The 100,560-nt window shown below is 61.5% G+C and carries 86 protein-coding genes and 1 riboswitch; of the genes, 51 read left to right on the top strand and 35 right to left on the bottom strand.

The annotated features are described in order from the left end of the window. Positions 1-46 precede the first annotated feature (46 nt). Positions 47-3,970, bottom strand: coding sequence for an AAA family ATPase (locus ASE31_RS30980; RefSeq protein ID WP_157412434.1), 3,924 nt, complete (start codon positions 3,968-3,970; stop codon positions 47-49). Between the two features lie 234 nt (positions 3,971-4,204). Here ASE31_RS30980 and ASE31_RS09365 point away from each other — a divergent pair, with 234 nt between their 5' ends. From ASE31_RS09365 to ASE31_RS09345, 5 genes are all read left to right on the top strand, one after another. Further along, on the top strand, positions 4,205-4,477 hold the full coding sequence (locus ASE31_RS09365) for a hypothetical protein (protein WP_057201370.1): 273 nt from the start codon (positions 4,205-4,207) through the stop codon (positions 4,475-4,477). Between the two features lie 46 nt (positions 4,478-4,523). Next, positions 4,524-5,804 (top strand): DNA repair exonuclease, encoded by a 1,281-nt coding sequence (locus ASE31_RS09360; RefSeq protein ID WP_057201369.1) that lies wholly within the window; start codon positions 4,524-4,526, stop codon positions 5,802-5,804. 25 nt (positions 5,805-5,829) lie between these two features. Beyond that, positions 5,830-9,312, top strand: a complete 3,483-nt coding sequence (locus ASE31_RS09355) for a YhaN family protein (RefSeq protein ID WP_057201368.1) — start codon at positions 5,830-5,832, stop codon at positions 9,310-9,312. A 63-nt stretch (positions 9,313-9,375) separates the two neighbouring features. Next, positions 9,376-9,756 carry a VOC family protein gene (locus tag ASE31_RS09350; protein WP_057201367.1) on the top strand — a complete coding sequence of 127 codons (381 nt, stop codon included), beginning with the start codon at positions 9,376-9,378 and terminating at the stop codon, positions 9,754-9,756. A gap of 954 nt (positions 9,757-10,710) precedes the next feature. Further along, on the top strand, positions 10,711-15,342 hold the full coding sequence (locus tag ASE31_RS09345) for a DUF4347 domain-containing protein (RefSeq protein WP_304439133.1): 4,632 nt from the start codon (positions 10,711-10,713) through the stop codon (positions 15,340-15,342). A gap of 324 nt (positions 15,343-15,666) precedes the next feature. Here ASE31_RS09345 and ASE31_RS09340 read toward each other — a convergent pair whose 3' ends face one another. The 3 genes from ASE31_RS09340 to ASE31_RS32040 form a co-directional block, all read right to left on the bottom strand. After that, positions 15,667-16,242, bottom strand: coding sequence for an OmpH family outer membrane protein (locus ASE31_RS09340; RefSeq protein ID WP_235514373.1), 576 nt, complete (start codon positions 16,240-16,242; stop codon positions 15,667-15,669). Positions 16,243-16,594: 352 nt separating this feature from the next. Continuing rightward, the gene (locus ASE31_RS09335; RefSeq protein WP_057201365.1) at positions 16,595-17,044 is read right to left on the bottom strand and encodes a transcriptional regulator; all 450 of its coding nucleotides are present in this window, start codon (positions 17,042-17,044) and stop codon (positions 16,595-16,597) included. A gap of 187 nt (positions 17,045-17,231) precedes the next feature. Continuing rightward, positions 17,232-17,411, bottom strand: coding sequence for a hypothetical protein (locus tag ASE31_RS32040; RefSeq protein ID WP_162261388.1), 180 nt, complete (start codon positions 17,409-17,411; stop codon positions 17,232-17,234). 311 nt (positions 17,412-17,722) lie between these two features. On the opposite strand from ASE31_RS32040, the gene ASE31_RS30970 reads away from it, so the two are divergent. Next, the gene (locus tag ASE31_RS30970; RefSeq protein WP_082604098.1) at positions 17,723-17,932 is read left to right on the top strand and encodes a DUF3606 domain-containing protein; all 210 of its coding nucleotides are present in this window, start codon (positions 17,723-17,725) and stop codon (positions 17,930-17,932) included. Positions 17,933-18,012: 80 nt separating this feature from the next. Here the strand turns inward: ASE31_RS30970 and ASE31_RS09330 are convergent, their stop codons facing one another. After that, a complete protein-coding gene (locus ASE31_RS09330) occupies positions 18,013-18,687 on the bottom strand; it encodes a response regulator transcription factor (protein ID WP_057201391.1) in 675 nt (224 codons plus the stop codon). A 325-nt stretch (positions 18,688-19,012) separates the two neighbouring features. On the opposite strand from ASE31_RS09330, the gene ASE31_RS30965 reads away from it, so the two are divergent. From ASE31_RS30965 to ASE31_RS31550, 3 genes are all read left to right on the top strand, one after another. After that, a complete protein-coding gene (locus ASE31_RS30965; RefSeq protein WP_082604097.1) occupies positions 19,013-19,246 on the top strand; it encodes a DUF3072 domain-containing protein in 234 nt (77 codons plus the stop codon). A gap of 82 nt (positions 19,247-19,328) precedes the next feature. Continuing rightward, complete coding sequence (locus ASE31_RS09325) at positions 19,329-19,577, top strand: hypothetical protein (RefSeq protein ID WP_057201364.1); 249 nt, start codon at positions 19,329-19,331, stop codon at positions 19,575-19,577. 13 nt (positions 19,578-19,590) lie between these two features. Beyond that, positions 19,591-19,749: a hypothetical protein gene (locus tag ASE31_RS31550; RefSeq protein ID WP_157412433.1), complete on the top strand. Its 159-nt coding sequence runs from the start codon at positions 19,591-19,593 to the stop codon at positions 19,747-19,749. Between the two features lie 145 nt (positions 19,750-19,894). Here the strand turns inward: ASE31_RS31550 and ASE31_RS09320 are convergent, their stop codons facing one another. Genes ASE31_RS09320 through imuA form a run of 3 tightly spaced genes read right to left on the bottom strand, consistent with a single transcriptional unit; the run spans position 19,895 to position 25,080 of the window. After that, positions 19,895-22,993, bottom strand: coding sequence for an error-prone DNA polymerase (locus ASE31_RS09320; RefSeq protein ID WP_057201363.1), 3,099 nt, complete (start codon positions 22,991-22,993; stop codon positions 19,895-19,897). A 28-nt stretch (positions 22,994-23,021) separates the two neighbouring features. Further along, a complete protein-coding gene (locus ASE31_RS09315) occupies positions 23,022-24,347 on the bottom strand; it encodes a DNA polymerase Y family protein (protein ID WP_057201362.1) in 1,326 nt (441 codons plus the stop codon). Further along, positions 24,283-25,080, bottom strand: coding sequence for a translesion DNA synthesis-associated protein ImuA (gene imuA, locus ASE31_RS09310; protein ID WP_057201361.1), 798 nt, complete (start codon positions 25,078-25,080; stop codon positions 24,283-24,285). The genes ASE31_RS09315 and imuA overlap by 65 nt, the downstream gene beginning before the upstream one ends. Positions 25,081-25,552: 472 nt before the next feature. Here imuA and ASE31_RS09305 point away from each other — a divergent pair, with 472 nt between their 5' ends. The 9 genes from ASE31_RS09305 (at position 25,553) to ASE31_RS31540 (ending at position 37,428) form a co-directional block, all read left to right on the top strand. Beyond that, positions 25,553-27,286 (top strand): exodeoxyribonuclease VII large subunit, encoded by a 1,734-nt coding sequence (locus ASE31_RS09305; RefSeq protein WP_057201360.1) that lies wholly within the window; start codon positions 25,553-25,555, stop codon positions 27,284-27,286. After that, entirely contained in the window at positions 27,283-27,549 is a 267-nt protein-coding gene (gene xseB, locus ASE31_RS09300) for an exodeoxyribonuclease VII small subunit (protein ID WP_057201359.1), read from the top strand. The genes ASE31_RS09305 and xseB overlap by 4 nt, the downstream gene beginning before the upstream one ends. Before the next feature lie 35 nt (positions 27,550-27,584). Next, complete coding sequence (locus ASE31_RS09295) at positions 27,585-28,493, top strand: alpha/beta fold hydrolase (protein WP_057201358.1); 909 nt, start codon at positions 27,585-27,587, stop codon at positions 28,491-28,493. A 511-nt stretch (positions 28,494-29,004) separates the two neighbouring features. Then, positions 29,005-31,425, top strand: coding sequence for a catalase (locus ASE31_RS09290; RefSeq protein ID WP_057201357.1), 2,421 nt, complete (start codon positions 29,005-29,007; stop codon positions 31,423-31,425). Between the two features lie 51 nt (positions 31,426-31,476). Continuing rightward, positions 31,477-31,977, top strand: a complete 501-nt coding sequence (locus ASE31_RS09285) for a DUF4142 domain-containing protein (RefSeq protein WP_057201356.1) — start codon at positions 31,477-31,479, stop codon at positions 31,975-31,977. Between the two features lie 48 nt (positions 31,978-32,025). After that, positions 32,026-32,349: a hypothetical protein gene (locus ASE31_RS31545; protein WP_157412432.1), complete on the top strand. Its 324-nt coding sequence runs from the start codon at positions 32,026-32,028 to the stop codon at positions 32,347-32,349. A gap of 1,225 nt (positions 32,350-33,574) precedes the next feature. After that, a complete protein-coding gene (locus tag ASE31_RS09275; protein WP_057201354.1) occupies positions 33,575-34,144 on the top strand; it encodes a heme NO-binding domain-containing protein in 570 nt (189 codons plus the stop codon). Further along, positions 34,144-36,798: an EAL domain-containing protein gene (locus ASE31_RS09270; RefSeq protein WP_057201353.1), complete on the top strand. Its 2,655-nt coding sequence runs from the start codon at positions 34,144-34,146 to the stop codon at positions 36,796-36,798. The genes ASE31_RS09275 and ASE31_RS09270 overlap by 1 nt, the downstream gene beginning before the upstream one ends. 405 nt (positions 36,799-37,203) lie before the next feature. After that, positions 37,204-37,428: a hypothetical protein gene (locus ASE31_RS31540; protein ID WP_157412430.1), complete on the top strand. Its 225-nt coding sequence runs from the start codon at positions 37,204-37,206 to the stop codon at positions 37,426-37,428. A 147-nt stretch (positions 37,429-37,575) separates the two neighbouring features. Here the strand turns inward: ASE31_RS31540 and ASE31_RS09260 are convergent, their stop codons facing one another. The 3 genes from ASE31_RS09260 to ASE31_RS09250 are packed head-to-tail and all read right to left on the bottom strand — an operon-like array spanning position 37,576 to position 41,422. Then, positions 37,576-39,915 (bottom strand): xanthine dehydrogenase family protein molybdopterin-binding subunit, encoded by a 2,340-nt coding sequence (locus tag ASE31_RS09260; RefSeq protein ID WP_057201351.1) that lies wholly within the window; start codon positions 39,913-39,915, stop codon positions 37,576-37,578. Then, positions 39,912-40,949, bottom strand: a complete 1,038-nt coding sequence (locus tag ASE31_RS09255) for a xanthine dehydrogenase family protein subunit M (protein WP_057201350.1) — start codon at positions 40,947-40,949, stop codon at positions 39,912-39,914. Before ASE31_RS09255 ends, ASE31_RS09260 begins: the two co-directional genes overlap by 4 nt. Next, positions 40,946-41,422 carry a (2Fe-2S)-binding protein gene (locus tag ASE31_RS09250; protein WP_200961091.1) on the bottom strand — a complete coding sequence of 159 codons (477 nt, stop codon included), beginning with the start codon at positions 41,420-41,422 and terminating at the stop codon, positions 40,946-40,948. The genes ASE31_RS09255 and ASE31_RS09250 overlap by 4 nt, the downstream gene beginning before the upstream one ends. A 212-nt stretch (positions 41,423-41,634) precedes the next feature. On the opposite strand from ASE31_RS09250, the gene ASE31_RS31535 reads away from it, so the two are divergent. After that, the gene (locus ASE31_RS31535) at positions 41,635-41,820 is read left to right on the top strand and encodes a hypothetical protein (protein ID WP_157412429.1); all 186 of its coding nucleotides are present in this window, start codon (positions 41,635-41,637) and stop codon (positions 41,818-41,820) included. A 155-nt stretch (positions 41,821-41,975) separates the two neighbouring features. Here the strand turns inward: ASE31_RS31535 and ASE31_RS09245 are convergent, their stop codons facing one another. Next, positions 41,976-42,221 (bottom strand): hypothetical protein, encoded by a 246-nt coding sequence (locus tag ASE31_RS09245; protein ID WP_057201348.1) that lies wholly within the window; start codon positions 42,219-42,221, stop codon positions 41,976-41,978. Between the two features lie 59 nt (positions 42,222-42,280). Continuing rightward, a complete protein-coding gene (locus ASE31_RS30960; protein WP_082604096.1) occupies positions 42,281-42,778 on the bottom strand; it encodes a hypothetical protein in 498 nt (165 codons plus the stop codon). Between the two features lie 677 nt (positions 42,779-43,455). Here ASE31_RS30960 and ASE31_RS09240 point away from each other — a divergent pair. From ASE31_RS09240 to ASE31_RS09230, 3 genes are all read left to right on the top strand, one after another. Beyond that, positions 43,456-43,695, top strand: a complete 240-nt coding sequence (locus ASE31_RS09240) for a hypothetical protein (RefSeq protein WP_057201347.1) — start codon at positions 43,456-43,458, stop codon at positions 43,693-43,695. 108 nt (positions 43,696-43,803) lie between these two features. Further along, positions 43,804-44,154 (top strand): nuclear transport factor 2 family protein, encoded by a 351-nt coding sequence (locus ASE31_RS09235; protein WP_057201346.1) that lies wholly within the window; start codon positions 43,804-43,806, stop codon positions 44,152-44,154. Between the two features lie 310 nt (positions 44,155-44,464). After that, positions 44,465-45,049 (top strand): cysteine hydrolase family protein, encoded by a 585-nt coding sequence (locus ASE31_RS09230; RefSeq protein WP_057201345.1) that lies wholly within the window; start codon positions 44,465-44,467, stop codon positions 45,047-45,049. A gap of 187 nt (positions 45,050-45,236) precedes the next feature. On the opposite strand, the gene ASE31_RS31530 is transcribed toward ASE31_RS09230, so the two are convergent. After that, a complete protein-coding gene (locus tag ASE31_RS31530) occupies positions 45,237-45,497 on the bottom strand; it encodes a hypothetical protein (RefSeq protein ID WP_157412428.1) in 261 nt (86 codons plus the stop codon). Between the two features lie 523 nt (positions 45,498-46,020). Here ASE31_RS31530 and ASE31_RS09220 point away from each other — a divergent pair. Then, positions 46,021-47,067, top strand: a complete 1,047-nt coding sequence (locus ASE31_RS09220) for an SDR family oxidoreductase (RefSeq protein WP_057201343.1) — start codon at positions 46,021-46,023, stop codon at positions 47,065-47,067. Between the two features lie 60 nt (positions 47,068-47,127). Here the strand turns inward: ASE31_RS09220 and ASE31_RS09215 are convergent, their stop codons facing one another. Beyond that, positions 47,128-47,460: a hypothetical protein gene (locus ASE31_RS09215; protein ID WP_057201342.1), complete on the bottom strand. Its 333-nt coding sequence runs from the start codon at positions 47,458-47,460 to the stop codon at positions 47,128-47,130. A gap of 186 nt (positions 47,461-47,646) precedes the next feature. Here ASE31_RS09215 and ASE31_RS09210 point away from each other — a divergent pair, with 186 nt between their 5' ends. From ASE31_RS09210 to ASE31_RS09185, 6 genes are all read left to right on the top strand, one after another. Continuing rightward, entirely contained in the window at positions 47,647-48,048 is a 402-nt protein-coding gene (locus ASE31_RS09210) for a hypothetical protein (protein WP_057201341.1), read from the top strand. A gap of 27 nt (positions 48,049-48,075) precedes the next feature. Beyond that, entirely contained in the window at positions 48,076-48,690 is a 615-nt protein-coding gene (locus ASE31_RS09205; protein WP_235514372.1) for a hypothetical protein, read from the top strand. A 242-nt stretch (positions 48,691-48,932) separates the two neighbouring features. Further along, the gene (locus ASE31_RS09200; protein WP_235514371.1) at positions 48,933-49,226 is read left to right on the top strand and encodes a hypothetical protein; all 294 of its coding nucleotides are present in this window, start codon (positions 48,933-48,935) and stop codon (positions 49,224-49,226) included. A gap of 189 nt (positions 49,227-49,415) precedes the next feature. After that, positions 49,416-50,207, top strand: coding sequence for an SDR family oxidoreductase (locus ASE31_RS09195; protein WP_057201340.1), 792 nt, complete (start codon positions 49,416-49,418; stop codon positions 50,205-50,207). 14 nt (positions 50,208-50,221) lie between these two features. Next, positions 50,222-50,776, top strand: coding sequence for a low affinity iron permease family protein (locus tag ASE31_RS09190; RefSeq protein ID WP_057201339.1), 555 nt, complete (start codon positions 50,222-50,224; stop codon positions 50,774-50,776). 153 nt (positions 50,777-50,929) lie between these two features. Then, positions 50,930-51,955, top strand: coding sequence for a hypothetical protein (locus tag ASE31_RS09185; protein WP_057201338.1), 1,026 nt, complete (start codon positions 50,930-50,932; stop codon positions 51,953-51,955). Positions 51,956-52,504: 549 nt separating this feature from the next. On the opposite strand, the gene ASE31_RS09180 is transcribed toward ASE31_RS09185, so the two are convergent. Next, positions 52,505-53,872: a sodium:proton antiporter gene (locus ASE31_RS09180; RefSeq protein WP_057201337.1), complete on the bottom strand. Its 1,368-nt coding sequence runs from the start codon at positions 53,870-53,872 to the stop codon at positions 52,505-52,507. 587 nt (positions 53,873-54,459) lie between these two features. Here ASE31_RS09180 and ASE31_RS09175 point away from each other — a divergent pair. After that, entirely contained in the window at positions 54,460-56,367 is a 1,908-nt protein-coding gene (locus tag ASE31_RS09175) for a response regulator (protein ID WP_162261390.1), read from the top strand. Positions 56,368-56,464: 97 nt separating this feature from the next. On the opposite strand, the gene ASE31_RS09170 is transcribed toward ASE31_RS09175, so the two are convergent. Then, complete coding sequence (locus ASE31_RS09170; protein ID WP_057201335.1) at positions 56,465-57,073, bottom strand: histidine kinase dimerization/phospho-acceptor domain-containing protein; 609 nt, start codon at positions 57,071-57,073, stop codon at positions 56,465-56,467. 185 nt (positions 57,074-57,258) lie between these two features. Between ASE31_RS09170 and ASE31_RS09165 the strand changes: the two genes are divergently transcribed. From ASE31_RS09165 to ASE31_RS09150, 7 genes are all read left to right on the top strand, one after another. Continuing rightward, positions 57,259-58,155, top strand: coding sequence for a Ku protein (locus ASE31_RS09165; protein ID WP_057201389.1), 897 nt, complete (start codon positions 57,259-57,261; stop codon positions 58,153-58,155). A 33-nt stretch (positions 58,156-58,188) separates the two neighbouring features. Further along, positions 58,189-58,371 carry a DUF3606 domain-containing protein gene (locus ASE31_RS09160; protein ID WP_057201334.1) on the top strand — a complete coding sequence of 61 codons (183 nt, stop codon included), beginning with the start codon at positions 58,189-58,191 and terminating at the stop codon, positions 58,369-58,371. 7 nt (positions 58,372-58,378) lie between these two features. Then, positions 58,379-61,828, top strand: a complete 3,450-nt coding sequence (gene ligD, locus ASE31_RS09155) for a DNA ligase D (RefSeq protein WP_057201333.1) — start codon at positions 58,379-58,381, stop codon at positions 61,826-61,828. Continuing rightward, positions 61,825-62,256 (top strand): GFA family protein, encoded by a 432-nt coding sequence (locus tag ASE31_RS33095; protein ID WP_082604094.1) that lies wholly within the window; start codon positions 61,825-61,827, stop codon positions 62,254-62,256. Before ligD ends, ASE31_RS33095 begins: the two co-directional genes overlap by 4 nt. A gap of 518 nt (positions 62,257-62,774) precedes the next feature. Then, complete coding sequence (locus tag ASE31_RS31525) at positions 62,775-63,023, top strand: hypothetical protein (protein ID WP_157412427.1); 249 nt, start codon at positions 62,775-62,777, stop codon at positions 63,021-63,023. Between the two features lie 40 nt (positions 63,024-63,063). Further along, a complete protein-coding gene (locus ASE31_RS30945) occupies positions 63,064-63,741 on the top strand; it encodes a glycosyltransferase family 2 protein (protein WP_082604093.1) in 678 nt (225 codons plus the stop codon). Positions 63,742-63,762: 21 nt separating this feature from the next. Further along, entirely contained in the window at positions 63,763-64,014 is a 252-nt protein-coding gene (locus ASE31_RS09150) for a hypothetical protein (protein WP_057201332.1), read from the top strand. Positions 64,015-64,150: 136 nt separating this feature from the next. Here ASE31_RS09150 and ASE31_RS32505 read toward each other — a convergent pair whose 3' ends face one another. From ASE31_RS32505 to ASE31_RS09130, 4 genes are all read right to left on the bottom strand, one after another. Then, entirely contained in the window at positions 64,151-64,306 is a 156-nt protein-coding gene (locus ASE31_RS32505) for a hypothetical protein (protein ID WP_157412426.1), read from the bottom strand. 223 nt (positions 64,307-64,529) lie between these two features. Beyond that, entirely contained in the window at positions 64,530-65,147 is a 618-nt protein-coding gene (locus tag ASE31_RS09140) for an SAM-dependent methyltransferase (protein WP_057201330.1), read from the bottom strand. Next, positions 65,144-65,938, bottom strand: a complete 795-nt coding sequence (locus ASE31_RS09135) for a PIG-L deacetylase family protein (protein ID WP_057201329.1) — start codon at positions 65,936-65,938, stop codon at positions 65,144-65,146. Before ASE31_RS09135 ends, ASE31_RS09140 begins: the two co-directional genes overlap by 4 nt. Next, complete coding sequence (locus tag ASE31_RS09130; RefSeq protein ID WP_057201328.1) at positions 65,926-66,984, bottom strand: acyl-CoA/acyl-ACP dehydrogenase; 1,059 nt, start codon at positions 66,982-66,984, stop codon at positions 65,926-65,928. Before ASE31_RS09130 ends, ASE31_RS09135 begins: the two co-directional genes overlap by 13 nt. A gap of 360 nt (positions 66,985-67,344) precedes the next feature. Between ASE31_RS09130 and ASE31_RS09125 the strand changes: the two genes are divergently transcribed. The 4 genes from ASE31_RS09125 (at position 67,345) to ASE31_RS09110 (ending at position 71,468) form a co-directional block, all read left to right on the top strand. Further along, positions 67,345-67,605 (top strand): hypothetical protein, encoded by a 261-nt coding sequence (locus tag ASE31_RS09125; RefSeq protein ID WP_057201327.1) that lies wholly within the window; start codon positions 67,345-67,347, stop codon positions 67,603-67,605. 52 nt (positions 67,606-67,657) lie between these two features. Continuing rightward, a complete protein-coding gene (locus tag ASE31_RS09120) occupies positions 67,658-68,611 on the top strand; it encodes a class I SAM-dependent methyltransferase (protein WP_057201326.1) in 954 nt (317 codons plus the stop codon). Further along, positions 68,608-69,906 (top strand): hypothetical protein, encoded by a 1,299-nt coding sequence (locus tag ASE31_RS09115; RefSeq protein ID WP_057201325.1) that lies wholly within the window; start codon positions 68,608-68,610, stop codon positions 69,904-69,906. Before ASE31_RS09120 ends, ASE31_RS09115 begins: the two co-directional genes overlap by 4 nt. A gap of 170 nt (positions 69,907-70,076) precedes the next feature. After that, positions 70,077-71,468, top strand: a complete 1,392-nt coding sequence (locus ASE31_RS09110; protein ID WP_057201324.1) for an iron-containing redox enzyme family protein — start codon at positions 70,077-70,079, stop codon at positions 71,466-71,468. Positions 71,469-71,579: 111 nt separating this feature from the next. Here the strand turns inward: ASE31_RS09110 and ASE31_RS09105 are convergent, their stop codons facing one another. The 3 genes from ASE31_RS09105 to ASE31_RS09095 all read right to left on the bottom strand — a co-directional run bounded on the left by ASE31_RS09105 (position 71,580) and on the right by ASE31_RS09095 (position 74,199). Continuing rightward, positions 71,580-72,209, bottom strand: coding sequence for a phosphate acetyltransferase (locus ASE31_RS09105; RefSeq protein WP_057201323.1), 630 nt, complete (start codon positions 72,207-72,209; stop codon positions 71,580-71,582). Between the two features lie 383 nt (positions 72,210-72,592). Next, the gene (locus ASE31_RS09100) at positions 72,593-72,934 is read right to left on the bottom strand and encodes a hypothetical protein (protein ID WP_057201322.1); all 342 of its coding nucleotides are present in this window, start codon (positions 72,932-72,934) and stop codon (positions 72,593-72,595) included. Between the two features lie 815 nt (positions 72,935-73,749). Beyond that, complete coding sequence (locus ASE31_RS09095) at positions 73,750-74,199, bottom strand: HAD domain-containing protein (RefSeq protein ID WP_057201321.1); 450 nt, start codon at positions 74,197-74,199, stop codon at positions 73,750-73,752. Between the two features lie 1,052 nt (positions 74,200-75,251). Between ASE31_RS09095 and ASE31_RS33090 the strand changes: the two genes are divergently transcribed. From ASE31_RS33090 to ASE31_RS30930, 4 genes are all read left to right on the top strand, one after another. Next, positions 75,252-75,377 carry a YgiT-type zinc finger protein gene (locus ASE31_RS33090; RefSeq protein ID WP_369819447.1) on the top strand — a complete coding sequence of 42 codons (126 nt, stop codon included), beginning with the start codon at positions 75,252-75,254 and terminating at the stop codon, positions 75,375-75,377. A gap of 156 nt (positions 75,378-75,533) precedes the next feature. Beyond that, a complete protein-coding gene (locus tag ASE31_RS30940) occupies positions 75,534-77,270 on the top strand; it encodes a TnsD family Tn7-like transposition protein (RefSeq protein ID WP_082604090.1) in 1,737 nt (578 codons plus the stop codon). A 65-nt stretch (positions 77,271-77,335) separates the two neighbouring features. Next, positions 77,336-77,671 (top strand): helix-turn-helix transcriptional regulator, encoded by a 336-nt coding sequence (locus tag ASE31_RS30935; protein ID WP_082604089.1) that lies wholly within the window; start codon positions 77,336-77,338, stop codon positions 77,669-77,671. 21 nt (positions 77,672-77,692) lie between these two features. Further along, positions 77,693-79,012: a TniQ family protein gene (locus ASE31_RS30930; RefSeq protein WP_157412424.1), complete on the top strand. Its 1,320-nt coding sequence runs from the start codon at positions 77,693-77,695 to the stop codon at positions 79,010-79,012. Positions 79,013-79,031: 19 nt separating this feature from the next. Here ASE31_RS30930 and ASE31_RS09090 read toward each other — a convergent pair whose 3' ends face one another. The 3 genes from ASE31_RS09090 to ASE31_RS33085 all read right to left on the bottom strand — a co-directional run bounded on the left by ASE31_RS09090 (position 79,032) and on the right by ASE31_RS33085 (position 84,619). After that, positions 79,032-80,261, bottom strand: coding sequence for an AAA family ATPase (locus ASE31_RS09090; protein WP_057201320.1), 1,230 nt, complete (start codon positions 80,259-80,261; stop codon positions 79,032-79,034). Positions 80,262-80,286: 25 nt separating this feature from the next. After that, complete coding sequence (locus ASE31_RS09085) at positions 80,287-82,551, bottom strand: DDE-type integrase/transposase/recombinase (RefSeq protein ID WP_057201319.1); 2,265 nt, start codon at positions 82,549-82,551, stop codon at positions 80,287-80,289. Positions 82,552-84,247: 1,696 nt separating this feature from the next. Then, positions 84,248-84,619 carry a helix-turn-helix transcriptional regulator gene (locus tag ASE31_RS33085; RefSeq protein WP_082604086.1) on the bottom strand — a complete coding sequence of 124 codons (372 nt, stop codon included), beginning with the start codon at positions 84,617-84,619 and terminating at the stop codon, positions 84,248-84,250. Between ASE31_RS33085 and ASE31_RS31515 the strand changes: the two genes are divergently transcribed. The 3 genes from ASE31_RS31515 (at position 84,557) to ASE31_RS09065 (ending at position 87,981) form a co-directional block, all read left to right on the top strand. Then, entirely contained in the window at positions 84,557-85,480 is a 924-nt protein-coding gene (locus ASE31_RS31515; protein ID WP_162261387.1) for a hypothetical protein, read from the top strand. The two genes, ASE31_RS33085 and ASE31_RS31515, sit on opposite strands and share 63 nt — an antisense overlap. 193 nt (positions 85,481-85,673) lie before the next feature. Next, complete coding sequence (locus tag ASE31_RS09075; protein ID WP_057201317.1) at positions 85,674-86,609, top strand: class I SAM-dependent methyltransferase; 936 nt, start codon at positions 85,674-85,676, stop codon at positions 86,607-86,609. Positions 86,610-87,345: 736 nt separating this feature from the next. Next, the gene (locus ASE31_RS09065; protein WP_157412421.1) at positions 87,346-87,981 is read left to right on the top strand and encodes a hypothetical protein; all 636 of its coding nucleotides are present in this window, start codon (positions 87,346-87,348) and stop codon (positions 87,979-87,981) included. A 58-nt stretch (positions 87,982-88,039) separates the two neighbouring features. Here ASE31_RS09065 and ASE31_RS09060 read toward each other — a convergent pair whose 3' ends face one another. From ASE31_RS09060 to ASE31_RS09035, 6 genes are all read right to left on the bottom strand, one after another. Then, positions 88,040-88,357: a hypothetical protein gene (locus ASE31_RS09060; protein WP_057201315.1), complete on the bottom strand. Its 318-nt coding sequence runs from the start codon at positions 88,355-88,357 to the stop codon at positions 88,040-88,042. A gap of 112 nt (positions 88,358-88,469) precedes the next feature. Continuing rightward, positions 88,470-89,750 carry a TRAP transporter large permease subunit gene (locus tag ASE31_RS09055; protein ID WP_057201314.1) on the bottom strand — a complete coding sequence of 427 codons (1,281 nt, stop codon included), beginning with the start codon at positions 89,748-89,750 and terminating at the stop codon, positions 88,470-88,472. Next, entirely contained in the window at positions 89,747-90,331 is a 585-nt protein-coding gene (locus ASE31_RS09050) for a TRAP transporter small permease (protein WP_057201313.1), read from the bottom strand. Before ASE31_RS09050 ends, ASE31_RS09055 begins: the two co-directional genes overlap by 4 nt. A 38-nt stretch (positions 90,332-90,369) precedes the next feature. Next, entirely contained in the window at positions 90,370-91,584 is a 1,215-nt protein-coding gene (locus tag ASE31_RS09045; RefSeq protein ID WP_057201312.1) for a fumarylacetoacetate hydrolase family protein, read from the bottom strand. A 172-nt stretch (positions 91,585-91,756) separates the two neighbouring features. Then, positions 91,757-93,538, bottom strand: a complete 1,782-nt coding sequence (locus ASE31_RS09040) for an IlvD/Edd family dehydratase (protein WP_057201311.1) — start codon at positions 93,536-93,538, stop codon at positions 91,757-91,759. Between the two features lie 70 nt (positions 93,539-93,608). Continuing rightward, on the bottom strand, positions 93,609-94,619 hold the full coding sequence (locus tag ASE31_RS09035; RefSeq protein WP_057201310.1) for a TRAP transporter substrate-binding protein: 1,011 nt from the start codon (positions 94,617-94,619) through the stop codon (positions 93,609-93,611). A gap of 147 nt (positions 94,620-94,766) precedes the next feature. Here ASE31_RS09035 and ASE31_RS09030 point away from each other — a divergent pair, with 147 nt between their 5' ends. From ASE31_RS09030 to ASE31_RS09020, 3 genes are all read left to right on the top strand, one after another. Beyond that, the gene (locus ASE31_RS09030; RefSeq protein WP_082604085.1) at positions 94,767-95,744 is read left to right on the top strand and encodes a LysR family transcriptional regulator; all 978 of its coding nucleotides are present in this window, start codon (positions 94,767-94,769) and stop codon (positions 95,742-95,744) included. Between the two features lie 153 nt (positions 95,745-95,897). Further along, on the top strand, positions 95,898-96,383 hold the full coding sequence (locus tag ASE31_RS09025) for a hypothetical protein (protein WP_057201308.1): 486 nt from the start codon (positions 95,898-95,900) through the stop codon (positions 96,381-96,383). Between the two features lie 84 nt (positions 96,384-96,467). Next, a riboswitch (FMN riboswitch) is annotated at positions 96,468-96,665 on the top strand. 179 nt (positions 96,666-96,844) lie between these two features. Then, a complete protein-coding gene (locus tag ASE31_RS09020) occupies positions 96,845-97,360 on the top strand; it encodes a 6,7-dimethyl-8-ribityllumazine synthase (protein ID WP_157412420.1) in 516 nt (171 codons plus the stop codon). A 43-nt stretch (positions 97,361-97,403) separates the two neighbouring features. Here the strand turns inward: ASE31_RS09020 and ASE31_RS09015 are convergent, their stop codons facing one another. Continuing rightward, positions 97,404-99,005, bottom strand: coding sequence for a methyl-accepting chemotaxis protein (locus ASE31_RS09015; RefSeq protein ID WP_057201306.1), 1,602 nt, complete (start codon positions 99,003-99,005; stop codon positions 97,404-97,406). Positions 99,006-99,202: 197 nt separating this feature from the next. Continuing rightward, a complete protein-coding gene (locus ASE31_RS09010; RefSeq protein WP_057201305.1) occupies positions 99,203-100,456 on the bottom strand; it encodes a CaiB/BaiF CoA-transferase family protein in 1,254 nt (417 codons plus the stop codon). Positions 100,457-100,560 lie beyond the last annotated feature (104 nt).

Genomic DNA, 100,560 nt, shown 5'->3' with positions numbered 1-100,560 from the left:
AGGGGTTGTGCATCTGCGGACCTTACAGGGTGGCAGGTGTTGCACTTCAGTTTTGAATCCGCCGGACTCCAAGAATCAGAACTGCCGACTCGACTTGTGCGAATCCTGGATGGGGTTTGCCAACCGAAAACACATCGGAAACGCCCAGTCCACCGATAGTTTCGAATTGCCTGAGATGTCCTAGATCGCCTGGAAGTGCTTTCCCGACTCGCTTGAAAAGCATCGTCTCATCTGAAACCTTCAACGCCACATAGTGATCCAGCCATTGGTCGAAGGTTGACAGACCCAGGGTCTCACCACCGAGCGCAGTCTGCCCCTCCAAGGCGAGTGGCACCGCACTTTCCTTTTTCACTTGGTAAGCACTTTTGACTCTCTTGAGGAGTGTCCCCAGGTCGACTTGCTCGGCTTCTCCGTTCCCTTGCTGTGTAGGTTTGACATCCACGTGGAAAAGCATGCCCTTCACCTGATGAAGAGCTACCTCAGATGCATTGACGGTGACCGTGTTACGCCCAGATCGAGGATCAGGTGTTTCGGTCGCAAGCCCGATATAGCTGCTGTGCTTAGACCGATGAAGACGCCTTGCAAAAATCACGTTCTCGCGCCTGGCGATTACAAGGCTTCGATCCGAGACTTCGCTTGCAGTGGCCTCAACTATGGCCACGCTCTGCACAGTAGAAGCGAAGCCAAAGTTCATTGTCCGGAGGAAAAAAGCCGCTTTGTCCTCAAACCAATCCGATGACAGCGTCTCCAGTTCGGTCTCCTGGGAGCCTCCGTAAGCGCTCCCGAGCACGAACGCCTTCAAGCTCGGTTGAATAGGAAGATTGAACTTTGGAATCTGCTCCAGATAGAGTGGTTCAAGATTTGGAGTCGGATGCTTATGAGGCTCGCGCCTGCAGAAGGTCCTAAAGTCTTGATGTGCCGACTCGACCAGATCGCAAAGCCGGTCCAGGTTTTGTAGCTCCGTCGAGACTTGAGTGGGCGTTATGGATGTTTTAAGGTGATGGTGAGAATTGTTAAGTAGCGACCAGGTGGTGGACTTCGGGTCCAGCGCTGGATCCTTCGAAAGTGCTACCACATGCTTTGATTTGAAGAGGTCGATCGAACCGGCTTTGACGGCGCTCTTCAGGTCGTTGGCAAAATCACCTAGGGTAGGCTTGAGATTGTGTGAGGCTGAGGCTGGCTTTCCGATATCGTCAAAAAAGTCACCCAATCGTGCTTCGATGAACTCGCGGCATTTTGCTGCATAGTCCTGCGCAAACGCCGGGACTGTCCAATGGGAGTCGACCGCGTTTTTCTTGGCTTGAGCGACCTCCAGCACACTTGGCGCCGTAGCTAAAGTTGGCCGCTGCCAAGTAGCAGGATGGACATCACGGTGCTCGACCAGTACTTGTGCTGCCTGACATTCCCGGACGACATGGCCCGCGAACTTTTTATCGTGAGTTGTGAGGAAAGGTTGAGCTCCATGGGCTACCAGCTTTACCAACCCACCAGCGAGTCTTTCCTTGTTGTCACCGTCAAGCAATTCCTGTGGGTCATCGAGCACGACGAGGTTCAGACCGCCTCGCTCTTTGCGCATGTAGTCCCAGTAGGCGAAGTAGAAAGCGATTAGGGTTGCACGGAGTGCAGAGGCATTGGCCACATGCTGAGCTGGTGCAGATGCCCCATCGCTGCCGATGCGAAACTCCAGCTGACCATCAGGCTTCATGCTGGTTGCTTTTAGATCGTGGTTGGCATTGGGATAGCCAGCTTGGTAGATGGTTTTTCGCCAAATTTCGGTCACGGAGTGGAGCTCGTTCTGAAGGCTATCAACCTGCTTCTCAGCAAGAGCTCCCAGCTTGAAACACTCTGCGAGCGATGCATCTGCGACGCTGTATGCCTCCAACCGCGCTTCCAGGGCACGCCGTTCTTCTAGGTCTGCCTTCAATCTTCCGCAGGCGCGAAGAGCCGTATTTAGAGGCTCGACGCTCTCGATGAGCTTCTCCAAGTCCCTCAGGCGACCCCGGAGTGAAGTCGGGACTAAGGGAGATTCTTGGGACACTAGCCCAACGACCTCCCTAGTAAAGTTGTGGATCAACGTCCCATTGGTTTGTGCCCAATCAGATGTGCGAAGCGCTGTGTCTAGTCGAATGATGGAGCGCTGCAGCGTGGGCATCTCAGGAAGTTTTTGAGACAGGTTTTCTACCGTAGTGAGTTCCAGGCCGGGGACAATGTCTCGCCTGGCATCGCATGCAGCTGTGGCAATTTGCACTAAAGGAAATAACGGACCTTGGAAGGCCTCACTGCTCAGTGTTTCGTCGACGAGTGCCTGGCGAATCAACTGGAACGGCTTGTCGCTCAAATCGCGCTTGAGCTCCGCGGCCAATGTTTCACCCAGTGCCGATGAGAAATGGGCAACCGTTGAGTTGGACCATCTTTCTAGCGTTTGAGAAACAAAATTGAAGTCCTTTTCCAGCGCTTCGCTGAGGTGAGATTGGACCGACAGGCCAGTCACAGGGTCGATAGCGTCAACTAGATCTCCTCCGCACACTATGCAGGTCGCGAGGTCCGGATCTGTCATTCCGTGATCTGAGTACCATTGCGCGATAGCAGCATAGATTCGATGGCGTGCAGCTTTATCCGATGATTGAGAAAGCTCCAGAAGTACTTGTGCTTGGGACAGGGCTTCGGCGATGAGGCTTCGCGCGTCGGACTTTTCTTCTGTTGTGAGCTTTCGTAGAGAGGAGAGGCGGCGCGCAGACTCTGAAGTCTTGAGCGCCTCTATGGAAATACGAGCCTCAATGACATCATGCTCCAGAGCTTGGCCTTGCGCTTCGGGATTGAAATCAGCGCCAAGTATGCTTTGCGCCGCCGAAAGTGCAGATGCTTTCTTGAGTTGGAGTCTCTCCTCAACTTCCTTCAAGGCTGCTTCTGTCGCTGAACCTACGGTTGGAGAGGGCAACTCAGCGGCGATCTCCAACTCGGGATGCTTTGCAGCGATGTCGTTCAAGTCTTCAAGACTACGAGAAAATTGCGCGTCAACTTTTTCAATATCCTTTCTGCGAGCCTTGGTCTCCTCACCGCCAATGCGCTCACGCACTTTCTTCACGTGTTTGGCCAAGTCGGTGAAGGGTGCGAGTCCAGTCAATTGCGCTACTGCTTTGCCAAGTTCAGATTGAGAGCCAAGTTGTGAAAACGGAAGCAAGGCGGGGATTACCGTGCCGATTCTCAATGCGTGGCTATCAAGCCCCAAGGAGGCGAAGTTGGGAGGAGTCTCCTCAATTTTCCCCCTTGGTGTCCTGGTCTGTGTGCGCCGTACTTGGTGCAACTTGCCAGTGCCAGTCTCTCGAAGCGTGAGCTCCACCCAAGTGTCAATTGGGATTGATGATTGCTCTAGTTTTTCCATCGAGGCTGGCGGAAGCGGCGTCACTGGAGACGACTTGTAGTTTGAGACCTCGTTGTCCCCTTCATGGAGCAACTCGAAGCTGAACTCTTGGTCACTTCTTTCTGGGGCACGCTGCGGGCGGAGCAGCATGCCAGTTAGGCACCACACAACTGCATTCAGAAGGGACGTCTTGCCTGCTCCATTAAACCCCTCAAGGATTGTGATGCTTGGCGAAATCTCAAAGTCAAAGTCTTTTGGCGCTTCCTTTTTTGTCCCATAAACATGAATCCCTGCAAAGCGATGTGCCTGCAGACGGGTGAGTGTGTATGAGGATTTGGGACCTGCTGCAGGCACGGTCACCGCAACGGGCTCTGGTAGAGCAAGGCTTGGGCTTGCCACGATTGCTTCGATGTCGAGCTGCTGAACGTTGCTTGCCCACTTCAGCCGGTTCTTTGCATACCAATTCATGATCGCTCGGCTGGAGGCATCAGGTAGCGAGAAAACCTCGCCATCCGAACCCACGCTAACGGAACCGCCACCTATCAACTCGAAGAGCAATGACTCGACGGAATGAAGATGCAATGACTTTGCACTCGAATTCTTGTCCAAAATGACTCCTCCCGACGGCTGGCCTTCAATTCTGTTGGCCTATGCAGAATGCAGCGGCATTCAGGGTTTGCAACGCTAAACGTGATGCTTTCATACCGTCTGAGATTGTGCTGTGCCAGCCAAATTGCGCAATGAGTACATTGCCATGCATGTCCCTTTTGACAAGCGGTGGATTGGCATGTATTGCTCAGAATTTCAGTGCTGTAATTCCATCCAGTCATGCACAATCACTGCATGGAACTCGACCAGATCGCCATCGCCTTGTTCGGCGCCCTCGCAGCCTGGCTGTCCCAGGCCCGTAGCGAGAAGCTGCGGCGCTGGGCCTGCATCTTCGGCATGCTTGGCCAGCCTGCCTGGTTCTATGCCGCTTGGAAGGCCGACCAGTGGGGCATCTTCCTCGTGAGCGTGATCTACCTAGGTGCGTGGCTGCGCGGCGTCTGGGTCCACTGGATCGCTCCACCGCCTGATTCGGGCGTCGGCACCATCCAGATCGTCCCGCGCAAGTGAGGCAGTCGCTCAGTCCGGCCGTGGGCAATCAACAAGAGACTCGCTCGTGAAATTCATCCACACCGCAGACCTGCACCTGGACAGCCCCCTGCGCGGCCTGTCGTCCTATCCCGATGCCCCCGCCAAGCGCCTGCGTACCGCAACCCGCGATGCCTTCGAGCGTCTGGTCGCAGTGGCCATCGACGAGAAAGTGGACTTCATGGTCATCGCCGGCGACGTCTACGACGGCGACTGGAAGGACTTCAACACCGGCCTCTTCTTCGTACGCCAGATGGGCCGCCTGCGCCAGGCCGGCATCCCCGTGTACCTGCTCTACGGCAACCACGATGCCGACAGCGAGATGACCAAGGGCCTGGAGCTCCCAGACAACGTCCACGCTTTCGGATCGCGCAAGGCAGAGACCTTTCGCATCGAGGCGCTCAAGGTTGCCCTGCATGGGCGCAGCTTCAAGGTGGCCGCCACCACGGAGAATCTGCTCCCCGGCTACCCCATGCCCGTTGCCGGATGGCTCAACATTGGCGTATTGCACACCGCGCTCGAGGGCCTCACCGAGCATCCCAAGTACGCCCCATGCTCCGTGGCCGAGCTCCAGGCCAAGGGCTACCAGTACTGGGCCCTGGGCCATGTGCATGAGCAGCGGATCGAGCGCGGCGACACCACCATTGCCTACCCAGGAAACCTGCAGGGTCGTCATATCAAGGAGGCTGGCCCGCGCGGAGCACTTCTGGTCAGCGCCGAAGGAGGCGAGATCACCGAGATCGAGCGGATCGAAGTCGACGTGCTGCGCTGGCATGCCCTGATCGTGGATGTCAGTGCCTGCGAAAACCTGCGCAGCGCCGTCCGGCTGGCGGGCCAGGCGTTGGACGACCTGCTCACCAGCTCGCCTGCTGGCCTGCCCTTGGCGGTCCGCGTGAGCTTCACGGGCCAATCCGGGGCCCACGCGGCCCTGGCCAGCGACGAGGGACAGCTGCGCCAGGAGATGATCGCCCAGGCCGTGGCGCTGGACCCTGACCGCATCTGGATCGAAAAAGTGCGCGTCGACACTACGGCGCCAGCGACACAGGCCGCCGGCCTGGAGGGCGAAGCCCAGGACGCGCTCAACGCACTGCAGGAGTTGGCAGCCTCAGCCCATGCCGACCCGGAGTTCCTGCAGTCGCTCCAAGCCGACTGGCAGGCCATGCTGGAGAAGCTTCCGCACGACGTGCTGCAGGCATCCCTCGAACTCGCAGAGCTTCGCCAGGCGGAGTCATCGCTCATTGCCGAGCGGGTCCGCCAGGCCACCCCCGTACTCATGGCACGGGTAGCTGGCGCCAGCGCCGCTGCCTGACCCACCTATCCAGCTCGACACCTCCATGCGCATCCGCGAACTCAAGCTGATCCGGTACGGCAAATTCACCGACCGCCACGTGTCGCTGCCCCAGCAGCCCAGGGACATTCACCTCATCGTAGGGCCCAACGAAGCCGGCAAGTCCACTGTCCGCTCGGCCATCGGAGACTGGCTGTTTGGTATTCCCGTCCGAACGTCGTTAGGGTTCCTCCACCCGATGTCGGAGTTGCGTATCGGCGGCGTGCTGGAGCGACTGGCTTCGGGCACCGCAGAGGGCCAGCAACTGGCCTACGACCGCACCAAGGGCAACAAGAATACCGTGCGCTCGCCCGACGACGTGGCGCTGGCGGATGCGGTGCTGCAGCCCTGGCTGGGAGGGATGCAGCTCAACGCCTTCCAGCGCATGTATGCGCTGGACCACTCCACCCTCGTCGAAGGCGGTGCTGGCATCCTGTCGGCATCGGATGACGTCGGGCGGCTGCTGTTTCAGTCGGCCGCTGGCATTGAAGGCCTCGCCAACGTCCTGCAGAAGTTAGAAGCGGAAGCGGATGCTTTGTGGGGCCCGAAGAAAGCCGGTTCTCGGATCTACTACCAAGCACTCCAGAGCCATGAAGCTGCGAGCGCAGAGCTGAAGCAGGCCGTTCTCAAAACCAAAGATTGGAAAACCCAGCACGACGCCTTGCTCGCAACGGAGCAGGCCCTTGCCGACACACGTCAGCGCGACCGGGACACCCGCCAGCAGTTGAACCAACTGGAACGCATTCGCCGCGTACGGCCCATGCTGCAGGCGCTGGATGCCGCCCAGACCCAGAAGGAAACACTCGGCCTCACCGATGCAGTTGCGCTGCTGCCCGAGAACGCAACCATCATCATTCGGGATGCGGCCCAGGCCATGGCCCTGGCGCAGTCAGACAGCCAGCGTCTCGAGCAGGAATGCTCCGCGCTGCGCACGCAGCTGGAGGGCATCCTCGTCGACCAGACCCTGCTGACTCTCGACGCGGATATCACCGACCTCAACGAACGCAGGCTGCAGTACCGCAGCCACAGAACGGACATCGTCAAGCGCGCCGAAGAGATCCAGACCCACTGGACTCGGGTGATAGAGCTCGCTGGCGGTTTGGGTTGGGCGACCGATACCGAAGACGCTGTGCGCAAGCGCCTGCCAGCCTCGACCACGCGCAGCCGCCTGGTGAGCCTGCTCAAAGAGCGAGGCACATTGAACCAGCAACTGCGCAGCGCCCAATCCGCGCTGACCGATCGCGAGCAGCAGATGGAGCAGGCGCAGCAAGCGCTGGAGCGGCTGGTTGCGCGCGAGGTACATCCAGGGCTGGCGGGCACCGTCGAGAAGGCGCTGAAGCTTGGCGACCACGCCGGAGCAGTCTCCCAACTGGGTCAAAAGGCGGATGCACAGAGAGCATCCCTTGCGACTGCTCTGGTCGGCCTTGGCAAGTGGCGAGCAGAGCCGGACGCTCTCGCAGGCATGCTCGTGCCCGAGGACACAGTTGTGCAGGGCCTGCTGGATGAGAGCCGCACTGGAGTCGCAGAGGCCCAGGCGCTGCAAGACGCGGCAGCGACGAAAGCAGAGGAGTTGCAACGGCTGGAGTTGGAGCTGCAACAGTTCGTCCAGGACTTCCAACCGGTGACCCGAGAACAGGTAGACGAGGCCCGCCAGTCACGAGACCAGGAATGGCGGGCGATCAAGGCCGCGCCAAGCGAGCTCACCGCCAAGGCCCATGCCTATGAGCAATGGGTGAACAAGGCCGATGGGCTCGCTGACACCCGGCTTGATCGTGTCCAGCATGAAGCGACCCACCGGTCCAGGGCCGAACGCATCGAGCATGTGCGCTTGGAGCTGCAAGGGCAGCAGGCGCGGCTGCAGGCGGCAAATGACCGGATCGAGGCCCGAACGCGCCAATGGCAAACCCTGGCGGAGGCGAGTGGACTGCCGCAACTGCCGCTGGAGATGGCGCCGGCGTGGCTGCGCCAACGCAGGACGATTCTGGAAATCAGTGCCGAGCTGGGCCAACTCGACCAGCAGCACAAGGATGTGGTGACCGCCGGTGTCGAACTCGCAACTGCCCTCTGGTCGATGCTGGGCAGTGCCGCGGAAGAGACCGAGATGCCCACCCTCCACGACGGCCTGCAGCGAGCACGCAAGCTGCTGGCCGCCGTCGACCAGGCGCAAGGCCAACGCAGCGCGCTGGAGCAGCAGGTGGCCGACGCCCAGAACAGCGTTCCCAGACTGCAAAACCTGGTCCAGCAAGCGCAGTCAGCGTGGAGTGAGTGGGAGACCGCCTGGCAGGCGGCCGTGAAAGCCGCAGGCTACGAGAGTGCGGCGACTGCTGGCCAGATCGAAGCGGAGTTCGAAGCAATCCAGGAGGTTGAACGGTTGCTGACCCAGATCCGTAGTATTCGCAGTGAGCGCATTGAACCGATGCAGATGGACCTCGCCGATCTGAAAGCGTCCGCAGAGGCCCTTGCTCAGCGTGTCGCCCTGGACTTGGTCGAGCAGGATGCCGACGTGATCGCCCAGGAACTCTTCGCGCGTCTCACGAACACCAGGCAGTCCGAGAAGACGCAACGCGAACTGCGGACCAGGCAAGCCCAGGTCGAGACCGAGCTCGCCGAGGTCCAGCAGCACCAAGCAAATCAAAACGCGCGCTTGGCGCCATTGATGGCCACGGCAGGTGTTGACGATATCAACGCGCTCGCCGCGGCAGCCGAGCAGTCCGAACAGCGCCGAGCCTTTGAAGCCAAAGTCAGTGCAGCCCAGTCCGACCTGGTGCACGGCGGTGATGGACTTGGCCTGGACCAACTCCGCCAAGAGGCGCAAGGCGTCGCTCCCGACGAGCTGATGGCCGAGATCGAGCGACTGGGCGCACAGTCCGCGCAACTGGTGGAAGAGATCGCCCAGTTGAGCAGCCAGCACGGAACCCAGCGCAAGGCCTTTGAAGCTCTGGACGGCACAGACGCCGCAGCGAAGGCCGACGCACGCCGCCAGGAGGCGGTCGCTTCCATGGCGGATGCGGCCGAGCGTTACCTCAAGCTGCACACGGCAGCGCGCCTGCTGAAATGGTCGATGGAGAAATTCCGAGAAACGAGGCAAGGCCCGATGCTGGCCAAAGCCTCTGCAACCTTCAACACCCTGACCCTGGGTTCGTTCGAGCGCCTGCTCGTTGACTCCGCTGACGAGAAACCCAAGCTCTTCGGGATCCGCCCCAACGGCGCCCAGGTTGAAGTATCGGGAATGAGTGAAGGATCCCGGGACCAGCTGTATCTGGCACTGCGCCTCGCGGCCCTGGAGCTGCAGATCGAACAAGGTCTCAACATGCCGCTGATCGCGGATGACCTGTTCATCAACTTCGATGACCGGCGCACCGCGGCCGGGCTTCAGGTGCTCGGTGAGCTGTCGAGGAAGATGCAGGTGATCTTCCTGACTCACCATGATCACCTGGTACCCCTGGCCAGGGAGGTGCTCGGTGACGAGCTCAATGTGGTGACGCTCTGACTATCTCAAACATCAGGCCTGCGCAGTAGTCCGTCGGTCACAATCGCCTGAAGGAGTCCACCCATGAGAATTGCGAGCATTGATCATCTGGTCCTCACCGTGCGCGACATTACCAGGACAGTCGAGTTCTACAAGCGCGTTCTCGGAATGGAGCATGTCATGTTTGAAGGCATTTTCAACGCCCTGCACTTCGGAAGCCAGAAGATCAATCTGCACCCGTTTCGCGCGGAGTACCTGCCCCACGCCGACATCCCTGCGCCAGGAACAGGCGACATGTGCCTCATCTGCGAAGGAGCAATTGCGCAGGTCGTTCAAGAACTCACGACGCACGGCGTTGAAATCGAAGTGGGGCCGGTCGAACAAACAGGGGCAAGAGGCCCGATGACGTCGGTTTACATCAGAGACCCGGACAGGAATCTCGTCGAGATTGCCTGCTACCAGTAGATGCTCCATGCCCTGCAGCGTATCCAAAACCAAGGCTTTGTGTTTCGCCTTCCTGGATGAGGCATGACCTTTCCGTCAATCGGACGGGGCTTTGGCATGCCGGTTTGGTCAATTGTCGAACGACTGCTTCTGTGCACGGTGCAACACCCGCTTTGGGCCGAGGCTGTGTGAAAACGCGCGTTGCGCCCTTGACCTGCCAGTCGACTCAGAAGTCGACCGCTCAGATCGGCCTACAACGCACGATCTCGATGCGAGCAAGGGTTGAAGCACCCCTGCAAAAGTCGTCTATCGACGTTTTCACACAGCCTCGGCCCAGAGCGGAAGTTCACGGCTATCGAAAGCTGGCGGTCAAGATGGGATGGCCGCCCGCTACCGTCGATGGTGGTCGGTTGCGGGATCGGCGGCCGTCGCACAAGCCACTGATCGCGCAACGGATTTGGGCCATCTGCCGCTTCCGTTTGGATCATGGCTGCCCAGCCCGTGGATCCAGTGCCCTGGCCCGTACACCGGGTGGCGGGCGTCTTGCACCCTTGGACTTCCTGGGTTGGAACAACCGGACAAGAGTGCGGTAACGCCCAGTCAAGTTCGGCCCGCACGCCACCCTAGCATCCTGGACTGGCAGGCTCCATGGGAGTGCAGAGGGATGGTTGCCACCGTTCTCGCAGCTTGCAGCGTGTTGATCCCTGTCGAGGCGCGAAACAGTCGCTGGCTTACAGCGCGAAGGCACTCATGGAGACTTGCCATCGTTAGAGCTCCCAACGTGATGTTCCCGTCAGCGTAAAGGCGCTCACTCAAGCCATGACTATTCAATGCTTGCTACGCTCGCCGCTACTGGCCAAAATGCCCGCCGAGAATATTCATACTTGCGCGCCACGCAGGCGCTGAGATAGCAGACTTATGTCGTCGATTCCATTGGCAAATACACAGTTTGAACCAATTCAGGGCAGTGCCTTGGTGTCCACCGCCGGTGTCACGCGGCTCGCCGGTGGCGATGCAGCCGGGAATGCGGGGGCCGCAGTCCCGCCCGGTGCGCACCTGGTCTTCATCGACAGCCAGGTGCAGGACGCAAGCTCTATCGCCCAAAGCCTGCCGGCAGGCACGCAGGTGGTGATGCTCGATGCAAGCCAGGACGGATTGGCCCAGATGGCAGCCTACGTGGCTGGGCGGCAAGGTTTCGAGTCGATCTCGCTTTTCTCGCACGGCGGCCCCGGTGCCGTGCAGGCAGGCTCCGCATGGCTCACGTCCGCCACCGTTTCCGCGCACGCCGATGACCTGCGGGTGATTGGCCAGGCGCTGACGGAGCAGGGCGATCTGCTGTTCTATGGCTGCAAGGTGGGGGCAGGCAGTGAGGGACAAGCCCTGTTGGACAGCATTGCGGCCATCACCGCTGCCGATGTTGCAGCCTCGGGCGACAACACGGGCGCGGCGGCCCTGGGCGGCAACTGGAATCTGGAGCGCAGCACGGGCGCCATCGAGGCCGCCGGGCTGCCAGACGCTGCCGCCTTGGCTGGCTTCAGCACGCTGCTCGCCGCACCGACCTACGAAACCTTCGATGGAGTGGTCCTGGACGATGGCCAGCAAACCACAGTACCCCAGGGACAGAGCTTTCAAGTCAATGGCTGGACGCTGTCGATTCTGGGCCGTGATGGCAACAACGACGCTCAGGGCCTCATGGCGGTGACCAACCAATCCAGCACCACCACACTGGCCGACAACAACAACGACAAGGCGATGGTGTTCTCGGGTCCGTACGACAACACCTTTGGCAATGCGGCAGCGGTGCTCAAGTCCACCACCGGCGAGGAGTTCTCCCTTCAATCCATCACTGTGGAAAATTTCGCTAGCAGTGGCACCGATTACTCCCTTGTGGGCTACCGCAACGGTGTGCAGGTAGCTGGGGCAAAAATCGATTTTCAGGTAGCGTCACCTCTCTCGGGTGGAAGTGTCGTGTCCGTTACAGGGAGACCATGGACTGCGCTGGACGAGATCCGCATCGTTCGCACGAATGGCCAGACGGACATTTCGATCGCTGTCGACGATATCGCAGTGTCCATGGCGGGCCCCATCAATGCCGCGCCCGTCATCGGCAACATCAACGGAGACGCGGTCACCTTCACCGAAAAAGGCAGCCCGGTGCTTTTGGACGCTGGCAGCGATGCCGTGGTGACCGATACCGACAATGCCAATTTCGACGGCGGCAAGCTGAGTTTCAGCATCGTCACCAACAACGTGTGGGCCCAGGACACGCTGGCCATAGTCAACCAGGGTACCGGTGCGGGCCAGATCGGCGTCTCCGGCAATACGGTGCTGTATGGCGGCGTGGCGATCGGCACCTTCAGCGGCGGCTCTCTCAACAGCCCCCTGGAAATCAGCCTGAACAGCAACGCCACTGCGCAAGCGACCCAGGCGCTGGTTCGCAGTGTCGAATACAACAACACCGATGCCAACGACCCCTTGACATACCTCCGCACGGTGCAGGTGACGTTGCATGACGGCGTGGACGCCACCAGCGCTGGAGCAAACATCGCGTTGCAGGTGCAGGCAGTGAACGACGCGCCCACGCTCACCGGCAGTGCACTCTCGCCCACCTACACCGAGAACGGCAGCGGCGTGGCGCTGTTCAACGTCAGCGCCCTGAGTGCGGTGGAAAGCGGCCAGCGCTTCAAGTCGCTGGTTCTTACGGTGAATCAGGTGAGCGATGGGGCCAGCGAGGTGCTGCGCATCGATGGCACCAACGTCGCACTGACCCACGCCAACACCTTGTCGACCGCCACCAACGGCATGCAGGTGTCGGTGAGCGTATCGGGTGGCGTGGCCACGGTCACGCTCACCAAGGGCAGCCCTTACGTCAACGCATCGGCCCTGCAGACGCTGCTCAATGGCATCACGTATCGCAACGGCAGCGAGCACCCCACGGCCGGCACGCGGGTGGTCACCCTCCACCAGGTGCAGGATGACGGCGGCACCGCGAACGCAGGCGCGGACACCACCCTGGTGTCGCTGGCGTCCACCGTCACCGTGGCGGCGGTCAACGATGCGCCGATCGTCACCACCAGCGGCGGCAGCGCCGCCTTTGCCGCTGGCGACAACACGGCGTCGACGCCGGTGGCCATCGACAGCGGCCTGACGCTGAGCGATGTGGACCACACCACACTGGCCACCGCGACGGTGAAGGTTGCCGGCAACTTCAGCGCGGGACAGGACGTGCTGGCCTTCGTGAACGGCAACGCAGGCCTCTTTGGCAACATCACCGGCACGTACAACGCGGGCACGGGGGTGCTGGAACTGGCTTCCGCTGGCGCCACGGCAACCCTGGCCCAATGGCAGAGCGCCCTGCGTGGGGTGACCTATACCAACACCGCGGTCACGCCCGGCACGGCTGCCCGCACGATCAGCTTCGAGGCCAACGATGGCGTCACGCCCAGCGCGCTGGCCACCCGCACAGTCACCGTCACGGCCGTCGACCAGACCCCGGTGCTTTCCACGTCGGCAGGCACCACGGCATACACCGAAGGCCAAAGCGGGGTGGTGATCGATGGCGGGCTGGCGGTGTCGGACCTGGACAACGCCACACTGGCCGCGGCCACGGTGCGCATCACCAACAACCACCATGCGGCCGAAGACCGCCTGCAGTTCGTCAACAGCAATGCGGCCACCTTCGGCAACATTGCCGCCAGCTACGACAGCGCCACGGGCACGCTCACCCTCGCGTCGGGCGGTGCCATCGCCACGCTGGCGCAGTGGCAGGCGGCACTGCGCGCGGTCACCTACAGCAACACGTCCGCCGACCCCTTGCAGGATGTGCGCACCATTTCCTTCGTGGTGAACGATGGCAGCAAGGCCAGCGCGGCGGGCGCGCGGCTGGTCAGCGTCGCCCCCGTCGCGCCAGAGCCCCCCGAGCCGCCCGCGTCGAACCTGGTCGATGGGGTGCCCGTGACCAGCGCACCTGGCGATGGCGGCAGCGTCGTCATCACCATCCCCGTGGTGCCGTCCTCCCGGCCCGACAGCGTAGCCACACCAAACCCGGCGCTGGCCGATATCCCCCTGGTCAAGGGGCCCGATGGCCACCCCATCGTGCAGGTGGGCGTGCCCGTGGGGGTGGGCTTGCAGGCCGAGGGACTGCCCATCGCCGTCACCGGCACCGCAGCCCTGGCCGAGCTGGGCCTGCGCATCGAACGTCTGGCAGCGGGCAACACCGAGCTGACCAACAACGGGCAGGTCTTCTACGCCAGCATGGACCCCAGCGAGCCCCTGACCGTACAGACCATCAAGGTCACGACGGGCGCAGGCTTCGACCCCAAGGTTCCCCTCGTCATCAGCGGCAGCACCCTGGCCGCAGACGGCAAGCAGGCCGTCATCCTGGACGCCCGAGCGCTGCCGGCCGGCTCCCTGGTGCAGGTGGACAACATCGACTTCATTGCCGTCGTCGGCGCGGTGCGCGTGGTGGGTGGCCAGGGCCAGAACGTTGCCAGCGGCGATGGCTCCAGCCAATGGATCGTGCTGGGAGCGGACGACGATGTCCTCCACGGAGGCGGCGGCGATGACGTGGTCGGCAGCCAGGGCGGCAACGACCGCCTGTACGGGGACGCCGGAAACGATGTCATCGTCGGCGGCAAAGGCGATGACCACCTGGAAGGGGGAACCGGCAACGACGTGCTGATCGGCGGCCCCAGCGATGCGGGCACCTGGCAGTTCGCGCTGGCGGGCGATGGCCGACTGCACGTGGGCTACGTCGCCAGCCAGGCGCTGCTCAGCGAACTGCCGCAGGCATCCTTGTCGGTTAATTTGCAGGGCGCTGCGGTCATCGACCCGCGCCTGGCGCTGCTAGGCCACGACTACGGCAAGCTGGAGACCACCAGCCTGCTGTTCAAGGCGCTCACCGGTCAGCTCCCGACGCTGGAGGCGATGAACGCCCTGACCGGCACCGCTTGGAGTCGGTCCGATCTGCTGCAAGGTGCATGGAACTGGTTTGAGGGCACCCTGCCTGCAAATGCCAGCACCGCCGACAAGGCCCAGGCACTGATCACCCAGACACTGGGTGGGCCGCAGGCCACCGCCCAGAACCTGAAGATTGCCGTTGACTTCCTCGGGCAGGGAGGGACGTGGGCCCAGGCGCTGGACTTTCTGGTGCACCTGCCCCAGGTCATGGCATCCATCACCACACAGACCGCCTCCGGTGCCCAGCTCAGCCTGGTCCAGAACGCTGTGCTGTCCGAGGCTGGCTGGAGCGCCGAGAGCGGCAACGACACGTTGATTGCAGGCACGGGCAACGACGTGCTGATCGGTGGCGGGGGCAGCGACATGCTGGACGGGGGCGAGGGCACGGACATGGCCGTGTTTATCGGCACACTCCAGCAGTACCGCTTCACCCTGCAGACCAACGCCACTGGCCAGCAGGAGGTGCTGGTGCGCGATACCGCCAGCGGCGACGTGGACACGCTGCGCAGCATCGAACTTCTGCAGATCGGGGGCCAGGCCTACCGTACCCCGGTGGCGCCCCCCGGCGCAACGGAGTATCCGATGGAAGGGCACCTTGACGCGGTGGGCGCGGCAGAGATCGCGCTGGTGGGGCTGCCCGCTTTTTGAAACTCGCCCTCCCTGCCCCTGCCCACGCGCTTGACGGGTTCATTGCCGGCGCATGAGGTGCGGGAAAGCCCCTGCGAAGCATGCGACGCATGGCAATGGACCGAGATCACCCTGGCAGGGAGCGAAAGCACTTCGGCTTTGAATCTGGCCCCCTTTTCGCCGTTTGGAAGCGGCCCCCAAGGCTAGCTGACGCAAAGTCAGCTTTGGGCCCCAAGCAGCCTTTCATCGAGCTGTCGGCACCAGTCCGCTGATAAAAGAGCCTGTCATCAATCGTCAAGTTTGCGAAGCTCGCCCAAAATAAGTGGCGTTCGTCGTGAGCACCTATCACTGCGCCGCAGGGGCAGCAGTCGCGAGCGCTTTCATCACCTCGTTAGTGATGTCCACCGTTGGCGCAGCCATAACGGCATCCTGCAGTATCAGGTCGTACTTTTCCTGCTTGAAGATCTGGCGGATCGCACGGTGTGTCAGCTCCCATAGCTCGGACTTCTGCTCGTTGCGGCGCTGAGCTACCTCTTCATTGAACTCACGGAGCTTTCGCATGAGGTCGCGTTCCTGATCGATCAGTTCGCGCCGCCTGCGACCGATATCGTGTTCGGACAGCGTGGGTCCTTCCTTATCCAGTTGGTCGGCCACGGCCTTGAGGTGAGCTCCCAACTCATCAAGTTGCCTCTGTCGAGGGAGGATTTCGGCAGCCAGCTTGTCCTCCATAGCCCTGGCGGGGAGCGACAGGAGCATCACACGCTCGAAGTCCACGTAACCGATCTTAAGTTGCTGAGCCAGCGCGGATGAAGGAGCCAGAGAGATCATGCACGCCGCCACCGCGCCGGTGGCAAAGACAACCGCTGTACGGCGGGCCACCGCGCAGGTAGCCACCGAAAACGTCAGGATAAGTTTGTTCATCAGATGGCGCTCCGACGTGGATGTGAAAGCACTGGATGTTATCCGGCGCCCCAGTAAACAGCCGTTCCTACATTCAACGCTCAGACGTCATTTGGCAGCTCTGCAGGTTTCAAAAGCCTCTGTGTCGATTCTCTGTGAAGACGGTACACCGACCGTCCGCTTCTGGCCGAGGCTGTGTGAAAACCCAACCCGCAACCGCTGCCTAAAACTAAAATGTGCACAACGGGCAAGCCTTGCCGCTTCATCGCGTGATGTCGGACTTCATCAATGAGAAGCCGGATGCATCTTCTCGGGATCGAAGGTCTGGAAGGCCAGCGAGATGGTCTGAGGCCACTGAAGCCGCGCGAAAAAGCTATTGGGCCTCGGCCAGCAAAGCCAAGGCTTTGCGCTTGCCAAGGTTGAGAACCTCGTGGATCCGCAGCAGTTGCGCTGCGCGAGGAAATGCCTTTCCTGTCTCCCATCGGTAAACCGAGAGGTGGCCTGCCTGAAGCAACTTGCCCATTTCCTTGGCCGTGAGGCCCAATTCGGCGCGCTTGGCTGCCAACGCCTCTGGTTTGAAAACCCATTTGCGGCCGCTTTTGCGCGCGGGTGCCTCTTCTTCCACGGCCGCCTTCGCTGGAGTCTTGACTTGTCGCTGTGCGGCTTTGAGCTGCGACGTCAGCGCCTTCACGTCACGCTTCAGCGCGGCTATCTCGGAGCGATGGGATGTCAGTGCCTTTCGCATACCCTGGATCTCTGGCTTGAGTTCCTTGCGGGCCATGCGCACAACTTCGGCGCGGAATGCATTCGAGAAAGTATTCATGGGCGCATTGTGTATGAATCTGGCACGACACTTGAAACGGCACCGCACATGGAAGGCCGCCAAAAGACTCAAGCCTTGACGGTTAGTTGGCTGTACAGGCACTAGGCCACAGCCGCAGCAGTTTTGTCGGCGTTGCGCTTTGACGCTTTGGGATACGGCGGCCTTGAACTTGGCGCCGGCTACAAACTTAGGTGCCGTTGATGCAGTTGTCTTCAACGCGGCGCCAGTGGATGGATTCTTGCCTTTGCGGATCAGGCGCTGATACTTGCAAGCAGGGCGCAACCAGGTGTACGGGTGCGACTGAATCTTTTTGTGCGATGCCCGCGAACAGCACAATACCGATGACAAGCGCGATGCGAAGCTGCATGGGTATATCTGGAACTGAATTTGGGACAGTGGCCGTGGGAGGCATGGCTCGCGGATGCTATGACTGCAAAGCGGCCATGCGACATCCATGTACCGCGTGGCCCTACAGTGCCCACGTTGCGCCAAGACGAGTGCCTTGTCCATGCGCTGGGAACAAGGCCGGCACAGCCACCGCATAGGCCGGATCCATGGGCGGCGAGGAGCCCGTGTTTCGAGTCTGCCTTCGCAGCAGAGGTGCTGTTCGCCTACACCAGACGCCGGAGCATGTGCCTAGCATGTTAAGGAACAAACCGACTACATAGGACATATCCGATGACGCAATCGAACTCCCAACCAGACCGCATTGATGTAGACGACGCTGCTTCACTTGCTCGTTGGACACGTGAGCTTGACACCACTGAAGAGCAACTCAGGGACGCAATCGCCAAGGTAGGCGACAAGGCAGCGGATATTGAAATGCATCTCAAAGGCGCGCGAAGCACGACCAACGTTGATCGCGTTCAGCAAGCAGATGCCAAATAGCTGAGCCGTAACAGACATAAGCACGCGTTTGCTCGTGCGTATACGCGCTTATCAAGCCAAGCCCATACCGGTCAGGCTGGTCAATCGATGAGCCCGTGCTTGAGTGCGTAGTAGGTCGCCTCGCTGTTGCTCTCGAGCCCGAGTTTCTTAAAGGTTCGAGTCCGATAGGTGCTTACAGTCTTGGTGCTGAGGTTGAGAAGCTTCCCAATGGAGGCTACGTCCTCCCCTTGAGCGAGTTTCAGAAAGATTTGAAGCTCTCGCGTCTTCAACGTCTCATGGGGCAAACCTAGGCGGGGCTTGAAGACCTCCTGCGCAAGCAACTCGGCGACATCGTTGGTAAGGTAGCGCCGACCATCTCCAATCACGCGTATTGCTCGTACCACCTCGTCGGGATCACAATCCTTGTTGAGGTATCCATCTACCCCCTGCTGCAGGAGCGTGATGGCGTATAGCGACACCGGCAGGCCCGAGAAAATGAGGATGCCCGTGTCCGGCGAGCGCGCCTTCAAGCTGGCCAGTGCATCCAACCCACTGAACTGAGGCATGGTCAAGTCCAGCACCAGGACATCAATGCTGTGGTCGCGGACCAGGTTCATCGCTTCACGCCCGGTGCCAGCTTCGGCAACGATGTGAATGTCTTCATGGCTTTCGAGGTATTCGCGCAAGCCTCTGCGCACGACCGCATGGTCATCCACCAGTGCGACCTTGACCTTCTTTTGCGCAACCCTTGCTTTTGCGAAATCTGCATGCAGCATTTGATCCCTCATAACTACTCTTGTTGTCACCTGGAAACCGCAAGCACTGTAGCAATGCGAAGCGCCATGATCGATCCGACTATGCTGATTGCAATGTAGGAAAACTCCGAAAGACGTCAGCTCTTGAAGGCAATGTGATGGCGATCTGGATGGCTCCTTTGTGACGTCGGTGCATGTCGACAAACGTGGAGAGCTACCCGCTAGCGATGGAGGTGTCGCTGTCATCGATAGCTGTATGAAATAACAGTATCGAGCTTATTTCCTACAACCAGTTCAAGGGCGGCGTCGCATGCTGAAGGCTCCTACAACCCACTGGAGCAAGAGCATGACCGACAAATCCACGCAGTCCTTAGCTGACCAAGGCAACATGGAAAAGGACCCCATAAATTGGGTCACAGGCGATGAGGCAATGACCGGAGCGCAACGGTCGTATCTGCACACGCTTGCAGAAGAGGCCGGCGAGGCAGCAGACGATTCGCTGACCAAGGCGGAAGCCTCCCAGCGCATTGAAGAACTTCAGGCTGCTACTGGACGCGGACGCGCGCAGGCAAAAGCTTAGCGTTTCATGTTTTGCTGTACGAGCTGCGTAATCAGACTCTCCCAATCTGGCGTGACCCTTGTCCCTGAAAGAAAGATCCACCATGAGCGATTGGCTTGACTGGGTTCAGTGGCCTGCGTTTACCGCATCAGTGCTTGCGGCCTGGCTCGTAGGGTCCAAGGCGGCAAGTCGCCGCAACGCAGGGTTTTGGGTGTTTCTAGCCAGCAATGCTCTGTGGGTAACCTGGGGCCTGCACTCGCACGCCATTGCTCTGATTGCGTTGCAGATCTGCCTTGCAGCCATGAACATCCGCGGCTTGGCGAAAACCGGTGACGTGAGCGAGCCGAAGTAAGAAGGGCACAACCATGACCACACAACCCGGCTTCTTTCAGCAGTCCAAGAAGCCACATCTGCAGCCAGGCCGGAGAGTGCTGTTGCTGGTGGGCTTCATCAACCCCATGGAGTTTCCTGGCGCTGAAAACCTCGTACCGGCTGCACTGCAGGCGGCGCATGCCACAGCATGACTGAAGAATCGGATTGTCGCCAATGGCGTGACAGCCATCTACGCGAATGACAATTGGCTCATCGTGTGACATCTTATAGCTCTGTCGCCGACACGTTGGAACCGCCTGGTGCCCTACTGAGCGCAACCGACTCGTGATGGTCAGGCTACTTGAAGTCGCGGCTTCCCAACCGCCCGAGCCTGCCCAACCAAGGCGTTAGATCGACCAGCCTGTCCGCGATCAGATTGGTCACCTGCCCCCGCCGCTGCCACATCCCTTTGACCGCGAGCAGCCGCGACTCCAGCAGCACTTGCCTCTGCTCATCTCGTACCGATGACCAAACGATCACCTGCACGGTCCCAAACTCGTCTTCCAAAGATACGAAGATCGTGCCCTTGGCTGTGGACGGCTGCTGCCGTAGCGTCACGATGCCAGCCGTGCGGATCACCCTGCCGTCCGGGATATGGCGAAGATCGCGCGACGACAGCAGTTTCTTCGCGGCCATCCGTGGCCTCAGCAGCGCCAACGGATGCCGGCGCAAGGTCAGCCCGGTGGATGCGTAGTCCCATACGATTTCCTCGCCCTCCGGGGCCTCCTGCAGCTCCAGATACTCCTCGTTGATCGGTGCGTCCTGCAGCAGCTCCGGCGTCCAGTGCAGGCCTGCAGCGTCCCACACTTGCTGGCGGCGGTGGCCCGACAGGCTGAGCAGCGCATCTGCTGCTGCCAACAGCTTCATCTCGTGCTGTTCCAGTCGCGCGCGCATGGCCAAGTCTTCCGCACTGTCAAATGGGCCGTTTTCACGGGCCTCGACGATGCGCGCGGCCGAAGTAGCGTGCAGGCCTGCCACCATGTGCAGGCCAAGCCGCACGGCAGGGATTGCGGGCAAGTCCTCCAGCGTCGATTCGACGGCGCTGTGCATCACGTCGATCCTCCGCACTTCCACGCGGTGTCGCTTGGCATCCTGTACCAGCTGGCTTGGCGTGTAAAAACCCATCGGCTGCGAGTTGAGCAGTGCCGTCAGAAAGGCTGCTGGCTCATGCCGCTTGAGCCAGCAGCTGGCGTATACCAGCAACGCAAAGCTGGCCGCATGACTCTCGGGGAAGCCATATCCGCTGAAGCCCTTGATCTGCTGGTAGATCGACTGGGCAAAGGGCTCGTCATATCCTCGCGCCCTCATGCCCTGGATGAGCTTGGTCTGGTACTTCTCCAGCCCCCCGCGCTTCTTCCAAGCCGCCATGGCCCGCCGAAGGTCGTCTGCCTCGCCTGCTGTAAAGCCGGCAGCGACCATCGCCACCTGCATGACCTGTTCCTGGAACAGCGTCACGCCCAGGGTGCGGCTGAGCACCTGCTTCAAATCCTCACTTGGATAGATCACAGGTTCCAGGCCCTGTCGGCGGTTGAGGTACGGATGCACCATACCGCCCTGGATCGGGCCGGGGCGCACGATGGACACGGAGATCACGAGGTCGTAGAAGCACCGTGGCTTGAGCCTTGGCAGCATCGACATCTGCGCACGACTCTCCACCTGGAAAACGCCAACCGTGTCCGCCCGAGAAATCATCTTGTACGTTTCACGGTCCTCCACCGGAATGTCCTGCATCCCGAAGTCGTACCCCTTGCGCCGGCCCACCAGGGTCAGGGCTTTGCGGATGGCCGTGAGCATGCCCAGGGCCAGTACATCGACCTTGAGCAAACCGACTGCATCCAGGTCGTCCTTGTCCCATTCGATGACCGTGCGGTCTTCCATGCTCGCGTTCTGGATCGGAACCATGCGGCTGAGCAGACCCCGCGTGAGCACAAAACCACCGGGGTGCTGTGATAGATGCCGCGGAAAGCCAATCAGCTGGCTCGTCAGCAAGATAAGCTGCTTCACCGCCAGGTCGTTCTCGGACAACCCCAACTCCTCGAAGCGCTCCAGCCGCACACCTTCGCCGTCCCACCACTGGTGACCTTTAGCCAGGGCATCCACGGTTTCCAGGCTGAAGCCAAGTGCCTTGCCGACATCGCGTATCGCTGACTTGGGTCCGTACGTCACCGCAATCGCGGCCAGTGCAGCTCGGTCCCTTCCGTATTTTGTGTACAGGTACTGGATCACCTCTTCGCGCCGCTGATGCTCGAAATCGATATCGATGTCCGGCGGCTCGTTGCGCTCCCTGCTGATGAAGCGCTCGAACAGCGTCGACATGCGATCAGGGTCCACCTCGGTCACGCCCAGGCAGTAGCAGACCACGCTGTTCGCAGCGGACCCACGGCCTTGGCAGAGGATGTGCTGGGAGCGCGCGAAGCTGACGATGTCGAACACGGTGAGGAAGTAGTGCTCGTAGTGCAGGTCGCAGATCAGCTCCAGCTCGTGCTCGATCTGCGCTTGCACCTTGGCGGTGATGCCGTGTGGCCAGCGGCGGCCGGCGCCTTCGTAGGTGGCTTGGCGCAGGTAGCTGGAGGGGGTGTGGCCCTCGGGTACCAGTTCGTCAGGGTACTGGTACCGCAGTTCGTCGAGACTGAAGGTGCATCGCTCGGCCACGCGAATCGTCTCTGCCAGTAATTCATCGGGGTAGGTCTGTGCCAAGCGCAGGCGGCTTCGAAGATGGCGCTCGGCGCTGCGCTGCAGCTCGTAGCCGCACTCGGTCAGGGGCCGTCCTACCCTCGTGGCGGTCATCACATCCTGCAGTGGCTTGCGGCTGCGCCGGTGCATGTGCACATCGCCCATGGCCACCAGCGGTATGGCAGTCAGCGCAGACAACTCCCGCATGCGGTGCAGCCACAGCTCGTCATCGATGCGGCGGTTCAGGTCCACGCCAATCCATGTTCGCCCGATGAAGTGCGTCAAGGTCCAGCGCCCCAGCTCCTCCAGCTGCTCGTCCGTCCCTGTCCGGTCTGGCGTCACCATCACCAGGCAGTCGGCCAGAGCATCGCCTTCGATGGTTGAGCGTTCAAGAAGGTAGGTGCCTTTCTCTGCGGTGCGCCGCAGCCGCGTGATGAACTGGCACAGGTTGCCGTAACCATCGAGGTTCTGCGCAAGGATCACCATCGTGAAGGGCAGGGCGGCCTGCACCTTGAACTGCGAGCCCACCAGCAACTGCAGCCCCTCCTTCTTGGCTGCGACATGCGCGCGCACCACACCGGCCAGCGTGCATTCGTCGGTGATGGCAATGGCGCTGTAGCCCAGCTCCTTGGCGCGCTCGACCAGCTCGTCAGGCCAACTGGCACCGACAAGGAACGTGAAATTGGAAACGCAGCGCAGCTCTGCGTAGAAGGGAAGCGCCATGACTGTTGCCTGAAGGTCGATGCATCGTTCAGGCGTACAGGCCGTGAAGGAACCAGCCTGTCTCATCCTCGGCCAGGCGGCGTTGGAAGATCCACAGCACGCCGGCGTGCCGGCTCAAGGCGATCCAATAGTCGCGCTGCACGTTGAGCTGGCCGGCAGGTGCGCTCGTAGCCGCCGTAGGCTCTCGGTGCCACCAGCCACCTTCAACGCGGTCCGGGCCCAGCAGCAACTGCAGTTGCCCCTGGTAGATCGGGCGGTGCTCCCGCTCGGCCAGGCGAAGCGGTTCGGGCAGCACCCACGCGGGCAGTGGCAGCTCGTGGCAGGCGAGCGAAGCGCGGGGGCGCGCCATCTCCGCACCTTGCCAGCACTGCATCCATTCGGGGCGGTGATCAGCGTTTAGGACTGGGCGCACTACGCGATCCTTGCCCAGGCGGGCCTGCACGCGCTCCAGCACCAGGGACGTGGCTTCGCCCTGGCGGATGGTCTCAGGCAGGAGCGACTTGCTCTCCTGCTTGATGGGGATGGTCTCGGAAGCAAGCAGCTCAATGTCACCGGCGGGGGCCAGCAGCTCGACCTTGGCCAGGTGCTCGCTGAGCAGCCGGCCCAGGTGGTCCACGTTCTGCGTGGCCTCCGCGGTGCGTACGGTGATCTCGCCGCCAGTGCCTGCGGTCTTGGCGCGCATCGCGTCATGGGCCCAGCGCAACGTGAACGAGGTGACGCCCATGTGCCTGGCAGCGAGCCAGCCGGACATCTGGAGTAACAAGCGACGGGCGCCAAACATCAGCGCCATCGCATTCTCGACACGGAACATGAACTCCAGGCGGGCACTGAAGGTCTCGGGTAGTTGCTGCCACTCGCAGACCTCCGGGCGCAGTCCGTAGGCCTGGTCCAGGCTGTGAAGCAGCTCCTTGTCGAACCGCCGACCAAGGCCACCCCGGGGCAGCTTGCGCACATCGCCCAGCGTGCGTGATCCGAGGCGGTGCAGCGTGCCCTGATGGCGCGCCACCGCAGTGATCGTCTCCAGCGGCAGCTTGTCGAGAATGGATGGCAGCGGGCCTGCAAAGCCATCCACCACGCGCGAACGCACCAGCGCCAGTGCGGCCGTGCCCGTCGGGGCCCAGGCGAAGGCTTCAACGCCCAACTCACTGGCTTCCGATTCGATGCGCCCTCGCAAGTGCGACAGGCCGCCAAACAGGCGTGCGCTGGCCCCGACCTCCACCAAGACCACTTCTTCGCGCACGGCCACCCTCGGAGAGAACTGCAGCGCCCAAACAGCCAGGGAAGGCAGGTCAATGGCGGTGCAGGACTCGGTGCTGGTCTTGTGAGGTAGCAGTGCGGCCCAGATGCCGATCATCGGTGGCCTCCTCTCTGCGCAGGGGGATGGCGAAATCGGTGTCCAGGCGACGCAGTCGCGGCGGCAGCACCTGGCTCAGGCGGCCGGGGATGGCCTGCAGTTCCAGCACACCGGGGCATGGCGTGCCACGGCGTTTGAGGATGCGCACGTCGATGTTCCAGCCTGTGCCGAGCGACACCAGGGTGCGCAGTGGCGCCGGCGAGGCCTCTCGCTGCGCGTTCAAGGGCCGAAAGAGAAAGACGGGCGACTGACAGGACTGGGCGTGCACCTGCAGGCGCCTAATCTGGTCCGCGCGGACCTGAGGGAGCCAGGACAGCACCGCGCCGCGGGGATTGGACCTCACCAATTGCTCAGTCACCCACAAGCGTTCGGCTGGAGTCTTGGCCTGGATCCAGACGATCTGGTCGGCGGGCACTCCGAGCTGAGCCAGGCCACCGGCATGGGGCTGCTGGGGCGGGGCTACGAGCAGTATTTGGCCGCCGTTCTGGACCAACCTGGGCAAGCATCGGCCCAGCAGGCGCCATTCGCACAGCGGTGCTTGGGCCGTGAGGACCTCGGTCAGGGCGCGTGTGGGCCAGCCACCCCCGGGCAGGGAAGCGTCCAACAGCTCAAAACCTGTAGAGATTGTCGGGTGGCCGTCTTGCACCAGGTCGTCGCCCAGCCACACTGACTCCCGCACCGAGATGGGCAGACTCTGGGTGTCGAAGGACTGGGAAGCGTGGGCGGCAGGCATGGCAAAATACTGTAATTAAATACAGTATATGGACAGACTTACTGACATGAAAAGAGGGTTCCGACGGCGGTTGAAGGCCATTGCGGGCGGTTCGCACCCAAATCGATAGCGGGGAAATCAGCGTCTGCGCTGGAGGATCAAAAGAATCACCAACGTGGAAAAAATTTGCGATGACTAAGCGGAGCGTGCGGACGAAACCCTGGTGCAAGGTCAGGATGCTGCAATGCCCGAAGTGCCTGAAAGGCAGATTTCTGTATAAGAGCTCAACGATGGAAACCGATCAGCCTGCCCCCATGAATCGCTGTGGCTACTGTGGATCTACCAACTACCGCAGGGTGGTCGAGCGCGATGCCCAAGGCTTGATGCGCTACGGCGAGCGTTTATTGTGCTCGGGATGCACGCGAGAGTTCACCGACCTGGATGCCTGGCGGCAAGGCGCATCGGATGCGTCCCCGCCGCTGTCTGCAGCGGCATGACCGACACCTACCTTGTCTCATCATTCGCGGACAAAGACCGCGTCAAGGCGCTGGGCGCACGTTGGGATCCGACTCGCCGACAGTGGTTCGTGCCCGAGGGCCGAGACCTTACGCCTTTCGCGCAGTGGTTGCGTGCTGCAGATGTGCCAGCACCCGTAGTCTCGCGTGATTTGCTGGCGCCTTCCCCGACCGTGTCCAGGGGCTTGGCGGTCCCTGAAAAACAGGGGGTATCGCTGTCTCAGTTGCTGCAAGGCGTCTCGGGGGCGGTAGCGCAGGCTTTCAAAGCCGGGGTTTGGACGCTTGTTGAGGTGGTAGATACGCGTATTCGCAACGGCCATGTGTACCTTGAGGTCTCCGAGCGCGACGTTTCGGGAGTCATCACCGCCAAGGCCAATGCCGTCATCTGGGCCGGTACGGCCAGCCAGATTCTCCCCAAGTTCGAGTTGGCGACCGGTGCCCAGATCGGGCCAGGTATCAAGCTGCTGGTGCGTGCACGGCCCGTGTTCAAGCCGCAGTTCGGTTTCAGCATCGAGATCGATGCCATCGACTCTGACTACACGCTGGGTGACCTGGAAGCCCGCAAGCGTGAAATACGCGAGCGCTTGCAGCACGAGGGCTTGTTCGAACTGAATCGACAGTTGCCAACTCCGTGGGATTACCACTTGGTCCTGGTCGTGGCACCGGAGGGGGGAGCCGGCTTGGGCGACTTCCAAGCTGAGGCGAAGCGGCTTGAGGCCGGTGGAATCTGCCGTTTCGTATACGTCCACAGTCGATTTCAGGGCGATGGTGCTGCTGCAGAGATCCGCATGGAATTGCTTGGCGCGCTGGAGCGCATGGATCAAGAGGGCTTGCACCCCGACGCCGTGGCCATCATCCGCGGTGGTGGGGCCATCAACGATATGGCTTGGCTCAATGACTATGCGCTAGTGCGCGCCGTCTGCGAACTGGATGTTCCCGTGCTGACTGGCATAGGGCACGAGCGAGACAACACCGTGCTCGACGAGGTCGCCAATATCCGTTTTGACACCCCTTCCAAAGTCATCGCGGGCATTGAGCGACTCATTCTGCAGCGAGCTCAGGAAGCCAAGGGCCTGTTTGCCGAACTCGTGGGGGAAGCCAGGCGCGCTATGGGCAACACGCGGCGCGTTGTTGTGGAGCATTACACCGCCATCGAGACTGGTGCGCGGCAGCAGATCGCTCTCAGCCGGCAACGCTCTGCCGAGATGCTGGCGCAACTGAAGCTCGACGCAATCCAGGCAGTGCGAACGGGTGCAGAGCAGACTGAGCGCGACATGGCCGATGTGCGTCGCTTGGCAACGCAGCAACTGGGCCAGGCACGCAGCCGGGTGCCCGCGCTTCTGGCTGAAATCAGCAGCGAAGCACGGCAAACGCTGCAAACGGCGAGAGCTACGATCAAGGCGGACAGAACCTTTGTGATCGACCGCGCTGTGGCAGATTTGCGCTACACGAAAGACACCACTGCAAGAGCTTTTGAAGACATAGGTACGCAGGCCCGCAAAGCTGTAGTGGAGGCCAGAACCGGATCCCAGGCACTCATGCGAGAGATTGCTGGCCAAGGACCTGAAAAGACTTTGGGTCGAGGCTTTGCATTGGTGCGCGATGCTACCGGCCAGGCAATCACCAGTGCGAAAAATGCCAGCGGAAAGATCACTATCCAATTCAGAGACGGCACGCGAGATGCAACGCTGCGCAAGGACAATAAGACATGAGCGAAACCTTTAAAGAATCTTATGGGGTGCTGCAAAAGCACGCTCAGACCCTGCGAAAGCAGAGCGACCCGAACATCGACGACCTGCTGCGGATAGTCGAGGAATCAGTAGCTGCGTACAAAGTGTGCCAAGCGCGCATCGATGCTGTGGAGCAGGCGCTGGAGAAGGCGCTGGGCTCGGCCAAAGAGCCCGCGGCGGCGACCACCTCGGGATCCACAGCAGCTGGTGGTTCCTCCGACTCCGACGATGACATCCCCTTCTAGCCGTTGACCGGCGACCGATGCGCGAGGAAATACCAATGAAACGCATGGAACCACTTCGTCACGTTCGGGCCGGCGTGCTCGACATCGCATACTTCGAGCAAAGCAACACCGCCGGGCCGCCTGTGGTATTGATGCATGGCTTTCCGTACGACATCCACAGTTACCGAGAAGTAGCTCCTTTGCTGGCGGATGCAGGCTGCCGCGTGCTGGTGCCTTACCTGCGCGGGTATGGCGGCACGCGGTTTGTGAACGCGTCCACCTTGCGATCCGGCGAGCAGGCTGCGCTTGGAGCCGATTTCCTCGGGTTCCTCGACGGCCTTGGCATTGAGCGGGCTGTGCTTGCAGGCTACGACTGGGGTGGCCGGGCCGCGTGTGTGGTCGCCGCGCTGTGGCCCGAGCGTTGCGCGGGTCTGGTCTCGGTGAACAGCTACAACATCCAGAACATCGCCAGGGCCATGGAGCCGGAAGCACCTGAAAAAGAGCTGCGGCTCTGGTACCAGTACTACCTCCATGGCGAGCGCGGTCGAGCTGGGCTTGAGCAAAACCGCAGTGCATTTTCCAAGCTACTGTGGCAACTGTGGTCACCGACCTGGCGCTTCGACGATGCGACTTTCGAGCAGAGCGCTGCCGCCTTCGACAACCCGGATTTCGTCGAAGTGGTAATCCACTCGTACCGGCACCGCTACGCCTTGGTGCCTGGTGATCCGGCCTATGCAAACATCGAAGCGAAGCTTGCCCAGCAACCCGTCATCACCGTTCCATCTATCACCTTGGATGGCGCCGACGACGGGGTGGGTCCGCCTGCGGATGCGTCGGTACATGCAGCACGCTTCAGCGCTCTGCGCGACCATCGAATCCTGGACGGCGTCGGCCACAACCTACCGCAAGAAGCACCTCAGGAATTCGCCATGGCGGTGCTGGAACTAGTCAGGGACAAAGGCTGACCGCGCTGGCGCATCACTTCCGAAATCCAGGCCCAGCCGTTGACGTGGCTATTTGGAAGACTGGCTGCGCCTGCCCTTGATGATTCCAAGTTTGGCCTGCCAGCACTCGGCGCATATCCAGACGGAAGGTCGAATTTCGCATCCGCCTTGGATACTGCGTTGGTCCTTGTGCACAGCACATTCACGCGTTGTGTCCGAGACCCGGCTGTTCGGAAGTTTGAAGAGTGGCTGAGTCATAGCAACATCCTTGATTTAGAGCGAGACTGCAGCTTTTGGGTTCAGGCCCTCGTAGGACAACGCCAGTTGCCCACCCTTCAATACGCGCAGTTTGCCAGCCGCAACAAAACGGGTGACGCTGACAAGTCGCTCGGGCTGACCATCATTTAGTTGCAACTTGGCTGCTCCGCCGGGCTATTTCTTTGTGCTGATCGGTTGAGCCAAAGTCCTACACACCGTCACGGCGAGGACCTTAACCTGTGCCTTCCCCACAACCCAGTGACGAAGGTACACAATGCCCAAAGATCCTACGCGTGCTGCCAAGGGCGCTGCCGCGCCTGTTCCATCAACTGCTGCAGCACCTGCCAGAAATACGGACAGCGCGCCTTCCGCTCTCGGGCCAGCTGCTGACGTTCTCTCTGCGAAGGCGGGAGAAACCAACGACCTCGCCTCCGCGAAACCATACAACGCCAATAAAGCAGGAGAGCATGGTTTCACCAACGGGGTGAGCCCTGCGCCAGGTGCTACTGTGGAGCCGGCCTCGCGGCTGCCATCAGGTAGCACCGTGTCGGAAGCAAACAGCAGTGCCAAGACTGGGACGGTTGCCCCTGAAGGCGTCAATGCGACCATCGCACCGCTCGACCGCGTGCGCGTCGATTCCGCCGGCCAGGTGCTCACCACCAACCAGGGTGTGCCAATCGCCGACAACCAAAATTCTCTCAAGTACGGCGAGCGCGGCCCGGTGCTGCTCGAAGACTTCATCCTGCGCGAGAAGATCACGCATTTCGACCATGAGCGCATCCCCGAGCGCATCGTGCACGCGCGCGGATCTGGTGCGCACGGTTTCTTCGAATGCTACGAACCCCTGACGGACCTCACGCGCGCCGCGCCGTTCAAGGAGGCCGGCAAAATCACCCCCGTGTTTGTGCGCTTTTCTACCGTGCAGGGTGAGCGAGGCTCCAAGGACACGGCGCGCGACGTGCGCGGCTTTGCTGTCAAGTTCTACACTGACGAAGGCAACTGGGACCTAGTGGGCAACAACATGCCGGTGTTCTTCATCCAGGACGCGATGAAGTTCCCGGACCTGGTGCATGCTGTCAAGCCTGAGCCACACCATGCGATGCCCCAGGCTGCCAGCGCGCATGACACCTTTTGGGACTTCGTTTCGCTGATGCCCGAGTCCACGCACATGCTGATGTGGGCCATGTCGGACCGAGGTATTCCGCGCAGCTACGCCACCATGCAGGGCTTTGGCGTTCACAGCTTTCGCTTCGTGAATGCCGCGGGCGAGTCGGTATTCGTCAAGTTCCACTGGAACCCGAAGGCAGGCACCCATTCGCTGGTGTGGGACGAAGCGGTCAAGATCTCCGGCGCCGATCCAGACTTCCACCGCCGTGATCTGTGGGAGCGTATCGAGGCGGGCGCTTATCCCGAATACGAGCTCGGCGTGCAGGTATTCACGGAAGAGCAAGCGGACAAGTTCAGCTTCGACATCCTGGACGCGACTAAGATCATTCCGGAAGAGCTGATCCCCGTACGCCCCATCGGCCGCATGGTGCTCAACCGCAACCCCGACAACTTTTTTGCCGAGACCGAGCAGGTGGCCTTCTGCACCGCGCACGTGGTGCCGGGCATCGATTTCTCCAACGACCCTTTGCTTGCGGGGCGCATCCACTCATATGTGGACACGCAGATCTCGCGCCTGGGCGGCCCCAACTTTCACGAGCTGCCCATCAACTCACCCATCGCCCCGGTGCATAACAACCAGCGTGACGGCATGCACCGCCAGGCCATCCATCGCGGCAAGGTCGCGTATGAGCCTAACTCGCTGGGCGGCGGCTGTCCGTTCCAAGCCGGTGCAGCTCAAGGCTTTGTCTCCGTGCCCGCCAGGATTCAGGCCAAGGAGTCCCAAGGCAAGGTACGCGCGAAACCTGAAAAGTTCGCGGACCACTATACCCAGGCAACTCTGTTCTTCAACAGCCAGACTCCTGTGGAGCAAGCCCACATTGCGGCCGCGTTCCGCTTTGAATTGAGCAAGGTGACGGTGCCAGCGATCCGTGAGCGCATGGTTGCCTCCCTGCGCAATGTGTCCGATGACCTCGCGCAGCAGGTGGCAACGGGTCTTGGCATGGCAGCATTGCCTGAAGCAATGCCCCGGGCGCTGGCTAAAGCACCAAAGCCTGAGGTTTCCAAATCGCCGGCCTTGTCCCTTCTCGCTCGACCAGGTGACGGAAGCATCAAGGGACGCAAAGTTGCCATTCTTGTTGCTGATGGCATTGTTGGCAAAAGCGCGGTCGCGCTGCACGAAGCCCTTTTCGCCCAAGGCGCCGTACCGCGCTTCGTTGCGCCACGCATTGGCCCGGTCAAGACCAGCGACGGTGTGGCGATTAATGCCGACGCTTCACTGGAGAATGAGCCCGGGTTCCTCTTCGATGCACTGGCTTTGCCCGATGGTGAAGCAGGTGTGCAGGCATTGGCGGGGGATGGTCACACTGCGGAATTCATCAAGGATCAGCATCGCCACTGCAAAACCATCTTGGTGATGCCGGCCTCGGCAGCTCTGATGCTCAAGGCGCAGATTCCAGCAACTCTGCCGTCAGGCGACCCGGATCCTGGAATGTTCCTTGGAGCATCGGCCACCGACTTCAACTCGTTCATCCAGGGGATAGCGCGACATCGGCACCCAGAGCGGGAAACTGACCCGCCAATGGTTTAACAGACGGGCCCACTCGGGCCCTTCCTTGCGTCCTTTCACCGGAGATAACTCATGAATACAGTTCGAGTTGCAGCCGCCGCATGTGTGGCCGTTTTGTCCCTTGGCGCTCATGCGGAAGTTAGCAAGAAAGATCAAGAGTTCTTCACCAAGGCTGGTGGTGGAGGGCTTTACGAAGTGGAGGCCGGAAAGCTTGCGCAGCAAAAGGGCGGATCTGAAGCAGTCAAGTCCTACGGCGCAATGTTGGTCAAAGACCATGGTGCGGCCAATGAAGAGCTGAAGGCACTGGCGAAGTCGAAGGGAGCCGTGCTGCCTGAGGCGGTCCCCGCCGACAAGCAAAAAAGGCTGGAGAAGATTGCAAGCGCAAAGGACTTCGACAAGGAATTTGTGAAAGAGGTGGGCATTGATGACCACAAAATGGATGTTGCCCTGTTTGAGAACACCAGTAAGCGCGCCGATGACGCAGAGGTCAAGGCATTTGCCTCAAAGACACTGCCCACATTGAAGGCACACAAGGAACACGCTGAAGGTCTCAAGAAAGCGCACAAGCATTGATGCCGGGAGCGCAAGGCGATTTCGGTGAGTGGAGTTGACCGAGGACCTATGGAACAACATCCAAGTGAAGCGCATTCGCAACTGGCGTCCATCCAAGATTTGGAGGCGGCCATTGCGCGCCAATCCCAAATGCTTGCAGGCTTGGCAGCAGAGGCGGAACGCAATCACTCCACAATTGCTGCCTTGATTGCGCTGGGTCAGGCCCTAGTCGAATCTCACCCCACACCTTCTGCCGTGGCAAAAAGCTTTCTCGACCAGATCGACCTGGTCGGTAGTGTCATCTCGGGTGAGCAGGCAGAACGGTATCGTGACGACATCCAGAAGCTCAACATGTTCATACTGGATGTTGTCAATCGCCGCCGCCATCCTTGATTGCGCTGCGCAGGTTCCTGATTGATTGCACCAAAAGTGAAGCCCACAGACCCGTCCGATTCGACCGCAGGCCTCGCACCGCCATTTAAGTGCGTGTGCAAGGGGGCGGGGGTGATTGTGGGCGCAGCCATCGCCCTCGATATTTTTTGCTTGCTTATAGGCTTCCACTTCTTCGGGCCAAAGAATGGCGAGAGGTGGGGCGCGGCATCCAGGCTGGTTGGGGAAAAACGGCACTGGACCTTGGTTCACCTCAGGGCGCACGATAAATGAGGTCCGCGCCGATTCTCCCCGCGCGCATTAGATGCTGGAGATACGGCGTCCACTGAATATCGAACGTCCGGGAACAACCATCCTGTGGAGTTCGACGGGGTGAACTCGAACCCCCAATGACAGCTGGTGCCGCGGTAAAACCATCGTTTTCTACGGCAGGGGACGGTCTTTGCGATTAGGGTCCACTGCGAGGGACGCCTTGCGATCGCGCTCCCTCTGCTCCTCCACCAACTCTTGCTCTACAGGGTCTAACTTTTCCGCTGGAGTGTCGTCATCTTCGTCCTCTGACAGCGTAGTAGCTGCGGTATTCCGGACATGGCCGGCGACGCGGAAAGGCCACGATGCATTGGGCTTGAAACTGTCAAGATTCATAGTCTTCTCCGGTATAGCGAGTCAGGAGCTCGCACTGGCTATACATTGTTTCAGCTCCTTGAGAAATGGAAGTCAGACAATGCCTTCCAAAGTTAGAGCTCTGCGTGCGACGTCGGTTCGTGTCAGGGCTTGCATGAGTCGTGAAGCCTCCTCGGGCAATTCGCGCGCCAGAAATGCCACCGTGCCATGTTGAGCGTTAGCGACTTACCAGCAATGGCCGAAATGCTTTACCTGGTGCCTTACGCCGGTCTAGAAGGGGTGCCGGTGGCCATCGAGCTGATGCTCGAAAGCGTCGCGCCCCGTTGCAGCATCAGCGTCGAGCATGTGTGCGAGGTGCTAGCCCGACGCAATAGCCCCATCATTCAGTGAGCGCCTCGTGCAAATAGAATCTTTTTGTTACTATTCCTCCAGGTCTCTAACGGGATATGGCGCTTATCTCGATGTGGGTGCCACGCTAGACCGCGTTCCTGAAAAGCTAGCACGGAACATGCACCGAAGCTAGCGTCAAGTCAGCGAGCAACGGTGTTCTAGTGGAAGACGCCGTTCCGCGCCTTGCGGTGCCATGTGATCAAGGAGTCGTGCGATGTATGGACTGGTCAATCAGGCACTCGAGGATTTCGTCGTACAGGGGTTTGGCAATTCAGCGTGGGAAAGGATTCGCCAAGGTGCTGGTATCGACCATGACATGTTTATTGCGATGGACGGCTACCCCGACGACACGACATTTAAGCTCGTCGGTGCCGCTTCGGAGGTCTTGGGCCTCGAGGCTGCGCAGGTACTTGAAGCATTCGGTAAGCACTGGGTTCTCTATACCGCGGAATCGGGCTATGGCGAGATGCTTGCCATGTTCGGTTCGGATCTCCGAGCGTTCCTCAACAACCTGGACAATCTTCACAGCCATGTGGGCATGAGTTTTCCAGCTTTGAGGCCGCCCTCATTCACGGTAGAAGAGATTGAAGGCAGCGCGGGTTTGCTGTTGCACTATCGAAGTGAGCGCGTGGGATTGGCGCCGATGGTGGTCGGGCTTCTGAAGGGCCTGGGTAAGCGCTTTTCTCAGGGCATCAGCGTTCAGCAGACTGCCTTTAAGGGGGCGGACGACCATGACATCTTCCGCATCGACTATGTTGACGTTGACCCATCGCTCGCACAGTGATGTCCGCCCTTGAACTCACGCTAACACCTGAACAGTTCGCAGCTGCGTTCCCTTTTCACGTCGCGTTGGACGAGCAACTGCGAGTGCTGCAGACCGGAGCGGTTCTGCGCCGCCTCTGCCCGGCATTGATAGAAGGCGCCGCGCTCGACGGACACTTCACGGTTCTTCGTCCCGTCCTAAAACGTCTGGACTACGACGCGATCCGCCTGCATGGGAAATCGCTATTCGTATTGCAGCATCTCGCGGGGCCGTTGCGCCTGCGAGGTCAGTTTGTCGTGCAGGATCGGCGACTGGTTTTCCTTGGCTCGCCTTGGGTGGCGGAAATGGTCGACATAGGCCGGCTCGGGCTGTCGCTCAGTGATTTCGCGGTACACGATCCCGTCGTCGACCTGCTGTTCCTCCTGCAGACTAAGAACAAGTCCTTAGCGGACGGGAAGGAGCTTTCGCAACGACTTCGCGCCAGCCAGCAACGGCTTGCAGAAGCCCAGGAGCTGGCGAAGCTTGGCAATTGGGTGCTGGATCCGGAGACGGGCAAGATGGACTTCTCCGAAGAGGCGCGCCGTATCTATGGGTTCACCTCACCCAACGAGAACCCCACTTTGGCTCGCCTAATGGCGCTCGTGCCAGGGGTTCAGCGGACTGCGCTTAACGAGGCGATCCAACAAGCCGCGCAGGGCGATGCCCCTCTCGAGCTGGAGCATCGCGTGAACGCACGTGACGGGGACGAACGGTGGATCCACGTCACCTTGAGAGGGTCCGTGCAGAACGACGTAACCACCGTCCGCGCCGCAGTGCGCGACAAGACTACTAACAAAAGGTCTGCCTTGCGTCTCGCGTTGGCACACGACGTCGCGCAGCATCTGGCCGCAGACGCCGAGCCTGAGGACGCGATGGCTTTCATACTGTCGTCGATTGGCACACAAATGGATTGGGCGGCCGCGGTGTGCTGGGGTGTGGATGCCAACTCCCGAATTCGATGCCTGGGCGCCTGGGCGGCGTTGGAAGATTCGTCATCGCACGAGTTCAGTGCGGACATGCGCGTCTACACCGGAACGCGACCAGACGGAACCCTCGACGCCGCATGGGCCGCCGGAAAACCCCTCTGGCGCGTGATCCACTTAGCCGAATCATCACAGGCTCGGGATCAGTTCGCCGCGCGCTGCGGCCTGAATGCGGCCGTGCTCATCCCGGTCGTTGCCGGGACGCAGCTCGTTGCGCTTGAATTCTTCAGCCGCGCTCCGATCGCCAACGACCGCGAGACAGAGGGTTTCATGCAGTCGATTGCGAGTCAGTTGGCTCAGTACTTGCGCCGAAAGCAAGCCGAGGCAGCGTTGCGGCATGCGGCTCACCATGACGAGTTGACCGGCCTAGCAAGCCGCGCGTTGCTTCAGGAGCAATTGGCTCAGGCCTTGCAGCGCGCGGCAGAGCGGAGAACCAAGGTCGCAGTCCTGTTCATGGACCTCGACCGTTTCAAATCCATCAATGACAGCCTTGGCCACAGTGCCGGCGACGTGCTCCTGCGAGCTTGTGGGAAACGCCTGCAGGAGGGTGTTCGTCTCACCGACACCGTGGCTCGATTCGGCGGTGACGAATTCGTGTTAGTGCTTGAGGGGCTGGACAACGCGGGCGAGGTGCTCGCACCGCTGGCGAAAGTCGTGAGCTTGTTCAGCCGCCCCTTCGAAGTCAACGGGCGCGAGCTGCCAACCACAGTAAGCATCGGCATAAGTCTGTTTCCAGACGACGGGCAGGATGTCGAGACCCTGTTGATGAATGCCGACGCGGCGATGTATCGAGCCAAAGGACTGGGTCCAGGAAACCATCACTTTTACTCTTCGCAAATGAGCGCACAGGGCACCCAGCAATTGGCGCTGGAGAGTAGTTTGCCTCGCGCTCTGGAGAGAGGCGAGCTGTTCCTCGTGTACCAGCCCAAGCTCGATCTGACTACCGGGCTTGTCACGGGTGTGGAAGCCCTGATGCGTTGGAGTCACCCAACGATGGGCCTTGTCTCTCCTCTGCATTTCATCCCTATCGCGGAAGAAATCGGACTGATTGACAGCATGGGGCACTGGGCGTTGGAAGTCGCTTGCCGGGATGCGAGAACGTGGAATGATCAGGGCCACCCCATCCAAATAAGTGTCAACTTGTCGGCACGGCAGCTCAACCGCCCCCTATTGGCCGACGAAGTGGCGCAGGTCCTCGCAAGAGCCGGTCTCCTGCCCGTTCAGCTTGAACTCGAGATCACCGAAAGCGGCGTCATGGACAATCCCGCTCAGGCCGCGCTTAGACTGCGCGAACTACGCACTCTCGGCGTCTCCCTGGCGATCGACGATTTCGGCACGGGGTACTCCTCGTTATCGTACCTGCGCAACTTCCCTTTGAGCACGCTCAAAATTGATCGTTCCTTCATCAAGGATTTGCCGATTGACGCTGACGCTTCCGCACTGACTGCGGGCATCATCGCCTTAGCGCGCAGCCTGCGTATGAAAGTGGTCGCCGAAGGCGTTGAGACCCTGGAGCAGTTGAGCTATCTGCGCGCCAATGGCTGCGATGAAATTCAGGGCTACTACCTCAGCAAGCCGATCACCGCAGACGAAATGAGTCGATTTCTTGAGCGGGATTTGCGCACTTTTGTGACCCCGAGCGTGACGGTTTAGACCCGCGCCGGGGACAAGCAATAGACTGTTCGCAATCGTCCTTGTGAAGGGCTACCAACTCCCCAGCCGCGGCCCCACCCCGGGGCACAGGGTACATACGTCACCCCACTTTCCAGGCTTGCTGAAGCCACGTTGGAACCCTGGCGTTCCGCTTCGGTCGGGACGCCAACCTCCGATCCTCAGGCTGAGTTAACGGCGCGTACATTCGCCGCCCACCTAAAACGTGCCTCGTGCCGCCATCCATGCCGCCAACCCAGATCAGGCGCGCGTTGGGGTGATCGCAACAGATAGACCTCATGAATGTCATGAGCTCCCTGGTCTTCGCGGCATCAGTGGTCGATTTGCATGGTCTGAACTTCAGCGCACGGCGCCTGCTAGGATGCGAAAAAATAAACGGGTCTTGCCATGCCTTTGGAATTGCTGCGTGAAATCGTGACTGGAGCGCTTCCGCTCGAAGTCGCGGGTGAGGTAGAAATCGACAAGGTGCGCGTCCTCGCCGCAGCCGGGATGATTTTGGCTCAGCTGCCCGAAGTGGACCAACCCGGAACAGCACTGGTGCTTGAAGTAACTGGCTTTGGACGCGCGACGTTGAAGGCCAAAGGCGGCCCTCGCTCGAATACTGAGGTTTAAGGGCGCTTCTGCCGGCACTCGATCACACTGCCGAAGATGTGGTGCGGCGGATGTAAGCGCCCATAGGCAACTGTGCCAGTAGTGCAGGAACCTATTGATGATGCTTATTGCCATTACCGTACCACGGCGACCTTCTTTCTGGCCCATTCAAGCGTTCGGATTGGGTGCGCTGAACGGGTAGTCGCTTTGCTGCGCTGGGTCGTCGAGCTGCATGACCTTGTCCGGCGTCATCGGCGTACTTCGCACGCGCTTGCCGGTGGCATGAAAGATGGCGTTGGAGATGGCAGCAGCGACGCCCACCTGGCCGATTTCACCCACCCCTTTGGCGCCAAGCCGGCTCACGATCCGGTCATCCTCATCGACGAAGATCACGTCAATGTCGTGGATGTCCGCCTGCACCGGGATGTGGTACTCGGCAAAGCTGTGGTTCATGAAGCGACCCAGTGAGTTGTCGGAATGGGCTTCCTCATGAAGAGCCTGGCTGATGCCCCACACCACGCCGCCGTAGATCTGGCTGCGGGCCGTCTTTGCGCTGATGATGCGGCCGGCTGCAATGGCGCTCACCACGCGCGTCACACGGACGGTGCCCAGCTCTTCGTCCACCCGCACCTCGCAGAACACCGCAGAGTGGGTAGCCCTCGAATATTTGCGCTGCTTGAGCATGTGCGGCAGCATCAGGTACTTCTCTTCAAGAGGCTCGCCGCCAGCAGCTGCAAGGATCTGCGAAAGGGGCAGCTGCGCTCCTGACACCCCCTTCAAGCGCAGAGTGCCGCGAAAGAACTCCACGTCTGCGAAGCGCGCCTTGGCAAACGGCGAATCGTCCAGGCCGCGCGCAATCTTGAACAGCCTCTTTTGCAGCTTTTCACACACTCCTTCCACGGCCGACCCCACCGTGGCCACGTGCGATGAGCCCCCCTCGATGGGCGCGACCGGTAGGGTGGAGTCTCCGAGCTTGAAGGTCACGTTCTCTAGCGGCAGACCAAGGGCCGCGGCGGCAATCTGCGCCATCACGGTGTAGGTGCCCGTGCCAATGTCGCTCGCAGCGCTGCTTACTTCCAGTCTGCCGTCAGAGTGGAGCACTGCCCGGGCGCGGGCGAACATCTGCATCGCATCCCAGACACCCGTCGCCATGCCCCAGCCGACCAATTCGTTTCCCTCCCGCATGGAGCGTGGCTTCAGCGGGCGTTTTGCCCAGCCGAAGCGCTCGGCGCCCTGTGCATAGCAGGCCCTCAGCTCCTTGGTGGAATGTGGCAGGTCCCTGGACGGGTCGCGCTCGGCATAGTTCTTCAACCGCAGCGCCAGGGGGTCCATCCTGAGCGCGTAGGAGAGTTCGTCCATCGCGATTTCGAGCGCGTGCACGCCATGGGCGGCGCCGGGTGCGCGCATGTCGATGGGGCTGTAGCGGTCTAGGTCAACGAGCTTGTACTCCAGGCGAACGTTGTCGCTCGTGTACAGCTGGCCCGACCAGTTGACCACCACCTCGACGTAGTCTTCCAGGCGCGATGTCTCTGCAACCGCCTCGTGGATGACGGATTGAAGCTTTCCATCGTGGTCGGCGGCGAGCCGCACGCGCTGCACGGTTTCCGGCCGGTGCCCGAAGGTGAACATCTGCTGGCGGGTCAGCACGAGCCGTACGGACCGCTCGGCATGGAGCGAAGCCATGACCGCGAGGATGAGGTTGTACTGCGGCCGCAGTCCCGATCCGAAGGCACCCCCGACAAATGGATTCTTGACCGTGACCTTGTCCTTACCCAGGCCAAACACACGCGATACCACCCATCGGCTGTTCTGCGATCCCTGCGTCTTGTCGTAGATGGTGAGGTGCCCTTCCTCGTCGCGGATCACTGTGGTGGCGTGCATCTCCATGGGGTTGTGGTATTCGGCTCCGCTGTAGTACTGCGCATCGATCTTCACTGGTGCCGCCGCAAACGCGGCGTCCGCATCCCCCTTGGGCTTGGGTGGGGGCACATAGCCGGCCTTGAACCCCTTGGGCTCGTGGGCCCGGTGAAGCGCGGCCATCAGGTCGGCTTCATGCTTTTCGACTTCGTACTCGACCTCCACCAGCTGGGAGGCTTCGCGGGCTGCCTCGAAGGTTTCCGCCAGCACCAAGGCGATGGGTTGCCCGCTGTAGAGGATCGCATCGCTGTGCAGGGGCTTGAACGGCGAGCCACCCGGTGCCGTCATGTCCTTGTAGAAGATGTCCATGGACCGGGTTTTGGGCCGGTTCTCATGCGTCAGGATGTCGCGCACGCCCGCCACGGCCATGGCGCGTTCGAGCGCGAAGCGGGCAATGCGGCCCCGGGTGATCGTGCTGTTCACCACCACGCCAAACAGCATGCCCTGCACGAAGTGGTCTGCCGCATACAGCGCTTGGCCCGTGACCTTGGCACGCCCGTCCGTGCGCGAAATGGAGTCTCCAATCTGGACATAGCCCGTTCCGGCTTCCGCCATGGGCTGCTGAGAACTCTGATTGATCGTAAATGTCATGCGGCATCTCCTGTCGCGGTGCTGCCTGGCAACAGGCTGGTTTGCCCGGCCAGGGCCATTTCAAGGGCGCGCACCACGGCGCGCTGGGCCATGGGGATTTTGAAAGCGTTGCTCCCGGGTCCGCTGCCCTGCGGGACCGCGCCAGCCAGCAGGGCCGCACCCGCTTCGGAAAATACCGTGCGCTCGGGCTTTTTCCCCTGCAGCAAGGCCTCCGCCTGCGTTTGGCGCCAGGGCTTGTGCGCAACGCCGCCGACGGCGATTCGTACTTCGGCGATCCGGCCACCCTCATCCAGGTGAAGTGCCGCAGCCACCGACACGAGAGCGAAGGCGTACGACGCTCTTTCCCTGATCTTGAGGTAGGCGCTGTGCCGGGCAAACTGGGGGGACGGGGGAAGCTCGATGTGCGTGATCAACTCGCCCTGTTGCAGGGTGTTGTCGATTTCGGGACGGTCCCCGGGCAGCCGGTGGAACTCGGCGAATGGAATGCTTCTAGCACCAGTGGGGGACTGGACGTGCACCACCGCGTCCAGCGCAGCGAGCGCGACGCACATGTCTGAAGGGTGGGTGGCGATGCACTGAGAGCTAGCGCCCAGGATGGAGTGCTGGCGCGCCAGGTTGCCTATTGCCGAGCAGCCGCTGCCGGGCTCGCGCTTGTTGCAGGGCGTGCCGGTGTCGTAGAAGTAATAGCACCTGGTGCGCTGCAGCAGGTTGCCCCCATCGGTGGCCATGTTGCGGATCTGTGGTGACGCGCCCGAAAGGATGGCAGCCGAGAGCATGGGATACCTGTGGCGCACCAGCGGATGGTATGCCGTGGCCGCGTTGCGGGCCAGCGCGCCAAGCAACACCCCGCCGTGCTGCGTTTCCTCGATGGCGCTCAGCGGCAGCGGGTTGATGTCAACGAGCGTCCGCGGGTGCGCCACGCCCTCCTTCATCAAATCGAGCAGGTTCGTGCCCCCGGCAATGAACGCGCCCTCGCGGCTCGCCGCCAGCGCCTGCGCCATGTCTGTGGCCGCCAAGTAGGTGAAGCCTTTCATTGCGTTCCTCGCTCGCCCAATGCGACTTCGCTCACCGCGCTGAGAATCTGCACATACGCACCGCACCGGCACAGGTTGCCGCTCATGAGTTCGCGCACCTCGTCGCGCGTACTGGCATGGCCCTCCTTCATCAGGCCCACGGCGGAACACAGCTGGCCAGGCGTGCAGTACCCGCACTGGAAAGCGTCATGCGCCACGAACGCCTGCTGCAAGGGGTGCAATTGGCCGTCCCTGGCAAGGCCCTCCACGGTGGTCACCTGGGAGCCATCCCGCATGACAGCCAGGGTCAGGCAGGAGTTGATGCGCTCGCCATTGACCAGCACAGTGCAAGCACCGCACTGGCCATGGTCGCAACCCTTCTTGACCCCCGTGAGGCCGAGCTTGTCGTGAAGGAGGTCCAGCAACGTGACCGATGGCTCGATGTCGAACCTGCGGGTTCGGTCGTTGACTGTCAGGGAAATGGAATGCGGCATGGGGCGGCTCTTTTGACGAATCTGGGACATCGATTCTTATGAGTGGCGCTAGGTGACCCTGTCGGACAACAAGCCATCCCGTTACTCGGCTGCGTAGTTCGGCTGCTGCACGAGATTCAACACCGAGTGGTTAGAGCACTTCTTCACCAAAGCCGGACCAAACGCTATCAACGACATCCCGCCCTCCCGAGGCTCGAATCGCTAGGCCAGCCGTGGAAAACGAGATTTCTCGTCGAAGCGAGCCTGGGCTCGATGGCGACATGGGGCCGCTAGGGGCCCATCCGATGCTGGCGAACGTTGCACTCATGAAGAAGAAGCACTTCACGCTCAGCGAACGCCAGATCCTCGAGCAGATCGGCGATCGCGAACGGAGTACCCGGGCTAGCTGGCAGCGTTGAGGCAAGGCCGCAGCAGCGGACTTACGCGGGCTCATTGATCCGTAACTGCCTGCGCTGATGGGCTTGCATCTTGGGCAAGCTTAAACAGCCGGGATGGTTCTATGCAGCCTTTACAGCCCTCCCACGGTGCATTCTGGTGCACTCGCTGCTGAGACCTACTTGGTATCACCCATCTTGCCTTGAAGCACCGCCAGCAGGTGCTGTTTCGCTTCGGCGAGCTGTGCTTTGTCGGTGTCGTGGACCTTCTTAAAGAATGCGGCGCACTCTGGCGAGCCTGCTGCTTCGGCGTCCTTGATGTACTGGTCGTAGGCCATCAGTGCCTGGGCCTTGTTCTGAATCAAGGTGATCCAGTCGTAGGCGAGGTCGCTGAGAGGATGTGGATCATTGGGTTTTTCTTGCATGGGTTTCTCCAAAAGTTGAGGACAGCAAAGAGGCATTGAAGATGCCCCGCATGCAGTTCTTAGCGACCGTCCTTGTCGGAATCACCGGGAACTGCCCGCTCCACAGCGTTGCTCACCCGGTGCCATGCATCGCGGGTCGCGTGCTTCGCCTTCTCCCATTCAAGTGAAGACCGCCCGCGGATTCCGCCCCAGTCTCTGCCAAGCTCGGGTTCGATGTCTTCGTACGTGCGATTCGGGTACCTGGCATAGGAATCCACGCCATACTGAAAGGCAGGTTGATACTCCTCGTAGGTCGATCCGCTGCCATAAGGACGCGAAGAAAAGTTCTCGCGCCAGTAGGTGTCTTCCGCTGCGGGATTCACTGCCTTGCTGCCCATAACGGCGCCTGCCACGACGCCCACCACTGCCCCTATGGCAGCGCCTGCTGGCCCAGTCAGACCGCCTGCCAGGGCGCCTGCAGCGGCTCCACCGGCAATCCCTCCTGCTGCGCCTCCGACGACGGCGCCAGCGCCAGGTTTGTTCTCGGGATCAAGTGGACTGGTACGAAGCTCGCTCATGATGGTCTCCTTGGGGTCACCCGCAGACTGCTCGATTGAGGCCTGCCGGGCTGGGTTGGCAAACTGTCAAAGTACGGCCTGCAAACGCAGGTGAGACTAGGCAGACATGCCAACTTCCCGGCAGGGATCTCCTACAGAGGGCCCCGCCCGCTGCGCCCTTTCCTACGCGGCAGTTCGCACGATGCCGACACCCATACATTCGTCTGCGGCGCACCATGAATGTGTTCGCCCACCCTACGGTCGGCGCCTCATCAGGAAATGCTATGTCTCAACACCAAACTCAGTTGTCGTCGCAGAACGACGGCAATCAGTCTGATCGCAACCAGGCCGGACAGGTGCCGCCAAGTGGCTTGAACAAAGGCGATCGTGGTGTCGTGGATTCGCCGCCCACGACGTCCGAACAACTGAACTTTGACGATGGGAGTGAGGACCACCCGCGCGGTAACACCAGGCGCACTGGTGGAACTTGGGTTATGCCAGACCACAATACAGGTGATCAAGGCGATGTTGGCAAAGCGCCTAGTGCGGGCTTGTCAGACGGTAACGGCCCCAGCGTTCCGGATCCCAAGGATAAAACGCCTCAGGCCTGATCTGCCAACGGCGATGACTGCGCCGGTTCTACCCTGGCCACTTACCGCCCTGGGTAGCGTCGAGATTCCAATGGAGGATATGCCGCAATGCCAAAGCGCTTATGGACCATCACGGCCGAAAACGATGAAGGCACCGAAATTTATCTCTCGGACCTCTTCGAAACTGAGCCCTCGCGCTCTGCATTGGCCCGAGGCCTCTGCACTCTCGCGATGGAAAAGGCGGGCGGTTCTATACCGGACGGCCGGGAGGGCGCCACAGCGGAAGAACGGCTCGCCGAACTGGGTTACACGATTACCGCCATCACAGGCAAAGACCCTACGCGCTGAGCACCGCGCCACCGCAGCCGGCCTCCGATTTGCGCGTGAGGCAAGGCTCACCGTGGTTTCTGAGATTTCGTGCCGGGGGAGAAACCAATCAAAGCCAGGAGAGCATGCATGAAGGACGCCAACAAGGAAACTTTGAGACAAGCCAACGCGGCCATTTCGCGACTCGACTTTGAGGGATTTCTCGCACTCTGCACCGAGGATACGGAATGGGCATTCGTGGGCGATAAAACGCTGCGGGGCAAGGAAGCCGTGCGCCAATGGATGCCAACGGCGTATCCAGAGCCACCAATATTCCAGGTGCAGCACATGGTGGCCGACGGCGACTGGCTCACCGCCATTGGCGAAATCACTTTGAAGAACGACGCCGGCGAGTTCGTACGGCACTCCTACTGCGATGTGTGGCGCTTCAAGGATGGCAAGCTGCACCAGTTGCAAGCTTTCGTGATTCCTGTGGAGTGAACCGTTGATGTGCTGTCCGCATCTATTGGGTCACCTTCATAACGCCCCTGCGGTGTGCGGCACGGTGAAGGTGCGCGACTGGAATGCGCAAGCGGATGAGGTGCGCGCCCATTGCCATTCGTTCTACCGCGATGGGCACCTCCACATTCATAGAGCCAATCTGGGTATCACTGCCCAACCTACAACGCTGCTGGGGGCTTCCGTCCATCGGTGACGGGACAGGACGTGGCACTGGTCCAGGATCTCCCTGGCCGCCATGAACATGCGCGGCCTGGCAAAGACCGATAACGAGAGTGAAGTGAGTTGAGGAATGCAGCGAAGCTACTTTCAACAGGCCAGAAAACCACATCTTCGGCCCAGCCCGAGGGTGCTGCTGCTGGTGGACTTCATCAATCCCATGCAGTTTCCTGGGGCTGAAAAGCTGGTGCCGGCCGCATTGCAGGCCGCGCAAGCCACAACGCGGCTCAAAAAGCGCTTGGCCGCCAGCGGCGTGACGGCCATTTACGCCAACGACAACTACGGGATCTGGCGCTCGGAATTCAAAGACCTTCTTACCGCCTGCAAGGCTCTGCCTGGGGCGCGCGGGGAAATGGCCACGCTGCTGGAGCCTGGGGACAACGACCTCACCATCCTCAAGCCGCTGCATTCTGCGTTCCATAGCACTCCGCTAGAGCACCTGCTCAAGCAGCTCAAGGCGCGCGAATTGATTGTTGCCGGGTTGGCTGCCGATATGTGCGTGCACCTTACGGCGATGGATGCGTACATGCGTGGCTATAAGGTGTGGGTGCCGCGCGACTGTACGGCCGCGGAGAACGAGGAGTTCAAAGAGGCTGCGCTGCGGCAAATGTCGCAGGTGCTCAAGTGCTCTGTGCGAAAGTCCTCCTCCATTACCTGATTGGAGGACTCACGCTTTGACGGCGTATCAAGACAGTGCGCGGGAAGATGCCAAGCCAAGAGCTTTCACCGCCTCGTGCACGCGCGCGAGATAGCCTTGAGGGTTTGGCAGAAAGACAATTGCTCAGCATTGTTTTGAGCTGCTCGAACCAATACGCTAGCTCTTGGTGCCCAAGCGCCACTGCCGCTCATCCGACACGATGGCTTCCGATAAATCGCGCCACGAGCAAATCAGCGGGTACCTGCGCCAGTGCCAGTGCCAGCTCCGCTGCCTGTGCCCGCTCCGGCGCCAGTACCTGCTCCTCCGCTGCCTGCTCCGGAACCTGCACCCGCGCCTGGTCCAGTTCCAGCGCCTGTGCCGGCACCTCCATCGCTGCCAGGGTTGCCGCTACCAGCGTTTGTGTTGCCAGCAGGGCTCCCAGAAGCAGCGCCTGATGTCGTACTTCCAACGGAGCCGGTACCCGCATCACCTGCCGCTGTGCCTCCGCTGGGCGCCATGCTGCCGCTGCTTGTAGAGCCGGAGGGAATGCTGTCTGCAGAGCTTGGCGTCGGCGCGGATGCTGGGCCCATCGATGAGCTAGGCGTGGTACCAGTCTGCGGGGTCTTGTTGCGATCACAAGCTGTCATCGCAGGCATGGAAGCCGCGATCAGTGGCACAGCGATCCAGCGGCGTGAAACAGGGTTGGAACCTTGGTGAGAATGGGTCATAGTTGTCTCCTTAGAAGGGTAGCAAGGCGCCACCTGCACGCATGCTGAAACTGGCAAAGGTGTTTCAGAGTAGGACGGTGCCGATAGACAGCTTTTTAACCGATGGCTGCTGTCGGTATGTGCCTGTTAGTGGCTTGGTCCTACAGCGCTTCGTGCACCCTCGCACTACAACGATGAACCGCGATCGCGAGCCACGGCCCAGGCGATGCCTGCAAGCTCCGCCTCAGGCGTGATCGCAGTCCCGTACCAACCCGAGCCAGAGCCATGACGACACCTGTAGAAATCTCCCCCAATGCTGTAGTTTCTTCAGCGCCAGCATCTGTCTCAGCGCATCGGGGCATCGTGGTGGTGATCACGGGGGCCTCTAGCGGCATCGGGCATGCCACTGCACTTGAATTTGCCAGCCGCGGTGCCCGCTTGATCTTGGCCGGGCGTGACCAGGAGACCCTGTCACCTGTGGCCATGTCCTGCATGGCCGCAGGCGCCCACGGCGCCCTCGGCGTGCCGACGGATGTCACCGACGCCGATGCCATGGATCGCCTGGCTCAGGCGGCACTGCTGGCGCATGGGCGCATCGACGTGTGGGTGAACGGCGCTGGGGTAGGTGCCATTGGCCGATTTGACGAGACGCCGCTGGCATCGCACCGGCGCGTGGTCGAGGCCAATCTGATGGGCCATATGAATGGGGCCTATGTGGCATTGCGCCACTTCCGCGAGCGTGGGCGCGGCACGCTCATCAATATGATCTCGGTGGGCGGATGGATCCCTGCCCCCTATGCTGCGGCTTACACCGCCAGCAAGTTCGGTCTGCGCGGCCTCTCAGAAGCGCTGCGCGCTGAGGTGTCCAGCCTGCCGCACGTCCACGTGTGCGACGTGGCCCCCACATTCGTGAATTCGCCGGGGTTGTCCCACGGCGCCAACTACACCGGTAGCAACATCCAGCCGCGCATCCCTTTGGTGGACCCGCGCAGGGTGGCGAGTGCCGTGGTATCACTGATAGACCGACCGCGCGCGGTGACCTGGCTCGGTGCGGGTGCGGGACCGGGGCGGCTGGCCCATGTGCTGGCGCCTACCTGGGTGGGTGCCACCATGGAACGGGTCACGCGCTGGGCACTGCGCCGTGCCAAGCCCGCGGCGCGCTCCGATGGCAACCTTTTCTCGCCCTCGCGAGACACCGCTATCGACGGGGGTCAGCGCGACGCTACCCACAGTGCAGCCGCCAACCTCGTGGCGCTTGGCCTAGTAGGTCTGGCCATCGGTCTTTGGGTTGGAAGTCAGCGATCCGAACGGCAACGGACGACCGGGCGCTGAGCTTCGGCACCGGCTCACGCACGCAAGCACCTTTTCTTGGCTGAGCTGCGGGTTGCTAGCCTACTCCCCCAAGCCCTGTTCAAGCCGCTGCACCACGGACTCCCGAAATCGCTGCAGCTGGGTGGCTACCCGGGCCTGCAACTCTAGCGCCACGTCTTCGGACATGGGCTCTGTACGCCGGGAACTCGTGCGCGCCATGTCGATGGCGCCTTCCATGAACTCCTCGAAGGCCTCGGGCTGGTTCAGGAACTGCTGCGCATACAGCATCTCCAGCAGGTAGCGCTGAGCGGAAAGTCTGGCGCTTTGCTCCATCAGCTCCGTGTGAAAGGGTTCGGCCAAGCGGTCAAAAAGTTCTGCCATGCGCTCTGGCAGCTCGTCTTTCGGCGTCGTCATGTCGGTCTCTCCCAGGCTTGGTTATTAGAAAGGCGTAAGGGTTTCGCCTTCACTACTACACAGGGTAGTCGATGGGGAGCGTCCGGTTCGAACACAGGATGTTGTCTGACTTACATCCAGTGCAGGGGGCCCGACCATCGCCTTGTCCAACCAGAAGCTCGTCCTGTCTGCTACTGAGTACACACCATGTTTCTCAAACTAGTTACCGACGCGCCGTATCCGGATGAACGCACCGCCCTGGGAGCGCTCGACGCCGTGCGGATGGTTTGCGCCCTGGGCGGCGTGGAGCCCCTTATGGCTTGGCGAGACCACGTTGCCTTGCAGACTTGGCACGGCCACTGGTCTGCCGATGGCATGGTGTCCGCCGCAGAACGGGAGGGCGCTGCGCTATGGGAGTCGGCCTTGGTCGCCACCCGGCGTGCGCTGAAATTGCCCCTGGGGGCACAGCTCGATATCGAGTTCGTGTTCACACACCGCATGCCTCTGGCCGAGCAACATGGCCCGGACCGCTATCTGTGGCGCCGCAACTGGGCTTGCTCGCTGGATGAATGGGCCCGGACGACCTTGACCAAAGTGCATCGCGTGTAGCTGCAATGTGCCGTGCATGACTGAAGTATGCCCCCCCTCGATTGGCGGGGCTTACCGCGGTCTCATCAGCGGCAGATCTACGAAGAAATCAAGAGCCGTGCAGCGGCGAAAAGGAGGTACTGCAAGCAAAGATATGGTGCGTTTTTGTTGAAGGTTCAGCTGATTTCCATCGACATATTCTCAAAAACATGGCGCATAGCCAAAGCAACTATGAGCAACCTTACTCACCCCAACAGCAAGCGCGGCCTCGATTTCGCACATGTGGCTTTGAATCTGGCCACGCAATGGCAGGGCCCTGTCATCATCAAGGTAAGAAGCTATCGGGCCCTGGTTCTAAGCGGCCTGGAAACCTTCAGGGCAGATGCGCTCGAGGTTCCGCAAGCGACCGGCTTCATCGAACTGATCGGTCCGCGCTCAGGCACCGCCGCGACATCTCTCCTCGTCGGATTCTCAAACCAGGACCAAGGGCCGATCGGCACTTTCGAGCTTCGCAGCAACGAAGCAGTGGGAACCTTGATCCTGCCGGGGAAGCACTTCACTTCCTGGCTGGAAATTGCCAAGGCCCCCAATGCCCACTTCCGAATAGGCGGAGATGGCCAGCGCAATGCGTTGGCGTCAGATGCGGCGCTGCTGCACTTCTAAAACGGGAGTGCATAGAAAACACCCGCAACTGTTCGAGAGTGCTGCGCGCACAAGTGAGCGCATTGATCTAGCTGCTACAAGCAATTCGCCCATGGTCGGCAGGGGTGGAGAACCGAAGCTACGCTGTGTGAACTCGGTGGCGCTGGCATCGGATGTCACCTCGACCGTAGCTCCGTGAACGGTCGCAATCGCGCGCACTACGTACAGGCCAAGCCCCAGGTTGGCCCCCACCTGGGCACTAAATGCGTGAGCGCCGCCGAACTCAAGATGGCCAAGCAGCTTGTTGCCGCGATGTCCGGCAAGTGGAATCCGGCGACTTCAAGGACGAGTTCCGCATCCAGGTGATGAAGCACTTGGAGAAGAAAGCCAAGGCTGGCGAGGGCAAGACCGTGGTGAAGCCTGAAGAGGAAGCGCCACAGTCCGGTGACGAGGTGATAGCCCTCACCGCACTGCTCAAGCGCAGCCTGAAGGGCGGCGCCAAAGACGGCGCTAAAGCACCTGCCGAGAAGACTCCCGCGAAGCACGCGGCTGCCTAGCGGGCTCCAGTGAAAGCCGCCCATCGAAGAAAAGCCAGTTCACCAGAGCTACCAGGCCATGGCGCCAGGGCCTCTTTGCACTTCCAGATCATCGCGCCACGTAGGACTCCGCACCCTGTGCGTTGGGCTGGTTCCTGACGAGCCGTGCAAGGGCGCAATTCCACAATGGCTCGTTTCAGGAGTCGTACTATGTCCAACCCCTATCGCCCCCTTGCCGTCGTCACTGGAGCCTCCTCCGGCATCGGTTTCCACCTGGCCCGCAACTGTGCCGAGAACGGCTTCGACCTGGTGATTGCAGCGGACCAGGCGCTGGACCAGGCGGCCAGCGACCTGCGCATGCTGGGGGCCAACGTCGAGGTGGTGCAGGCCGAGCTCGCCAGCCGCCAGGGTGTGGACGCGCTGGTCGAGGCCATCGCCGGACGCCCGGTGGATGCACTGCTGGCCAATGCCGGGCATGGACTGGGCAAGGGCTTTCTGGAGCAGGATTTTGCCGATGTGCAGCATGTCATCGACACCAACATCACCGGCACCCTGTACCTGCTGCACAGGATCGGGCACCCGATGCGCCGGCGCGGCAAGGGGCGCATACTCATCACCGGATCCATCGCCGGCTTCATGCCAGGCAGCTTCCAGGCCGTCTACAACGGCACCAAGGCCTTCATCGACTCGTTCGCCGCGGCACTGCGCAACGAGCTCAAGGACTCCGGCGTCACGGTCACCTGCCTGATGCCGGGCGCCACCGACACCGAATTCTTCGCCCGCGCCGACATGCTGGACACCCAGGTGGGCGCCGATGATGGCAAGGCCGACCCGGCGGATGTGGCCAAGGTCGGCTTTACGGCCATGATGGACGGCGAGGCCGACGTGGTGCACGGACTCAAGAACAAGCTGCAGGCCATCATGGCCAAAGTCACGCCCTCCCAGGTGCTGGCCGAGCAGCACCGCAAGATGGCCGAGCCGGGTTCCGCGCTCAAGGACTGAGGGGCAGGCATTCCATGAACCAGCAAGTCCTGACCCAGGGCGATGGCACCGATGCCCTGGGCTCGATGCCATCGACGAGCAGTCCCTCGTATGCGGACCGCTCGGCACTGCAGACGGCGTTCGACCATTTCGCCTCGCGCGTGACGCGCTGGGCGGGGTCGCCCGGCATCTTCTGCGCGGCGCTGATCACCGTGGCGCTGTGGGCGGCGGCCGGGCCCATTTTCCACTTCTCGGAGAACTGGCAACTGGTGATCAACACCGGCACCACCATCGTCACCTTCCTGATGGTGTTTTTGATCCAGCAGAGCCAGAACAAGGACAGTGTGGCCATCCACCTCAAGCTCAACGAGCTGCTGGCGGCCAACCGCGAGGCGAGCAACCGCATGATCGGCATCGAGGACCTGGACGAACAGGACCTGCGCGACGTGGCCAGCTTCTATGTGCGTCTGGCCGAGCGCGCCAAGGTCGCTGGCTCCAACAAGGAGGTGCACTCCATCGACGAGGAGGGCATGCCGGCCTCGCAGGCCGACAGGGCGCAGGGTGGCCCCCGCACACAGATGGGGCAATGAGCCAGGGCAAGGCGCGCTGTAGCAGCCTGAAACGCCGGTATCCAACCGATTCCATTCACAGGCGTTTTGCCTACATGGGTACGCACCAAAACGGAACACCTCGCGCGTTGCCCGCTGCCTACCCTAGGGGCATCTCAACAGGAGGCAAAAGCCATGACCACCACCGCCTATGAACCGGGCTCCGACCGACTGGTCGCACAACCACTGGAGGGCGAAGTTTCTTTGCGAGACGCAAGCGGCGTGAGCTGGGCAGCCATCCTCGCGGGGGCTGCGGGCGCCGCATCGCTGTCTCTCATCCTGCTGGTACTGGGCACCGGGCTCGGGCTGTCGTCGGTATCACCGTGGGCGCAGTCAGGCATCGCCGCCACCACCTTCGGTATCTCCACCATCCTGTGGATCACGCTCACGCAGATCGCTGCGTCAGGCATGGGCGGCTACCTGGCGGGGCGGCTGCGCGTCAAGTGGCTGGGGGTGCACACCGACGAAACCTATTTCCGCGATACGGCCCACGGCTTTCTGGCCTGGTCCGTGGCCACGCTGGTGACGGCGGCCATGCTGACCTCGGCCATCGGCGCCATCGTGGGCAGCGGGGTGCAGGCGGGTGGGGCCGTGGCGGGTGGCGCAGCCACCACCGCAGCCGCTGCCGGTACGGGGGCCGCCGCTGCAGCTGCCGGTACGGGGGCCGCCGCTGCAGCTGCCGGCCAGGCATCGCAAAGCGACTCGTCGCCGAGCTACCTGGTGGACTCGCTGTTCCGCAAGACCGTGGCGGCGGCCGATCCGGCTGCAGCCGCATCGGCACCCATTGCAGCGGACGCTACCGCCGCGCCGGCCGCGTCGAGCCCGCAATCTGCATCCACCTCCACCGCCGAAGTGGCGCGCATCTTCGCCAACAGCCTGAGCGCTGGTGCCCCACTGCCCGCAGATGACGTGAAGTATGTCGCCCAGGTAGTGGCCCAGCGCACAGGGATCTCGCAGCAGGACGCTGAAAAGCGCGTGACGGAAACCTACACCAAGGCCCAGGCCAAGCTGGCCGAGGCCAAGGCCAAGGCCACCGAAGCGGCAGACACGGCGCGCAAGGCCTCTGCCTACGGTGCTCTGTGGCTCTTCGTGTCCCTGCTGGTCGGCGCCTTCGTCGCCAGCTTCGCGGCCACCTTCGGCGGTCGCCACCGCGACCTGTAATCCCCGCAATCAACCAACCCCCAAGGAGTTTCCCATGCGCTCTCTGCTCTTGTTGTTCCTCGGTGTCCCCATTCCGATCATCATCCTGATCGCGATCTTCCTTCGCTGACCAGCAAGAGAGCCTTCGGGCTCTCTCCTTTTCTGGCGAAGGTGCCGCTCCTGCAGCATAACGACGTTGATGCGTGTGACAGCGCTGTATCCGCCGCCTCGCCGTGAGCGGTGGGTAATTGGGGCTTTGGTTCCCATGAACGGTCTCAGCCACATCGTCTCTGCAAGAGTGTGGCCGGCTGCAGCATGAAAGACTTCAAGATCCGCTCTCATGAACGAGCATTGCGCCTATCCATCTCACGGACATGATCAAGACGCTTTGGACTTGCGTGTTCCTGTAAAAGGTGAACCCTCATACCAGGATCTTCTACAAGCACGCAGTGACCGAAAACCTTCTCCGGCATCCCGCACTGAAGCATCGCCTCAAGGGGCCGCTGGTCTGCTTGGCTGATTGCGCCAAATTGGTCGAGCACGATTCAGAACGCACCACCGACCCAGCCCTCACTCCTGCACCGCACGTTTTGCCTCCTTGCGCTTCTCATAACCCCGCATCAGTGGCGTGACCGAGACCCCGTGCAACAACATCGATACCACGATCACCGCCAGCGTGATAGCCAGCAGCCGCTGGGCGATGACGGGGTGCAGGTCGTGGGTGATCGCGTACATCAGGTAGTACACCGAGCCGATGCCGCGGATGCCGAACCAGGCGATCAGCCGGCGCTGTGAGCGCCGCATCCGCACGCCCACCAGCCCGGCGTAGACCGACAGCGGCCGAATCACGAACAGCAGCAGCGGCACAAACCACAGCACTTCGGCGCCAAAGTCCACCACGGCGAGCAAAGCACCGACCACCAGCACCACAGCCACTTCGGCAAGGCGTTCGAGCTGGGAGTTGAAACGCGCCACCGACTCCATCAGGTAAGTGGGCAACTCTTCGATGGGCGGCGTCTCTGGCGAGCGCTCGGCGGCCTGCGCATCGTCTTTGGCCTTTTGCTCCTTCTTGGCAGGCTTGGCGTTTTCAACAAGCCCCGGCGCCACCTCTGCCACCGGCTGCGCGGCCACGCGCCGCAGCGCTAGCCCCGCCGCAAACACGGCCAAAAAGCCGTACGCGTGGCACAGCATCGCCACCCCGTAGGCCAGCCCGATGAGGCCCAGCACCATGAACTCATCCGGCCCCAGCGCCTCGCGCCGACGGATGCGCAGGTACAGGATGGCGCGGCCCACGACGGCGCCCAGCGCAAAGCCGATGCCCACGCCGCCCACCACGGCCCAGAGCACGTCCACCGTCCACCAGCGCCAGCCGCCGTCGCCCAGGTCGTGCAGCGACAGCATCCCCAGGCCTAGCATCACTATGGGAAAGGCCGTTCCATCGTTCAGCCCTCCCTCGCCCGTCAGACCAAAACGCAGTCGGTCGCGGTCTTGCGGGTCTGAGACCTGTACGTCCGACGCCAGCACCGGATCGGTGGGCGCCAAAATCCCGCCCAGCAGTACGGCAGCGCCCAGCGGCAAGTTCAACAGCCACACGCCAACGGCCGTAATCGCTCCCACGGTGATCAGCATCGACACCGTGGCCAGCTGCAGCGGAATGCGCCAGCGCGCGTCGCGCAGCGGCAGCTCCAGCTTTAGGCCCACAGTAAACAGCGAGATCAGCACTGCGACTTCGGTCAGGCGCTCGATCAGCCCCGCGTCCTTGATCGGATCGAGCGTGAGCAGCTCCAAGCCCCAGGGGCCGATGCACACGCCCACGCCCAAGTACAGGATGGCCGAGCTGAGCGGAACGCGCGCGATGAAGGAACTGGTCAGCGTCATCACCACGAGCAGAAGACCCACCAGCGCAAAGCTAAGGGCGGGGAGCAGTACTTCGTTCATTGGCTGCACGCAGCCTGTGGGCCGGCACCGAGGGCCTTGAAAAGCGGGCTGCGGAGTCCGGCGGGAACGTAAAGGGCGACACAGTCGCTCCAGCTCGCTGCCGCGACGTGGGGATTGTGTGGGTTCGGGGTTGAGTGCATATGCAAGATTGAAAGCCGTACAGCCCCATGGATGCCAGCGTGGGTCGCACTTGCATGTCAGAACGCGCCGCGAATTAGGCGTGCTGTAGCCGGATGCCAAGATCCGGTATTTTCCTGGCAAGTTACAGGGTCGCGCACGATCTCTTACCACGAAGGCTCTGCGCTCGTAAACTCCTGCGTAGGGCTCCATACCCCGTATGAAGCCTACACGCGTGTGCGGCGATGGACCACAACAGTGCGAGGGGTTCAGCTCAGGTTTGAAACGCTCTAGCTGGTGAAGACTACTGTTGGCGAGTCTCCACATTTCATGCGTCCACTGCTTATACCGTGTCGAATATCCATTTACCTCTCACGCCACGCCAGTAAATGCGGCAGCGGATCGACGAGTTTGACTGGTCGGCGACTCCGCTGGGGCCGTATGCCTCCTGGTCTCCAGTTCTTGTTGCCATGCTGGAGTTAGTGCTCAGTTCCCGCCAACCCATGTTTCTGGCCTGGGGGCAAGAACAGACATGGATCCACAACGATGCGTTCATCTCGATAGCCGGCAGCAAACACCCACGGGCTTTGGGTATGCCTGCGCGGAAGGTCTGGGCTGAAGCCTGGGCAGACCTGGGCCCGCACTTCGAGCGTGTGCTTGTAGGTGAGTCAATTGCGCTCAGGGGATTCCATGTGGGGCTTGACCGCCAGGGCACGGTGGAAAACGCGGTGTTCGATTTTTCATACACCCCGGTGCGCTCTGAAGCGGGCGGGGCAGTGGCCGGGCTCTTCGGCGTTTGCATCGAAACCACCGCACAAGAGGAGTCGCAAAAACGGCAGCTCGCTATGGCCGACCGGGAGCGAACACGAATCCTGGATATGAGCCGCGATCTTTTCGCGGTGGCTTCATTTGAGGGACGGCTGCTGTCCATCAATCCGTCGTGGAGCCGCCAACTCGGGCGTTCTGAGGCTGAGCTTTTGGCGACGCCGTTCGCTCAAATCATCCATCCTGACGATCTGCAGGAGACCGCTAGCGTCATTGAAGCACTGGTGGCAGGTCGCCCTGTCCACCATTTCAAAGTTCGCTTGCTCAAGGCCGACGGTGTCCCCATCTCCTATGCTTGGTCGGCAGTGCCGGAGTTGGATCCACCGAACGGCACTTTCTATACCGTAGGTCGCGACATTACCGATGAGCGAGCTGCTCTGGCCGAACTTCTAGCTGCCCGGGATGCCCTGCGACAATCTCAAAAAATGGAGGCCGTGGGGCAGCTTACTGGTGGCATCGCCCATGACTTCAACAATTTGCTAGGCGGCGTCAGCGCAAGCTTGCAGGTTTTGCAGAAGCGCCTGGATGCGGGCAAGTTGGATGACGCCCGGCGTTACATCGACCTTGGGATGAAGTCCGTAAGAAAAGCTGCATCGCTCACCCAGCGGCTGCTCGCCTTTTCAAGGCGACAGACCCTCGATCCGAAGCCCATCTACATCAACCAACTCGTCTCCGGCGTAGTCGAGATGATTCAAAGGACTCTGGGACCAGCCCTCGAAGTGGAAACCCACTTTGCGGCAGAGGCATGGGCGTCGATGATCGACGCGTCGCAGCTGGAAAACTCACTGCTGAATCTGTGCATCAATGCACGTGATGCCATGCCAGACGGTGGGCGTTTGCTCATAAAGACATCAAACGAGGTGCTCGATTCGCGACGTGCCCGCGAGCTCGATCTCCAGGCAGGGAGCTACGTAGGCTTGCAGGTGCGTGACACGGGATACGGCATGGATGCAGATGTGAAGACACGTGCGTTCGATCCGTTCTTCACCACCAAGCCGCTGGGACAGGGTACAGGCTTGGGACTTTCAATGGTGTATGGGTTCGTCCGCCAATCGGGTGGACAGGTCGTGATCGAATCGGAGGTGGGTGTAGGCACTACGGTATCTATCTACCTGCCCAGGTACAGGGGCGCGGTTGAAGCGGATGAAGAAGACATACCTGTCGAGCCAATGGTACAAAGCTCGGGAGAAATGGTACTCGTGGTCGAGGACGAGCCGACGATCCGGACGCTGGTGCTGGAAACACTCAAGGACGCTGGATACAACGCCCTGGGTGCGCAGGATGGCACCGAAGGCTTGCACATATTCAAATCGGTGGCGGGAATACAGTTGCTGGTGACCGACGTCGGTCTGCCGGGAGGAATGAATGGGCGTCAGGTCGCTGACATGGCACGCACCACGCGGCCCGATCTGCCCATACTGTTCATCACCGGCTATGCGGACAAGGCGACAGTGGGAAATGGCCTGCTTCCGCAAGGCATGGAGGTGATGACCAAGCCTTTCGAGTTGGAGACGCTCGTTGGCAAGGTGCGCGAGATGCTTGATCTGAAGTAGCGAACGCCAAGGCGGACTTCTGGCAACCCAGTGGCGCTGCTACGTTGCGCGGCGGTTTGCCCCAGGTGCAACGGATCAACACACACCCGCCGCGGGGTTACCCTTTGCCTAGGCGATGGGTTGTGAACTCCATGAGGTCATCAAGCAGAGCCTTCATCTGGGCCACGCTGCGAAGGACGACCGGCGCGTGGCGTACGTCGCCCGGCCACTTGCGCAGCTCCACCGTGGCTGCGCCCGCTATCGTGCTGAGGGGCCCCCGTAGGTCATGCCCCAGTACTCCCAGGAAAAGGTCGCGTGCCTTGTTCAGTTCTGCAATGAACACTTCGACGGACTCAGCAAGTGCCTGGTCAACTGCCTCATCGAACCGAATCACCTCGTCTATATCCTGCAGCTGCGCCCCTCGGCCCGATGCGCGCCAGAGCCTCAAAACCGTGGCCCTCAGTGCACGGTATTCAGCCACCATCTGACCCACTTCGAACCCCTGTCGCTCACGCTGCCGTGCATGGCTTCGAGAGGGCACTCCCGCCGAGGTGGAGGCCAGTTGGCTCTTTCCTTCAGACTTTCTGCGCCGTTCTTCCTCATCCTGAGGCAATTCCATGTTGCGCACCAGCTCTTCCAGGATTTTCTTGCCGTGGTCTTCCAGCCCGACATCGTCAAGGTCCTGCGCAGCGGGGCAACTGATTGCGCGCAAAATCGATCCACGCATTCAGGATGGCGGTGTGGTTCTCGGTGATAAATTCTGCAAGTCGCATAACGCGTTGTCCCTGGCTACACCTAACCGATAGATGGTGCGATGGCCTACGAAACGCGTGAGAAAGCACCTACGTGGGCAAATAGGGGCGGATCGCAAAATTTGACCACCCGGGATCCCCGCGCGTGGAGAAGATCAGCATGGCAACTGGAAGCCGCACCCTCTGGAAAGGTGCCATCACCTTCGGTCTCGTCCACATCCCGGTGGGCCTGCACACAGCCGCCACCAGCGAGGGCGTGGACTTCGACTGGCTGGACAAGCGCACCATGGATCCGGTTGGCTACAAGCGCATCAACAAGCGAACGGGCAAGGAAATCGACAAGGACAACATCGTCAAGGGCGTGGAATACGAGAACGGCAAGTACGTCATCATCAGCCCCGAAGAAGTCGAAGCGGTGTTCCCCAAGACCACGCAGACGATTGAGATCGAGCGCTTCATCGACGCCAACGAGATGCCTTTCATCTTCCTGGAGCGGCCGTACTTCGTGGCGCCGGTCAACAAGAGCGACAAGGTATATGCGCTGCTGCGTGAGACGCTGATCTCCACCGGCAAGATCGGCCTGGCCAAAGTCGTCATCGCCACGAAGCAGCACCTGGCCGCGCTGGTGCCTTCGGGCCCGGCACTCGTACTCAATCTGCTGCGCTGGGGCGACGAGGTCAAGGGCCTCGACTCCCTGGAACTGCCGCCTGCCGGCGCAAAGAGCGTGAGTGCCGCCGACCTCAAGATGGCCAAGCAACTCGTCGCCGAGATGTCCGGCAAATGGCACCCCGACGACTTCAGGGACGAGTTCCGCATCCAGGTGATGAAGCTCGTCGAGAAGAAGGCCAAGGCCGGGGAAGGCAAGACCGTGGTGGAGCCCGAAGAGGAAGCGCCACAGTCTGGTGGCGAGGTGATCGACCTGACCGCGCTGCTCAAGCGCAGCCTGAAGGGCGGCGCCAAGGAAGATGCGAAGTCCCCTGCCAAGAAGGCCCCCGCGAAGAAAGCAGCTGCCAAGAAGGCACCAGCGAAAGCCGCCCCTCAAAGAAAAGCCGCCTGACGGCCAGAGATCACCAACCCAAAGGAGACGACCATGTCCGATGACAAGACAAAGACCGGGGGCCAGGACCGCACCCGCATCAGCCTGAGCGAAGACTACGAAGTGCGCGACTGGGCCAAGAAGTTCGGTGTGACCGCCGACGAGCTCAAGGCCGCGGTGAAGGCTGTGGGCAACGACGCCAAGGCAGTCGAAGCGCACCTGAAGGGCAGCCGGTGAGCATGCGGTGCGCGTTGCGACCTGGAACATCAACCACGTCAACAAGCGCATAGACCTGCTTGTCGATTGGCTGCGGCGCACGCAGCCAGACGTGGTGGCGCTACAGGAACTCAAATGCCCCACAGCGCAGTTCCCCACCGCAGCCATCGAAGCGGCGGGTTACAGCGCCGTGGTGGTGGGCCAACGCGCCTGGAACGGTGTGGCCCTGCTGTCTCGCGGGCAGGAGCCCTTGCCGGTGATCACCACACTGCCCGGCGACACGGCGGACAAGGAGGCACGCTACTTAGAAGCCGCCATCAACGGCGTACTCTACGCCTGCCTGTACCTCCCCAACGGCAACCCGCAGCCCGGCCCCAAATTCGACTACAAGTTGCGCTGGTTCGAGCGCCTGCGGCTGCGCACGCAGGAGCTGTGGAATTGTGGCTACCCCGTGGTGCTGCTGGGTGACTGGAACGTTGTGCCGACCGATGCCGACATCTACAAGCCCGACACCTGGCGCGACAACGCGCTGCTGCAGCCAGAGCCTCGTGCGGTATACGCCTCCATCTTGGCCCAGGGCTGGACCGATGCCCTCGCACAGGTGCACAAGAAGGGGGTGCCCTTCACCTTCTGGGACTATCGCCGCAAGCGCTGGGAGCGGAATGCCGGCCTGCGCATCGACCATATCCTGGCAGGGCCAATGCTCAAGGTGGTGGACGCCGGTGTAGACCGCGACGAACGTGGTCGGGAAGGCGCCAGCGACCACGCCCCCGTGTGGGCTGAACTGGCGGTGCAGAAGAAGGCTCCCGCACGCCGCAAGACCTTAGCGGCAGCCAGCCCGGCGCCAGCGAAGATGTCAAAGGCCCCGCCGGCATCGGCGCCGGACACCCCCCTCGCCAAATACAACGCGAAGCGCGACTTCAGCAAGACCGCAGAGCCTGCAGGTGTGCACAAGCCCACTAGGCGCGGCAAGAAGGCAGTCCCATCGGATGCGCTGCACTTCGTCATCCAGAAGCACTGGGCCTCGCGCCTGCACTACGACTTCCGGCTGGAGCTCGATGGCGTCATGGTCAGTTGGGCCGTGCCTAAGGGGCCATCGTACGATCCGGCCGCCAAGTCCATGGCGATCCACGTCGAAGACCACCCGATCGACTACAACACCTTTGAAGGCTCCATACCCAAGGGCGAGTACGGCGCGGGTAAGGTCATCGTATGGGACCGCGGCACATGGGATCCCGTGGGTGATCCGCGCGACGGCTTGGCCAAGGGCAAGGTGATGTTCAAGCTGCACGGCCAGAAGCTGGCCGGGTTGTGGGAGCTGGTGCGCATCTCCAAGCCCGGCGAGAAAAAGCAGGACCAGTGGATGCTGTTCAAGAAGCGCGGCGACGCATGGGCAAGGCCAGGCACCGAGTACGACGTGATCACCGCGCTGCCTGATAGCGTGGTGGACAAGCCCCTTGGATTGATCGAGGAGCGGGAGCCGAGGGAAGCTACAGCACCCCGGCGCAAAAGCGCAGCGGACACCGACACCGCACTCAAGGCGGCCCGAAAAGCCAAGCTGCCCGCCAAGCTTGCGCCTCAACTCGCCACTCTTGTGTCCTCCGTACCAGAAGGGGACTGGGTCATCGAGACCAAGTTCGACGGCTACCGTGTAATGGCCCGCATCGACGGCGACGACGACGACGACGACGTGCGCATCTTCACGCGCAACGGCAATGACTGGACCGACAGGCTGCGCCCCATCGCCGATGCTGTTGCCCAGCTGGGCCTGACCAGCGCCTGGCTGGATGGCGAAATTGCCGTGCTCAACGACGCCGGTATTCCGGACTTCAACCGCCTGCAGAACGCCATAGACAGCGCCCAGGTTACCGACATCGTGCTGTTTGTGTTCGACGTGCCCTTCCTCGGCGACATGGACCTGCGCGCTGTGCCGCTCGCAGCGAGAAGGGCCGTGCTCAAAGAGCTCTTTGACGAGCGTGAGAGCGATACCGTGCGCTTCAGCCAGTCGTTCGACGTGGCGCCTGTTCAGTTACTGGGAGCTGCCTGCCAAATGGGCTTGGAAGGCGTGATGGCCAAGCGCGCAGACGCACCCTATGTGTCAGGTCGCACCGATACCTGGGTCAAACTCAAATGCCAGCATCGTCAGGAATTCGTGGTGTTGGGCTTCACCGAACGCGCAAACGCCACCAAGGAGGTGGGCAGCCTGCTCCTGGGGTACCACGATGACGGGCAGTTGCGCCATGCGGGTTCGGTTGGTACGGGCTGGGATTCGGCTGCGGGAAGGGAGCTGCACACCCGCCTGTCCAAACTGGAGGTGAAAACGCCGCCGGTGAGTGCGGCTGAGGTCAAGCCGGGACGCTGGTCCAAGCGCAGGGCCGGGAGCGAGAGGTGGGTGAGGCCGACCATGGTGGTGGAGGTCGCCTTCGGCGAGTGGACGCCCGACCAGCATATCCGCCATGCGGTCTTCCGAGGCATCCGCACGGACAAGCCAGCCAGCGAGATCGTTCGGGAGCGAGCCAAGGCGGCGCCCGCAAACGCAGGCTCCATCGCGGCCGCCACGCCAAAAACGAAGTCGAAGGCCAATAGCCTGAAGATCAGCAACCCGGAGCGTGTCATCGATCCCACGACCGGGCTGCGCAAGATCGACCTGGTGCGCTACTACGAGAGCATTGCCGAACGGATGCTGCCGCACTTGAAAAACCGGCCGGTGTCGCTGGTGCGCGCGCCCACCGGCATCACCGGAGAGTTGTTCTTCCAGAAGCATTCCGAAAGCAAGATGCCCGGCGTCAAGGACCTGGACCCTGCCCTGTGGCCTGAGCATGCAGCGTTGTTGGCGGTCGATTCAGCGCAAGGGCTGATCTCCGCGGCGCAGATGAATGCCGTGGAGTTTCACACCTGGAACTCGAAGATCGCGCGGATCAACCAGCCGAACCGGTTCATCCTCGACCTGGACCCGGGCGAAGGCGTGACTTGGCCCATGCTGCAGGAGGCGGCCGAACTCACGCGGGTGATGCTGACCGAGCTGGGGCTGGAGAGCTGGCTCAAGACCAGCGGGGGCAAAGGCCTGCACGTCGTGGTCCCTATCACCCCGAAGCTCGAGTTCGATGAGGTGAAGGCGTTCTCTCAGGCCGTGGTCAAGCACATGGCCAAGGTCATCCCGTCCAAGTTCGTGGCCGTCATGGGCGGCAAGAACAGGGTGGGCAAGATCTTCATCGACTACCTGCGCAACGGGCACGGGCAAACGACGGCGTGCGCGTTCTCGGCGCGGTCACGGCCAGGCATGGGTGTCTCAATGCCGGTGGCCTGGGAGCAGATCAGGGAGCTCAAGGGCGGGGCGCAGTGGACCATCGCGACCGCCCGTGAATACCTGAGCTTCCAGCAGGAGGACCCTTGGCTTGACTACTGGAAGAAGAAGCAGGCCATCACCCGCGCATCCCAGATCCTCAGTAAAACCATCCCCGACTTGAAACGATCATGACAAGCCCTTCATCGACATCGAAGATCCGCTCTGGCGGTTGCCATTGCGGCGAAGTGCGTTACGAGCTGCAGGGAGACGTGGCCAATGCCACTTTATGCCACTGCACGCTGTGCCGCGCGACAACGGGGGCGCCGGTGGTCGCCTGGTGCAGTGTTGAGGCGATGAATTTTCGGTTCACGCAAGGCTTCCCGCGCAACTACCGGTCAACGCCGCGTGGCATGCGCACCTTCTGCGCCAAGTGCCGCACACAACTGACTTTTCGTGAGGATGGGGAGACGTGCATTGACGTCACGACAGCCAGCTTGGACGATCCGAACGCAGAAGCCGTTTCCCCCCGAGACCAAACCTACGCGCGAAGCCAACTTTCCTGGATGGGTAGCGCGCATGCATTGCCTTACTTCAGCACCACAAGGCAACATGAACGATGAGCGAGATTCATCCAGTCCGACAGGCATTCAACTGCAGTCTCAATGCCTAGCCCGACGAAAGGCTGTACCGAGGAACGATGCATCCGGGTCCGCGAGCTCCGGCGTTCCGGTCTGACGTTCAGAACCGACCGATGTGCTACTGCAAGGGTCGGGTCTGACAATTTTAATGACGCCCGCGAATTGGAGAACGAGCTGCGTCTGACGAACCTCTACGCGTGGAGATCCGATTTGCGGCGCTGGCCTGCTTGCGCCGCCGGGAGCTAATTTTGCTTGCCGGCTTCGTCCCCGTGGGCACGAATGGTGATCGGACTGGCCCTGCGCTGCGCAATGCGGCGCTGACGATACCCTCGCTACTCGCCCGCGGCACCTCACAACGCTGTTGATTGCAAATCTGCCCTTGAAGGGCAAGGCTGCTTTGCAGGCATGCGCCGCACCATGACATCTGCTGAAGGAGCCGTCCGACATGAAGCCCAGAAGGCAAACGTTAGCGTTGCTTCCATCACACGCAGGAGGCCGAAATGGCGACCGAACAGAACCATGCCACTACTTCTCGCAACTTGGCCGGCGAGTTTCCCCAACCTGTTTCGCCATGGGAGAACCGTGGGCTACTTTGGGCCGAAGTGGTGGCGACGGCAGCTTTTGCCACATGGCTGCTCATAGGTGGATTGGTTCCTGAGGAAATTGCCCGGGTTGAGGCGGGGGCCCGGGCGCAGACAGCGCCGTCAGCCATCTCGATTTCAGTCGCCGCAACCGAGGTGAAACCATGACCGGTTTTAACCGTTTGCTCGTAGCGCGAGGTGTCCGGCGATGATTGCGGTTGTCGTTCCCGCTCACAACGAAGAAGAACACATTGCGCAATGTCTGCGCTCCCTTACTGTGGCAGCTCTATGCCCCACCTTGGCGACCGAGCCGGTGATCGTCATAGTAGTGCTCGACGACTGCTCTGATGGCACTGCGCGCATTGCCCGAGGGTTCGCGCGTGTGCGGACCTTACAAAGTAGGGCTCGAAATGTTGGCGCGGCTCGTGCAATTGGAGCGCAAGCGGCACTGGCTGCAGGGGCGCGATGGCTTGCCTTCACCGATGCGGACAGCGAGGTAGCGCCCGATTGGATCAGTCAGCAGCTCGGGTTGCAGGCAGACGCCGTTTGTGGAACGGTCCAGGTGCGCGACTGGGGCGCTCACAGCGATGAGGTGCGCGCACGTTTCCAATCGTTTTACCAGGACTGCGATGGCCATCGACATATCCACGGCGCCAATCTAGGCATCACGGCCGACGCCTATCACCTGTCCGGCGGTTTCCTACCACTGGCCACGGGCGAGGATGTAGCCCTGGTACACCGCCTGCTGGAGCGGGGTCTGTCGATCGCGTGGACTGCCGCAGCGCGCGTGACCACCAGCTCTCGAAAGCATTTTCGGGCACCTGGAGGCTTTGGCGCCACGCTAATGCAACTGAGCGGTGCCCTGGTGACGCCGTCTGCATCCTGAACTTCGAGGGACATTTCAACCATGGATGACTGGCTTGACTGGGTACAGTGGCCCGCTTTCTTGGCATCGGTGCTGGCTGCATGGCTGGTCGGTTCCAACGACGCCAGTCGCCGCAACGTCGGGTTCTGGGTGTTCCTTGCGAGCAATGTCCTGTGGATGGCTTGGGGCCTTTATACCCATGCCATGGCGCTCATTGCGCTACAGGTGTGTCTGGCTTTCATGAACATCCGGGGACTGTTCAAAACCGAAGACAAAAAAGATGACGAGGGCTAGCCGCCACCTCCTGCCAACCTACCACGACATTCGGCCGCTGAGCGTGAGGAGTTCAGGGACGGTGCCTTGCGACGAAGGTTGCGGATGCAAAAGGGCTCAGTAAAATCAATGCCAGGCGCTTTACTCCATCCCTCGGCTACGCAGGTCTGTTCGGGCTGGGCGCAGAAAGCGCGGCGCGGCCATATCCGGTGATCTCGCGAACGATCGCTGAGCCCGCCTTGCCCACTTCGGGTAGATCTGCAACGACCATGTCGGCCGCTGCCAGCACCCTCAGCTTGTCGATTTGTGCCAAGTCGCTCACTTCCAGCGGGAGCGACCCGCGAGAGATTTCGCGCAAGTATTCCAGCGGCATACCATCACCCCCGAAGAGTTCTCAGGCATCGCATGGTAGCAAAAAGGACAATTCGAAAATGGCGATGAAATGCGCGCACGAGGGAGTGCCATCAGCCATGACGGGATTTGGAAGAACGCCACGTAAGGCGCCCGGGCAAGGCACCGGGCAGGATGACTTACTACTACTCGCGACGACCCTCTCTTTGGGCTACGCTCTGCCGCGCGCTTGACCAGATTTCCAGGCAGAAGTCCGCATCGCGCCACTGGGCCAAACGCGGCATCTGAAGGTGTCCGTGCATGATCTCGTGCACGCGCGCCCCGCCCAACGGGAAGCTGTCGAATGGATGTAGCCAGTGACAGGAAGCAACGGTGGCAGCCGAGCCAGAAGCGAGCAGAGTGGCGCGGCATCGCTGCGCTAGACGCTCGATATCGGTCTCTTGGAGGTAGTACAGGAACTCGCCGAGCACGATCAGTTCGAAGCGCCCCTCAGGCCATTGGTTAGGCACCCAGCCTTGTGCGACCTGGGCGTGGGCGAAGGGCTTGAGCCGGTTGGCCGTGTACTCCACTGCTCGCACTGCTCCGTCCCAGGCCAGAAGCCGGTCGCAGCGCTGCGCCAAAAACTCGGAAACAAAACCGCCAGCGCAGCCCGGTTCGAAAATGGACTCGTATCGCGCATGCGGCAAGCTGGCCAACAACAGGTCGCGCTTGCGAGCCTCGTACCAGCTACCCTCGAAATGCCAGGGGTCCGGGCCCCGGGCGAACAGCGGATCGAAGAAGTTTTGCGGGGCGGGTGCAGTCATAGCACAAAGAAGTATTCGGTGTTCCAGCTCGCGCGGTCAACGATCTCCGGGTCCAGCACTGCGGGCAGGCTGGGCGAGCGGGGCATGAGCTGCGAGCGGTGGCAGGCCAGTGCGTGGAGCTTGCGCGCATGCGAGTCTCCATCAATTCCCACGCCAGCGAGGCGGGTCCAGTCCACCTGCGGATCCCAGGGCTCGGCCCAGTGCCACATCCACACCGGCGCCTCCAGCAGCGCGGCACCTTTGGCCTGGCAGGCTGCAGCGCAGGCACGGCCACAAGCTTCGTGGTCCGGGTGTCCGTCCAGGCGCCAAGTGGTCACGACCACATCCGATGGCTGCACCAAGTCAGCCAATCGGGCTTGCAGGTTGCCGGCTTCCCCGGTAAGCCCGCCGTCGGGCAAGCCCAGGCGTAGCACGGACTCGGTCGAAACGCCGAGGAGCTGCAGGCCGGCGGCGCTTTCGTGTCTGCGCTGCCGGGCCAAAGCCCCTGCATCGTTACCGTCCGCAGCGCGATGGCTGCCCTCGCCATCTGTCACCGCCACCACCAAGCAGGCGCCCCCGCGGGCCACATGGCTGTGCAGCAGGGCACCGCAGGCAAGAATCTCATCGTCGGGGTGGGGTGCCACCACTATCAAGCGCTGCCATTTGCCCACCAACTCGCTGGTGGACAATCGAGGGATTCGTTCCTCCCGCAGCCAGGACTCCCAGAACCGCGTGTCCACGCACGGCTCGCTGATGAGGCGAGTGGCCGGGGGGAGGCCCTCGGCTGCAGCGGGATGGTTCAGAGTGCCCATGGGTAGTTCTCTTGCGCCAGCACTGCGCTGGCAAGGGCCGCATCGTCGCGGTATCCGTGACTCTGGCGAATGAAAACCGGCAGGTCTGCCGCAGCGCGTGCAAACGCCGCGTCGCGGCAGTAGGGCGTTGCGCCCAGCGCGCGCCCGGCTTCCTCCAGCACGCAGTGGGCCGCAGCCTCTGCTGCTTGGCGTACACGCAGTGCCGTGGCCATGGCCTCCGCGTGCGGGTTCGCATCGATCCAGGCGGCGCTCTCGCGCAGCAGCGCGGCCATACCTGCCAACACCCGATCCACCTTGCCGAAGGCTGCAGCGCGGTATGCGAAAGCCGGGTGCTCGGACGACTGACCGCGCATACCGCGATATAGGGAGTCGGCCACGGCCAGCGTGCCGCCATACCAGCAGGCGGCAATGCCTGCACCCCCATGCCAGAAGCCGGGCCTGCGCAGGTAATCTCCAGGCGCGCCCACCAGTGTGGCAGGCGTGGCATCGAACGCCACCTCCGCGCTCAGCGTGTCGGCCATGCCCACGGCCTGCCAGGCGCCGGTGTTCATGCGGATGCTGGCGTGGCCGAGTTCGACGGCGACCAACTGGCTCTGGTCCAGCCCCGGCAGCCATGCGGTCAGCAGGGCGTGGCTGACCCCCTGTGCACCGGAGCACCAGGCCTTAGCGCCGGACAGTTTGGCCAGACCGCTGTCGCCTTGTGGCAGAACTTGCACCCGCTGTCCGGGGACCTCGGCCGCCCAAACCGCCCAAGTCTCGTTGGTCTCGCCTCGATCATGGCCTAGCTCTAGCAGAATGGCCAGTGCATCGCAGTGCCCCTCATACAGCTTCGCTAGTGACAGGCTGTGCTGCGCCACGTGACTCAGCGCCTGCCAGCGCTGCAGCGTCGAACCCGCGCCCGGTCGGGGCAAGCGAGCGAAGCCCATGCCGACCAGTTGCCGAAGCTGTGTGGCAACGGACAGTGCTGCCATACCGGGCAAGGCCTGGGCGAGTGAGGACACGGCGGCGAGCGCATAAGGGTGGGCACGGCGGTCAGGGATGGGCATGCGGGCAAGAGTCGATCTGTTGCTGATTCCGCTCAATTTGGCGGTACGACACTCGTTACCCGGTCAGCAAGCGGCGCCCACTTCTGTGGGACAGACCCCTGACCGCTCGCGCGCAGAGCAAGCGCCTATCCCCATACCTACCGAGTCGAACCCGAAGAGGATGGGATTTGGAGTCGGGCCTCCTCATGGGAGCAAAAGGGCGCGTCCCAGGAGCACGCCTCAGTGGCGCTCGTTGCTTTTCAAGTTCGAACCGACTTCCGTTCAAGTTGCTCTTCCACACCCCGCCGGCGGCAAAGTGGGTCGAGTGGGCCGTCATTCGCTTTGCAGTTTTTCCTACACACTTGTGCAGTCCTTCATTCCATGATCGTCGCTGTAGCGTTATGGAGGTTCTTCATGTTCTTCTCCCCGCATTCCACTTTTCGCGCGGCGACCTTCATCGGTGCCGGCTTATCCATGGTCGCCTACGGCGCATCGGCTTCCGTCGGGCTGACAGAGCCAGCAGAAGCGTTTGCTGGGGAGGAGGCGGGTTCTCAGAGGCAACCGATCAAAGTTGGCCCCGAAGGCGACCTAGCTCAATGCTTGGGGCACCGGCTGGAGGTCCATCTGTTCAAGGGATGCTGAACGATCGCATGGTAACGGCTACTTCGACCAGCCCTGAATAACGCTCAACATCATGAATGATCACCGCGTTGCCCGGTTGGTAGACCTGGGCAATTTCCTGAAGTCAAGGCACTACGAATTCACTACTCCCACGCCATTGACGCACCATCGCGTGCTGCGCAATCGCGTTGAAAAAGCTGCGCGAGATTTGCGTGACATATTCGGCTGGAATTTGCCGTTCGATGGCGCGTTGCTGCCACTGCCATTGCGTGACAAGCTTGTCAGCGAAGGACTCACTCAACAGCAGGATACGGGCATGTACCAAAGCATGGTGCGCGTGAGCAGCTTGGGCGGTGAGCTATACGCCCATTCGCGGTTCCCTACCTCGGAGGCGGATGCCGTTTTCTTTGGCCCCGATACCTACCGTTTTGCGGCACTGATTGCTCAAGAGCTGGCTGCCCACCCGTTGGGAGCGTACGGTCGCATCTTGGACATGGGCTGCGGTGGCGGGCCTGGCGGCATTGTTGCGGCGCGCTCTGCAGGCGGCAGTGTTGATGAATTGGTGCTTGCCGACATCAATCCTGAGGCCTTGGCGCTGGCCAAAGCCAACGCACGCCTTGCACAGGTGGAGTTCTGCACCTTCGTCCAGTCTGACCTGTTCCAAGGCATCACGGGCGACTTCGATCTGATCGTCTCCAACCCGCCGTACCTGGTCGATGCAGACAAGCGCACCTACCGGCATGGCGGCGGCAATTTCGGCGAAGGACTGTCGCAGCGCATTCTGGAGCAATCTATCGCTCACCTCAGGCCTGGCGGTCGCCTTATCCTCTACACCGGCAGTGCCGTGGTGCAGGGGGTAGACGCGTTTTCCGAATGGGCCGCCGGCATTGCAGCACGCACGGGCTGTGCATTCACGCGCCGCGAGATCGATCCCGATGTCTTTGGCGAAGAACTCGACCGGCCGGAGTACGCAGGGGTGGACCGCATCGCCGCCATCGGGCTCGTGGTGCAAAGGCGGCCGGCGTGAGGATTCTGGGCATCGGTGACTGCAACGACTTGGCTGCCATGTACGGCGGCATGCAGGCACGCGGCCACGAGGTGCGGGTGTTCGTGCGCGACCCGGCCAGCCACGGCGTGTTTGCCGGCATGCTCACGCGCACCCATGATTGGCAAAGGGAGCTGGGCTGGATCAGGGAGGCAGGGCCCGAGGGCCTGATCCTCTTCGAGACGGCGGACCAGGGCGCTCAGCAGGATGCATTGCGCAGGGACGGCTTTCAGGTCATCGGCGGCAGCGCCCTGGGCGACCGGCTGGAGGCCGAGCGCGAGTATGGCCAGGCCGTGCTGCGCGAGGCGGGCCTCTGCACCGCGGCCAGCCACTCGTTTACCAGCTACCGTGAGGCCTCGGACTTCATCACCTCGCGGCGGCAGCGCTACGTGCTCAAGTTCAACGGCACCAACAGCCCGCGCACGCGCAACTACATCGCGCAGAAGGGCGACAGCAGCGACCTGGCCGCGCTGCTCCATTTTTACAGCGCGCACGAGGCACCCTTACCGTCCCCGGACTTCGTGCTCATGGAGTACATCGATGGCATCGAGATCGGTGTCGGCGGGTATTTCAACGGCGCGGATTTCCTGGAAACCGCGTGCATCGACTTCGAGCACAAGCGATTCTTTCCGGGTGAGTTGGGCGAGCTGACAGGCGAGATGGGTACCGTGGTCAGCTATGCCGGCAGCGGCAGGCTGCGAGACCAGGTGCTCAAGCCCCTGGCAGGCGTGCTGCGCGATGGCGGCTACTGCGGCTACATCAACGTGAACCTGATGGCCAATGCAGACAGCCTCTGGCCGCTGGAGTTCACCAGCCGCTTCGGCTACCCCGGCTACGCCATCTGCGAGCGCCTGCACCGGGAGCCGTGGGAAGGCATCTTCCAGAAGATGCTGCACCGCTCGGCCACGCGGTTCGAGACGGCGCCGGATTTTGCCGTGGGCATCGTGTTGACGGTGCCGCCGTTCCCCTACACCCAGGGATACGAGGAAATCTCCAAGGGCATTCCCGTGATCCTGGACGAGGACCTGTCGATGGCAGAGCGCGCGGCCATCGCCTTTGCCGAGGTGGAACTGCGCCAGGGCGCGCTCATCACCAGCGGCACCAGCGGCTATGTGGGCGTGGCCACAGGCTGCGCGCCTACCGTGGCGGCGGCCAGCGCCAGCGCGCTGGCGCTGGCGCGCAAGGTCTACGTGCCCAACCTGCGCTACCGCGAAGACATCGGTGTGCGGGTGTCGGACGAGGCCCTTGGCAACCTGCACCGGTGGGGCTATTTGTAGGCACCAGAGGCCGGCCGTAGGAGGCCGCCCACGCGGATCGGAGCGCTGGCCCGATGGTGGCGCAGGCGGCGATGGCCCACCCTCAGGGACATACCTACACACAATACGCCATGTACCTTCATCTGCAGGAACGCCTTCGTTCCGAACCGACCATCGCCCCTCTCGTCCCCATGGCATCCGTCCCGGCTGCGCTCCATGCGCCTCTCTATGACCGTCTGGCCAACCACATTCCGACGCCACCGGAGCGCGAAGCGGCAGCCGATTTTCTGCGCCGCACCCTGCAGGACGTGGCTGCGCACGCGGACGATCTCCCTGACAACCCCGCCGACCTGACGGCCTGGATGGAGGCCAATATCCAGAAGGTACACGGCCAGTACCAGGCCTATCTGGACGAGCGAAAGGCCGGCGCGCCGCGCCGCTATTTCACGAACCGCGCGCATGCCCTGTACTTTCTGCGCAATGTGGCGCCCACCAAGCTGGTCGATGGCTCCTGGCTGTATGGTCTGTGCGCCCACGCCGACAACTCCCGCCTGTCCGACCTGGTCACCACCTATGTGGAAGAACTGGGTGATGGCCTGGCCGACAAGAACCATGTGAAGCTGTACCGCGCCTTGCTGGCCAACTATGGGCTCGACCCAGTGGACGACCTGCCCGACGCGCTTTACCAGCAAGGGCTGGTGCAGGTGGCACTGGGCTGGAATGCGCAGGAGTTTTTGCCCGAGATCGTGGGCTTCAACCTGGGATATGAGCAGTTGCCCCTGCACCTTCTCATCACCTCCTTCGAGCTCAACGAACTGGGCATCGACCCCTACTACTTCACTCTGCACGTCACGGTCGACAATGCCGACACCGGGCATGCCAAGCGCGCCTGCGTAGCGGCGCTGGAGGCCGCGCCGCGCATCGACGATGGTGGGGACTACTGGCGCCGGGTGCGTGCCGGCGCCAAGCTGGGCAACGTGGGCGCCAGCACACTGGACGTGATCAGCGGTTTCGACATCGACAGCGAGGTGGTCGCCATCCTGGCGCGCAAGGCGCCGTCGGGACATGGCGCGCACTCCGACTTCTGCAAGGTGGCGGGTCGCAGCGTGAACGACTGGCTCTCCAGTGCCGACGACCTGCCGCAGTTTCTGGCCGCACTGGAGCAAGCCGGCTGGATCAAGCGCAACCAACCGGTGACCGACAGCCGCTTCTGGCACCTGCTGCAGGGCGAGCGTGCCGAGATGTTCGGCGTGTTCTCGCCCTACGAACTGCAGGTGATCCACGACTGGATCCGCGGCCCGGCCAGTGCCGACGGGGCACCCTTCGAGACAGGCGCCACGCCCGGTACGGGCAAGCGGCAGATGAGCTTTCGCGTGGCCGAGCGGCTCAAGGCCGCCAAGGGTGGGCGGTCCGAGCCCGCTGCGGCGGGGCTGGACACGGACCTGGAAATCTTTGAGCAGCGCTACCCCACGCTCGGCACGGCCGAAAAGCGCGACTTGCTGGTCCAGGCCATGTCGCCGGCCCTGCACTGGACGCCGGTGGGCCTGCTGGCCACCAGGATGTTCCTCAACCGTTCAGTCTAGTCAAAAACGGGGCCTAGCTGGATTGGGTTCCCGATCGAGAAGGCGTCTGGTTACGCCCTTCATCCAGCCCAGCATCTCAGCAGCGTCCGCGATTTGAGGCGCCGTGTAGACCTACGCTGCCCCAGAACGCAACGTGCGACTAGGATCGAGCATCCACTCGCTGAACTTCCACAAATCACCGTGTGAGGAATGAATCTCGTCGAGTTCCGGCCCGACGTTGGGCGTCCCATTGAGGCCCCTGCAGATCAGAGCGCGATGAACACTCGGCGCGATCCCTCGGAAGTACGGTAGGAAGTCGTCAACGAAAGCCAGTGGCGCAAGCTGCTCAATGGCGTCGGCCTTCGGGCTTCGTTGCTCTGCTGAGCGTCCTGTCGCGATCACACGCTCAATGGGAAACCCCGTGTCCCTCAGATTCCTGAGGCGGGCCCCTTCAAATTGGTGAGCAAGCGCAGAGACGCAGACCAGTTCGTACCCCGCGTCATGAAGCCGATGGCATGCTTCAACCGCCAGCTTCAGAGGTGGAAGAGAAGACCAAAATTGCTCGTTCATGCAGGCCCGCAGAGCGGCCAGGCGTTCACCTTCAAGAAATTCGACGGCCCACCGATCGAGGGGAGAGTAAGCATCCTTGTCCCGCTCCAGAGGTCGACGACCAAACGCGCGCTCCCAGACAGAGGCATAGGCCAAGCCGTAGTCGAGGAGCACCCCATCCGCGTCCAGGGCGATGATTGGTTTGGCGCTCATATCAGTGCTCCTGTAGGAAGTCTGGGAGTTGGAGCCGTGTCACTTCCGGGTGTTCCTCAACCGACCAATCATGGCCATGTTTGCAAACACGGCCATGTTACGAGCTGAGCAAGGCTAGCGCCAACGGCTGGTCTTGTTCTCGCACGAAGAAACGAGGTGGTGGCGCTCATTGGTCTGCCTCGGGCGGAATTGGAACCCATGGCAAGCCCTGGCGCCATGACTGCACATCCACGAACTCCCGCTCGCAGCCCGTGCAGCGAAGCCGCTGCGTCGTGCGCATTGCACCGTTGGCATCGCGCGCGATCACCTTGCGGTAGTTGGTCGCGCTGCAGATGCCGCAGCAGTTCCTGGGTGATGGGGAAACGGGTTCCATGCCTGCAGTACTACCCACGATCATCCACGACGTTGAACTCGAACCTGAAATTGACAGCGACCGTGTCGGGTAGCGTCAACACCAGCCGGGTTTCCTGGGGATGGAAGATGGTCTCGCCATCGCTATCAACAGCGCCTTGGCTGACCGAGAGAGTCTCGATCTTGCTGGTCAGCGTCTCGCGGGTTGCATCCCAACCGAACTGACCGAGGCGCAGCTTCTGGCGCTGCAGCCAGGTCCAGATTTCTACAAGCTCGGCTTCGACCTCTGGCTGCTGACCGCGGCTGGTTTGGGCCAGGGCGGAGAACTCGTACTGTTGGTCGCGCAGGACCCATTTGAATTGGAAGTGTTTCATCGTTGGGTGGCAAGAATGAAGGGATTGTCCCAAATGCGCCAGATTGGCCGCGCACCAAAGACAAAGGGCCGGCCTTCTCTGGGTCTGCCCAAGGGAAGACCCATGCGAGGTTCTCTTGCCCATGTTGCTTGCAGGACCTGACTCGCGTCAGGCAATTGTCCCTATCCACTCTTGTGCCGGCGCAACCTGACCATGAGAGCCCAGGACAGACGACGTCGCTGTTCGAGGCATTGGAGGCTTCTCTAGTCAGGCAGGACACCCTGGGGCAGAATGTCCTTGAGAGCCATTACCCGGCTAAGGTGGACTACTCCATTACCCGAATCTTGAACTTCCACGGGCATTTGCACCGGCAGGTGGTGCCCCAACCGAGACCACCCACTTCGTGAATGTGGGCTGGGACGTCACACAAGGACCGCCATGCCTCTGAATCCCAAGATCGTTAAACGGCGATCCCACAAGTCTGGACGAGCATGCATCGATAGCCGCTACCGCTTCCCTTTGCCGGAGATCGGGTGGAAGGTTGGCGCCCGCGTGTATTTCTCGCGGATGGATGCTGGCAAGGGGTTCATGGTCAGCATCAAACCAGGGCCGCTACTGAACGGGCGGATGCTCTCCAGTCGGATTCAGCGCATCGGCTTTACAGAGTCTGCCAAAGTCCACAAGAATCCCCGCCGGAGTTGGCCATGAAACTGCTCGTGTGCTCGGACCTGCATCCCCTCAAGCGCAGTTGGATCCGGTGCGCACAATAGGAATTCTTGTGTGCGGTCCAGGCCATATGCGTGAAGTGAGTGAACGCGCAAGCATGATGCAACTGATCAGAGAGTCAGCAGTCGCTGCACCAATTCTCTGGAAGCCTGAGCCGTCAAGCCGGTCTTCCCGTTGACCAGAAACAGGGCGCGGTTGAAGGGCCTGTACAGCCAAGACCTGTCATCGACGGCCAGCCAAGGGCTTGCAACCCGCCCATTGGCCCGAAGCCACGCATTGCACTCAGCCTCCCGCTCGAAACTCACCAACGTATCCGGAACATCGTTGAGCGCCGGAAAGTGGGGCGTCACTCCGATGACCCGATGCGAGATGTCCGCAGAAAACCGCCGAGCCAGATCCTCAGGTCGGTGTTGATGCCGCCAGGTGCTCGTAATGACGATCTCAACATCAGGAGCATGTCGCACTGCCTCTTCGAAAAACGGGAGGCAGCAGAAGTGCTTGGACTCGTGGCAGAACTCCGGGTGCAGCACACCATCGAAGTCAAGGAACAGTGTTCGCATGTCATCAGAGTACTGCGCACGGACTTGAATGCCAACGAAACTTGTATCCACCAAGGTGGCTATAGGGCTGTAGCTGAGGCAAGGCGCCTACAGAGTAGCTCGAAGCAAGCACGGCGATTTGCAGCGGGCGATCATGCCGGTGAAAATCTACCGTGCATAGGTCTTCAATCTGTGCCCGGATGGTGAGCGTGCAAGCGTTGGGTGCCTCGCGACGGTAGGGCATCCGGCCATGCAGGTGCAGGGAGAAAACCGTATGGCGACATCCCTGGCCCATCTGCAGCACTCGAGAGGTTCTCAGGCATCACGGGCAAAGTCAGGCGCATTCAAGCGTGCGCTGCAGCAATTAGTTAGACCAACTGCCCAGATGTCCTCGTATTGATTGGAACGACATGGCCCAAACATCCTCCAGTAGCTGTTTCAATGCTCAAGAATCTTCTGGGCGTGACGATCTCCGGGGCAGGTTGCCAGCCGAAGTGCGCCAGGGCTACGAACCCGACGATGGCCCTCTCTCGCCAGCACAGATAGCTGCGGTGCAAGCGGTGGCCGATGAGGCACTGCCCAAAGGCGCTGTGGTCAGCAGGCGTTGTCTGTTTCCTCAAGCTGGACACAGGAACCTTTGACATGGGGTGGCCGGCGACCGTTTCACCGTGGGACCGAGTACTCCGCCGAAGCCTAAAGCCAGACGCAATACTTCGAACGCGACTTCTACGTTAGCGAATTTGGCATGTTAGCTGCACAGCTAACATGGCCAAAACAGCTAATAACAACTAAGTTGCGTTAGGTGTGCCATCGGAGGCCCGACCTCCTCAGCTATGCCCCATCAGTTTAATGAGGTCGCATAAAAAGGGCGGCGGTACATCGCTGGCAGGAGATCGGGGAAGGCAGGATCGAACGAAACGCGCCTCCGATCAGTCATGGAAAAATGTTGGATGCCATGGATCATCAACAGTTTCGTTTGAGAAGCAGGGACTATGAAATGCGGAGCTTGTACCGGCGAACGTCTCGTTCACGAAACACGCGATGTAGAGCGTGAGCATTGAGTCGTGACCCTGATGATCAAAGACGTGTCCGGCAGGTTCTGCTCCGACTGCGGAGAGGTTGCCATGGACCGAACCGAGGCTGGTGCGTACATGGAGAGACTGAAAGAGGCTCAAGCTTCAAACGACCCAGGTGGCTAGAACATACATCTGCCGAAAGCTGATGCGCTTGCGCTGAAGGCGCCCCTTGAATTGCGCGAGCGAAAGCACACGTCACCAACAGGATTAGATCCCACGAACCGCTCGCGAGGCCTACGCTGATCTGCAGTGCCATGATGTCTTTCAAGGAGTTCATCCATGACGGAGCGTCTCGACCTTTTCCCGGCTGCGCCACTGTTGCTTCGGTTGCCAGATGAGTCTCTCTTTAGCTTGGTGAGTCGCCATCATTTTCTCTGGGGAAACTCAGTCGCGTCTACAACCAGCAGACAGTTCTTCTCACATGCGCGAAGTGCTGCTCACCATGACTTCCTCAATTGGCTCCAAAGTTTTGTCGAGCGCACGGGTGGGGTCTATGGCGACGTGCGGCATGTAGCAATCAATCTCACTCTACTGAAGTTCTATCAGCCATTTCTATCCCAAGAAGAGGTGAGCAATGCTGTCGAATACCTCTCGCATGGCAGGATAGCGCTCCTCCGACTCCGGCTTGGAATCTATACGAGCGGATTCCGTGCCAACCATCCTCTTAAGGCTTGTGTCGGTTGCATGCAGGAAGACATGCATAGTTGTGGTTGGACTTACTGGCACATGAAGCATCAGTATCCAGGTGTCTGGATTTGCACTAAGCACGGAATGCCGCTCCAGCAATCCAAGTCAATCGGAGTCGGACGGTTTCACTGGGTGCTGCCCCGGTTGGATGATCTTCACGATTGCATCGCTAACGCCGGACTATCGGCCACTCATCACCTTGAGGTATTCGCTGGCTTCGCGGATCTGGTTGAAGCGGCAGTTTCAGAGGGCACTCGGTCAAAACTTGAGGTGGATCGTTTTCATGAACGCTATCGCGCGGAGTTCATGAACCGCGGATGGGTGTCGGAGGGTGGCCAATTGCGTCTAAAAGCGATTTCAGCTTCATTCGTGGACCACCTGCGTTTCTTTCCGGACCTTGATGAGCTAGCAGGCTTTCCGCGGACAGTCCAGCAAGCCTCTCCACAACTAAGCCGCTTGCTAAGCAGTCCGCAAAACAAAACTCATCCATTGCGCCATCTTGTGATGATCCACTGGTTGTTTGGAACATGGGAAAAGTTCTCGCGCTTCCATCCCGTCGGACGGGTTGCCCCGACGGTAGGACAGGCTCAGTCGCGCAGCGACGAGGTAGTAGACATTCGCAAGGAGGAACTCTATCTTTTGTTACGCAACATAAATGTTTCGTTGAGGGCTGCTGCTTCCCGCATTGGGGTCGATACGCAAACCGCGTTGGCATGGGCAGCGACGATGGGCCTCGCCATACATCGGCGGCCAAAGATCTTGCATCCAGATGTGCGCGAGCAAGTGATTCGTCGGCTGCGTAGTGGTGCAGATAAATCTGTGGTCGCCTCCGAAGCGGGCGTTTCCGTACAGACCATAGCGCGACTGTTGTTGGCAGAAGTCGGTCTGCACCGAACTTGGATGGATGTGAGGCACGAGAGGGCACGTGGCCGAGCGAGGAAAATCTGGACCAAGCTGCTCAAGACATCCGGTGGTGTGGGCGTCAAATGGATGCGTGCGATGGAACCGGCCGTCTACTCTTGGCTGTATCGTAATGATCGCGCATGGCTGAATGAACATAAGCCCTGTCAGAGTCCTCAGCGCCGTCAGAATGCAACCTCTGTCGACTGGAAGGCAAGAGACGAGCTGTTGTGCGTTGCGGTAGAAAAGGCGTGTCTCACGCTGCTGTCCGAGCATGGTGAGCGCCTCAAGCATGCCAACCAGCTGTATCCACTGATTCCCCAACTGCACTCCAAGCGCAGACAGCTGGACAAGTTGCCTCTGACGAGGAGGGCGATAGAGCGGGCTCTTGTAGCGCGACCTCCTGGAGCAGGTGACCTCTTCACTTGATCAAAAACCCGAACCGTCGAACTAGGCTCTTGATATGCAGATATGCATTGAGTTATGCTTAACGCATGGATTCATTTGAGCTCAAGGCCCGAGCTGAAAACGCCCGTCGCATCTGCCAGTTGCATGGCATCTCTCAAGCCGAGATCGCCGCCCATGTTGGAGCAAGCCAGTCTCAGGTAAGCCGGATTCTGAGCGGCGAGAACATGAGAACGTCGCGACTTTTTGAAGACGTTTGCCTTTTTGCTGAAAGGTTTGAGGGAGGCGTTACGGCTGAGGTCGTGCGTTCGAACCAAGAGCTGATCGACGCGCTGCAAGGCACATGGGACGGCTCTGCGACTCACGCACGAGCACTTGCATCTGTCATTCGCTCGTTGGCGGTTTTACGTCCGCCGCCTCGTTGAAAGAACCATTTGGAGGTCGATATGTCCACACTTGTCCAACTTTCACCATTTCCTGAGGAATTGGATCGTGGCTATCTTGGGCGTTTGATGTTGGCCAATGGATGTATAGACACATGTTCGGCGTTTAATTTGATAGAAAGGCACTTTCAAATTGAGCGCGGATCACGTACAACGCATGATTTATTAAGTCGTGCTGCTCAAATGGATTCACGGCATTTCGGGTTACGTCATACCACAATGCCGCTGACCGATGGTATATCGATGTTTCGGGGGGCGGAGTGCTTTCCTGAAACTACATTGAAGCCTGAGCGTAGCTCTAAGCGAAGAAAGGTTACCACCAATTTTTGCGAAGAGTGCATGAAAGCTGACGTCAAATTCCACGGGATAAGTTACTGGCGCCGGGAACACCAGACACCTGGACATCTTTGGTGCGAAAAACATCAGAGCCCACTTAGATTTATTTATACGGCCGAGCCCGGATTGCGTACACCGAGCTTCTATGTCGATCAGGGCGGGAAGGTGTCCGACGGCCTGGTGGTCGAAGCACAGAGGAACTATGGTGTACAACAGTACCTATTGCTAGTCGATGCCCTTTATGAGCGCGAAAAACCTCTAGACGGAGATAGTGTCCATGCTGCAATCTTTGAAAGAGCCGCCAATCTTGGGATGGGTATTCGAAGGAAAGATACAGCGCGCGTATTTATAGATGACCGGGTGAGGGATCAGTTTCCCGCAACATGGTTAAATAATGTTTTTGGCGATTTATCCAATCGAGATCTGGGTTGGTGGATGAATAATGGTGATCGGCAGGTGCATTCGAAATTGGTGCTTATTGCAGCTCTTTTCGAGTCATGTGAGCAGGCATATGAGACGATTGCTCAGGTGGAGTGTAAGCTTATCAAAATGGATGCTGGTCGGGTATTCGCTACTGTGGGCGATGAGCGATCGCGCGACGCTCTCAATGCATATCGGAATGCTTCAGGGATCTACAGCGCAGTCTCGCGCGATAGCGACGGTTTTCCAGATGCACGAATGCTGAAGAAGATGGGACTCCCTGATCTTGAGATGGATGGGGTGGCGGTGCATTTGGTCAAAAAGGGGCTTGAGCGATTTTTTCTCGAACAAGGTTCGATCGCGGACAGTGCGGAGGTGAGCGGTCTTTCCGTGCAAGCGATGGAACAGTTGATTAGAAATTGCGCACCGAACATGTGGGGTGTACTGAGAGCAATGAACGAGGGCTTCGTCCAACCGCAATTCCGAGCGGATATATTAAGAAAGCGCGCGGCGACCAGTCGAAGCTTGAGAGTCTCGGCTAAGGGATTTGTGGGGGCAAGAAAATAACGGCTGATCGCCCAACCGACTATGGTCGCTTGCTCCAGAAATTTTGCCAAAAAGTCTGGTCCCTGGCGGTAAGATCTTCGTATCGGGCCATCATCAGGGGATTGTTGCTTCTCAGTGCGATGACTGCCGGCCCTATCGGCGATAGAAGTGTGTCTGCAGCAACCTCAAAATCTTCAATGCGAAGATCATCGTCTTTACGCTCGAAAGCTACTCGGTGTGCTGCTACCCAAAGAGCGATGATCAGCCTTTGCACGCCCGCTGTCTTCTCCACTATGAGGGTAGCAACATCGTCGGTAATCTGCAGAGGGGTGGCGACATACTGGTAGGTTGAAAGTGGAGCCAGGAAAGTGTTCTTGAATGCCGTGCTTAACGGATCGGCGAAGTGCTTGAAAGCATGAAAACCTGACGTGACAAACCGCTCAGTTGTGCTGAGGCGTTTTGTCAGCGCTCCGATGCCATCAGGCGTACCTGACACAAGAAGCGGAATTTGCCAGACATTCATGAGGTTCAGGAGCCATCTCAGAGACTGATCCTCCTGGACGCTGAGTTCTTGAGTTGCGTCCCGGCTCTTGACCCTTCTGCGAACCTCCAACGGCGAAAGCTTAAAGAAATTTTGAACTTCATCGAGATGCAGGAAGCCCAGGAAATGGGAGCTTGCCACTTGGCGCCATTCTTCAAGCATCGCCATTCCTGAGCGCGGACTTTTCCTTTGCAGCGAGTCCTCGAATCGATCGCTGCCTGTTGTACGCATCCATGCGCTCATCAAAGCCACCGCTAAGTCTCTTGGCTTTCCTCCTGGAGGAACGTCAGTGGATATCCAAGTCACCTGGGTATGAGCACCGGCTATTTTGGGGAAAGACTCGTGTTCAATGATCCTAGGGAAGAGATGCAGAGCTCGCGTGATAGCCTCTGTTTTTCCAGCGCCTGAGATGCCTTCCACAGCTGCGCCAAACGCTGGGGAGCCACTTCGCTTCCATATCTGCGACGCTTCCCCGCCCTTGAGGGTCCACGTGCTTGGAAGGGTTGGATCGGTATGCTTGTAGTTCTGCCGTATCATCAAATCCATGGTCTGATGCGTTTGTATGCCCTCCAGGCTCGGCAGATGAAGTCTTCGCAGGTCCTGCAGCATGTGCAAGCGTATGTGCCGGGGGATAGATCCAATGTCGCTAGGCGGACGCGCTGGCAGGTCAACAAGCTTTCTTCTGGCTTCCTCGGGGGACAGGATTGGCCCCAAACCTTTGATCAGCATGTTCCCTGCATAGGGATCGTATGAGCTAGGATGTGATTTCATGTGGCGCCGCATTCATTTGGGAGTAGATGTCGGTCATCATTTCCTCGTGGCATTGCTGAGCTTCGGAGCGAACCTCAGGAGTACCACAGATGCCCGCTGAGCCAAGATCGGACGCGGCGGCGATGCCTTTTTCCATAGCCCGAGCTTCCTTGATTGTTGGCACAGGACCCCTAGTTTGGGCGAGCGCATCTTGTGTTTGTTTGGCCGCACGGGCTTTGATGTTGTCCATACGTTGCAGGGCTTTGACGCTCTCGACAACGGCCTGATGGTTGATATCAGCGGACTGCAGCAGTTGATAGGCGAATGCATCAGCCTTCTCATCACGGGTTAGTCCTGGAGCTGCCAGAGAGTGATCCGAGATGGCGAGTTCAAGCATCCCATCCCCCGACCGGTTTGGCGTCCAAATTAGTGAGTTGGAGCCGGGGTAGGGATAGGCCGTGATACGTTGCACGCCATGGTTGCGCGCGTACGTTGACCATTGCTCTTGCTCGGCCTCTGGGCATGAGTAGTAGTCCCCGTCAAAGCAAACGCCACGCTTCGTTATCCATGCGGCTTCTGCTGGGAGCAGGCGCGAAACCGATTCGACGAACGGCACCACTTTTCGGTAGCCGATGCCGACCGCATGACCCCACCGCCATAGTCCGGCCGGCGAAGGGTAGACGCCATCGGCAATCATGTGTGCGTCAACACGCTTCTTTCGATCAGCAGTCAAGTTGTAGCGGAAGAAGCACTCGGAGAGAAAGTGCATGTAGTGCTGAACGGTCATGGTTGCCTCAGAAGGGTTCGACCTTCTGAGGTCGTACTCTTTGCGCCGTGCATCCATCGCTCCAGGCATGAAGTTGTATTGAACGTCCTTCATGATTCGATGCATGACCTCTACGACGCCTTTTAGATCTGGCCGGAACGGAGGGGCGTAGCTCAAATTCATCGTCACATCTGCCCCCGTCGCCTTGGCTGCTATCGATAGGTATTCACCGCGGTCGCACATCAGTCTGTAGGGAATGGTCGGGAGTGGATCCAGCGACTGTCGCATCGCGTAATTCCACAGTGTTGCCATGACCTGCGTGGGGGCGACAATGTTCAGCAGGCTAATACGGGCAGTCGTCCAGCTAGGGCCGGAGAGGCAGACGTAGAAGCCAACCACAGCCGTTGACCATACGTCTACGATGACATAGACAATCGGTCTGCCAATGATCCAGGCGGGGTTGATTGAAGACCGGAGGTAGATGTCGCCAATCGTCGAGTCGATCGCATAGACATGGCCAGGCCCGGCAGCGTCCTGCCAACTGACTCCGGACAACCCGCGCAGACTGCGTTGGAAGTGGCCAGCACTCGTCTTTTGGAGAATCTTCTCCAGCCATTGCACTTCTTCGGTGAGAACGCGCTTGACTTGGGTTTTACTTGGATACTCGCCCGGCAAGGGCGGCACCACCTCGATGTCCCCTTTTTCATTGAAGCAGTACTTTTTACTAAAGCCATCTTTGATGATTCGGTCATACCTTTCACGCATCGACTTTTTCGGCGTTGGCTGGCGTTTGTCGACCGCAATGATGATGTCGCTCCATGCTTTGCTCATGCCCGGTTGCATAGGTTCGCCCCAGCATCCGAAATACTTATGGTGAATCCGTTGCGCCTGTGTTTTGCGCCCAGATTTTTTTCGCGTACCGCCTTCGTCGACGTAGCGCTTTTCACCCGGTGCGCCGCATCGGTCGTATCCAAGTAGCAGGCTCTTCGTAGTGAGGCCTAGAACGCACAGGAGTGACCAAAGATCTCTGACGTGTCTCTCACTAACCCCGTGCCTGTCCATAGCATCTCTTATAAGCCCTCCTAGACCGCGATGCACAAGGAGCGACTCTTCCAAACGCACGTAGTCCAGGAAGCTCGCCATGACCTCGCATCGATGCTGATACTCTTCGTTGTGTCTGAGCGGTTCATCCTGCTCGTGGTATTTCGAGGGCAGTTTCAGTTCGATTGGGACCACACTGTGATCTGCAAGCAACTGCATCAAATCTGTCTTGCGAACCCACTTCAGTTGGCCCATCAGTTGGGGCTGCTTTGGACGGTTTAAGCGTTTAGGATTCTTGGACTTTGGACGACCACCCGGCTTCCTGAAATTAGGGTCGTCCGGCTTCATCAAGACAATGACCGTGTGCTCGTAGGGACCATTGAGGATGACGCGGTACAGGCCGGCGTTTAAGCCGCACTCAGAGACGAGCAAGTGAAATGCTTGGTTGTGCGCTAGATCCATGCAGTCCTCCCGGATGCGATAGGGTTGAGCGAGACAAACTCCGCTGAACTGATTTGACTCAGCGGCTGGTGAGGTCGCCAACCTCTACGCAAATCAATGGGAAGTTCACCTCGCCAGACTGCTTGCCACAGCGCCTTTTGGGCTGGGTACTGATCCCCGCCAAGCTCATGCGCGAGTTGGCTGGTGACTAGAGTCTGGGAAGAATCGCACATGGCGCGTGCGACTGTGCATGCGAGTTGAATGTGACTATCGGGGGATTCGTCGGCGAGCCCCCAACTAGATGTCCGGAGCAGAGTCAAAGCCACTGATTTTGCGTATGTCTCTGAGGTGATCAGTAACCACCTGACTCCACGTACTTCCCAGTAAGTTTTCTCCAGCCGCAGTAGCTCAACAGCTCTCTTGCTCAAGTCGGAAAATGATCCTGGTTTCCAGGAGACGGCCAACAGCTCCAAGAAACCCCCACCGTTGAGCAAGACCAAGAGTAGATCGGTGGTTGGGATCCAGATGGCATGGTCGTCCTTGTCATGGACCATTGGGTGCCTGATGCCGAGTTTTTTTGCTAGTGCTTCGGTGCCTGGACATTCTGTATCTCTGGCCCGAACATCCCACCGGCAGAGCTCGAATTTCGCAGGTCTGATACTCAATGGAAACTGCTCGACTAGGTCGAGGAGATTCTTCAAGTGGCTAGCAAACGTCAGGCCTGACCATTCACCGTCGGAAAGCAGCTCGCGTTGGCGGCCTCGCCAATTGATCAAATGAGACCTCCCCATGCTGGCAGGATCGCTGCGGGAGACTCGGTGATGCGGGATGTATGACTGATATGTCCCAGTTCCTCGCCCCTCGCGAAGAAACCGATCTAGCACCTTGGGCGTGAAGCGTTTTTCGGTTCTCACTTCAACCTCCGGGCTGCTCTTTTTTGGGGTCGTGCACGCAGTCCAGTAAATGATGATTCTTCATAGACTCCGGCCACGGAACAAACCGTAGGAAACCCAGATCCTCCGAATACTTGAGCCAACTGAGTCAGAAGCAGTCGCTGTGGTGGCTGCCAACCTGGGGAGCTCCACTTTCTGCGGTTGCCTTCTGAACGACTTGTTCGTGGAGCAGCAGTGACGTTGCGCGACAGATAGGCGAATTCATGGAGCGCGGCGCGGCGCAAAGACTTGCGAAATTGGTGCGACGGCGCGTAAAGACGAGTGCCGTCTTTGCGGGTCGTGCTCGGCCACTGTAGTTCTGGCCATCCATAGATCGACATCTCCATCCACATTAGCCAAACTACCGCTGGCGAATGAAATTCTTCGAGCTTGCGGGGGGGGCAACCTTCGATTAAAGGCGCAGGAGACCAAGATGATGACCTGGCGAGATCGATCAAAATCCAACGCGATTGTTCGATCGTTATGTGGATGGCTTGCGTGCGGTGTTCGCTGGGTGAACCGCGATGCTTCGGGTGCCGGGTGAATCGCGCGTGATATGCGGCTTCGTTGCGAGTGCTTCCACGGAGACGTGATATAGCCTTCGCCCCCCACGGGGTGCGACGATTTGGTGTTTTCATAGATCTGACCCTGATGTGTGTTCGCCTGTGTGGCGCGAACGATCCACCACCGGCGCGTCAGATCTGATAGTCTCTGGGGTGCGAATCGCGAAGACTTAGGTCTGAGCTCCGGGCGGCGGGGCTTCCTATTGGGGGTCCTGCCGTTTCTTATTTCATAGATACCTCCTGGAGGTGCTGGCTTAGTGAGCGGGTCTGTGTCTGCGAAAGTTGATGACTAAGTGCTGCAATCTCCCTCAGCAGCTCGGCTACATGGCGGGGTGTAGCTCTTGCAACCTTCAGCCCAATTGCAGCCCGTTCGCGAAAGGCTGCTTCCAGCAGTTCTTCGGCATCGGCAGGCGTTGCCTCTAGTGCCTGCGCGATTGCGCGTACTGCCTCTTCACTTGGAGGCAGGCGCCTCGAATTCTCGAGGTCGCAAATAATTGAGTGAGGTTGGCGTACTCGAAGAGCCAGCCATCGTTGGCTTACATCGAGTCTCAGGCGCAATTCGTAGATAAGCGCTCCGAAGCTTTTTTGCGTCATATCGTTTGCCGCGATAAGTCGTACATGTCAAAGCAGGCGTTGTTGAAATGCTCAGAATGGCAGGGGTGCCAGGCCGTGATAGGCGCGCGGCGTGGTTGGGTGATATCTTTGCTATCGTTGCCCGGTTCAAAAAAAAACGCTAGCGTTCAAAATGCAAAAAAAGCTGCCGTATTTGCACTGTCTCCGAAGATGACCCGTTGGAGAGAAGCTATGGGAAGACGCCGCACACCGCTCTGCGAAAGACTTCAATGTGCTTTGGCCTTCCGGGCCCTGCAGCAGGACCTTGGCGTCTCCTATTACTCAATGAGCAGGAGATGGATCGAAAAAGACGATCCCGAAGCATCCCAAAATTTGACTCGCGTTCCGGAATATTTCAAAAGGTACGCGGAGGGGAAGGTCCCACTTGCAGGTGCAGGACTAGCTCGTCTGAACTGGGCAAGACGTTCTAAGCTTTTCTGCCAGACTTACGACTCACATACTTTCACCGTCCTAAGCGTTATGTGCGACTGGCGCTCACTCGACGGTCGCGCTTTCCTGTTTGCCTTTAACGCCGATGAGACGCGGGATTTCTTCCGTTCCGGCGCCTGGTGGGTTTCTGACGCGCTCCAGGATTTTGCTGCTTCTGCGCACATTGATGCCCTGGGGCAACTTGTGATCTGTCTCGGCGAGAGCGTAGGCAAAGAAGATGAACAAGTCTGGGTACACCTGTGCAGGGTCTGGCTGAGGTCTTGGGCAAGATCTGGTGTGGACCGGAAGCTTGAAACACTGATGGTGCAAACGCTCGCAGAGCACGTTCCCCACCTTTCTCCGCTCCTCCGCGTGCTTTACCCAGGCTCGATGTATTTGAACCGGGGCGTTTGAGATCTCAGGTTTACGACTCTAGTGTCTGCTGCAATGAAGGACGCTCGCGGCAAAGCGGCTTAAACGCTTGCCTATGGTTTACGACATTAATTTGCGGAAATAGGGGATCGAATGACAGAGCGCCCGGCATCGCCGGGCGTTTTGCATTGCGCGCAATGCATACACTCCCTGCTCCGTATTCCCCTTTCTTTCGATGCAAGCCCTGCTCAACGCCATCGCCACGATGGCCCCCCTGCCCACTGACGCCCAGCGCGTGTTCCACGGTCGCGGCGGCCTGTACCCCGGCTGCGAGCACTGGGTGCTGGACGTGTTCCCGCCCGTGTGGGTGCTCACCAGCTTCCAGCCCGTGGCCGAGGAGGACCTGGCTGGCGTAGGCGCCGCGCTGGCCGCGCGCTGGGAGCAACTGCACCCGGGCGAGCCGCTGAACTGGGTCTTCCAGACCCGGCACGAAGGCCGCAGCGAAACGCGGCTGATGGCCGGTGCCGTGCCCGACCCCCATGTCGTCACCGAGCAGGGCGCGCGCTACCGCGTGCACGTGGCCCGGGGCCAGAACCACGGCCTGTTCCTCGACATGGCCGAGGGCCGCCGCTGGGTGCGCGACTACGCCGCCGCGCGCAGCGCCGACCGCTACGGCCTCAAGGTGCTCAACCTGTTCGCCTACACCTGCGCCTTCTCGGTGGTGGCCTTGCAGGCCGGCGCCAGGCAGGTGGTCAACGTGGACATGGCACAAGGTGCCATCGCCATCGGCCAGCAGAACCACCAGCTCAATGGCCTCACCACCGGCGCGAGCTTCCTCGCGCACGACATCTTCTCGACCTGGGGCAAGATCACGCGCGGCGGGCCCTACGGCCTGGTGATCGTGGACCCGCCGAGCTTCCAGCGCGGCAGCTTCGTCGCCACCAAGGACTACGCGCGCCTGATGCGCCGCCTGCCCGACCTGCTGATCCCGGGCGGCCATGCGCTGCTGTGCCTGAATGCGCCTGAGTTGGACACGGCCTTTCTCAAGGACCAGATGCGCGAGATCGCGCCGGAGCTGGAGTTTGTGGAACGCGTGGCGAATCCGGCGGTGTTTGCCGATGTGTCGCAGGAACGCTCGCTCAAGGTGCTGGCGTACCGGCTCACAGACTGATCATCAGCCGGCCAGCGCGGGGGCTATGCTGCGTCGTCATCAATGCCCAGAATGGCACCGACCGAGAGTTCCAGCTCCGCTACCAGATCCGGATCCATGTACTGGTACTCATCGGGTATGTCGAGCACATGGATGGCTTGTGTTCAAGAATGCGGCCGAATTCCGCCAGCAGGCGGGACTTGTGCTTTTCTTCCATCACGAAGATGGTCTGGGCCCACTGCAAGTCCCGTTCGGACACCGGGTGCCGTGCGTTGGGGCTGGTGCCCGCAGACCGCACGGACAGCAGGGGATGGTTGCGCCAGACTGTTTCGGCGGTGGGGCTGCGCCACTGGTTGCGGCTGCAGACGAACAGTACCTGAAGCCGCTCCTGGGGTGGCAGTGCAGGTCGGCCAGGGTGGTTTCTTGACGGCTGGCATGGCAGTGGTTCGCCAGCGGTGGCGAGCTAGAGGGGGCTTGAGGCACGTGCGCGTTTCAAGGCCTCGCGGTACCGAAGTTTCCAATTCTTGTCGCGCTGGAGGTCAGGGGGCATGCATCAAGTTTCGATGTGGAGTCATCGGCGGACTTTAGCGCCACGGCGTCTTGCTTCCAAGTTCTGTGTACGACGCTCGCAGCGGCGGCAAAGACCTGATGCTGAGATCGCAGCATTGTGTCGACCTGGAGATTCCGTGCAAGACTTCGGCTGCATCCTGCTGCAATAGCGATGGTTTAATACGCCGATTGCCTGAGGTATATACGCATGCGCTGGACCATCCAACTCACCACACGGGCTGATCCGAAGGTTTCCATCGAGGAGCGGCATTCCAATTTGATGGGCGCGATGGTCGCTATTCCAAAGCCTTTTGGTTTGGGTGGCACGCCCGTGCCTGCCGCGCCGGATCCAGGGTCGAGCCTGTCTGCAATATGCTCGCTTACACGTTTGATCGGCGCCCCTGCGATATTTGTCAACGCCATTTATGGGCTGCGAGCACCAAACTATGCGCCCAACGACATTTTCAACCTGGACTACAACGCCAAACGGGTGTCGGCCCAACAGCACGCTGCATTGGTGCAGGACTATCTACCTCAGTACATTGCCGCATTCGGCGCCTGCCGGTTGCATGCCGGATCGGAACAGCCATTCCTGGATCGGAGCGAACCAGGTTCGCAGCGCGGGCCCATCAGATTCATCCGCTCAGTCAACTTCTGGGATGCAGGGCTGATCTCGGAAGCTTTTGGCAAAACTTCCGAACAGGCCATGGATATTCTGGCGCCGCATGCAATGGTTATACGCCCCATGCTGGGTGGGGTCTACTCGGTGCTGACCGGGGGCGACGAAACACCCGATATGCAGTGGGCGGCGCACGAGAAATTGTGGGCCCTGCTCAAGGATTGAAAGCCATCTCTGGCGGGTCGGCTTCGATTCGGCCGCTGCAGCGCTGCGACCGCTTGGGTCATTGGCTGGCCCGCTGGCGCTCCTTGAGTTTGGCCACTTGCCTCACCTGTTCGCGGAAGGCCTGCACGGCCGCCTTCGACTCTTCATCCCAGGACTCGGTCTTCATGTGCTGCAGCACGGCCAGCAGCGCGTCGCTCAACTGTCCTATCTGGCGCCCGTAGCTGCCCACGTCCTCGATGATCTTCTGCTCGAGCGCGGGGTCCGAGGATTTGCCCATGTTGATGTTGATCAGGCCGACCTGGCCCATCGTCATCTTCGTCCAGTACTGGAAGGCCTGGTTCACGGGTCCGGACAAGGGCATGTAGAAATCGGGCATGGCGCGTATCTCCAGTTAGGTGGGCTCTGGCAGGAGAAGGGATTGCACGCCAAAAGCCGCTCCCGATCCAGGAAATTCTGGCAATCTCCTGTCGGGAGCACGTGCCTGCGGGTCAGCCCGTGAGCCAGCGCAGCGGCGCCAGCACCGTCTGCGGAAACAGCACCATGATGAACAGCACGGCGAACTCGGCGGCCATGAAGGGCAGCACGCCGCGCGTCACCTCGTCCATCTTCATGCGCCCCACCCCGGCCACCACGTTCAGGATGGTGCCCACCGGCGGGGTGACCAGGCCGATCGAATTGTTGATGATGAACAGCACGCCGAAGTAGACCGGGTCGATCCCGGCGGCCTTGACCACGGGCATCAGCACCGGGGTCAGGATCAGGATGGTGGGCGTCATGTCCATCGCGGTGCCCACCAGCATCACCAGCACCATGATCGCGATCAGCAGCAGCGTCTGGTTGCCCATCAAGGGCTTGAGCAGCTCGACCATCTGGGTCGGCAGGTTGGCCACCGTGATCAGCCACGACGACACCATGGCCGCGGCCACGAGGAACATCACCACGGCGGTGGTCTTGGCGGCGGTGGTGAAGATCGGCAGCAGCGCGGACAGCGGCAGCTCGCGGTAGATGACGCTGGCCACGAAAAGCGAGTAGACGGCCGCCACCACGGCGGCCTCGGTCGGCGTGAATACGCCCATGCGCAGGCCCACGAGGATGAACACCGGCAGTGTCAGGGCCCAGGCCGATTCGCGTGCCGCGCGCCAGATCTCGGCCGTGCTCTTTTTCTCGGGCAGGGCCAGCACCTCCTTGCGCCCCACCCACCACCAGGTGGCCGCCAGGCCCAGGCCGATCATGATGCCGGGAAAGATGCCGGCGATGAACAGCTTGCTGATGGAGACGTTGGCCGCCACGCCGAAGATCACGAAGCCGATGCTCGGCGGGATGATGGGCCCGATGACGCCCGAGGCCGCGATCAGCCCGCCCGACACCTCCTTCTTGTGGCCGGCCTTGATCATCATGGGCAGCAGCAGCGCCGTCAGTGCCGCAGCGTCGGCCACGGCCGAGCCCGACAGCGAGGACAGCAGGCATGCCGCCAGGATCACCACATAGCCCAGCCCCCCTTTGACATGCCCGACCAGCGCCAGCGCGAAGTTCACGATGCGCTGCGACAGGCCGCCCACGTTCATGATCTCGCCGGCCAGCATGAAGAAGGGCACGGCCAGCAGCGGAAAGCTGTCCGCGCCGTTGATGAAGTTCTGCGCCAGGATCTGGGAGTCGAACAGATCGAGGTGCCACATCAGGCCGACGCCTGAGGCCAGCAGCGCATAGGCGATGGGGATGCCCAGGGCCATGGCGCCGAGCAGGCCGCCGAGAAAAATCAGCACGGTCATGTTCTTGTCTCCGGTTTTGCGGGGGCGGCGTTTTCGCGTGCGAGTTCGGCCTGCAGGGCCTCCAGTTCAGCCTGCTCTTCGGACTCCTTGACCATCACCAGTTCGCCTTCGCTGAGCCTGCCGGTCAGCACGCGCAGAAACTGCAGCACCAGCAGGAAGCCTGCGCACACCGAGAACACCACGCCCGAGGCGTAGAAGAAGGCCATCGAGAACCCGGTGACCGGTGCCTCCACGTCCCAGTTGATCTTCATCTGCTTGTAGCTGCCTTCGAAGAACAGCCAGGTGATGTAGAGCATGAGCACCTGCCCAAGCACCATGCAGACCTTCTTGCCTTTCACGGGCAACCGGGACACCAGCATGTCCGTACCCAGATGGGCGTTCTCCTTGATGGCGGCCACCGCACCGAGGAAGGTGATCCAGATGAAAAGCCAGCGCGAAAGCTCTTCGCTGACCGTGATGCCGGAATTGAAGACGTAGCGCAGCACCACGTTGCCGAAGACCAGCACCACCATGGCGGCCAGCGCCAGCGCGATGAGCAGGTTGATGGCGCGGACGTAGCGGTCGATGAAAGTGTCGAGCATGTATTTGTTGCCTCTTGAATGGCTGAACGACCGCTTCTTCAGAGCACCGTGCCTTGCAGCAGGCCGCGCGCGGCCAGGTTGGTGATGAAGGCCCTGAGGCCGAAGCGCCAGGGGGGGGCCGTCTCGCTGTGGGTCACGGTGTTGTGCAGAGCGCCGAGCCAGGCGCTTTGGATGGTGACCACGTCGCCCAGCTTGTGGGTGAAGCCGCCACCGGGCTGGTCGCGGTCCTCGATGGGTGCGAACAGGGTGCCCAGGAACAGCATGAAACCATCGGGGTACTGGTGCGCGGCCAGGGTCTGGGCCACCAGGTCGACCGGGTCGCGGCTGATGCTGGCCATGGTGTTGATGCCGCGCAGCTCATAGCCGTCCGCGCCCGCCACGCGCAGGTGCACGGTTTCGCTGCGCACCTGGTCCAGGCCGAAGCGGGCATCGAACAGGCGGATGAAGGGGCCGATGGCGCAGGAGGCGTTGTTGTCCTTGGCCTTGCCCAGCAGCAGCGCGCTGCGGCCTTCGATGTCGCGCAGGTTGACGTCGTTGCCCAGGGTGGCGCCCACGATGTCGCCACGGCTGTTCACCGCCAGCACCACCTCGGGTTCGGGGTTGTTCCAGGCCGAGTCGGCGCGGATGCCGATGTCCTCGCCCGTGCCCACCGAGGCCAGCACGGGGGCCTTGGTGAACACCTCGGCATCGGGGCCGATGCCCACTTCGAGGTACTGGGACCACAGGCCCTTGTGCTGCAGCAGCGCCTTCAAGGCCATGGCCTGGTCCGAGCCCGGCCGGATGTCGGCCAGGCTGTCGCCGATGAGGCCAATCACCTGGCTGCGCAGGCCCTGGGCGCGGCTGGCGTCGCCCCGCGCCTGCTCTTCGATCACCCGCTCGATCAGGCTGGCCGCAAAGGTCACGCCGGCCGCCTTCACCACCTGCAGGTCGCAGGGCGCCAGCAGCCAGGGGCGTGCCGTGTCGCGCATGCCGGGCTGGCTGTTGGCCAGCAGTTCCAGCACGCTGCACAGGTACCGGCCCGAGGCCGCCTGCGCCGCCTCGGCGGGCCGGGGCGTGTCCAGCAGGGTGCTCATGGTGGGGTAGTGCTGGCTCAGGTCATAGACGCCATCGGCGCGCAGCGCCACCACGGCGGGCCCGGGCGGGCTGCCATCGACCCAGGCGCGGCCCACCAGGGTGCCGGCCAGGCCGTCGTCGGGCAGGATATGGGCGTGCGTCGCCGCACCGGCCACGGCGGCCGCTGTAGTTTCACTCATCGAGAATTCCTTGGAAGGTCGAAATCGGTGCTGCGCCACCCTGGGGCGGGCGCAGCTATGCAGGGCTCCTGCGGATTTGCATACAGCCGTATAACTAGGCGGGAAGCCGCAGACAGTGCTTTGGCACGGCAAGGCTTTCCAACGACGTTAGTCGGTTGAAGGCAAATCCGTGTCAGTGGTTGTGGCGCGGTGTCGTTTCTGAGATGCGGCGGTAATCGAGGGCAAAGTCCAGCGTGGCGCCGTCGACCAGCTGCCCGGTCTTCTCGCGGTACAGCGCCTCCCAGGGCGACTGGCTTTTGGGCACCGGGGGCGCTGGCAGTTCGCGGCGGCGGCGTGCGATCTCTTCGGGCGCCACCAGCGCATCGCAGCGGCCGGCCGTGAGGTCGATGCGGATGGTGTCGCCGCTGTGCAGCCAGCACAGGCCGCCGCCCACCGCGCTCTCGGGCGAGGCGTTGAGGATCGAGGGGCTGTCGGCCGTGCCGGACTGGCGGCCGTCCCCCAGGGTGGGCAAGGTGGTGATGCCGCGCCGGATCAGGGCGTCGGGCGGCTGCATGTTGACCACCTCGGCCGAGCCCGGCCAGCCGATGGGGCCGGCACCGCGCATGACCAGGATGCAGCCTTCGTCGATGCCCAGCGCCGGGTCGTTGATGCGCGCGTGGTAGTCGTCGGCCCCGTCGAACACGACGGCGCGGGCCTCGAAGATGCCCTCTTCGCCGGGCCGGCTCAGGTAACGCTGGCGAAAGGCTTCGGAAATCACCGAGGTCTTCATGATCCCGAAGTCGAACAGATTGCCCCTGAGCACCAGGAAGCCGGCCTTGTGCATCAAGGGCGCCGCGAAGGGGAAGATCACTTCGCGGTCGCGGGTCTCGCGGCCCTGCAGGTTGTCGGCCACGGTCTTGCCGGTCACGCTCAGGCAGTGGCCCCGCAGGCGACCGGCCTGGTGCAGCTCCCACATCAGGGCTGGAACACCCCCGGCGCGAAAGAAGCGCTCGCCGAGGAACTTGCCAGCCGGCTGCATGTTGAGCAGCAGCGGCAGGTCGTAGGCGTGGGTGGTCCAGTCCTCCGGCCGCAGGTTGACGCCGGCATGCCGCGCCATAGCCATGATGTGCACCTGCGCATTGCTGGAGCCGCCTGCCACGCTGACCACCGACAGCGCGTTGAGAAAGCTCTCACGGCTCAGGATGCGCGAGGGCCGCAGGTCCTCGAAGGCCATCTCGACGATGCGCCGCCCGGTCTCGTACGCCATCTGGCCGCGTTCGCGGTACGGCGCCGGTATGGCGGCACACCCCGGCAGCGACAGGCCCAGCGCCTCGGCCACCGCGTTCATGGTGGAGGCCGTGCCCATGGTGTTGCAGTGGCCGGCCGACGGGGCGCTGCTGCAGGCGCGCTGCAGAAATTCCTCTTCGCCGATTTCGCCCGCAGCCAGCTGGCGCCGGCTGCGCCAGATCACGGTGCCCGAGCCCACCAGTTCGCCGTCGTGCCAGCCGTCAAGCATGGGGCCACCCGAGAGCACGATGGCCGGTATGTCCACGGTGGAAGCCGCCATGATGCCGGCCGGCGTGGTCTTGTCGCAGCCCGTGGTCAGCACCACGGCGTCGATGGGGTAGCCGTACAGGATCTCCACCAGGCCCAGGTAGGCCAGGTTGCGGTCCAGTGCGGCCGTGGGGCGGCGGCAGTTCTCGAAGATCGGATGCACCGGGAACTCCATCGGAATGCCGCCGGCATCGCGGATGCCATCGCGCACGCGCCGCGCCAGCTCGACGTGGATGCGGTTGCAGGGCGACAGATCGCTGCCCGTCTGCGCAATGCCGATGATGGGCCGGCCCGAGCGCAGCTCGTCGGGTGTGAGCCCGTAGTTCATGAAGCGTTCGAGGTAGAGCGCGGTCATGTCCGAGCGCTCGGGGTCGGCGAACCACTCGCGCGAGCGAAACGGGCGGCGGGGTGTCTTGTCCATGGCGTGGCTTCTGAAAAAGGGGGAGAAGGGCTGTCGCGCTGGCGCGGGGCGGTGCCCGCGCTGGCCGCGATCACTTGGCGGTGCCGCGCACCTTGGCCAGTTCGGCGTTCAGCTCGCCCGTCGTCTCTTCCCCGAATTCCTTGCCGTACTTGGCCAGCACCGGCTGCAGCTTGGCGCGCATCCTGGCTTGCTCGGCCGGCGACAGTTCGGTCACCTGCATGCCCGCCTTCTTGAGCTCGCCCAGGGCCGTCTCGCTGAAGGCGCGGATGGTCTTGCGCTCGAACAGCGTGGCCTCGCGCGCCGCCTCCTGCACGATCTTCTGCTCCTGGGCCGAGAGGCCATCCCAGGCCTTCTTGGACATCAGCAGCACCCAGGCGCTGTACATGTGGCGCGACAGCACCAGGTGCTTTTGCACCTCGTAGAACTTGCTCGACAGGATGGTGGCGGGCGGGTTCTCCTGACCATCTACGGCGGCCTGCTCCATCGCCGAATACAGCTCGGTGAAGGGCATGGGCGTGGCGTTGGCCCCGAGGGCGTTGAAGGTGTCCAGGAACAGGGGGCTCTGGATCACGCGCAGCTTCAGGCCGGCCAGGTCATCGGCCTTGGTGATCGGGCGGCGCGAATTGGTGACATGGCGAAACCCGTTCTCCCAGAAGCCCAGGCCCACCAGGCCTTTTTCAGGCAGCTTGGCCAGCAGCTTCTGGCCGAAGGGGCCATCGAGCACAGCATCGGCTTCCTGCTCGGTGTTGAAGGTCAGGGGCAGGTTCAGCACGCCGAAGGGCTTGATCAGCGACATCAGGGTCGAGCTGTCGGGAATCGTCATCTCCAGGGTGCCGCCGCGCAGCGCCGAGGTCATGGTCACGTCGTTGCCCAGCGACCCGCTCGCATACAGCTTGGCCACCAGCTTGCCGCCACTCTTGGCTGAGAGCTGCTCGGCAAAGTGCTTGACGGCCAGCGCCTGCGGATGGTCATCGTTGAGGCCGATGCCCACCTTGAACACGTGTTCCTTGATCTGTGCAGAAACCGGAGCGGCCACGGCGGCCAGGATCGTGGCCGCCAGGGCCAAGGCTTTGAACTTCATGAATGTCTCCAAATATGGAATGGCTGGACACGGTGGGCTGCCCCATCGGCGCCATCAGGTCTCTGACGGACCCTCCTGAACGCAAGGCAGAGATTAGGTTTTGGGCCTTGCCGGGTCCACTCACTTTTTTGCTAGCATCCATTCCAAATGCTTATGACTTCAGGCCCGTTTCCGGGCAAGCCCCTGTCCATGGCCCAGGCCTGCGCGAGGCTGCGTTTCCGGCACCTGCAGTTTCTGGACATCCTGGGCCAGACGCGCAACCTGCGCCTGACGGCCGAGCAGATGCACATCACCCAGCCGGCGGCCACCAAGATCCTGATGGACATCGAGGAGATCCTCGAATCGCGCCTGTTCGAGCGCCTCTCGCGCGGCATGCGGCCCAACGAACTGGGTCTGTTCACCTTGCGCTATGCCGCCTCCTCGCTGGCCGGGCACCGCAAATTCGTGGAAGAGTTCAATGCGCTCAAGCAAGGCGGGCATGGCCACCTCACCATAGGCGCCATCACAGGGTCGGCTGCGCATGTGCTGATCACCTCGGTGGCCGAGATACAGCGCCTGCGCCCGTTGCTGGTGCTCAAGGTGCTGGAGCAGAGCAGCGACCAGCTCATCGCCTGGCTGGGGGAGCGCAAGATCGACCTCATGATCGGGCGCTTCACCGACGACGCGCAGCGAACACAGTTCCAGTACGAGCGCCTGTCCAGCGAGCCGCTGCAGGTGGTGGCGGGCGTGCACCACCCGCTGCGCGGCGTTCGCGACCTGGGCATGGCGGAGCTGTCCCACTGGCCCTGGATCCTGTACCCTGCCTCGACCGCCTTGCGCAAGGTGTCCGACGACATCTTCGGGCGCAACGGGCTGGCGCTCGCTTCGGGCGTGGTCGAGACCCCTTCTTTCCTGTTCGCACTGGAGATGATGCAGGCGACCGACATGCTCTCATTGCAGCCCTCGGCCCTGGTGGAGCGCTACATCCACAAGGGGCTGTTGGCCCGCATTCCGGTGGAGCTGCCGGACCGCATGCCGGACTATGGCCTCATCACGCGGCTGGGCGAGTCGCCCACACCGGCCGCGCAGGCATTCATCGACGTGCTGCGCGAGGCGGCGGCCCCGTCCATCGACGCCGCGCCGTGATCCGGCTGCAGCCGCCCCTCCTTCTTCGATAACAACGCTTATTGGAAAATGGAGGCAATTCCTTCGCCGATAGCCCCGCATGACGAGGGTGCCGGCCGCAGGCCGTTATGCTCTGCGCCCTTTCTTCTCTCTCTGAATCCCTGCGGGACCCCCATGCCAGATCACCAGGACATCCCCGAACCCATCAACGAACCCCGCCTGTGGAGCGACGAGCGCTGGATGGCGCGCGTCATCAAGAACGAGGATGACGATGGCTGGGCCGTGTCCATGACCCTGCACGGCGAGGCCGAGCCCGCGCTGGTGGGGCCCTGGACCATGGGGCGCGACAAGAAGAACCCCAAGCCGCTCGATGTCTCGGCCTTCAATACCCTGGTGAAGACCGCCAGCGAGGTGCTGCGCCGGCATGAACAGCAGCTGCACGCCCAGCTCAACAAGAACCTGGCCATCACCACCGCCCAGGGCCAGCGCCTGCGCGTGGCGCTGGCCATCGTGCCCGACGAGGAGGGCGCCACGGCCACGCTGAGTGCGCAGGACGAGCTGGGCGAAGAGCTGGCGCGCGTGCCCGTGTCGCCGGGCTTCAAGCTCACGGTGGCCAGCGCCACGGCTTGGATAGACGGCGGGTTCGAAAAGCCGCGTTGACGCCATGCTGGTCTTACAGGCGACTGCAAGAACGCGGGTTTTTCCCTAGAATGGCGGTGCCGGTCAGAAAAGCTTTCCGTCCGGCAGCGTTCTCAGGGCGGGGTGCAATTCCCCACCGGCGGTATCTGTGCAGTCTTGGGCCATCCAGGGCCGCGCAGCAGCCCGCGAGCGCCCGTGGCAACTGGCTGGTGGATCTTCGGATGCACGCCAGGCGCGGCGGGGTCAGCAGATCTGGTGCGATGCCAGAGCCGACGGTCACAGTCCGGATGAAAGAGATCGCGAAACCATGGGCCCCTGCCGCTGGTGTGGGCGCCCGCGTGGGCCAGTTGCCGCTGGGCGCGGCCGGTTTTCGGACCGGCACCGCCGTGCGGCCTGCCCGCGCGTGCGCCACGCCGTGTGCAGACGCCTTGTTCGCGCGCGCCCTGATTCTGGTAATCCTTTTCTTCGATCCGAGAAAATCCATGAATCAGCCTTTCCCTTCCCGTGCAGTCACCGCCATGGGCGACAACGGCGCAGCGCGCAGCGAGCGCGTGGCGCTGATCTGCGCCAGCTGGCACCGGGACATCGTTCACCAGGCCCGCGATGCGGCCGTGGCGGAATTCACTCGCAGCGGCCTGCCCGCTGGCCAGGTCGAGCATTTCGACGTGCCGGGTGCGTTCGAGATCCCGCTTTTGGCCAAGAAGCTCGCGCAAAGCGGGCGCTACGACGCCATCGTGGCCTGCGCCCTGGTGGTCAACGGCGGCATCTACCGCCATGAATTCGTGACCACGGCCGTCATCGACGGCCTGATGCGCGTGCAGCTCGATACCGAGGTGCCGGTGATGAGCGCCGTGCTCACCCCGCGCGACTTCCATGAGCACGAAGAGCACCTGCGCTTCTTCCGCGAGCACTTCGTGAAGAAGGGCACGGAAGTGGCCCAGGCCTGCCTGGCCACCATGGCCCACCTGCGTGCGCTGGAGCCAGCCCACGGAGACTGAGGCTCCGCAGGCCCTGGCCGCTTGCGGCGCGGCCTGAAGACGCTCAGCCCGCCGCCAGCCGGGGCACCTGGTGCAGGGGCACCCCGGGTGGGTTGCCGCCCTGGGTTTTACCGGCACCCGGGCGCAGCCGGAACACGGCCACGGCCTGCACCAGTTGCTGCGCCTGCACCTTGAGGCTGTCGGCCGCGGCCGCGCTTTCCTCCACCAGCGCCGCGTTCTGCTGCGTGGCCTGGTCCATCTGCGTGATGGCCTCGCCCACCTGGGACACCCCCAGGCTCTGCTCGCTGCTGGCCGCGCTGATCTCGCCGACGATGTCGGTCACGCGGCGGATCGATGCCACCACCTCGGTCATGGTCGCCCCGGCCTTGTCGACCAGCGTGGTGCCCAGTTCGACGCGCTCCACGCTGGCGTGGATCAGGCTCTTGATCTCCTTGGCGGCCTCGGCACTGCGGCCGGCCAGGCTGCGCACCTCGCTGGCCACCACGGCAAAGCCCCGGCCTTGCTCGCCAGCGCGGGCGGCTTCCACCGCCGCGTTCAGCGCCAGGATGTTGGTCTGGAAGGCAATGCCGTCGATCACGCTGATGATGTCGGCGATCTTCTTGCTGCTGTCGTTGATGCCCTTCATGGTCTTCACCACTTCGGAGACCACATCACCGCCTTGCACCGCGACGGTGGATGCATTGAGCGCCAGCTGGTTGGCCTGGCGGGCGTTGTCCGCATTGGCCTGCACGGTGGAGTTGAGCTCCTCCATCGAGGCCGAGGTTTCTTCGAGCGCGATGGCCTGCTGCTCGGTGCGGGCCGACAGGTCGTTGTTGCCCTGCGCGATCTCGGCACTGGCCAGGGCCACGCTGTCGGCGTTGGTGCGCACATTGCTCACCACGTTCGACAGGCTGTCCTGCATGGCGAGCAGGGCGTTGAGCAGTTGCGCAATCTCGTCCTTGCCGCGCACCTCGGTGGCCACCGTCAGGTCGCCACTGGCCACGGCCTGCGATACCCGCACCGCATTGCCCAGCGGCTGCGTCACCGTGCGGCTGAAGGCGACGGCGCCGCCGATGCCCAGGGCGCACACCACCAGCATCACGGCCAGGCTGATGGTGGTGGCGCGCTGTGCCGTGGCAGCGGCGCGGTCGGCCACCTCGCTGCTGGCCTTGCCGATCAGCTCACCGGCTTGGTCGAGCAACTGGGAGGGCTCGCGGTCCATGCCCTGCACGGCCTTGTCGCCCGCTTCCACATCCTGGCCAGCCGCCTTGAAGGCCTCGAATCCCTTGCGGTAGGCCGTGCCCATGCGTTCGTGCGCCAGTGCGAATTTCGCCACATGCTCGCGCCCCTCGCCTGGGGGCAGGGCGGCCAGCAGCTTCTGGGCCTGGTCGCTGACGGACTTTTCCTGCTTTTCGAACGCAGCCCAGTAGCGCGTGAGCTGGGCCGGGTCCTTGCCGCGGATCAGTACGTTCTTCCATTCCTGCACCTGCACCTTGAAGCCATTGAGCACGTCCGACGCCATGCGCTCGTGCAGAAAACTCTGCGCCACGGTGGTCTGGTAGGTGTCCAGCGCCTGGTTCAGTCGGCTGATGCCGAACAGGGCTGCCGCAAACAGCAGCAACAGCGACGCGGTAAAGGCCAGGGGGAGCTTGATGCTGAGCTTCATGACGGGACTCCTTGGATTCCACAGATCACTGCAGCCATGGCAGTCGGCGTGCCAAGGCATTCCACTGCATTATGGGCCGTTGTAAATGTTTGTGTCCGGCTTTTTTGTAGCCCGTTCGGAGGGGGCAAACCCCTCCAGGCAAAGAAAAAGGCCTGGCGTATACGGCCAGGCCTTTGGGGGAGGAGGGGGCTCCCTGGCTACAGAACGCCAGCGGCCCGCAGTTGCGCGATGCGCGCCGCGTCCAGCCCCAGCTCGGCCAGCACCTCGTCGGTGTGCTGCCCCAGCGCCGGCGGCGCATTGCGCAGCGTGGGTGGGTTGGCCGACAGGCGCAGCGGGCTGGCCACGCCGGTGATGTGGGCCACACCGTCGCCGGCCTCGCCGTCCTTCCAGCGCGGCAGGGCCACAGCCAGGCCGCGCGCCTTCACCTGGGCGTCGTCAAAGGCCTGGGCGATGGTGTTGATCGGGCCGCAGGGCACGGCCTTGTCTTCGAGCAGGGTGATCCAGTCGGCCGTGGTGCGCGTGCGTGTGAGCGCCTCCATGGCCGGGATCAGCTCGGCGCGGTGCTTCACGCGCAGGGTGTTGGTGGCAAAGCGCTCGTCGCTGGCCCATTGGGGCTGGCCGGCGGCGGCGCAAAAGCGCGCAAACTGGCCGTCGTTGCCAATGGCCAGCAGCATCGCGCCATCCTGTGTGGGGAAGTCCTGGTAGGGCGCCAGGCTCGGGTGGCTGTTGCCCTGGCGTGTGGGTGCATTGCCCGTGGCCAGAAAGCCCGCGGCCTGGTTGGCCAAAATGGCCATGCCCACGTCCAGCAGCGACATGTCGATGTGCTGGCCCTCGTCCGTGCGCTGGCGCACGTTGAGCGCGGCGACGATGGCTGTGCTGGCGTACACGCCGGTGAACAGGTCGGTCAGCGCCACGCCCACGCGCAGCGGGCCGCCGCCGGGCTCCGCGTCGCCCCGGCCGGTGATGCTCATCATGCCGGTCATGGCCTGGATCATGAGGTCGTAGCCCGCGCGCTCGGCATACGGCCCGTCCTGCCCGAAGCCGGTGACCGAGCAGTAGATGAGCCGCGGGTTCAGCGCGCGCAGGCTGGCATGGTCCAGGCCGTACTGTTTAAGGCCCCCGACCTTGAAGTTCTCCACCACGATGTCGCTTTGCAGCGCCATGTCGCGGATCAGTTGCTGCCCTTCGGGCGTGGCCATGTCGATGGTGACCGAGCGCTTGTTGCGGTTGCAGGCCGTGAAGTAGCTGGCCTGCGTGGTGTCGTTGCCCTCGGCGTCTTTCAGAAAGGGAGGGCCCCAGTGGCGCGTGTCGTCGCCCGCGCCGGGGCGCTCCACCTTGACCACGTCGGCACCCAGGTCCGCCAGGATCTGCGTGCACCACGGGCCCGCCAGCACGCGCGAGAGGTCCAGGACTTTGATGCCATCGAGGGCGCCGACAGAAGGTGTGGTCATAGGATCAGGAACTGCAAATCATGAAAGGACAGACGGCCACCGCACCATGCATGGGCAGCGGCCGCGGGAAGAAAGGGCGCGCTGGCGCGCGGCCTTCTCCTTCT

The sequence above is a fragment of the Acidovorax sp. Root217 genome (assembly GCF_001428645.1).
Lineage (GTDB): Bacteria > Pseudomonadota > Gammaproteobacteria > Burkholderiales > Burkholderiaceae_C > Acidovorax.
The sequence above is the reverse complement of the archived record's forward strand: the minus strand, read 5'-3'. Positions and strand labels throughout refer to the sequence as shown.

Coding starts and splice junctions, on each gene's coding strand:
- ASE31_RS09365 (WP_057201370.1), top strand. CDS start 4,205: ATGGAACTCGACCAGATCGCCATCGCCTTGTTCGGCGCCCTCGCAGCC.
- ASE31_RS09355 (WP_057201368.1), top strand. CDS start 5,830: ATGCGCATCCGCGAACTCAAGCTGATCCGGTACGGCAAATTCACCGAC.
- ASE31_RS09350 (WP_057201367.1), top strand. CDS start 9,376: ATGAGAATTGCGAGCATTGATCATCTGGTCCTCACCGTGCGCGACATT.
- ASE31_RS09340 (WP_235514373.1), bottom strand. CDS start 16,242: ATGAACAAACTTATCCTGACGTTTTCGGTGGCTACCTGCGCGGTGGCC.
- ASE31_RS09335 (WP_057201365.1), bottom strand. CDS start 17,044: ATGAATACTTTCTCGAATGCATTCCGCGCCGAAGTTGTGCGCATGGCC.
- ASE31_RS32040 (WP_162261388.1), bottom strand. CDS start 17,411: ATGCAGCTTCGCATCGCGCTTGTCATCGGTATTGTGCTGTTCGCGGGC.
- ASE31_RS30970 (WP_082604098.1), top strand. CDS start 17,723: ATGACGCAATCGAACTCCCAACCAGACCGCATTGATGTAGACGACGCT.
- ASE31_RS09330 (WP_057201391.1), bottom strand. CDS start 18,687: ATGCTGCATGCAGATTTCGCAAAAGCAAGGGTTGCGCAAAAGAAGGTC.
- ASE31_RS30965 (WP_082604097.1), top strand. CDS start 19,013: ATGACCGACAAATCCACGCAGTCCTTAGCTGACCAAGGCAACATGGAA.
- ASE31_RS09325 (WP_057201364.1), top strand. CDS start 19,329: ATGAGCGATTGGCTTGACTGGGTTCAGTGGCCTGCGTTTACCGCATCA.
- ASE31_RS31550 (WP_157412433.1), top strand. CDS start 19,591: ATGACCACACAACCCGGCTTCTTTCAGCAGTCCAAGAAGCCACATCTG.
- ASE31_RS09320 (WP_057201363.1), bottom strand. CDS start 22,993: ATGGCGCTTCCCTTCTACGCAGAGCTGCGCTGCGTTTCCAATTTCACG.
- ASE31_RS09315 (WP_057201362.1), bottom strand. CDS start 24,347: ATGATCGGCATCTGGGCCGCACTGCTACCTCACAAGACCAGCACCGAG.
- imuA (WP_057201361.1), bottom strand. CDS start 25,080: ATGCCTGCCGCCCACGCTTCCCAGTCCTTCGACACCCAGAGTCTGCCC.
- ASE31_RS09305 (WP_057201360.1), top strand. CDS start 25,553: ATGACCGACACCTACCTTGTCTCATCATTCGCGGACAAAGACCGCGTC.
- xseB (WP_057201359.1), top strand. CDS start 27,283: ATGAGCGAAACCTTTAAAGAATCTTATGGGGTGCTGCAAAAGCACGCT.
- ASE31_RS09295 (WP_057201358.1), top strand. CDS start 27,585: ATGAAACGCATGGAACCACTTCGTCACGTTCGGGCCGGCGTGCTCGAC.
- ASE31_RS09290 (WP_057201357.1), top strand. CDS start 29,005: ATGCCCAAAGATCCTACGCGTGCTGCCAAGGGCGCTGCCGCGCCTGTT.
- ASE31_RS09285 (WP_057201356.1), top strand. CDS start 31,477: ATGAATACAGTTCGAGTTGCAGCCGCCGCATGTGTGGCCGTTTTGTCC.
- ASE31_RS31545 (WP_157412432.1), top strand. CDS start 32,026: ATGGAACAACATCCAAGTGAAGCGCATTCGCAACTGGCGTCCATCCAA.
- ASE31_RS09275 (WP_057201354.1), top strand. CDS start 33,575: ATGTATGGACTGGTCAATCAGGCACTCGAGGATTTCGTCGTACAGGGG.
- ASE31_RS09270 (WP_057201353.1), top strand. CDS start 34,144: ATGTCCGCCCTTGAACTCACGCTAACACCTGAACAGTTCGCAGCTGCG.
- ASE31_RS31540 (WP_157412430.1), top strand. CDS start 37,204: ATGCCTTTGGAATTGCTGCGTGAAATCGTGACTGGAGCGCTTCCGCTC.
- ASE31_RS09260 (WP_057201351.1), bottom strand. CDS start 39,915: ATGACATTTACGATCAATCAGAGTTCTCAGCAGCCCATGGCGGAAGCC.
- ASE31_RS09255 (WP_057201350.1), bottom strand. CDS start 40,949: ATGAAAGGCTTCACCTACTTGGCGGCCACAGACATGGCGCAGGCGCTG.
- ASE31_RS09250 (WP_200961091.1), bottom strand. CDS start 41,422: ATGCCGCATTCCATTTCCCTGACAGTCAACGACCGAACCCGCAGGTTC.
- ASE31_RS09245 (WP_057201348.1), bottom strand. CDS start 42,221: ATGCAAGAAAAACCCAATGATCCACATCCTCTCAGCGACCTCGCCTAC.
- ASE31_RS30960 (WP_082604096.1), bottom strand. CDS start 42,778: ATGAGCGAGCTTCGTACCAGTCCACTTGATCCCGAGAACAAACCTGGC.
- ASE31_RS09240 (WP_057201347.1), top strand. CDS start 43,456: ATGCCAAAGCGCTTATGGACCATCACGGCCGAAAACGATGAAGGCACC.
- ASE31_RS09235 (WP_057201346.1), top strand. CDS start 43,804: ATGAAGGACGCCAACAAGGAAACTTTGAGACAAGCCAACGCGGCCATT.
- ASE31_RS09230 (WP_057201345.1), top strand. CDS start 44,465: ATGCAGCGAAGCTACTTTCAACAGGCCAGAAAACCACATCTTCGGCCC.
- ASE31_RS09220 (WP_057201343.1), top strand. CDS start 46,021: ATGACGACACCTGTAGAAATCTCCCCCAATGCTGTAGTTTCTTCAGCG.
- ASE31_RS09215 (WP_057201342.1), bottom strand. CDS start 47,460: ATGACGACGCCGAAAGACGAGCTGCCAGAGCGCATGGCAGAACTTTTT.
- ASE31_RS09210 (WP_057201341.1), top strand. CDS start 47,647: ATGTTTCTCAAACTAGTTACCGACGCGCCGTATCCGGATGAACGCACC.
- ASE31_RS09205 (WP_235514372.1), top strand. CDS start 48,076: ATGCCCCCCCTCGATTGGCGGGGCTTACCGCGGTCTCATCAGCGGCAG.
- ASE31_RS09200 (WP_235514371.1), top strand. CDS start 48,933: ATGCGTGAGCGCCGCCGAACTCAAGATGGCCAAGCAGCTTGTTGCCGC.
- ASE31_RS09195 (WP_057201340.1), top strand. CDS start 49,416: ATGTCCAACCCCTATCGCCCCCTTGCCGTCGTCACTGGAGCCTCCTCC.
- ASE31_RS09190 (WP_057201339.1), top strand. CDS start 50,222: ATGAACCAGCAAGTCCTGACCCAGGGCGATGGCACCGATGCCCTGGGC.
- ASE31_RS09185 (WP_057201338.1), top strand. CDS start 50,930: ATGACCACCACCGCCTATGAACCGGGCTCCGACCGACTGGTCGCACAA.
- ASE31_RS09180 (WP_057201337.1), bottom strand. CDS start 53,872: ATGAACGAAGTACTGCTCCCCGCCCTTAGCTTTGCGCTGGTGGGTCTT.
- ASE31_RS09175 (WP_162261390.1), top strand. CDS start 54,460: ATGCTGGAGTTAGTGCTCAGTTCCCGCCAACCCATGTTTCTGGCCTGG.
- ASE31_RS09170 (WP_057201335.1), bottom strand. CDS start 57,073: ATGCGTGGATCGATTTTGCGCGCAATCAGTTGCCCCGCTGCGCAGGAC.
- ASE31_RS09165 (WP_057201389.1), top strand. CDS start 57,259: ATGGCAACTGGAAGCCGCACCCTCTGGAAAGGTGCCATCACCTTCGGT.
- ASE31_RS09160 (WP_057201334.1), top strand. CDS start 58,189: ATGTCCGATGACAAGACAAAGACCGGGGGCCAGGACCGCACCCGCATC.
- ASE31_RS33095 (WP_082604094.1), top strand. CDS start 61,825: ATGACAAGCCCTTCATCGACATCGAAGATCCGCTCTGGCGGTTGCCAT.
- ASE31_RS31525 (WP_157412427.1), top strand. CDS start 62,775: ATGGCGACCGAACAGAACCATGCCACTACTTCTCGCAACTTGGCCGGC.
- ASE31_RS30945 (WP_082604093.1), top strand. CDS start 63,064: ATGATTGCGGTTGTCGTTCCCGCTCACAACGAAGAAGAACACATTGCG.
- ASE31_RS09150 (WP_057201332.1), top strand. CDS start 63,763: ATGGATGACTGGCTTGACTGGGTACAGTGGCCCGCTTTCTTGGCATCG.
- ASE31_RS09140 (WP_057201330.1), bottom strand. CDS start 65,147: ATGACTGCACCCGCCCCGCAAAACTTCTTCGATCCGCTGTTCGCCCGG.
- ASE31_RS09135 (WP_057201329.1), bottom strand. CDS start 65,938: ATGGGCACTCTGAACCATCCCGCTGCAGCCGAGGGCCTCCCCCCGGCC.
- ASE31_RS09130 (WP_057201328.1), bottom strand. CDS start 66,984: ATGCCCATCCCTGACCGCCGTGCCCACCCTTATGCGCTCGCCGCCGTG.
- ASE31_RS09125 (WP_057201327.1), top strand. CDS start 67,345: ATGATCGTCGCTGTAGCGTTATGGAGGTTCTTCATGTTCTTCTCCCCG.
- ASE31_RS09120 (WP_057201326.1), top strand. CDS start 67,658: ATGAATGATCACCGCGTTGCCCGGTTGGTAGACCTGGGCAATTTCCTG.
- ASE31_RS09110 (WP_057201324.1), top strand. CDS start 70,077: ATGGCATCCGTCCCGGCTGCGCTCCATGCGCCTCTCTATGACCGTCTG.
- ASE31_RS09105 (WP_057201323.1), bottom strand. CDS start 72,209: ATGAGCGCCAAACCAATCATCGCCCTGGACGCGGATGGGGTGCTCCTC.
- ASE31_RS09100 (WP_057201322.1), bottom strand. CDS start 72,934: ATGAAACACTTCCAATTCAAATGGGTCCTGCGCGACCAACAGTACGAG.
- ASE31_RS09095 (WP_057201321.1), bottom strand. CDS start 74,199: ATGCGAACACTGTTCCTTGACTTCGATGGTGTGCTGCACCCGGAGTTC.
- ASE31_RS33090 (WP_369819447.1), top strand. CDS start 75,252: ATGATCAAAGACGTGTCCGGCAGGTTCTGCTCCGACTGCGGAGAGGTT.
- ASE31_RS30940 (WP_082604090.1), top strand. CDS start 75,534: ATGACGGAGCGTCTCGACCTTTTCCCGGCTGCGCCACTGTTGCTTCGG.
- ASE31_RS30935 (WP_082604089.1), top strand. CDS start 77,336: ATGGATTCATTTGAGCTCAAGGCCCGAGCTGAAAACGCCCGTCGCATC.
- ASE31_RS30930 (WP_157412424.1), top strand. CDS start 77,693: ATGTCCACACTTGTCCAACTTTCACCATTTCCTGAGGAATTGGATCGT.
- ASE31_RS09090 (WP_057201320.1), bottom strand. CDS start 80,261: ATGCTGATCAAAGGTTTGGGGCCAATCCTGTCCCCCGAGGAAGCCAGA.
- ASE31_RS09085 (WP_057201319.1), bottom strand. CDS start 82,551: ATGGATCTAGCGCACAACCAAGCATTTCACTTGCTCGTCTCTGAGTGC.
- ASE31_RS33085 (WP_082604086.1), bottom strand. CDS start 84,619: ATGACGCAAAAAAGCTTCGGAGCGCTTATCTACGAATTGCGCCTGAGA.
- ASE31_RS09075 (WP_057201317.1), top strand. CDS start 85,674: ATGCAAGCCCTGCTCAACGCCATCGCCACGATGGCCCCCCTGCCCACT.
- ASE31_RS09065 (WP_157412421.1), top strand. CDS start 87,346: ATGCGCTGGACCATCCAACTCACCACACGGGCTGATCCGAAGGTTTCC.
- ASE31_RS09060 (WP_057201315.1), bottom strand. CDS start 88,357: ATGCCCGATTTCTACATGCCCTTGTCCGGACCCGTGAACCAGGCCTTC.
- ASE31_RS09055 (WP_057201314.1), bottom strand. CDS start 89,750: ATGACCGTGCTGATTTTTCTCGGCGGCCTGCTCGGCGCCATGGCCCTG.
- ASE31_RS09050 (WP_057201313.1), bottom strand. CDS start 90,331: ATGCTCGACACTTTCATCGACCGCTACGTCCGCGCCATCAACCTGCTC.
- ASE31_RS09045 (WP_057201312.1), bottom strand. CDS start 91,584: ATGAGTGAAACTACAGCGGCCGCCGTGGCCGGTGCGGCGACGCACGCC.
- ASE31_RS09040 (WP_057201311.1), bottom strand. CDS start 93,538: ATGGACAAGACACCCCGCCGCCCGTTTCGCTCGCGCGAGTGGTTCGCC.
- ASE31_RS09035 (WP_057201310.1), bottom strand. CDS start 94,619: ATGAAGTTCAAAGCCTTGGCCCTGGCGGCCACGATCCTGGCCGCCGTG.
- ASE31_RS09030 (WP_082604085.1), top strand. CDS start 94,767: ATGCTTATGACTTCAGGCCCGTTTCCGGGCAAGCCCCTGTCCATGGCC.
- ASE31_RS09025 (WP_057201308.1), top strand. CDS start 95,898: ATGCCAGATCACCAGGACATCCCCGAACCCATCAACGAACCCCGCCTG.
- ASE31_RS09020 (WP_157412420.1), top strand. CDS start 96,845: ATGAATCAGCCTTTCCCTTCCCGTGCAGTCACCGCCATGGGCGACAAC.
- ASE31_RS09015 (WP_057201306.1), bottom strand. CDS start 99,005: ATGAAGCTCAGCATCAAGCTCCCCCTGGCCTTTACCGCGTCGCTGTTG.
- ASE31_RS09010 (WP_057201305.1), bottom strand. CDS start 100,456: ATGACCACACCTTCTGTCGGCGCCCTCGATGGCATCAAAGTCCTGGAC.